The 112,244-nt window shown below is 72.8% G+C and carries 102 protein-coding genes and 2 pseudogenes (2 of these 104 running past the window's edge); 40 read left to right on the top strand and 64 right to left on the bottom strand.

Annotated features, from left to right (window positions below; translation table 11 throughout):
- Nucleotides 1–2,229, bottom strand: partial view of a heavy metal translocating P-type ATPase gene (locus MOV08_RS35925; RefSeq protein WP_420834314.1) — the 5' portion only. 96 nt of this gene lie to the left of the window's left edge; 2,229 of the gene's 2,325 nt are visible here — the first part of the coding sequence; its start codon is at nt 2,227–2,229; its stop codon lies beyond the left edge, outside the window.
- 92 nt (nt 2,230–2,321) lie between these two features.
- A complete protein-coding gene (locus tag MOV08_RS35920) occupies nt 2,322–2,657 on the bottom strand; it encodes a hypothetical protein (RefSeq protein ID WP_275310390.1) in 336 nt (111 codons plus the stop codon).
- A 9-nt stretch (nt 2,658–2,666) separates the two neighbouring features.
- Between MOV08_RS35920 and MOV08_RS35915 the strand changes: the two genes are divergently transcribed.
- A complete protein-coding gene (locus MOV08_RS35915; RefSeq protein WP_338057300.1) occupies nt 2,667–3,152 on the top strand; it encodes an L-tyrosine/L-tryptophan isonitrile synthase family protein in 486 nt (161 codons plus the stop codon).
- Here the strand turns inward: MOV08_RS35915 and MOV08_RS35910 are convergent.
- The 5 genes from MOV08_RS35910 to MOV08_RS35890 all read right to left on the bottom strand — a co-directional run bounded on the left by MOV08_RS35910 (nt 3,119) and on the right by MOV08_RS35890 (nt 10,125).
- The gene (locus MOV08_RS35910) at nt 3,119–3,577 is read right to left on the bottom strand and encodes a cyclic nucleotide-binding domain-containing protein (RefSeq protein ID WP_039638465.1); all 459 of its coding nucleotides are present in this window, start codon (nt 3,575–3,577) and stop codon (nt 3,119–3,121) included. The two genes, MOV08_RS35915 and MOV08_RS35910, sit on opposite strands and share 34 nt — an antisense overlap.
- Before the next feature lie 107 nt (nt 3,578–3,684).
- Nucleotides 3,685–6,594 carry an NHLP bacteriocin export ABC transporter permease/ATPase subunit gene (locus MOV08_RS35905; RefSeq protein ID WP_420834240.1) on the bottom strand — a complete coding sequence of 970 codons (2,910 nt, stop codon included), beginning with the start codon at nt 6,592–6,594 and terminating at the stop codon, nt 3,685–3,687.
- A 1-nt stretch (nt 6,595) separates the two neighbouring features.
- Entirely contained in the window at nt 6,596–8,875 is a 2,280-nt protein-coding gene (locus tag MOV08_RS35900) for an NHLP family bacteriocin export ABC transporter peptidase/permease/ATPase subunit (RefSeq protein ID WP_039638463.1), read from the bottom strand.
- Nucleotides 8,872–9,678 (bottom strand): HlyD family efflux transporter periplasmic adaptor subunit, encoded by an 807-nt coding sequence (locus MOV08_RS35895; protein ID WP_275310388.1) that lies wholly within the window; start codon nt 9,676–9,678, stop codon nt 8,872–8,874. Before MOV08_RS35895 ends, MOV08_RS35900 begins: the two co-directional genes overlap by 4 nt.
- 231 nt (nt 9,679–9,909) lie before the next feature.
- On the bottom strand, nt 9,910–10,125 hold the full coding sequence (locus tag MOV08_RS35890) for a type A2 lanthipeptide (RefSeq protein WP_275310387.1): 216 nt from the start codon (nt 10,123–10,125) through the stop codon (nt 9,910–9,912).
- A 676-nt stretch (nt 10,126–10,801) separates the two neighbouring features.
- On the opposite strand from MOV08_RS35890, the gene MOV08_RS35885 reads away from it, so the two are divergent.
- Entirely contained in the window at nt 10,802–11,842 is a 1,041-nt protein-coding gene (locus tag MOV08_RS35885) for a PHP domain-containing protein (RefSeq protein ID WP_039642297.1), read from the top strand.
- A 42-nt stretch (nt 11,843–11,884) separates the two neighbouring features.
- Here the strand turns inward: MOV08_RS35885 and MOV08_RS35880 are convergent, their stop codons facing one another.
- The 4 genes from MOV08_RS35880 to MOV08_RS35865 all read right to left on the bottom strand — a co-directional run bounded on the left by MOV08_RS35880 (nt 11,885) and on the right by MOV08_RS35865 (nt 15,511).
- Nucleotides 11,885–12,793, bottom strand: coding sequence for a LysR family transcriptional regulator (locus tag MOV08_RS35880; protein ID WP_039638460.1), 909 nt, complete (start codon nt 12,791–12,793; stop codon nt 11,885–11,887).
- Nucleotides 12,794–12,844: 51 nt separating this feature from the next.
- Nucleotides 12,845–14,038 (bottom strand): glycine C-acetyltransferase, encoded by a 1,194-nt coding sequence (locus MOV08_RS35875; RefSeq protein WP_235092654.1) that lies wholly within the window; start codon nt 14,036–14,038, stop codon nt 12,845–12,847.
- A gap of 85 nt (nt 14,039–14,123) precedes the next feature.
- On the bottom strand, nt 14,124–15,152 hold the full coding sequence (gene tdh, locus MOV08_RS35870) for an L-threonine 3-dehydrogenase (protein ID WP_039638458.1): 1,029 nt from the start codon (nt 15,150–15,152) through the stop codon (nt 14,124–14,126).
- 191 nt (nt 15,153–15,343) lie between these two features.
- Nucleotides 15,344–15,511, bottom strand: a complete 168-nt coding sequence (locus MOV08_RS35865; RefSeq protein WP_275310386.1) for a hypothetical protein — start codon at nt 15,509–15,511, stop codon at nt 15,344–15,346.
- 105 nt (nt 15,512–15,616) lie between these two features.
- Between MOV08_RS35865 and MOV08_RS35860 the strand changes: the two genes are divergently transcribed.
- Nucleotides 15,617–18,418: a hypothetical protein gene (locus MOV08_RS35860; RefSeq protein ID WP_275310385.1), complete on the top strand. Its 2,802-nt coding sequence runs from the start codon at nt 15,617–15,619 to the stop codon at nt 18,416–18,418.
- A gap of 18 nt (nt 18,419–18,436) precedes the next feature.
- Here MOV08_RS35860 and MOV08_RS35855 read toward each other — a convergent pair whose 3' ends face one another.
- Nucleotides 18,437–19,171: a VOC family protein gene (locus tag MOV08_RS35855; protein ID WP_239010212.1), complete on the bottom strand. Its 735-nt coding sequence runs from the start codon at nt 19,169–19,171 to the stop codon at nt 18,437–18,439.
- Nucleotides 19,172–19,463: 292 nt separating this feature from the next.
- Between MOV08_RS35855 and MOV08_RS35850 the strand changes: the two genes are divergently transcribed.
- The 4 genes from MOV08_RS35850 to murJ all read left to right on the top strand — a co-directional run bounded on the left by MOV08_RS35850 (nt 19,464) and on the right by murJ (nt 25,093).
- A complete protein-coding gene (locus tag MOV08_RS35850; protein WP_275310384.1) occupies nt 19,464–21,887 on the top strand; it encodes a SpoIIE family protein phosphatase in 2,424 nt (807 codons plus the stop codon).
- A 99-nt stretch (nt 21,888–21,986) separates the two neighbouring features.
- A complete protein-coding gene (locus MOV08_RS35845; protein ID WP_039638455.1) occupies nt 21,987–22,178 on the top strand; it encodes a hypothetical protein in 192 nt (63 codons plus the stop codon).
- 280 nt (nt 22,179–22,458) lie between these two features.
- Entirely contained in the window at nt 22,459–22,965 is a 507-nt protein-coding gene (locus tag MOV08_RS35840; protein ID WP_039638454.1) for a DinB family protein, read from the top strand.
- A 301-nt stretch (nt 22,966–23,266) separates the two neighbouring features.
- A complete protein-coding gene (gene murJ / locus MOV08_RS35835) occupies nt 23,267–25,093 on the top strand; it encodes a murein biosynthesis integral membrane protein MurJ (RefSeq protein WP_275310383.1) in 1,827 nt (608 codons plus the stop codon).
- 137 nt (nt 25,094–25,230) lie between these two features.
- On the opposite strand, the gene MOV08_RS35830 is transcribed toward murJ, so the two are convergent.
- The 5 genes from MOV08_RS35830 to MOV08_RS35810 all read right to left on the bottom strand — a co-directional run bounded on the left by MOV08_RS35830 (nt 25,231) and on the right by MOV08_RS35810 (nt 30,342).
- Entirely contained in the window at nt 25,231–25,464 is a 234-nt protein-coding gene (locus MOV08_RS35830; protein ID WP_203232618.1) for a hypothetical protein, read from the bottom strand.
- Nucleotides 25,465–25,750: 286 nt separating this feature from the next.
- The gene (locus MOV08_RS35825; protein ID WP_275310382.1) at nt 25,751–27,571 is read right to left on the bottom strand and encodes a hypothetical protein; all 1,821 of its coding nucleotides are present in this window, start codon (nt 27,569–27,571) and stop codon (nt 25,751–25,753) included.
- A gap of 36 nt (nt 27,572–27,607) precedes the next feature.
- On the bottom strand, nt 27,608–28,690 hold the full coding sequence (locus tag MOV08_RS35820; RefSeq protein ID WP_275310381.1) for an RICIN domain-containing protein: 1,083 nt from the start codon (nt 28,688–28,690) through the stop codon (nt 27,608–27,610).
- A 507-nt stretch (nt 28,691–29,197) separates the two neighbouring features.
- On the bottom strand, nt 29,198–29,620 hold the full coding sequence (locus tag MOV08_RS35815) for a Rid family hydrolase (RefSeq protein ID WP_275310380.1): 423 nt from the start codon (nt 29,618–29,620) through the stop codon (nt 29,198–29,200).
- A 47-nt stretch (nt 29,621–29,667) separates the two neighbouring features.
- Nucleotides 29,668–30,342, bottom strand: a complete 675-nt coding sequence (locus tag MOV08_RS35810; protein ID WP_275310379.1) for an HD domain-containing protein — start codon at nt 30,340–30,342, stop codon at nt 29,668–29,670.
- 71 nt (nt 30,343–30,413) lie between these two features.
- Here MOV08_RS35810 and MOV08_RS35805 point away from each other — a divergent pair, with 71 nt between their 5' ends.
- Entirely contained in the window at nt 30,414–31,394 is a 981-nt protein-coding gene (locus MOV08_RS35805; RefSeq protein WP_275310378.1) for a GlxA family transcriptional regulator, read from the top strand.
- Between the two features lie 152 nt (nt 31,395–31,546).
- Here the strand turns inward: MOV08_RS35805 and MOV08_RS44235 are convergent.
- Nucleotides 31,547–31,751, bottom strand: a pseudogene (locus tag MOV08_RS44235) (IS630 family transposase); the annotation flags it as partial.
- Nucleotides 31,752–31,840: 89 nt separating this feature from the next.
- Nucleotides 31,841–32,299, bottom strand: coding sequence for an Lrp/AsnC family transcriptional regulator (locus tag MOV08_RS35800; RefSeq protein WP_078876019.1), 459 nt, complete (start codon nt 32,297–32,299; stop codon nt 31,841–31,843).
- Between the two features lie 170 nt (nt 32,300–32,469).
- Here MOV08_RS35800 and MOV08_RS35795 point away from each other — a divergent pair, with 170 nt between their 5' ends.
- Nucleotides 32,470–33,114, top strand: a complete 645-nt coding sequence (locus tag MOV08_RS35795) for an AzlC family ABC transporter permease (RefSeq protein ID WP_107489711.1) — start codon at nt 32,470–32,472, stop codon at nt 33,112–33,114.
- The gene (locus MOV08_RS35790) at nt 33,107–33,436 is read left to right on the top strand and encodes a branched-chain amino acid transporter permease (protein ID WP_275310377.1); all 330 of its coding nucleotides are present in this window, start codon (nt 33,107–33,109) and stop codon (nt 33,434–33,436) included. The genes MOV08_RS35795 and MOV08_RS35790 overlap by 8 nt, the downstream gene beginning before the upstream one ends.
- Before the next feature lie 170 nt (nt 33,437–33,606).
- Here MOV08_RS35790 and MOV08_RS35785 read toward each other — a convergent pair whose 3' ends face one another.
- From MOV08_RS35785 to MOV08_RS35770, 4 genes are all read right to left on the bottom strand, one after another.
- On the bottom strand, nt 33,607–34,485 hold the full coding sequence (locus MOV08_RS35785) for a GNAT family N-acetyltransferase (RefSeq protein WP_275310376.1): 879 nt from the start codon (nt 34,483–34,485) through the stop codon (nt 33,607–33,609).
- 33 nt (nt 34,486–34,518) lie between these two features.
- Nucleotides 34,519–35,970, bottom strand: a complete 1,452-nt coding sequence (locus MOV08_RS35780; RefSeq protein ID WP_275312003.1) for an amino acid permease — start codon at nt 35,968–35,970, stop codon at nt 34,519–34,521.
- A gap of 162 nt (nt 35,971–36,132) precedes the next feature.
- Entirely contained in the window at nt 36,133–37,089 is a 957-nt protein-coding gene (locus MOV08_RS35775; protein WP_275310375.1) for a serine/threonine-protein kinase, read from the bottom strand.
- 219 nt (nt 37,090–37,308) lie between these two features.
- A complete protein-coding gene (locus tag MOV08_RS35770; protein ID WP_275310374.1) occupies nt 37,309–38,739 on the bottom strand; it encodes an MFS transporter in 1,431 nt (476 codons plus the stop codon).
- A gap of 672 nt (nt 38,740–39,411) precedes the next feature.
- Here MOV08_RS35770 and MOV08_RS35765 point away from each other — a divergent pair.
- Nucleotides 39,412–39,807: a winged helix-turn-helix domain-containing protein gene (locus tag MOV08_RS35765; protein WP_235092664.1), complete on the top strand. Its 396-nt coding sequence runs from the start codon at nt 39,412–39,414 to the stop codon at nt 39,805–39,807.
- Between the two features lie 86 nt (nt 39,808–39,893).
- On the opposite strand, the gene MOV08_RS35760 is transcribed toward MOV08_RS35765, so the two are convergent.
- Entirely contained in the window at nt 39,894–41,630 is a 1,737-nt protein-coding gene (locus MOV08_RS35760; RefSeq protein WP_275310373.1) for a hydrogenase maturation protein, read from the bottom strand.
- 382 nt (nt 41,631–42,012) lie between these two features.
- On the opposite strand from MOV08_RS35760, the gene MOV08_RS35755 reads away from it, so the two are divergent.
- From MOV08_RS35755 to MOV08_RS35720, 8 genes are all read left to right on the top strand, one after another.
- Nucleotides 42,013–42,177 (top strand): hypothetical protein, encoded by a 165-nt coding sequence (locus MOV08_RS35755; RefSeq protein WP_203232617.1) that lies wholly within the window; start codon nt 42,013–42,015, stop codon nt 42,175–42,177.
- Nucleotides 42,178–42,298: 121 nt separating this feature from the next.
- A complete protein-coding gene (locus MOV08_RS35750; RefSeq protein ID WP_275310372.1) occupies nt 42,299–43,540 on the top strand; it encodes a phenylacetate--CoA ligase family protein in 1,242 nt (413 codons plus the stop codon).
- Nucleotides 43,537–44,094 carry a glycine-rich domain-containing protein gene (locus MOV08_RS35745; RefSeq protein WP_275310371.1) on the top strand — a complete coding sequence of 186 codons (558 nt, stop codon included), beginning with the start codon at nt 43,537–43,539 and terminating at the stop codon, nt 44,092–44,094. The genes MOV08_RS35750 and MOV08_RS35745 overlap by 4 nt, the downstream gene beginning before the upstream one ends.
- A complete protein-coding gene (locus MOV08_RS35740) occupies nt 44,091–45,323 on the top strand; it encodes an MFS transporter (protein ID WP_275310370.1) in 1,233 nt (410 codons plus the stop codon). Before MOV08_RS35745 ends, MOV08_RS35740 begins: the two co-directional genes overlap by 4 nt.
- A 235-nt stretch (nt 45,324–45,558) precedes the next feature.
- A complete protein-coding gene (locus MOV08_RS35735; protein WP_275310369.1) occupies nt 45,559–45,975 on the top strand; it encodes a hypothetical protein in 417 nt (138 codons plus the stop codon).
- Nucleotides 45,976–46,080: 105 nt separating this feature from the next.
- Nucleotides 46,081–46,683 carry a carbonic anhydrase gene (locus MOV08_RS35730; protein ID WP_039638438.1) on the top strand — a complete coding sequence of 201 codons (603 nt, stop codon included), beginning with the start codon at nt 46,081–46,083 and terminating at the stop codon, nt 46,681–46,683.
- A 16-nt stretch (nt 46,684–46,699) separates the two neighbouring features.
- Nucleotides 46,700–48,154 carry a SulP family inorganic anion transporter gene (locus tag MOV08_RS35725; RefSeq protein WP_275310368.1) on the top strand — a complete coding sequence of 485 codons (1,455 nt, stop codon included), beginning with the start codon at nt 46,700–46,702 and terminating at the stop codon, nt 48,152–48,154.
- A 134-nt stretch (nt 48,155–48,288) separates the two neighbouring features.
- Nucleotides 48,289–48,735, top strand: coding sequence for a nitroreductase family deazaflavin-dependent oxidoreductase (locus MOV08_RS35720; RefSeq protein ID WP_205362549.1), 447 nt, complete (start codon nt 48,289–48,291; stop codon nt 48,733–48,735).
- Nucleotides 48,736–48,771: 36 nt separating this feature from the next.
- Here MOV08_RS35720 and MOV08_RS35715 read toward each other — a convergent pair whose 3' ends face one another.
- The 3 genes from MOV08_RS35715 to MOV08_RS35705 all read right to left on the bottom strand — a co-directional run bounded on the left by MOV08_RS35715 (nt 48,772) and on the right by MOV08_RS35705 (nt 52,268).
- Nucleotides 48,772–50,760, bottom strand: a complete 1,989-nt coding sequence (locus MOV08_RS35715) for an ABC transporter permease (protein WP_275310367.1) — start codon at nt 50,758–50,760, stop codon at nt 48,772–48,774.
- Nucleotides 50,761–50,893: 133 nt separating this feature from the next.
- The gene (gene modA / locus MOV08_RS35710) at nt 50,894–51,688 is read right to left on the bottom strand and encodes a molybdate ABC transporter substrate-binding protein (protein WP_275310366.1); all 795 of its coding nucleotides are present in this window, start codon (nt 51,686–51,688) and stop codon (nt 50,894–50,896) included.
- Between the two features lie 184 nt (nt 51,689–51,872).
- Entirely contained in the window at nt 51,873–52,268 is a 396-nt protein-coding gene (locus MOV08_RS35705) for a TOBE domain-containing protein (protein WP_073448178.1), read from the bottom strand.
- A gap of 253 nt (nt 52,269–52,521) precedes the next feature.
- Between MOV08_RS35705 and MOV08_RS35700 the strand changes: the two genes are divergently transcribed.
- Nucleotides 52,522–52,947: a TOBE domain-containing protein gene (locus tag MOV08_RS35700; RefSeq protein ID WP_039638432.1), complete on the top strand. Its 426-nt coding sequence runs from the start codon at nt 52,522–52,524 to the stop codon at nt 52,945–52,947.
- 11 nt (nt 52,948–52,958) lie between these two features.
- On the opposite strand, the gene MOV08_RS35695 is transcribed toward MOV08_RS35700, so the two are convergent.
- The 3 genes from MOV08_RS35695 to MOV08_RS35685 all read right to left on the bottom strand — a co-directional run bounded on the left by MOV08_RS35695 (nt 52,959) and on the right by MOV08_RS35685 (nt 57,315).
- Nucleotides 52,959–53,474, bottom strand: a complete 516-nt coding sequence (locus MOV08_RS35695) for a molybdopterin-dependent oxidoreductase (RefSeq protein WP_039638431.1) — start codon at nt 53,472–53,474, stop codon at nt 52,959–52,961.
- A 203-nt stretch (nt 53,475–53,677) separates the two neighbouring features.
- A complete protein-coding gene (locus MOV08_RS35690) occupies nt 53,678–56,476 on the bottom strand; it encodes a molybdopterin-dependent oxidoreductase (protein WP_275310365.1) in 2,799 nt (932 codons plus the stop codon).
- On the bottom strand, nt 56,473–57,315 hold the full coding sequence (locus MOV08_RS35685) for an FAD binding domain-containing protein (protein ID WP_039638428.1): 843 nt from the start codon (nt 57,313–57,315) through the stop codon (nt 56,473–56,475). Before MOV08_RS35685 ends, MOV08_RS35690 begins: the two co-directional genes overlap by 4 nt.
- Before the next feature lie 205 nt (nt 57,316–57,520).
- Between MOV08_RS35685 and MOV08_RS35680 the strand changes: the two genes are divergently transcribed.
- Entirely contained in the window at nt 57,521–59,053 is a 1,533-nt protein-coding gene (locus tag MOV08_RS35680; protein ID WP_275310364.1) for a helix-turn-helix domain-containing protein, read from the top strand.
- Nucleotides 59,054–59,075: 22 nt separating this feature from the next.
- Here the strand turns inward: MOV08_RS35680 and MOV08_RS35675 are convergent, their stop codons facing one another.
- From MOV08_RS35675 to MOV08_RS35665, 3 genes are all read right to left on the bottom strand, one after another.
- Nucleotides 59,076–59,483 (bottom strand): TOBE domain-containing protein, encoded by a 408-nt coding sequence (locus MOV08_RS35675; RefSeq protein ID WP_039638426.1) that lies wholly within the window; start codon nt 59,481–59,483, stop codon nt 59,076–59,078.
- Nucleotides 59,484–59,566: 83 nt separating this feature from the next.
- Nucleotides 59,567–60,067 (bottom strand): MarR family winged helix-turn-helix transcriptional regulator, encoded by a 501-nt coding sequence (locus tag MOV08_RS35670; protein ID WP_275310363.1) that lies wholly within the window; start codon nt 60,065–60,067, stop codon nt 59,567–59,569.
- Nucleotides 60,067–61,791, bottom strand: a complete 1,725-nt coding sequence (locus tag MOV08_RS35665) for an MFS transporter (protein ID WP_420834313.1) — start codon at nt 61,789–61,791, stop codon at nt 60,067–60,069. Before MOV08_RS35665 ends, MOV08_RS35670 begins: the two co-directional genes overlap by 1 nt.
- Nucleotides 61,792–62,258: 467 nt before the next feature.
- Between MOV08_RS35665 and MOV08_RS35660 the strand changes: the two genes are divergently transcribed.
- From MOV08_RS35660 to MOV08_RS35640, 5 genes are read left to right on the top strand one after another with little or no spacing between them, the layout of a single operon-like run.
- Nucleotides 62,259–62,444: a hypothetical protein gene (locus MOV08_RS35660; RefSeq protein WP_039638425.1), complete on the top strand. Its 186-nt coding sequence runs from the start codon at nt 62,259–62,261 to the stop codon at nt 62,442–62,444.
- A gap of 11 nt (nt 62,445–62,455) precedes the next feature.
- A complete protein-coding gene (locus MOV08_RS35655; RefSeq protein WP_052287595.1) occupies nt 62,456–63,157 on the top strand; it encodes a hypothetical protein in 702 nt (233 codons plus the stop codon).
- Nucleotides 63,154–64,140 carry a DUF6895 family protein gene (locus MOV08_RS35650; protein ID WP_275310361.1) on the top strand — a complete coding sequence of 329 codons (987 nt, stop codon included), beginning with the start codon at nt 63,154–63,156 and terminating at the stop codon, nt 64,138–64,140. The genes MOV08_RS35655 and MOV08_RS35650 overlap by 4 nt, the downstream gene beginning before the upstream one ends.
- Nucleotides 64,137–65,081 carry a DUF6895 family protein gene (locus tag MOV08_RS35645; RefSeq protein WP_275310360.1) on the top strand — a complete coding sequence of 315 codons (945 nt, stop codon included), beginning with the start codon at nt 64,137–64,139 and terminating at the stop codon, nt 65,079–65,081. Before MOV08_RS35650 ends, MOV08_RS35645 begins: the two co-directional genes overlap by 4 nt.
- Nucleotides 65,081–66,118: a serine hydrolase domain-containing protein gene (locus MOV08_RS35640; protein ID WP_039638422.1), complete on the top strand. Its 1,038-nt coding sequence runs from the start codon at nt 65,081–65,083 to the stop codon at nt 66,116–66,118. Before MOV08_RS35645 ends, MOV08_RS35640 begins: the two co-directional genes overlap by 1 nt.
- 19 nt (nt 66,119–66,137) lie before the next feature.
- Here the strand turns inward: MOV08_RS35640 and MOV08_RS35635 are convergent, their stop codons facing one another.
- The 3 genes from MOV08_RS35635 to MOV08_RS35625 all read right to left on the bottom strand — a co-directional run bounded on the left by MOV08_RS35635 (nt 66,138) and on the right by MOV08_RS35625 (nt 71,269).
- Entirely contained in the window at nt 66,138–68,168 is a 2,031-nt protein-coding gene (locus tag MOV08_RS35635) for an ATP-binding protein (RefSeq protein WP_275310359.1), read from the bottom strand.
- 57 nt (nt 68,169–68,225) lie between these two features.
- On the bottom strand, nt 68,226–70,082 hold the full coding sequence (locus tag MOV08_RS35630) for an alkyl/aryl-sulfatase (RefSeq protein ID WP_275310358.1): 1,857 nt from the start codon (nt 70,080–70,082) through the stop codon (nt 68,226–68,228).
- Nucleotides 70,083–70,189: 107 nt separating this feature from the next.
- Nucleotides 70,190–71,269, bottom strand: a complete 1,080-nt coding sequence (locus MOV08_RS35625) for a methyltransferase (RefSeq protein WP_052287081.1) — start codon at nt 71,267–71,269, stop codon at nt 70,190–70,192.
- A 296-nt stretch (nt 71,270–71,565) separates the two neighbouring features.
- Here MOV08_RS35625 and MOV08_RS35620 point away from each other — a divergent pair, with 296 nt between their 5' ends.
- The gene (locus tag MOV08_RS35620) at nt 71,566–71,757 is read left to right on the top strand and encodes a hypothetical protein (protein WP_275310357.1); all 192 of its coding nucleotides are present in this window, start codon (nt 71,566–71,568) and stop codon (nt 71,755–71,757) included.
- 114 nt (nt 71,758–71,871) lie between these two features.
- Here the strand turns inward: MOV08_RS35620 and MOV08_RS35615 are convergent, their stop codons facing one another.
- The gene (locus MOV08_RS35615) at nt 71,872–72,312 is read right to left on the bottom strand and encodes an SPW repeat protein (protein WP_039638420.1); all 441 of its coding nucleotides are present in this window, start codon (nt 72,310–72,312) and stop codon (nt 71,872–71,874) included.
- Between the two features lie 142 nt (nt 72,313–72,454).
- Entirely contained in the window at nt 72,455–73,108 is a 654-nt protein-coding gene (ribA, locus tag MOV08_RS35610) for a GTP cyclohydrolase II (RefSeq protein WP_039638419.1), read from the bottom strand.
- 111 nt (nt 73,109–73,219) lie between these two features.
- Between ribA and MOV08_RS35605 the strand changes: the two genes are divergently transcribed.
- Entirely contained in the window at nt 73,220–73,972 is a 753-nt protein-coding gene (locus MOV08_RS35605) for a creatininase family protein (RefSeq protein WP_052287080.1), read from the top strand.
- Nucleotides 73,956–74,831 (top strand): RibD family protein, encoded by an 876-nt coding sequence (locus MOV08_RS35600; protein WP_275310356.1) that lies wholly within the window; start codon nt 73,956–73,958, stop codon nt 74,829–74,831. The genes MOV08_RS35605 and MOV08_RS35600 overlap by 17 nt, the downstream gene beginning before the upstream one ends.
- Here the strand turns inward: MOV08_RS35600 and MOV08_RS35595 are convergent.
- From MOV08_RS35595 to MOV08_RS35575, 5 genes are all read right to left on the bottom strand, one after another.
- Nucleotides 74,730–75,776 (bottom strand): lysylphosphatidylglycerol synthase transmembrane domain-containing protein, encoded by a 1,047-nt coding sequence (locus MOV08_RS35595; protein ID WP_039638418.1) that lies wholly within the window; start codon nt 75,774–75,776, stop codon nt 74,730–74,732. The genes MOV08_RS35600 and MOV08_RS35595 overlap by 102 nt on opposite strands.
- Complete coding sequence (locus MOV08_RS35590) at nt 75,776–76,663, bottom strand: class I SAM-dependent methyltransferase (protein WP_275310355.1); 888 nt, start codon at nt 76,661–76,663, stop codon at nt 75,776–75,778. Before MOV08_RS35590 ends, MOV08_RS35595 begins: the two co-directional genes overlap by 1 nt.
- On the bottom strand, nt 76,660–77,535 hold the full coding sequence (locus MOV08_RS35585; protein WP_275310354.1) for a glycosyltransferase family protein: 876 nt from the start codon (nt 77,533–77,535) through the stop codon (nt 76,660–76,662). The genes MOV08_RS35590 and MOV08_RS35585 overlap by 4 nt, the downstream gene beginning before the upstream one ends.
- Before the next feature lie 19 nt (nt 77,536–77,554).
- A complete protein-coding gene (locus MOV08_RS35580) occupies nt 77,555–77,953 on the bottom strand; it encodes a 6-pyruvoyl trahydropterin synthase family protein (RefSeq protein ID WP_039638415.1) in 399 nt (132 codons plus the stop codon).
- A gap of 78 nt (nt 77,954–78,031) precedes the next feature.
- On the bottom strand, nt 78,032–79,036 hold the full coding sequence (locus tag MOV08_RS35575; protein WP_039638414.1) for a zinc-dependent alcohol dehydrogenase: 1,005 nt from the start codon (nt 79,034–79,036) through the stop codon (nt 78,032–78,034).
- Nucleotides 79,037–79,158: 122 nt separating this feature from the next.
- Between MOV08_RS35575 and MOV08_RS35570 the strand changes: the two genes are divergently transcribed.
- Nucleotides 79,159–79,944, top strand: a complete 786-nt coding sequence (locus MOV08_RS35570) for a CDP-alcohol phosphatidyltransferase family protein (RefSeq protein ID WP_275310353.1) — start codon at nt 79,159–79,161, stop codon at nt 79,942–79,944.
- A 12-nt stretch (nt 79,945–79,956) separates the two neighbouring features.
- Here the strand turns inward: MOV08_RS35570 and MOV08_RS35565 are convergent, their stop codons facing one another.
- Nucleotides 79,957–80,358, bottom strand: coding sequence for a DUF6126 family protein (locus tag MOV08_RS35565; protein WP_275310352.1), 402 nt, complete (start codon nt 80,356–80,358; stop codon nt 79,957–79,959).
- A 62-nt stretch (nt 80,359–80,420) separates the two neighbouring features.
- Nucleotides 80,421–80,618, bottom strand: a complete 198-nt coding sequence (locus MOV08_RS35560; protein ID WP_039638411.1) for a hypothetical protein — start codon at nt 80,616–80,618, stop codon at nt 80,421–80,423.
- Nucleotides 80,619–80,870: 252 nt separating this feature from the next.
- Here MOV08_RS35560 and MOV08_RS35555 point away from each other — a divergent pair, with 252 nt between their 5' ends.
- Nucleotides 80,871–81,647: an alpha/beta hydrolase gene (locus tag MOV08_RS35555; protein WP_275310351.1), complete on the top strand. Its 777-nt coding sequence runs from the start codon at nt 80,871–80,873 to the stop codon at nt 81,645–81,647.
- A gap of 6 nt (nt 81,648–81,653) precedes the next feature.
- On the opposite strand, the gene MOV08_RS35550 is transcribed toward MOV08_RS35555, so the two are convergent.
- On the bottom strand, nt 81,654–82,553 hold the full coding sequence (locus MOV08_RS35550) for a siderophore-interacting protein (protein ID WP_275310350.1): 900 nt from the start codon (nt 82,551–82,553) through the stop codon (nt 81,654–81,656).
- A 41-nt stretch (nt 82,554–82,594) separates the two neighbouring features.
- Nucleotides 82,595–82,807: pseudogene (locus MOV08_RS35545) on the bottom strand (hypothetical protein); the annotation flags it as partial.
- 96 nt (nt 82,808–82,903) lie between these two features.
- On the opposite strand from MOV08_RS35545, the gene MOV08_RS35540 reads away from it, so the two are divergent.
- From MOV08_RS35540 to MOV08_RS35530, 3 genes are all read left to right on the top strand, one after another.
- Nucleotides 82,904–83,731: a TetR/AcrR family transcriptional regulator C-terminal domain-containing protein gene (locus MOV08_RS35540; protein ID WP_275310349.1), complete on the top strand. Its 828-nt coding sequence runs from the start codon at nt 82,904–82,906 to the stop codon at nt 83,729–83,731.
- A 357-nt stretch (nt 83,732–84,088) separates the two neighbouring features.
- The gene (locus MOV08_RS35535) at nt 84,089–85,189 is read left to right on the top strand and encodes a right-handed parallel beta-helix repeat-containing protein (protein ID WP_275310348.1); all 1,101 of its coding nucleotides are present in this window, start codon (nt 84,089–84,091) and stop codon (nt 85,187–85,189) included.
- 82 nt (nt 85,190–85,271) lie between these two features.
- A complete protein-coding gene (locus MOV08_RS35530) occupies nt 85,272–86,303 on the top strand; it encodes a methyltransferase (RefSeq protein WP_039638406.1) in 1,032 nt (343 codons plus the stop codon).
- An 87-nt stretch (nt 86,304–86,390) separates the two neighbouring features.
- Here the strand turns inward: MOV08_RS35530 and MOV08_RS35525 are convergent, their stop codons facing one another.
- From MOV08_RS35525 to MOV08_RS35495, 7 genes are all read right to left on the bottom strand, one after another.
- Nucleotides 86,391–86,723: a TcmI family type II polyketide cyclase gene (locus MOV08_RS35525; RefSeq protein ID WP_039638405.1), complete on the bottom strand. Its 333-nt coding sequence runs from the start codon at nt 86,721–86,723 to the stop codon at nt 86,391–86,393.
- A 63-nt stretch (nt 86,724–86,786) separates the two neighbouring features.
- Nucleotides 86,787–87,254: an SRPBCC family protein gene (locus MOV08_RS35520; RefSeq protein WP_039638404.1), complete on the bottom strand. Its 468-nt coding sequence runs from the start codon at nt 87,252–87,254 to the stop codon at nt 86,787–86,789.
- Between the two features lie 2 nt (nt 87,255–87,256).
- Entirely contained in the window at nt 87,257–87,520 is a 264-nt protein-coding gene (locus MOV08_RS35515) for an acyl carrier protein (protein ID WP_039638403.1), read from the bottom strand.
- A gap of 12 nt (nt 87,521–87,532) precedes the next feature.
- Nucleotides 87,533–88,783, bottom strand: coding sequence for a beta-ketoacyl synthase N-terminal-like domain-containing protein (locus tag MOV08_RS35510; RefSeq protein ID WP_039638402.1), 1,251 nt, complete (start codon nt 88,781–88,783; stop codon nt 87,533–87,535).
- The gene (locus MOV08_RS35505; protein WP_039638401.1) at nt 88,780–90,048 is read right to left on the bottom strand and encodes a beta-ketoacyl-[acyl-carrier-protein] synthase family protein; all 1,269 of its coding nucleotides are present in this window, start codon (nt 90,046–90,048) and stop codon (nt 88,780–88,782) included. The genes MOV08_RS35510 and MOV08_RS35505 overlap by 4 nt, the downstream gene beginning before the upstream one ends.
- On the bottom strand, nt 90,045–90,506 hold the full coding sequence (locus tag MOV08_RS35500) for a cupin domain-containing protein (RefSeq protein ID WP_039638400.1): 462 nt from the start codon (nt 90,504–90,506) through the stop codon (nt 90,045–90,047). The genes MOV08_RS35505 and MOV08_RS35500 overlap by 4 nt, the downstream gene beginning before the upstream one ends.
- Before the next feature lie 145 nt (nt 90,507–90,651).
- Nucleotides 90,652–91,773 carry a SchA/CurD-like domain-containing protein gene (locus MOV08_RS35495; protein ID WP_039638399.1) on the bottom strand — a complete coding sequence of 374 codons (1,122 nt, stop codon included), beginning with the start codon at nt 91,771–91,773 and terminating at the stop codon, nt 90,652–90,654.
- Between the two features lie 293 nt (nt 91,774–92,066).
- On the opposite strand from MOV08_RS35495, the gene MOV08_RS35490 reads away from it, so the two are divergent.
- Nucleotides 92,067–93,701, top strand: a complete 1,635-nt coding sequence (locus MOV08_RS35490; protein WP_275310347.1) for an FAD-dependent oxidoreductase — start codon at nt 92,067–92,069, stop codon at nt 93,699–93,701.
- 683 nt (nt 93,702–94,384) lie between these two features.
- On the opposite strand, the gene MOV08_RS35485 is transcribed toward MOV08_RS35490, so the two are convergent.
- The 3 genes from MOV08_RS35485 to MOV08_RS35475 all read right to left on the bottom strand — a co-directional run bounded on the left by MOV08_RS35485 (nt 94,385) and on the right by MOV08_RS35475 (nt 97,396).
- A complete protein-coding gene (locus tag MOV08_RS35485; RefSeq protein ID WP_275310346.1) occupies nt 94,385–94,795 on the bottom strand; it encodes a transposase in 411 nt (136 codons plus the stop codon).
- Nucleotides 94,796–95,091: 296 nt separating this feature from the next.
- On the bottom strand, nt 95,092–95,664 hold the full coding sequence (locus MOV08_RS35480) for an RICIN domain-containing protein (RefSeq protein ID WP_275310345.1): 573 nt from the start codon (nt 95,662–95,664) through the stop codon (nt 95,092–95,094).
- 694 nt (nt 95,665–96,358) lie between these two features.
- On the bottom strand, nt 96,359–97,396 hold the full coding sequence (locus MOV08_RS35475) for a hypothetical protein (RefSeq protein ID WP_275310344.1): 1,038 nt from the start codon (nt 97,394–97,396) through the stop codon (nt 96,359–96,361).
- 102 nt (nt 97,397–97,498) lie between these two features.
- Here MOV08_RS35475 and MOV08_RS35470 point away from each other — a divergent pair, with 102 nt between their 5' ends.
- The 5 genes from MOV08_RS35470 (at nt 97,499) to MOV08_RS35450 (ending at nt 102,101) form a co-directional block, all read left to right on the top strand.
- Nucleotides 97,499–97,684 carry a hypothetical protein gene (locus MOV08_RS35470; RefSeq protein ID WP_275310343.1) on the top strand — a complete coding sequence of 62 codons (186 nt, stop codon included), beginning with the start codon at nt 97,499–97,501 and terminating at the stop codon, nt 97,682–97,684.
- Between the two features lie 301 nt (nt 97,685–97,985).
- On the top strand, nt 97,986–99,014 hold the full coding sequence (locus MOV08_RS35465) for a FecCD family ABC transporter permease (protein WP_275310342.1): 1,029 nt from the start codon (nt 97,986–97,988) through the stop codon (nt 99,012–99,014).
- A complete protein-coding gene (locus MOV08_RS35460) occupies nt 99,011–100,087 on the top strand; it encodes a FecCD family ABC transporter permease (protein WP_275310341.1) in 1,077 nt (358 codons plus the stop codon). Before MOV08_RS35465 ends, MOV08_RS35460 begins: the two co-directional genes overlap by 4 nt.
- Nucleotides 100,084–100,950 carry an ABC transporter ATP-binding protein gene (locus MOV08_RS35455; RefSeq protein WP_275310340.1) on the top strand — a complete coding sequence of 289 codons (867 nt, stop codon included), beginning with the start codon at nt 100,084–100,086 and terminating at the stop codon, nt 100,948–100,950. Before MOV08_RS35460 ends, MOV08_RS35455 begins: the two co-directional genes overlap by 4 nt.
- A gap of 194 nt (nt 100,951–101,144) precedes the next feature.
- Nucleotides 101,145–102,101: an ABC transporter substrate-binding protein gene (locus MOV08_RS35450; protein WP_275310339.1), complete on the top strand. Its 957-nt coding sequence runs from the start codon at nt 101,145–101,147 to the stop codon at nt 102,099–102,101.
- A gap of 115 nt (nt 102,102–102,216) precedes the next feature.
- On the opposite strand, the gene MOV08_RS35445 is transcribed toward MOV08_RS35450, so the two are convergent.
- The 7 genes in view from MOV08_RS35445 to MOV08_RS35415 are tightly spaced (each overlapping or abutting the next) and all read right to left on the bottom strand, a layout consistent with a single transcriptional unit that may run on beyond the window.
- Complete coding sequence (locus tag MOV08_RS35445) at nt 102,217–103,602, bottom strand: glutamine synthetase family protein (protein WP_275310338.1); 1,386 nt, start codon at nt 103,600–103,602, stop codon at nt 102,217–102,219.
- Complete coding sequence (locus MOV08_RS35440) at nt 103,599–105,419, bottom strand: IucA/IucC family protein (protein WP_275310337.1); 1,821 nt, start codon at nt 105,417–105,419, stop codon at nt 103,599–103,601. The genes MOV08_RS35445 and MOV08_RS35440 overlap by 4 nt, the downstream gene beginning before the upstream one ends.
- Nucleotides 105,416–106,801, bottom strand: a complete 1,386-nt coding sequence (locus MOV08_RS35435) for an MFS transporter (protein ID WP_275310336.1) — start codon at nt 106,799–106,801, stop codon at nt 105,416–105,418. Before MOV08_RS35435 ends, MOV08_RS35440 begins: the two co-directional genes overlap by 4 nt.
- Nucleotides 106,798–108,204, bottom strand: a complete 1,407-nt coding sequence (locus MOV08_RS35430; RefSeq protein WP_275310335.1) for a lysine N(6)-hydroxylase/L-ornithine N(5)-oxygenase family protein — start codon at nt 108,202–108,204, stop codon at nt 106,798–106,800. The genes MOV08_RS35435 and MOV08_RS35430 overlap by 4 nt, the downstream gene beginning before the upstream one ends.
- Nucleotides 108,201–110,027, bottom strand: coding sequence for an IucA/IucC family protein (locus tag MOV08_RS35425; protein WP_275310334.1), 1,827 nt, complete (start codon nt 110,025–110,027; stop codon nt 108,201–108,203). Before MOV08_RS35425 ends, MOV08_RS35430 begins: the two co-directional genes overlap by 4 nt.
- Nucleotides 110,024–111,670: a pyridoxal phosphate-dependent decarboxylase family protein gene (locus MOV08_RS35420; RefSeq protein ID WP_338057293.1), complete on the bottom strand. Its 1,647-nt coding sequence runs from the start codon at nt 111,668–111,670 to the stop codon at nt 110,024–110,026. Before MOV08_RS35420 ends, MOV08_RS35425 begins: the two co-directional genes overlap by 4 nt.
- Nucleotides 111,667–112,244: the 3' end of a diaminobutyrate--2-oxoglutarate transaminase gene (locus MOV08_RS35415; protein ID WP_275310333.1), read on the bottom strand. Its footprint extends 820 nt past the window's final position; the window shows 578 of its 1,398 coding nt (coding positions 821–1,398); its start codon lies beyond the right edge, outside the window — the gene reads right to left on this strand; its stop codon occupies nt 111,667–111,669. Before MOV08_RS35415 ends, MOV08_RS35420 begins: the two co-directional genes overlap by 4 nt.

The raw sequence follows: 112,244 nt of genomic DNA, 5'->3' as shown, positions 1-112,244 counted from the left end.
TTGCCAGGCGCGGAGCCGCAGGCTGTTGCCGACGACCAGGAGGGAGCTGGCGGACATGGCCGCCGCGGCCAGCATCGGGTTGAGCAGCCCGACGGCGGCCAGCGGCACGGTGACGAGGTTGTAGCCGAAGGCCCAGAGGAGGTTGCCGCGGATGGTGCCCAGGGTGCGGCGGGCGAGGCGGACGGCGTCGGCGATGGCCTGGAGGTCCTCGCGGACGAGCGTGACGTCGGCGGCGCCGATCGCCGCGTCGGTGCCGCTGCCCATGGCGATGCCGAGGTCGGCGCGGGCCAGGGCCGCCGCGTCGTTGACCCCGTCGCCGACCACCGCGACCCGGCCGCCCTGCTCCCGCAACGTCGCGACCAGCGCGGCCTTGTCCTGCGGGCGGGCCTGGGCGTGCACCTCGGTGATGGCGAGCTGCCGGGCCACCGCTCGGGCGGTGGCCGCGCGGTCCCCGGTGGCCAGCACCGGCCGCAGGCCCAGCCGGCGCAGGTGGTCGACGGCGCGGTAGCCGTCGGGGCGCAGGGTGTCGCCGAGGGCGAGGACCGCCGCCGGGGCGCCGTCGACGGTGACCAGGACCGCGGTGTGGCCGGCGGCCTCGGCGGCGCGGACCGCGTCCGCCAGTGCGGCGGGCAACTCGTCGGGGTCGTCGGGCGGGCGGACCACGGTGACCGTGCGTCCGTCGATCACCCCGCGGACGCCGAGGCCCGGTGTCGCGGTGAAGTCGCCCACCGCGGCGGCCGGTTCGAGCGGCGCGTCGCTCCCGTGCTCGCGGGCGTAGGCGAGGACGGCGCGGGCCACGGGGTGCTCGGAGCCCTGCTCCACGGTGGCGGCGAGCCGCAGCACCTCGTCCGGGTCGGGGCCGTCCGCGCGGGCCGTGAAGGCGGTGACGGCCATCCGGCCGGTGGTGAGGGTGCCGGTCTTGTCGAGGACGACGGTGTCGATGCGGCGCAGGCGTTCCAGTGCCCGCGGGCCGCTGACCAGGATCCCGAGCTGGGCGCCGCGGCCGGTGGCGGCCAGGAGCGCGGTCGGGGTCGCCAGGCCCAGCGCGCACGGGCAGGCGACGACGAGCACGGCGACCGCCGCGGTGACCGCGGCCTGCGGGTCGGCACCGGCGCCGAGCCAGAAGCCCAGGACGGTGACCGCGATGGTCAGGACGGCGGGGACGAAGACCGCCGCCACCGCGTCCGCGAGCCGCTGGGCCCGGGTCTTGCCGGTCTGGGCGTCCTCCACGAGCCGGGTGATCCGGGCGAGTTGGGTGTCACCGCCCACCGCGTCGGCGCGTATCTCCAGCAGCCCACCGGAGTTGACCGCGCCGCCGACCGCCTCGGAGCCCGGCCCGACCTCGACCGGATGGCTCTCGCCGCTGATCAGGGAGAGGTCCAGGGCCGAACTGCCCGAGACGACGGTGCCGTCGGTGGCCACCCGCTCGCCGGGCCGGACCAGGAACCGGTCGCCGACCTGCAACAGGCCGATCGGCAGCCGGCGTTCGGCGCCGTCCGCGCCGCGCACCGACACCTCCTTGGCGGCGAGCTCCGCCAGGGAGCGCAGGGCGGCGCCGGTGCCGCGCCGGGCCCGGGCCTCCATCCGCCGCCCGGCCAGCACGAACAGCGGCACGCCGACGGCGGCTTCCAGGTAGAGGTGGGCGGTGCCGTCACCGGCCGCGGGGAGCAGGCTGAACGGCATCGTCATGCCGGGCGTGCCGGCCCCGCCGAGGAACAGCGCATAGCCGGACCAGCCGAACGACGCGACGACGCCGAGGGACACCAGGGTGTCCATGGTCGCGGCGCCGTGCCGGAGGCCGCGCACCGCACGGACGTGGAAGGGGGCCGCGCCCCACACGGCGACCGGGGCGGCGAGCACGAAGCAGAGCCACTGCCAGTTGCGGAACTGCCAGCCGGGCACCATCGACAGGACCAGTACGGGCAGCGAGAGCAGCGCGGTCAGCAACAGCCGGCGGCGTTCGGCGCGGGCGTCGGCGAGGTCGCCGTCGGAGCCGTCGGCGGGGTCGCCGGCCGGGCCGTTCCCGGTGGAGGGCCGGCCAGGCTCGTCCACGTCCGGTGCGGAGGCGGTGAACCCGGCGGCCTCGACGGTGGCGATCAGGTCGTCGACGGAGAGCGACGCCGGGTGGCTGATCCGGGCCCGCTCGGTGGCGAGGTTGACCGACGCGGTGACGCCGTCCAGCCGGCCGAGCTTGCGTTCCACCCGGCCCACGCACGCGGCACAGCTCATCCCGCCGATGGCGAGCGTGGTGAGCCGGTCGGCGCCCGCCGCCGGGGTCGCGACGGCGTCCGACGCGGCGCGCGCCCCGTGGTCGTGCCCGGTCATCGCCGTGCTCCCCGCGGCGGGAGGGCGGGCGCGGGGTGGGCCGCGGTCGCCGTGCCGGCCCGCGGGGCGCCCAGCGCGGTCATGCCCGCCATGCCGGGCATCCCACCGGAGTCGCCGGCCGGCTCGGTGGTCCCGGGGCGGTCGTCGGGCCGGAGGCCGGGGGCCACCGGCCCGACGGCGCCGCCCACCGCGTGGGCGAGGACGAACAGCAGCGCCAGCAGCGCGAGAAAGCCGAGGACCGAGCGGGCCGGCAGCAGCCGGAACGGGAGGACGGGAACCGGCGGCCTAAGGCGCCGGCCGCGGTCTGGTGCGGAGGTCGCGGGGGTGGTCATCGCGTCATCGTGGCAGGTGGGCGCGGGGGCGAACGGACGATCAGGGGCCGTTCGGCACGTGAGGTTTGTCCCGTCCGCCCGCCGGAACCCGGCGCCCTCGCGGACCGACTAACTGGGTTTGCGCCGCCGCCCACTTCGGCGCACCGTCCCGCGAAGGTGCTGGGCCCCCTCCCGGACGAGGGCGAACGGCCAGCGCTGCGCTTTCCGGACCGGTTGTGCGCCCGCATCGCGGCGGTGTACCCGCCCGGTGCGCGGGTGGCGATCCTCCTCCGCCGGGGCGTCCCCCCTCCCGCCCATCCCGCCCACGGAGGCGAAGCTGTCGATGTAGAGGTCGGCGCCGGAGCCCAGCAGCTTCTCCTTCGGGATGACGGCCGTGGGCCTCCCTCGTGGCCCGGCACGGGTAGTCCAGCGCGCCCCGCCTCCGGTTCCCGGGAACGCACAGGTCGTCCCGCGGGTCGCGGTCACGGCCCGGCGGTGCTGCCCTGGGGGCCGTAGAGGTCCAGGAGGCGGGTGCGGGTGCCGTGGAGGCGTTCGGCGACGGTCTCGGCGACGTAGCGGTAGACGGCGCGGCCCAGGATGGGGTCGTCCTCGCACAGGGCGCGGACGAGGGAGGCGTCGAACTCCAGGGCGTCGACGTGGCCGACGGTCTCCGCGCCGAAGTGCCAGAGGTAGGGCGGGAACAGCCAGGACCAGCCCAGGACCTCGCCCCGGCCGAGGGTCTCGACGACGGCGGCCTGGCGGCCGGGGACCCGCTGGTCGAGCGCGATCTGGCCGGAGCGGATGATCCAGAACCGGTCGGCCCGGCGGCCCTCCTCGAAGAGGCGGGTGGCGCGGGGCAGCGACACCTCGTGGCCGAGCTCGGTCAGCCGACGGCGCCGGTCCGCGGGCATGGCATCGAACAGGTGCTTGACCTGGGGCATCTCGTCCTCCATCCACCACTGTGCAGTGCCTCGCACGATATGTGGCGGATCGCAGGGATTCCGGGAATGGCCGGTCCGGCGGCCGGCGGCCGGCGGCCGGGGCGCGGTCAGGCCATCTGACGGCGTACCAGGTCGTGCAGCCGGCCGCCGGTGTCGGCGAGGAGTGCGGCGGGGGCGCCCTGCTCGACGATCCGGCCGTCGGCCATGACCAGGACCCGGTCGGCGTCGAGCACGGTGGACAGGCGGTGCGCGATGACCACGCGACTGGCGCTGAGCGCGCGGGTGCTGTCGATGACGATCCGCTGGGTCTCGTTGTCCAGGGCGCTGGTGGCCTCGTCGAAGAAGAGGATGCGCGGGCGGCGGACCAGCGCCTGGGCGATCATCAGCCGCTGCCGCTGGCCGCCGGAGATGGCGCCACCGCCGGAGATCATGGTGTGCAGCCCCATCGGCATCCGCTTGACGTCCTCGGCCAACCCGGCCATTTCGGCCGCCGCCCAGACCTCTTCCTGGGTGAACGCCTCGGCGCCGCAGATGCAGTCGAGGATCGAGCCGGTGAGCGGCTGGGCGTTCTGCAGGACCACCCCGCACTGCCGGCGGACGGCCGCCTGGTCGAGCGCGCCGAGGTCCTGGCCGTCGTACAGGACGCTGCCCCCGGACGGCCGGTCGAAGCCGATGAGCAGGCGCAGCAGGGTCGACTTGCCGCAGCCGCTCGGGCCCACGATCGCCACGAACTCGCCGGGCCGCACCTGGAGGGAGACGTCGTCGAGGACGAGCGGACCGTCCTCGCTGTAGCGGAAGGAGAGTTTGCGGGCCTCGATGGCGCCGGAGAGCACACCGGGTTGGGAGCTGCCGCCGCGGACCTCGGGCGCCTCGTCCAGCACCGGCCTGATCTGCTCGAACATCGGCAGCGCCGCGGCGGCCGAGACGAGCGCGCCGGTGATCTGGGTGACCGAGGTGAGCAGCATGGTCACCGAGGTGTTGAAGGTCAGGAAGGCGCCGGCGGACAGGGTGCCGCGGGCCGGGCCGGCCAGCAGCACGAACAGCGCGAGGGAACAGAGCGGGAGGTAGACGGCGTTGAGGACGGTGGTGAGGTTCTTGATCCGGCCGGCCTTCTGCTGGAGCTCCCGGGAGCGGGCGAACTCCCGGGCCCAGGCCGCGTAGGCGAAGGACTCCGCCGCCGCGACCCGCAGTTTGGGCAGCCCTCGCAGGGTCTGGAACGCCCGGTTGTTGAGCTTGTTGCCGAGCGTGATCAGCCGGCGCTGCCAGCGCAGTTCCCACAGGCCCAGGACGAGGAACACCGCGCCGATGACGAACAGCACGGCGAGCGCGGCGAGCGCCAGCGGCACGCTGTAGAGGAGCAGCATCACGAGGTTGACCGCGCCGACCGTGGCGGCCTGCACGGCCACCGGCCCGACACCGGCCAGCACCTGGCGGATGGCGCTGATGCCCATGGCGGCACTGGCCAGTTCACCGGTGGAGCGGCCGGCGAAGAACTTCGTCGGCAGGCGCAGCAGCCGGTCCCAGACGGCCGGCTGGAGGACGCTCTCGATCCGGCCCTCGATGCGCAGCACGGTGAGGTTCTGCAGCAGGGTGAAGGCCGCCGCGACCACGCCGGCGATGATGACGGCGAGCGCGACCTGGACGATCGGGCCGCGGGCGGCGGCCGGTACGTAGACGCCGAGGACCTTGCCGGTGGCGAGCGGGACGAGGGCGCCGAGGGCGACCGTCACCAGTCCGCTCAGGGCGAGGTTGCGCAGGTCGGCGCGGTTCCCACGGAGGCTGAAGCGCATCAGCCGCCACAGCGTGAGCCGGCGTTCGGGCAGCGGCCGGTAGAACATCACCGCGTGCGGCTCGAACTCGTCGGCGGTGTCCTTGCCGATCCGGATCCGCAGCCCGGAGGCGGGGTTGACCGCCTCGTACCGGCCGCGCCGCCACAACAGCGCCACCGGGGCACCGGACTTGGCGCGGTGGCCCACCAGGGGCCCGGCGTCGGTGCGCCACCAGCGGCCGTCGAGGCGGACCGCGCGGGTGCGGATCCGGGAGGCGAGGGCGATCCGTTCGACGGGGCTGATCCGGTCGCCGGCGGCGGCGCCCTTGGGCGGTTCGGTGAGCACGATGCCGGCGGCGCCGGCGACCTTCCGGCAGACCGCGAAGGTCAGGTCGTCGCCGGCCCGGTCGCGGCCCGCGGCGGCGCGTCCGGAGCGGTCCTTGCCGATGGACGCCAGCAGTGCCTGGTCGGCGCGTTCCCGGACGGCCTCGCCGGCTTTGATGCCGGCCGCCGCGCGGTCCTCGTGGGCGCGCTCCAGCTGCTCGATCCAGCGGTCGACGGCGGACAGCAGCCGGTACTGCTGGTTGACCATCCGCTGCCACAGCGCCGCGTCGACGAGCAAGTCGGCGGCGGCCTCGGCGCTGTAGGAGGCGCCGTACTGGACGCTGCCGGACGGCACCGGCATCCACAGGACGTCGTCGTCGGCGACCGCTTCGTCGCTGGGCCGGCCGTCCAACGGCGCTTCGAACAGCACGCCCAGACCGCGCGCGGTGCCGAGCGCGAAGGCGTGCTCCAGGGGGGTGGCCGACTGCCCGCCGTAGGTGTCGTCGGGTCCGAAGGTGCCCTCGTGACCGTACCCGCCCTGGTCGCCGTGGCCGCCGTGGTCGGCGCGGGGCAGTTCGCGCAGGGCGATCCGGCGCAGTCCGCAGTGCTGGGAGGGGCGGCCGACGAGGGTGTGCTGGGGGCCTTGGACGGGACCGAGCAGCAGGGTGCCGGCTTCGAGGCGGCCGAGGAAGTGCCAGTGGCCTTCCTGACCGGCGTCCACCGCGAACAGGTCGAGGGTGCCGCCGGTGACCAGCCACAGCACGTGCGGGCCTTCGAGCGGGACGTCGCGCAGCCCGGCGCAGTCGACGGGGGTGCCGAGGCCGCCCAGGGCGTGCGTGACCGCGTCGACGCCGTGCGGATCCGCGGCCGGTGCGGCCGGCTGCGTGGCGGATCCCGCGTCCGGGGACGGGTGTACGGATGCCACGTCAGTGCTCCTTGACCAGCTCGGCGTAGGCGCCCCCGGCGGCGACCAGCTCCTCGTGCCGGCCGCGTTCGACGACCGTGCCGTGGTCGAGCACCACGATCTCGTCGCTGTCGCGGACGGTGCTCAGCCGGTGGGCGATGATGACGCAGGCGCAGCCGCGGCGCCGCAGGTTGTCCATGATGACCGCCTCGGTCCCGGCGTCCAGCGCGCTGGTGACCTCGTCGAGGACGAGGATGCTGGGGCGCCGGACCAGCGCCCGGGCGATCTCCAGGCGCTGCCGCTGGCCGCCGGAGAAGTTGCGGCCGTCCTGTTCGACGCGGCTGTGGATGCCGTCGGGGCGGCGGGCGATGACGTCGTCGTAGAGGGCGGCGTCCTGGAGGGCGGCGATCACCGCGTCGTCCGGGATGGAGGGGTCCCACAGCGCGACGTTGTCCCGGACGGTGCCCTCGAAGAGGAAGACGTCCTGGTCGACGAAGGAGACCGAGGCGGCCAGCGCGCTGCGCGGGATGTCCGCGAGGCGCTGTCCGTCGATCCGGATCGTGCCCTCCCAGGGGGTGTAGAGGCCGGAGATCAGCCGGGAGACGGTGGACTTGCCGCTGCCCGAGCCGCCGACCAGGGCGACCTGGCGGCCGGGGCCGACGGCCAGGGAGAAGCCGGTCAGCAGCGGGGCGTCGAGCGGGCTGTAGCCGAAGGTGACGCCGTCGAGGGTGATGTGGCCCTTGAGGCGGCGGGTGCCGGCGTCCGCGTCCGGGCGGGAGTAGTGGGCGTCGGCGGGGAAGCTCTCGACGTCCTTGAGGCGGGCCACGTCGGCGGCGAAGTCCTGTATGCGGCCGGCGACGCCGTTGAGCCGGGTGATCGGTGCGGTGAAGCGGGTCACCAGGGCCTGGAAGGCGACCAGCAGACCGATGGAGATGTGGCCCTCGACGGCGCGCAGGCCGCCGATCCACAGGATCAGTGCGCTGTTGAGGGTGGCGAGGGTGGGGGCGACGACCGCCAGCCAGGCACTGGGGACGCCGAGCCGCTGCTGCTCCTCCAGCGTGGTGGCGTGCTGGCCGGCCCAGCGACGGAAGTAGCCGTTCTCGCCGCCGGTGGCCTTCATGGTCTCGATGAGTTGGAGGCCGGTGTAGGAGGTGTTGGTCAGGCGGGCGGTGTCGGCGCGCAGCTTCTGGGTGTGGGTGGCGCGCAGCCGGACCACGATCCGCATGGCGACGACGTTGAGCAGCGCGATCAGCACACCGATGACGGTGAGCTGGGGGTCGTAGGTCCACAGCAGCACCGCGTAGAGGACGACCACCACGCCGTCGACGGCGGCCGCGGCCAGGTCGCGGGCGAGGGTCTCGGCGACCGCGTCGTTGGACTGCAGGCGCTGGACGAGGTCGGCGGGCGAGCGCTGGGAGAAGAAGGTGACCGGCAGCCGCAGCAGATGGCGCAGGAAGCGGGCGCTGCTGAGGGTGGAGGAGATGATCCGGCCGCGGAGCAGGTTGGCCTGCTGGAGGCCGGTCAGGACGGCGGTGAGCACCACCATCGCGCTCATCGCGGCGAACAGCGGCCCCAGCAGCGAGGTCTGGTTGCCGATCAGGAACATGTCGATGTAGGTGCGGCTGAGCGCGGGCAGCGCGGCGCCGACGCCGACCAGCAGCAGGCTGGCGAGCAGCGCCGCCAGCAGGGTGCCGGCGGTGCCGCGCAGCCGGGCCGGCAGGGCGCTCCGCACGCTGGGCCGGCGGCCGCCCTTGCGGAACGCCTCGGTGGGCTCGAAGACCAGGGCGACGCCGGTGAAGCTGGTGTCGAAGTCCTCCGTCGGCACGAAGCGGCGACCCTTGTCGGGGTCGTTGATGTGGACGCCCCGGCGGCCGAGGCGGCGGCCCATGCCGTCGTAGACGACGTAGTGGTTGAACTCCCAGAAGAGGATGGCCGGTGCCTGGACCTCGGCGAGGGCGGCCGGCTCCATCTGCATGCCCTTGGCCGACAGGCCGTAACTGCGGGCGGCCTTGAGGAGGTTGCTGGCCCGGGAGCCGTCGCGGGAGACGCCGCAGGCGATCCGCAGTTCCTCCAGCGGCACGTGGCGTCCGTAGTGGGCGAGCACCATCGCCAGGGAGGCGGCGCCGCACTCCACCGCTTCCATCTGGAGCACGGTGGGGGTGCGCACGGACTTCTTCGCCTTGGGGGCGGCGGCCGGCGGTCTGCGGCGGCGGGTGGGCGGCGCGCCCTCGGGGCGGTGCCGTCCGCGGCCGGCGGGCGGGAGGTGCTGCGGGGGTGCCGCGGCGGCGTCGGGTGCGGTCACGAGAGCAGCCAATCGATCGGGTGCTGCGCGGCCAGGTGGACGGCGGCGGTGGCCTGGGTCATCGAGTCCAGGGCGAACGGCGGGCCGTCGGAGGTGGACCAGGCATAGCCGGTGGCGGTGGACGCGGTGTCGAGCCGGACCAGCACCGCGACCGGCTGGCCGGCGCGGGAGAACTGCTCGCCGAGCTGGCTGCTGCCGAGGAACGCGGAGATCCGCTGGCGGCTCTGGGCGGTGCGGCCGATGGCCGCGACGTGGCCGCGCAGCACGCCGAACCGCTGGGTGGGGGCGGAGGCGACGGTGAGGTCCACGGCGGCGCCGGCGGGGAGGGTGGCGGCGCTCGTGGCCGGGACGTAGAGGGTGGCCGTCAGGGGGTCGTGGGGGCCGTTGGTCCGCTCCACGGCGGCGAGGTCGGCGCCGGTGGTGACGACCGCGCCGATGGTGGCGACCAGGCTGGTCAGCCGGCCGGCGGCGAGCGCGCGGACGACGGTGGTGGTGCCCTGCACGGTCCGTATTCGCGCCAACGGGGCGCCGGCGGCGACCGGTTGGCCCTCCTCGGCGAGGACCGCGGTGACCTGGCCGGCGACCGGGCTCTGCAGGACGTAGCTGCCGCGGCCGTGGGTGAGGATGCCGGGGGCGGTGAGGGTGGCGGAGACGGTGCCGGTGACCGCCCAGACGGTCGCGGCGATCATGACGAGGACGGTGACGGTCAGCACCAGCCAGCCCTGGGGGCGGGCGAAGCGCACCGGCAGGTCGAGCTCCTCGGGCGATTGCAGCTTGGAAAGGGCCTGTTGGCGGAACTGCACGACACTCTTCCCTCAACTGCAGGGGCTGGTACGGGAGTAGCGGGAGTCTACCGCCGCCGGAGATCCGGTGGCGGTTTCCCGGCGGCGAACAGCCGGGTGCCCCGGACAACCCGGCCGGAACCGGGTTGTCCGGGGCACTCGGTACGGCAGATCGGCAGGGAGGGGGCGCCGACCGCCGTCACGACCGTTCGTCGCCGACCGTGCCGCGCGGCGGCACAGGGGCGGCTCGGATCAGAGACCGGCGGTCGCGCCGCCCACGATGCCGTTGGCGTCGAGACCGGTGGTCTGCTGGACCAGGCCGGTGGTGGTGGCGAGGACGCTGCCGACCGGGGCGATCGAGCCGACGGTGGTGGTGACGGTGCTCAGCACGCCGCCGACGAGGCCACCGGACACGTTGTCCAGGTCGGCGTCGGAGATTTCCTGGGTCTGCACCTGGGCGTTGTTCATGATGTTTCCCTTCGGATCAATATCAAGAAAAAACAAGCGAAACGGGCCGTCCGGTGGGTGACCCGTCCGCGGCCACGGCAGTCCGGCCCCCGATATCGGGAAGCCCCGGCGACTTCCGCGGTGCGATGGATCAAAGCATGCGGGCGGGTTTCCCTGCTAATCGGATGAGTGGCGATCCGGACGCGACCGCGCCGCGAAATTACCGGACGTGTACGTGCGTCCATGGCTTGATCGAAGCATCTTCACATCTCCTCCGGTTTCTTTCCCGTCGAAGGGTCGTTGCGACACCCGCGGAATCGGGCATTCCGGAACTAGACCGTCGCCCACCAGGGCAGCCGCGTGACCCGAAACCCGGAAGCGTGTGCCGGCTGCGCATTCGGTGTGCAGATTTCCTGGAGGTCACCGAACTTAACGTCCGGCTGACGCGCCGGCCCGCCGAGAAGTCCGATTCGCGTTTCCGCAGTACGGCCGGGATGTTGCCCAGGTTTTAACCGAACATGATTGCCCTTGACTTCCCGTGCACTAATGACCGGAATCATCACGGCTATTGCCCCGTCATTCCGATGGAAACGGATCGAGCATCCAGAGAACGGACATATTCGCATAACTGCGGTAGGGGGCATTCGCCGGCCCGGCCGCGGTGGCGGCCGCGCCCCGCCCGGTGCACGGTGAGGAGGTGGATCCCGTGGCGGCGCTGGAGCGGATCGCGTTCCTGCTGGAGCGGCAGGGGGCGGTGACGTACCGGGTGCAGGCGTTCCGCACGGCGGCGTCGGTGCTCGACGGACTGGCCGCGGAGGAACTGCGCGAGCGCGCCGGGAACGGGACGCTGGGGCGTCTGAAGGGGCTCGGCCCCAAGACGACCCGGGTCGTCGAGGAGGCACTGGCCGGGCAGCAGCCCGCCTATCTGACGCGGCTGACGGAGGAGGCCGGCGGCCCGCTGGTCGAGGGGGAACGGGGGCTGGCGCTGCGGCGGGCCCTGCGCGGCGACTGCCATCTGCACTCGGACTGGTCGGACGGCGGCAGCCCCGTCGAGGCGATGGCCAGGGCCGCCCGCGACCTCGGCCACGACTGGTGCGCGCTGACCGACCACTCCCCCCGGCTCACCGTCGCCCACGGGCTGACCGCCGAGCGGTTGCGGCGGCAGCTGGACGTGGTCGCCGAGGTCAACGCGCGCCTGGCGCCGTTCCGACTGCTGACCGGCATCGAGTGCGACATCCTCGACGACGGCTCGCTGGACCAGGAACCGGAGCTGCTGGGCCGGCTCGACGTCGTGGTCGCCTCGGTCCACTCCACGCTGCGGATGGACCGGCGGCCGATGACCCGGCGGATGCTGGCCGCGGTCGGCAATCCGCTGGTGGACGTCCTCGGCCACTGCACCGGCCGACAGCTCACCGGCCGGCTCCGCCCGGAATCGGCGTTCGACGCCGCGGAGGTCTTCGCGGCCTGCGCCGAGCACCGCACCGCGGTGGAGATCAACTGCCGCCCGGACCGCTTCGACCCGCCGCGCCGCCTGCTGCGGCAGGCCCTGGACGCCGGCACCCTCTTCGCCGTCGACAGCGACGCGCACGCGCCCGGCCAGCTGGACTGGCAGATCTACGGCTGCGCCCGCGCCGAGGAGTGCGGCGTCCCCGCCGACCGGATCATCACCACCTGGACGGCCCGCCAGCTGACGACCTGGACGCGGACCGGCCGCACCCCGCACGGGGCCGGCGGCTGACCGTCCGGAGCCGGTCCGGGCCCCGGACCGGGACCACTCGCCTCAGCCCTGCGCGGACGCCGCCGTGCGCAGCGCCGCCAACACCGGGCGGAACAGCGGATGGTCCTCCGCGCCGCGGCGGACCGCGGCGAAGACCCGGCGGGTGGGCGGGGCGCCGTCGACCGGTCGCACCACCACACCCCCGAGGTCCATCCCGCGCAGCGCCGAGCGCGGCACCAGGGCCACCCCGACGCCCGCCGAGGCCAGCGCCACCACCGCCCGGAAGTCGTCCGAGGAGTGCGTCAGGCGCGGCCGGAACCCGGCGTACTCGCAGGCCAGCACGACCACGTCATGGCAGGGATTGCCGGAATAGGGCCCGATCCAGGGGTCCTTGGCGAGCCCGGCCAGCGGCACCGCCGCCGCCCCGGCCAGCGGATGCCCGGGCGGCAGCACCGCGTCGAACGGCTCGGCGTAGAGCGGGACCCGGGTCAGCCGGGGGTCGTCCGCGTCCGGCGCGCCCCGGTACTCGACGGCGACCGCCACGTCGACCTGCCGGTCCAGCACCATCAGCAGGCTGGCGTCGCCCTCCGCGTCCTGGACCCGGACCCGGATGCCGGGTGCGGAACCGGCGAGTTCGGCCAGGGCCGGGGCGAGCACCAGCGCGATGCCGGTCGCGAACGCCGCGACGGTCACCGTGCCGGCCTCCCCCTTGTCGTACGCCGCCAGCTCCGCCTCGGCGCGCTCCAGCTGGGCCAGCACGGCGTTGGCGTGACCGAGCAGGATGTCGCCCGCGGCGGTCAGCCGGACGCCGCGGGCGCCGCGCTCGACGAGGCGGTGGCCGGTCTCCTGCTCCAGGGCGGCCAGTTGCTGGGAGACCGCCGAGGGCGTGAGGTAGAGCGCGGCGGCCGCCGCCGTCACCGTGCGATGGTCGGCCAGCGCACGCAGGATGTGCAGCCGACGGGCTTCGATCATGGTTCCAGTTTCGCAGGGTTCGGCGGGGTTCTGTGCCCCGGAACCCCGCGGTCAGCCCGCCAGGGCGGCGCGGGCGGCCACGAAGGCGTCCACCGCGCGGTGCACGTCCTCGGTGGAGTGGGCCGCGGACAGCTGGACGCGGATCCGGGCCTCCCCCTTGGGGACCACCGGGTACGAGAAGCCGATGACGTACACCCCGCGCTCCAGCAGCAGCTCGGCCATCCGAGCCGCCTCGGCCGCGTCGCCGATCATCACCGGCGCGATCGGGTGCTCGCCGGGCAGGATCGCGAAGCCCTCCTCGGTCATCCGGGAGCGGAACAGCGCGGTGTTGGCGTTGAGGCGTTCGCGCAGGTCACCGGCGGACTCCAGGAGATCGAGCACCTTCAGCGAGGCGGCCGCGATCACCGGCGCGAGCGAGTTGGAGAAGAGGTAGGGGCGGGAGCGCTGGCGGAGCAGGGCGACGATCTCGGCGCGCGCCGCGACATAGCCGCCGGAGGCGCCGCCCAGCGCCTTGCCGAGGGTGCCGGTGATGATGTCGACGCGGTCCATCACGCCGCACAGCTCGGGGGTGCCGCGACCGCCGGGGCCGACGAAGCCGACCGCGTGCGAGTCGTCGACCATGACCATCGCGCCGTAGCGGTCGGCCAGGTCGCAGATCTCCCGCAGCGGCGCGAGGTAGCCGTCCATCGAGAACACGCCGTCGGTGACGATGAGGGTGCGCCGGGCGCCCTCGGCGTCCTTCAACTGCCGCTCCAGGTCGTCCATGTCGCGGTTGGCGTAACGGAGCCGGCGGGCCTTGGAGAGCCGGATGCCGTCGATGATGGAGGCGTGGTTGAGGGCGTCGGAGATGACCGCGTCCTCCGGGCCGAGCAGGGTCTCGAAGACACCGCCGTTGGCGTCGAAGCAGGAGGAGTAGAGGATGGTGTCCTCCTGGCCGAGGAAGCCGGAGATCCGCCGCTCCAGCTCCTTGTGCACCTCCTGGGTGCCGCAGATGAAGCGGACCGAGGCCAGGCCGTAGCCCCAGCGGTCCAGGGCCCCGTGGGCGGCAGCGATGACCTCGGGGTGGTCGGCCAGGCCCAGGTAGTTGTTGGCGCAGAAGTTGAGGACCTCGCCGGGACGGCCTCCGGCGGTGACCGCGACGGTGGCGGACTGCGGGGTGCCGATGACCCGCTCGGGCTTGTGCAGTCCGGCGGCGCGGATCTCGTCGAGGGCGGTGCGCAGATCGTCGCGTACGGCGTCGAACATGGGGTGGTGTCTCCTTAGGCGGGGTCGAGGTCGGGCGACGGGAGGGCCGGCCGGCTGGCGGCGCCGTCATCGGGGGTGGCCGGGCTCAGGCGCTCCAGTCGAGGATGACCTTGCCGCTCTGGCCGCTGGCCGCGTCGGCGAAGGCGGTCTCGAACTCCTGGTAGGGGTAGCGGCCGGTGATCACGGGGGCGAGGTCGAGGCCGCCTTCCAGCAGCACCGACATCGCGTACCAGGTCTCGAACATCTCCCGGCCGTAGATGCCCTTGATCGTGATCATGGAGGTGACGATCCGGGACCAGTCGACCGGGAACTCCTCGGCGGCCAGGCCCAGCACGGCGATCCGGCCGCCGTGCGTCATGTTGCCGATCATGTCGCGCATGGCCTCGGGGCGGCCGGACATCTCCAGGCCGACGTCGAAGCCCTCGCGCAGGCCCAGTTCGCGCTGGCCGGCCTCGATCGAGGTGTGAGCGACGTTGAGGGCGAGGCTGACGCCGACCTTGCGGGCCAGTTCCAGGCGCTGCTCGCTGACGTCGGTGATCATCACATGGCGGGCGCCGGCGTGCCGGGCGACCGCCGCCGCCATGATGCCGATCGGTCCGGCGCCGGTGATCAGGACGTCCTCGCCGACCAGCGGGAAGGAGAGCGCGGTGTGCACGGCGTTGCCGAACGGGTCGAAGACCGCGGCGATGTCGAGGTCGACCGGGACCCGGTGCACCCACACGTTGGTGGCGGGCAACGCGACGTACTCGGCGAAGGCGCCGTCCCGACCGACGCCCAGGCCGACGGTGGCGCGGCACAGGTGGCGGCGGCCGGCCTGGCAGTTGCGGCAGCTGCCGCAGACCAGGTGGCCCTCGCCGCTGACCAGGTCGCCGGGCTTGATGTCGGCCACGTCCCGACCGGTCTCGACGACCTCCCCGACGAACTCGTGGCCGACGGTCAGCGGGGTCCGAACGGCCTGCTGCGCCCAGCCGTCCCAAGCCCGGATGTGCAGGTCGGTGCCGCAGATGCCGGTGCGCAGCACCTTGATCAGCACATCGCCGGGGCCGATCGTCGGCTCCGGCACGTCCGTCAGCCAGAGTCCCGGTTCCGCCTTCTGCTTGACCAGTGCCTTCACCGCATCGGCTCCCGTACGTGAATGAGTGCTGTGACATCACGGGGACCCGGTGCGGCCCGCCGATCTCGGCCAGAAATCTTCCGTACGACGGCCTCCGGGTCCATCGAGGTTTTCTTAATCGCGCCCTCAGATCACCTTTACGGCCCATCCGTCACAGGAGTGCGCAGCCTTCACATCACTCGCGTGGCGGCTCACCGGCACGGCCGCGCCACGAGCCTCTCCGGGAAGGTCCCCGCGGTCTCCAGGACCATCCGGGCCTGCGCGTCCGGCCGCCCCGGACAGCGGACGTGCGGTCCCCGGGCGTCGACGGTGCCGGTGCCGGTGCCACAGTCTGTCGGCAGCGGGACGCGCGCGGTCATGGGGGCGCCTCCACCCCGTTCGGACACCGGGGGCAGAACCGTAGCTTCCGGCCGCGCGGCGGTGGCACAATGCCGGCCTTATTCGGAACCAGCCTCAGGGGCACCATGGCGCCGAACGCACCGGATTCCCAGATACCCGTCTTCCACGGAGCCGGCCACCTGCTGCGGCTGATCGCCGACCTCGTCCGTCGGCCGCGCCGCAGGGAGTGTCCGGAACCGGTGCGGCACCGCGGTGTCGCCCAGGGCCGCGAGGGGCTCCCGGTGATCTGCCTGGTCGCCGGCGACGACCACGCCCAACTCGCCCGCGGCATCAGCTACTTCCTCGGTCACGCCGACCCCCGCCGGGTCCCGCACTGCCTGCACGATCTGGGCGCCGAGCCGTCGCCGGCCGACCCCGAGTCGGTGGAGGCGGTGCGCCGCACGCTGGAGCGGCTGGCGCAGGGCTTCGCGCGCAGCGTCAACGGCGCCGACGGCCGGGTCCGCTTCCGACGGTTCGGCCTGGTCAACTGGCTGGTGCAGACCGGCGCAAGCGGCGATCCGGACGGCGCGGGCGATGTCGAGGGCACCGACCACAGCCTCCTCCAGCGGCTGCGGGAGCGGGAGTTCCGGCGCCGCCGGGTGTTCGGCCTGCTGCGGGCGCCGGAGACCGAACTGGCGGTGGACGGCCATGTGCCGTGGTGGGTCTGGCTGTTCGCGCTGCACCTCTTCCCGCTGGCGTGGTTCCGGGTCCGCCGCGGGCTGGGCCGGGAGTACCGCTGGCTGCTCAACCAGCCCTACCTCGCCCCGCGCGACCCGGGCACCTTCCTCGGCTTCGCGGAACGGCTGACCGTGCCGCACAACCAGGTCGAGGACCCCGAGCAGCTGCGCAAGCTGATGGTCAACGCCTTCCTGGAGGACCTGCGGACCGCCTTCCGCCGCCGCCCGTGGCGCCCGCGCTCCTCCCGCCGCACCGCGTACTGCGTCGCCCTGCTGGACGGCGTGGACGCCGACAACTGCGGCCATCCGCTGCTGCGCACCGTCATCGACGTCCGCAACGAGACCGGCGCCTTCGATCCGCTGCTGGTCGTCGCCTGCGGCGCCCGGCCACCCGCCGAGGGCACCGGGACCCGCGCCGACTGGGGCCACAGCTCCCTGTGGGAGCTCTCCGACCGGCTCTACGGCGGCTGGCGGGACACCTTCCTGCACACCGGCCGGGCCCGCAACCGCGCACCCTGGTACCTTCCGGTCACCGTGCCCCCGCTGATGCCGCCCTCCGACGACCCGGTGGCCAAGGCCCGATATGAGCTGACGCGACGTCAAGAAGTGGCTCAGGACGCCAGGTTGCGCCTGCCCGAACCGCCGCTGTGGGCGCGCCGGGCGGTCTCCGTCGCGGCCGTGTGCTGCGTGACCGCGGCGCTGCTGGGGGCCGGCGGGCTGCTCTGGGGCGAAGAGAGCGCCTACCGCCGGGCGCACTGCGGGCTGAGCCGCTTCCAGGACGACGCCGACACCCTGCGCACCGTGGAGACCGGCGAGTGCATCGGGGTCTCCCGGCACGGCTTCACCTTCCACTCCCCCGACGCCGAGCTGAACAAGACCCTGCGCACCATCGCCGACCAGAACGCCCGCGCCGACCAGATCCACCAGGCGTCCCCGGAGCGCCCGTTCGTGACCCTCGTCCACCTCTCCGCGCTGCTCAGCAGCACCGGCAAGTCCACCGCCCAGCTCGCCTACGGCCGGGAGGCGCTCCAGGGGGCGGCCGGCGCCCAGTCCCGGCAGCTGCGCACCACCGGCAGCACCGAGCCGATCCTGCGGATCTTCCCCGCCAACGCCGGGTCCGGTATGCGCTTCGGCACCCAAGTCGTCCAGATCCTGGAGGAGTTGCAGGGCAAGGACCCCTCCATCGTCGGCGTCACCGGCCTCGACCAGAGCCGTGAGGCCACCAACCGGACGATCCGCAAGCTGACCGAGGCGGGGCTGCCGATGGTCGCCACCACCCTCTCCGCGGACTCCCTGGTCCGACAGTCGCCGATGTACTTCCAGGTGTCGCCGCAGAACAGCCGGGAGGCGGAGGTCGCCGCCGCCTACGCCGAACACCTCGTCGGCGCCCGGACCAGGCCCACCCGCCAGGTCCGGGTGATCGCCTCCGCCGACCCCACCGACACCTACAGCACGACCCTCGGCGACGACGTCGCCAAGCAGTTCCGGGCCCGCGGCTTCGCGGTCGAGCGGACCGCCTTCAGCCCCCCGCCGCCCCCGGGCGGCGAGCCGTCCTCGGACGCGCCCGGTGCCGGCTCGGTCGGCCAGCGCAGCTGCTCCTACCCGGGGCTGGTCTTCTACGCCGGCCGCGCCGAGGACTTCGAGACCTTCCTCGGCGGGATCAACGAGTCCTGCAACTCCGCCCCGCCGGCCGTCTTCGGCGGCGACGACGTGGCGCGGCTGGCCGCCGACCCGGTCCGCCGTGCGCAGTACCCCGGAATCCCCTACGACTTCCTGGACTTCACCCTCGGTTCGGCGCGCTGCGACGACGCAAGCGGGCTGTACGCGGAGATGTCCCGGCTCTTCCCCGAGGAGTGCGCCAAGGTCCCCAACTCGTCCCTCGACGGACACGCCGCGCTCGGCTTCGACGCGGTGAAGCTGTACGTCGACGCGGTCAGGCAACTGCGCGAGGACGCCGCGGGGATGCCGCTGACGCCGCCCGCGGTGTGGCACGCGATCAGCGGGGTGCACGGGGACGAGGCGCTCGACGGGGAGAGCGGGATCATCGGCTTCGGCGGCGAGGTGGACCGTCAGGTCCCGCTGGACAAGCTGCTGTCGGTGCAGCACATCGACGGCGTCGGCAAGCCCACCCAAGTCGGCTACTGCGGCCGGCTCGGCGGCCGCACCCAGTCGTCGTGGTGTCCGGCGCTGACGCCGGAAAAGGGTCGATGACCGCTCCCGTGACGGGCGTCAGGGCGGCGACCCCGGCCCCGTCACGGTGAACAACCCGCCGTCGGGGTCGCGCACCATCGCCTGGCTCCCGTTCCCGTCCCACGTCGCGGTCACCGGCGTGATGGTCCCGCCGGCGTCCACCGCGGCCTCGGTCACCGCCGCGACGTCCGGCACCCGGAAGTGCACGTGCCACTGCGGCCGCACCCGCGGGTCCGGGGCCGCCTCCACGGCGCCGCCGCGCAGCGCCGCCACCACGTGCGTCCCGTCGTGCACGATCACCTGGTCGTGCTCGTACGTCACCTGGCAGCCGCCCGGCTTCTCCGACGCCCAGTCGAAGACCTCGGCGTAGAAGATGGCCGCGGCGAACGCGTCCCTGGTCCGCAGCTCCAGCATCGCCGGGGCGTGGCCGGTCCCCACCGACCAGGCCAGCGTCTGCCCCTCCCAGAAGCCGAAGGTGGCGCCGTCCCGGTCCGCGGCGAGGGCGGCCCGCCCCGGGCCGAGCTTGAGCGGCCCGACGGCGACCGTGGCGCCGCGCTCGCGGATCCGGGCCGCGGTGTCGTCGCCGTCGGCCACCGCGAAGTACGCGGTCCAGGCCACCGGCACCTGGAAGCTCGGTGCCAGCGCGCCGATCCCGGCGACCGGCTCCCCGTCGAGCAGGGCGACCGAGAACTCCTCGCCGAGACTGGCCGACCGGAACCGCCAGCCCAGCACGGAACCGTAGAAGCGGTGCGCGGAGGGCAGGTCGCTGGTCATCAGGCTCACCCAGCAGGGCGCGCCGCGTGCCGGAGCGGCCGGACGTGGGGACGGCATGGACATCTGCCTCCTGCATGCTCGGGCCTGTCCGACGGGTGAGCGTGGATCAGCCCGCGCGGGTCGGCATGGGTCGCGGCCGGGCCCTCGGCGCCCCCACCCACTGTGCCAGCGACCGCCCGACCCCGCACCAAGGGACACCGGCGCCGCCGGTCGCCCGCTCGGGGCAGGGCCGGTTGTGCCGGTGGGGGCCGGGCTCGATGCTGGAGGTACTGAACCGGGCTGGGTTGATGCCATGAACGCATGGAACGCGGCGACGAGCGCCGACTTCCGTGGTCCCCTCGACGTCACCAGGGCGGCCACAGCGGTTCTGGACGCCCGGGGGCTGGTGATCGGGTGGAGTGCGGCGGCCCGGAAGCTGTTGGGGTACGCCCCGGAGGAGATCATCGGCCGGCCGATCGGCACGTTCCTGCCGGACGCCGCGGACGCGGCAGCCGCGGCGGGAACCGCGCAGCCGTCGCCCGCGGAGATGGTCAACATCGAGACCCGGACCGCACGGCACGCCGACGGCCACCGTCTGGCGGTGGCGATCACGATGTGTCCGCTGGCCGACACCCTGCCGGCGGCACCCCGGGGACCGGCCCGGGTGATGGTGGCGACCGCACTGGACGACCTGCGGTCCTGGGAGTCGCGCCAGGCGATGCTGCACGGGCTGGCGACGCAGTCACCGGTGGGACTGGCCATCTACGACGAAGCGCTGCGCCTGACGTGGTTCAACAGCTCGTACGGACGGGAGATCGGGCTGCCGCTGCGGCAGTTGATCGGCAAACGGGCCGACGAACTGTATCCGGGCGAGTTCGTCACGGAGGGCTACCCGCGCACCCTGCACACGGTGATGGGCCATGTGCTGGCCACCGGTGAGCCCTTCCTCGACCTGCACTTCGTCGGCGAGCAGCCCACCGACCCGGGCACCAAACACGTCTGGTCCTGCTCCTACTACCGGCTCCAGGACCCGGACGGGCGGGTGCTGGGCGTGTGCGAGGACTCCTTCGACATCACCGACCGCTATCAGGCGCAGCGCCGGCTGAACCTCCTGGTGGAGGCCGGCCGGCGGATCGGCACCACGCTGGACATGGTCGGCACCGCCCGGGAGGTGACGGCGGTCGCGGTACCGGACTTCGCGGCCACGGTCACCGTCGACCTGCTGCGGTCGGTGCTGGAGGGCGGGGACCCGGAACCTGGCGAGGGCGGGATGCCCGAGCTGGTCCGGGTCGCCGCCCGCTCCCGGGACGACCCGCCGGACCGGCCGCCGCTCCCGCCGTACCCGGTCGTCTACCAGCGGGGCACGCTCCCGTACCGGAGCCTGTCGTCGGGCGGTCTGATCCGCACGGAGCGGGCGATCGTGGTGCCGCTGCGGGCCGGCGGCACCCTCATGGGGCTGGTGACCTTCGACCGCGGGGACAGTTCGTCGGTCTTCGACGGCGGCGAGATCGACCTGGCCGACGAGCTGGTCATCCGGGCCGCGGTCTCGATCGACAACGCCCGCCGGTTCGCCCGCGAGCACGCCGCGGCGCTCACCCTCCAGCGCAATCTGCTGCCCCAGCGCCTGCCCCCGCAGTCCGCTGTGGACATGGCCTACCGCTATCTGCCCAGCGACGACCGGGCCGGGGTGGGCGGCGACTGGTTCGACGTGATCGGGCTGTCCGGCACCCGGGTCGGCCTGGTGGTCGGGGACGTGGTCGGGCACGGCCTCCAGGCCGCGGCCACCATGGGCCGGCTGCGGACGACCGTACGGGCGCTGGCCCGGATGGACCTGGCGCCCGACGAACTGCTGAGCCGGCTCGACGACCTGGTGGGGCAGACCCCGGAGGAGCGCGCGGCGGGAGCCGTCGTCGAACCCGCCCCGGACGACGTGGCCACCGGGGTGACCTGCCTGTACGCGGTCTACGACCCGGTGTCACGGCACTGCACGACGGCCCGGGCCGGGCATCCGCCGCCGGTGCTGGTCGCCCCCGGCGGCGAGGTGTCGTTCCCGGACCTGCCGGCCGGTCCCCCGCTGGGGCTGGGCGGCCTGCCGTTCGAGTCGTGGGAGACCGAGCTGCCGGCGGGCAGCCTGCTGGCGCTGTTCACCGACGGGCTGCTGCGCGGTCGGGACCGCGACGTCGACAGCGGCCTGGCGCTCCTCGGCGAGGTGCTGCGGGAGAACCACCGGCCGCTGGAGGAACTGTGCGACCGCGCGGTCGCGCAACTGCTGCCGAGTGGGGCGGCGCCGGACGACGCGGCGCTGCTGCTGGTGCGGACCCGGGAACTGGACGCCCGGCAGGTGGCCGCCTGGGAGCTGCCCGCGGAGCCGGCCGCGGTGAGCACCGCCCGCGAACTGGCCACCCGGCAGCTGGCCGAGTGGGGCCTCGCGGAGCTGTCGTACGCGACCGAGCTGGCGGTCAGCGAGCTGGTCACCAATGCCGTCCGGCACGCCTCGGGACCGGTGCACCTGCGGCTGCTGCGGGATCTGGCGCTGGTGACGGAGGTCTCCGACACCGGCCACACCTCGCCGCACCTGCGGTACGCGGCCAGCGACGACGAGGGCGGCCGGGGGCTGTTCATCGTCGCGCAGCTGGTGCAGCGCTGGGGGACGCGGTACACGCCGTTCGGCAAGACGATCTGGACGGAGCAGGCGTTCCCGCCGCACTACCCCGGGGCCCCGCGGCCGGTGGGCTGAGCGGGCGGCCCGGTGTACGCCGTGCGGGTCGCCGGCGCCCGTCCCATGATGGAACCAGCGAGGTCCCGGCACTCGGCGGGCGCGGACAAAGGAGGACCTGTGACGACCAATGGCAGTAAGACTCCGGCCGAGCGACGGCCGGTGGAGCTGTACACGGGTAGCGAGCGGCCCTTCGACGCGGAGGACCTGGTCAGGGCATCCGGGCGCGAACCCACCCCGCAGAGCCTGGAGTGGGCACAGCGCCTGATCGAGGAGAAGGGCCGAGCCGCCATCGAGCGGTATCTGCCCTAGGGCCTGTCGTCAAACTCCCGTCGTTCGCCCGGAGGGCGGGCCTCGCGGCGTCTGGTGCGTGCGATCTCAAGGCGGAGGGTCGTCCCGGTACCGGGCGTACCGGGATGAGCCCGACAACGCGGAGAGCGTGCGTGCCAGGCGTCGCGAGGCAGGCGGGAGTTTGACGACAGGCCCCAGGGATGGCGGTGCGGCGGTGACGCCGCGCCCCGTCCGTACGGCCCGGAGGCGACGGCCCCCGGGCCGCGGCATGCGGTGCGGCCCGCCGCTACCCTCTCCGTACATGACAATTGAACGGATCGATCCGCCCTCGCAGGCCGGTGAGCGCGAGATGCTCCGCGCCTACCTGGACTTCCACCGGGCCACCCTGGCCATGAAGGTCGAGGGGCTGACCGACGAACAGCTGCGGCGGCGCTCCATGCCGCCGTCGACGCTCTCCCTGCTCGGCCTGGTGCGGCACATGGCCGAGGTGGAGCGCACCTGGTTCCGCCGGGTGGTCAACGGTGAGGACATTCCGCTGGTCTGGTCCGAAGAGGGCGACTACCAGGCCGCGTTCGACGACTCCGGGTCCACCGGCGCGTCGGCCTTCGCCACCTGGCAGACGGAGGTGGCGCACTCCCGGCGCATCGAGGAGGCCGCCGGGTCCCTGGACCTCACCGCCTACCAGCCCCGCTGGGGCGAGCACGTCTCGCTCCGCCTGATCATGCTGCACATGATCCACGAGTACGCCCGGCACAACGGCCATGCCGACTTCCTGCGCGAGGGCGTGGACGGCACCGTCGGTCCCTGATCCCACGGCGCAGACCGCTCACCGACAGCACGCACAAGGTCCCTTCCCCGTACGGGAAAGGGACCTTGTGAGGGTGCGCGGAGCGCCCGGCCGGCCTTGCACCTGCATTTCCCACCGGTTGGTGGGCGTCTTTCCTTGGACCACGGACGCGCGACTCCCGTCCGCAGGACCGGAGTTCGTTCATGATCATACCGAACTTCGGGGGCGCTCCCGACCAGGCAGACTTCCCCCGAACCTGACGCAAAAGTCCCGGCCCGAGGCAACCCGTGAACGGCGGGCCGGCGCGGAATGCGAAGGTGTCATGGCGAACGACGACGGGCCGTGGGGCCCGTCCTGGTGGGGAGGAACGGACATGGCCGCGCCGAGTGAAGAGTCCAACGGGGCGGGAGGGCTGCACAGCCGACTGCCGGACGACACCGTCCCCCTGCGCGTCTCCACCGCGCGGGACCCCGCGCCTGCCGCGACGTCCGAACCCGAACCCGAACCGAAGGGCGGCGGCTCCCGTCTGGCCAAGTCCAGTGCGCTGATGGCCGCGGGCACCATCGTGTCGCGGATCACGGGCTTCCTGCGCACGCTCGTCATGGCGGCCGCGATCGGCGTCGGCACGCTCAACGACTCCTATCAGGTCGCCAACGTCCTGCCCACGATGATCTATGTGCTGGTCGGCGGCGGCGCGCTGAACGCGGTGTTCGTCCCCCAGCTCGTGCGCGCCATGAAGAACGACGAGGACGGCGGCGAGTCGTACGCCAACCGCCTGCTCACCCTCGTCGTCATCGTCCTCGCCGGTGCCACGACGCTCTGCGTCCTGGCCGCGCCGCTGCTGGTCCGCGTGATGTCCCCGGACATCGCCGCCGACCCGCAACGCATGGCCCTGACCGTGGCCTTCGCCCGCTACTGCCTCCCGACCATGTTCTTCATGGGGATCCACGTCATCCTCGGGCAGATCCTCAACGCCCGCGGCCGGTTCGGCGCCATGATGTGGACCCCCGTCCTCAACAACGTCGTCATCATCGCCTCCTTCGCCGCCTTCATCTGGGCCTTCGGCGGCTTCACCGACTCCGGCGTGAGCCCGGCGACCATCACCCCCGAAGGCGTCCGACTGCTGGGCCTGGGCACCCTGCTCGGGCTGGCCGTCCAGGCGTTGGCCATGCTGCCGTATCTGCGCGACGCCGGCGTCCGGCTCCGCCCTCGCTTCGACTTCCGCGGTCACGGTCTGGGCAGGGCCGCCGGCCTGGCCAAGTGGACGCTGCTGTTCGTGCTCGCCAACCAGCTCGGCCTGATCGTCGTCACCGAACTCGCCACCAAGGCCGGCGCCGCCGCCGAACGCGCCGGCCACCCCGGCTCCGGCTTCACCACGTACCAATTCGCCTACCAGATCTGGCAGATGCCGCAGGCCATCATCACCGTTTCGGTCATGACCGCCGTGCTGCCCCGGATCTCCCGCGCCGCCCTGGACGGCGACGCCGCGGCCGTCCGCGACGACATCTCCTACGGCCTGCGCACCTCGGCCGTCGCCGTCGTGCCGTGCGCCTTCGCCTTCCTGGCCCTGGGCATGCCGATGGCCACGCTGCTCTACGCCAGTTCGGGAACCGAGGGCGCACAGGGCATCGGCCGCGCCCTGATGGGCTTCGGCCTGGGCCTCATCCCCTACTCCGCGCAGTACGTCGTGCTGCGCGGCTTCTACGCCTACGAGGACACCCGCACGCCCTTCTACAACACCCTGGTCGTCGCCGCCGTCAACGCCGCCGCGTCCGCGGCGTGCTTCGTCCTCCTCCCCGCGCACTGGGCGGTGGCCGGCATGGCCGCCTCCTACGGGCTGGGCTTCGCCGTCGGCATCGCGGTCGCCTGGCGCCGGCTGCGCAAGCGCCTGGACGGCGACCTCGACGGCCCCCGCGTGCTGCGCACCTATGTGCGCCTGTGCACCGCCGCGGCCCCCGCCGCGCTCGCCGGCGGAGCCGCCTCGACGGCCCTGCTGCACGCCCTGGGCACCGGCGCCCTGGCCTCCCTGGTCGCGCTGCTCGTCGGCGCCGCACTCCTGCTGGGCCTCTTCCTGGCCCTCGCCCGCCTGCTCAAACTCCCGGAGCTCGACGCCCTGTTCGCCATGCTCCGCAGCCGGCTCGGCCGCTGAGCCTCGGCAGTGCCCCCGACGCGCCGTCGCCGTCTGACCGACGGCGCGTCGTCGTACCCGGCCCGCCCGGCCCGCCCGGCCCGCCCGGCCTGCTCCGGGCCGGCGGCGAGCGCTTCCGCGGGCGCCCGTGTGTGGCGTCATGGCCGGCGCCCCTCCCAGGCCATCTCCTTGAGTGCCATCCGGGCGGCCGGGGCGTGGCCGGGGATGTCGGCCCAGTAGGGGTGCGTGGCGATCTCCACGGAGAGCCGCTGGAGTCTGCGGCGCAACACGGTCGTGCGCGCCGGACTCTCCTCGGCGGCGAGCTGTTGATAGGCGGCGTACCAGGCGGACTGGGCCTGGACGAGGTCGGCGGGGAAGACGTAGTCGGTCACAACCAAAATTGCATCACGTGTTCGAATTACGGCGCAGCACTCACACGAGTGAAGATGACCGGCCCGGTGCGACTGAGCGTTGTAGTTGGCGCTGAGCGTTCCACTTGGCCGGTCGAGCGCGAGGATCGCCTGGTAGGCGTGCCTGGTGCCATAGGCGACACCTGAGTGCGGTGGCTGACACTGTGGCTTCGTCTGGGGCCTTGTGGGAGGGCGCCGGGCCCATGTGGGCCCGGCGCCGACTCGGAGTGTCCTTGTGCCGGAATCGGCGTTCCGGACACAGGGTGCTTTAGTGGGCTTTAGCCAGGGCTTTGAAGAAGTTGCCGAAGGTTTCGAGGCTGCGGGTGCCGGCCTTCTTCGTGAAGGCGCCGACAGTGTCCCATTCGCCGATGGTCTGGCCGATGTTGGCGGTCAGTACGGTGCCGGCGGCCGTGTCCTTGGCTACTTGGTCCACGGGGGTGGCCCAGTCGATGGCCGTGGGAACCTGGGTGGTCAGGGCGACCGCCCCCTGCAACACCTTGCCGGGGATCTTGCTCTCGATGACGGTGCCTGTGACCACCTGGGCGCCCTTCTTGCCGAGGTAGTCGAAGACCCGGGCGGCATCGGATGCGCTCTTGCTGGCGATCGCCCCCACGAAGGCCCGCCCGCTGTTGCTGACGATCACGTTGGCGACCTTGTTCAAGCGGGCCGCGGCCCAAGCGCCCTTCGCGCCCTTGGCCACGGCACCGACGACCGGGAGAGCAGCCAGCACATCCGCTGCGAGGGTGACGCCATCGGCGGCGTCCACCTTCCCCTTGAGGGAGATGGCCTTGGCGTGCAGGCCGAGCGACGCGGCAGCGGTGACGGCGGCGATGGGGCCCGCGATCACGGACACCCCCGGGATGAAGGTCAGGACGCCGGCGACGGCACTGACCATCCCCAGGACATCACCCCAGAAGCTCCAGCGGTCGATCTCCTTCTGCTTCGCCTTGGCCAGCTCGGCGGCCCAGTCCGCGGTCTTCTGGTAGAGCCACTGCTCTTCCTTGCCCCGGGTCTCGATGACCTTGGCCAGCTCCCGGTCCACGAAGAAGCACTGCAACTGGTACTCCGCCTGCACGGCCAGGGCAATGTCCACCAGGTCGTACAGCAGCCCGTCGGGGATGCGCTTGGTGGGGTATCCGTGGTCCTTCAACCGCCACAGATCCACGTCGACGCCGGACCCCTTGAAGGACGTGTCCTCGGGCCGCTCGTTCCCCTGCTCGTCCCAGGGGTCGGAGTTGAACGCGTTGCTACGTCGGCCGAGTTCGCGGGCGATCTCCGGATCGTGGAAGTCCACGATGCTGTTCACGGTGTGGATGCGTCGGAAGAGAGGCCGCAGGTACGTGTCTGCAAGGTCGTCGCCTTCCGGGTCGTAGTCGCGGATCTCGTCGGGCTCGCGCCCGGTGTCGCCGCCGTGCCAGATCTTGATGATCGGTTTAACCAACTCCTCGGCCAGTTTCGTAAAAGGCCCGACTTTGAGGTGATCTGCGATCACCTGGGACACGAGCTGTTCGCCCTGTTCGTACGCCTCCCGCTTGCAGAGTCCCTCGGGTTTGAAGGCACCGTTCTCATCCGACTCGTCCAGCTCTTCTGGGGTTCGGGGGAAGTGAGCGTCGGTTTCGGAGGTCTTCTGCTTCCACTTGGCGACCAGGTCTTTGGCTGCCTGGTCGCGCTTGTCCTTCGTGAACCACAGGGCCGCAGCCCCATCCAGGCCACGGGCTACGCCATCGATCGCGCGGTGGGCGGCGGCTTGGTTGAGAGAGTCGACGAACGCCTCGGCCTGCGCACGCGCCTGGGGAGAGGAGGCGATGTAGTAGCGGAATTGCTCGTCCAGCCGCTTCAGGGCGGCAACGATGCGCTGTTCTTGGAAGGTGAAGGAGCGCACGAGCTGGCTGATGCGGTAACGGTCCGCATCGTGCAGGGAGTTCGGGTCCCAGCCCCACATCTGCACCGCTTCGCCCTCGTGCTGGGCGAACCGATTGAGCTCCTTGTGTGCGGCCTGCACGACCAGGTCGTGCACGGAGGCGTTGTAGCCGAGGTTCTTCAGCTGGGTGGCGGCTTCGCTTTCCAGTGTGTACAGCGGCTTGTTCATGACGAGGTCCTTTACGTTCCGTGGCGGCGGGCGGCTTTAGGTGAAGGCGATGGTGTTGCAGACGCCGGCCAGGATCTCGACGTAGTGGTCCCATTCAGCGATGTTCTCGGTGGAGATGGAGAAGTCCGCCATCGCCAACCGGCCCGGGATCGGCACGAAGACGTGCAACTGGCGCACCACGGTGGGTGGGCCGCCGTTGGCCAGGAGGTTGACCGGTTCTTCGACCTTGCTTTCCTGGGTCAGCAGCACCACGCGCCCGGTGGGTATCCGGGAGACACCGACCTCGGCCTCGGGATGGATCGCGCCCAGCGTGCGTGCCAGGCGATCGACCGTTTCCTCGTTGTTCAACTCGCTGGGCCGGGCAACGACCGTCAACATCGCCGAGCTCAGACGCTGCTGCTGCGTCGCCGCCAGCAGGACGCCGGCGTAGACGGCCCCGGCCGCGGTCAGCATCTCGAACATGGTCTGCTGCGCCAGGACGGCGTGGGCGAGTTCCTCCTGCGACGGCGGGGGATCGAGCTGCCCGAGCTGTTCGAGCAGTCGGTCGGTGTTCTCCTCCACGGAGGCCACCAGGTCCAGGGAGCTGAACTCCTGGGGGACGGAGAACGTCAGCGGCAGCTCGACCCCGGATGCCGCCTCAGGAACCCGCTCCATCGTCCACTGCCGATAGGCGTGGGAATCTGACGGGTCGTCGTAGATCTCCACCTGGGCGCCGGCCGCGTCGCTGTGACCCACGATGTTGAGCCAGCGACCGCCGACCACACACTTCAGCGCCCAGACATCACCGTCCGAGGCGGTCTCCTTGACGAGCTCCCACATGTAGCTGTCTTCGTGGTCCTGCTCGTAGATGAACTCTTCCAGCTTGGTACTGGCATCGCCGCTGTGTCCCCAGGGGTGTAGGTACGACTGCCGCCGCTGCATGTTGCGCAGCATGAAGCGCCCCTGGGCGTTGCCCTGTCGCAACTCCCACAGTTGCGACGTGCGTTCCTCCCCCTGCCGCAGCGGCTGCATCTCGACCATGCCGTGCTCCGGGCGGTCCTGACTGGGATTCCCGGTCAGGTACAACCCGGTCTTCTTGCTCTTGATCAGATACTGACTGCCTTCCAGCAGCTCGCTCACGAACCCTCCCCTGTCACTCGTTCGGAGCAGCAACTCCACAGAGCTGCGGGAGGCGTGTAAAGCCCGCCAGTGCACGGCAGGGCAAGATCGGCCAGTACCAACTGGCGTGCGAAACCAGCCCCGGACGCCAGAAGCAACCGGTTCCTCATTTCGGGCGCCCATGTCCATGCGCTGCAACTTGGCCTGGACGGCAGCGGCAGCCACAGGGCCTTCCCGAGTCGGCATCTGAGCTTTCCAAGCCAACTGCCCACGCGGGAGGCAGCTGCGGGCAGCTCTGCGCTGACTCGATCACATTCACCCGATCGAATGATGCTGACGCGACAGGCACCTGCCGGTGTGCCTGCTCCAACCGCCCCGACGCGCAATACCGACTCGGGCGCTTCGAGGTGACGGAGCTGGCAGTACGGTTGAGAATCCGCCCGCTGTGACGGCCGGTTGGTACAGAAGCGAACCTCACGTCCGCCGTGACGAGCCCCTGGGCCGGAGAGCGGGCCCAGGGGCGGCGGTCTACCGGGATGCGTCGGGATACGCGGCGGTCGCGCGGATTTCGATGAGGAGTCCGGGGCTGGCGAGTCCGCTGACCCCGATGATCGTCCAGGTCGGGTAGGGCGCGTTGACGAGGCGCTGTTTGGCATCGATGAAGCCGGGCAGGTGCTGGCGGATGTCGACGTGGTAGCTGGTGACGTCGACGAGGGCGGACGTGTCGAGGTTCTCCAGCCGAAGGATCTCTTCGATCTTCAAGATGGCGATCTCGGTCTGCTCTTCAATGGTGTCCGGGATGGTTCCGTCGGCGCGGCGACCGATCGTTCCGGCGATGAACAGGAGGCCGTGCGCGCGGACCGCGGCGGAATAGCCGAAGCTTGCGAAGGCGCTGATGGTTTGCCCGAAGACGGCGTTGTCCTCGGGGACCTCGACAGTGTGGATGGTCATTGCGGTGCTGCCCTTTCTCTGTTGATGGGGTCGTGGAGTCCGTGGAGTCAGTTGCCCCAGCGGGACGAACGGCAGGCGTGCTCCAGCCGGGTCCGGCCGAAGGTCTCGCGTTCACGGAGGAATTCGCCGGGGATCGTGTACCGGGGTGCGCTCTTCGGGTCTTTCGCGGCTTGCGCGACGATCGCGTCGGTGAGTGAGCGGATCATGTCCAGCCGTGGATAGGCGGCGTGCACGACGTCGGCCTGCTTGTCGGTGACGGCGTCGACGTGTCCGGCGCCCAGTGGGCCGCCGAAGTCGAGGGCGACGCCTTCGCGGACGAGCACGCACAGCGTTCCGCGGCGTTCCGCGATGCCCGGGGAGGTGTGCAGGGCGATGGCCTGCCAGACCTGGTCGGCGTCGGCTGCGGGTACTCCGTGGTCGATCAGGAATGCGGCGGCCCGGTCGGCGCCTTCGACCTCGAACCGCTGGCTGTGCGGGCCGTCCGAGGCCACGCCGAGGTCGTGCATCGCGCACGCGGCGAACAACAGGTCGTCGTGGTAGTCGTGGCCGGCGGTCAGGCCGAGGCGGCCGGCAACCAGCCGGGCGAACAGGTAGCTGCGGATGCTGTGGTTGAAGACGGACGGCGTTTCCACCGGTCGGACGAGGTTCATGACGGCGTCGGCAAGTGGTGTGCCGGGCAGCGTGATCGGGTCGGCGGTCGTCTCGTGCGTAGGTCCGGTCATGTCTTCAGCCTGGCCGCAACCGCCCTGACCTGGTGAGAGGCAAAAATTCCATACTTCGTTAGAATCTTGCCATGGCAGTGCATCGAGTAGCGGTCCTGGCGCTGGACGGGGTCACCCCACTCGACCTGGCGATCCCGACGCAGATCTTCACCACCCGGCCGGAAACCCCCTACGAGATGACCCTGTGCGCGCTGGAGGCGCAGGTGGCGACCACTGCGGGCTTCGCACTGGTCGCCGACGGGGGCCTGGAACAGGTGCGCACCGCCGACACCCTGATCGTGCCGGGATTCGAACCGATCCTCCCGTTGCCGGACGCCGTGCTCGATGCACTGGCCGAAGCCCGCGAACGAGGCAAGCGTGTGGTGTCGATCTGCACGGGCGCCTTCGCGCTGGCCGCGGCAGGCGTACTGGACGGGCTGCACGCCACGACCCACTGGAAGCACATCGACGAGTTCGAGCGGGACTTCCCGGCCGTCGCGGTCGACCGCGACGTGCTCTACGTCGACGAGGGCGACGTGCTCACCTCGGCCGGGGTGTGCTGCGGCATCGACCTGTGCCTGCATATCGTGCGCCGCGACCTGGGAGCGGAGGTGGCCAACCAGATCGCCCGCGGTCTGGTCGCCGCCCCCCACCGAGACGGTGGGCAGGCCCAGTACGTGCCGGCTCCCGTCGCGGTGGCCGGTCAGGAGTCGCTGTCCGGTACCCGTGGATGGGCCCTGGACCGGCTCGGCGAGCCGCTCACGCTGCGCGTGCTTGCCCGACACGCGGGCCTCTCGCAGCGCACCTTCATGCGGCGGTTCGCCGAGGAGACGGGCACGACCCCGTTGCAGTGGCTGCTCAACGCCCGGCTCGGCAGGGCGCGGGAACTGCTGGAAACCACGGACCGCTCGGTGGAACAGGTGGCGCGGGACTGCGGGCTGGGCACGGCAGCCAACCTGCGGCTGCACTTCCGGCGCGCACTGGACACCACCCCCACTTCCTACCGCCGCACCTTCGCACGCTCGACGTCGCGCAGTCCGGCCTGTTCACCAGCAGCCCCGCGCGCGGACTGAGAATGGCCATCACGGCACTGAAAGGCTCCGGAGGGGGTTCGCCGCCGTCCAAGCTGCCGGGCGGCGGTGACGCTGCCCGCGAACTCCGACTCCCGTGCCATCCGCAACTCCCCTGAGCGGTACGACGATGGATTCCTACTGACCTCGGCGCTTCACGGTGACGGTGGTGGGAGGTCGGGGGAGAGCCCGGTCCCGGCGAGGAAGCCGTCGAGGACGTCGGGGCGGTGCTGCGGCCGTTTGAGTCGGTTGCGCACGAGTGTGGCAGGGTGGTCGAGGGCGACGCTGGAGAGGTTCGCGAGGCTGCGTGTGGTGGGCCCACAGATACTCGACCGCGTTCAGCTCGGGTGCGTACGCGGGGGGGGACGACCGGGGCCGACGGCAAACCGGAGTGCGTGACGTACCCCCTGACGGCCGTCCCGTCCGCGCCGCCCGCCCGAACGGGGTGCTCAGAGGTCGGCCTTGATCTTCTTCATCGTCAGATGGGACTCCACCCGCAGCACGCCGCGCAGGCCCGTCAGCTTGCGGGTCAGGAACTCCTCGTAGGCGGCGTGGTCGGCGACCGCGACGCGCAGGAAGTAGTCCGGCCGCCCGAAGAACCGACGGAGCTCGACGACCTCTTCATAGGCCGCCACCGTGTCCTCGAACTCCTCGACGGTCGCGCGGTCGGTGGCGTACACCTCGACGTCCACCAGGACCTCCAGGCCGCGGCCGACCGCCGCGGAATCGATGACGGCCCGGTAGCCGGAGATGACACCGTCCTCCTCCAGGCGCTTGACCCGGCGCAGGCACGGCGGCGGGGTCAGCCCGACGCGCTTGGCGAGCTCGACGTTGGTCAGCCGCCCGTCCCGGCGCAGCTGAAACAAAATTTCCCGATCGATGGCATCCAGCTCGATTTCCTTACTCACACGGCGATCCTAGAGGCATAATCAGCAACCAAATAAGATCCATTTCGTCCTAAAATTGCGACATGGCAATACCTTCGGCCCGTGTCGACGCCCCCGCTCGGCCCGCGCCTCCCGCACCCTCCCCCCGCACACCGCCCCAGGCCCGCGCCGCCTTGAAGGACTCCGCCTCGGTGGGCCTGGGCCTCGTCCCGCTCGGCCTCGCCTTCGGCGTGCTCGTCACCCACTCCGGCCTCGCCTGGTGGTGGGCGACCCTGTTCACCACCCTCATCTACGCCGGGTCCTTCGAGTTCCTGCTGATCGGCCTGGTCACCGCCGTCGCGCCGCTGGCGACGGTCGCGCTGACCGCCTTCCTCGTCAACATCCGGCACGTCTTCTACGCGCTGTCGTTCCCGCTGCACCGCGTCAAGGGCCGCCCCGCCAAGGCGTACAGCACCTTCGCCCTCACCGACGAGGCGTACGCCCTGACCACCGGCGAGCGGGCACGCTCCTGGCCCGGCCGCCGCATCCTGTGGCTGCAGTTGTTCATGCACCTGTACTGGGCCGGCAGCGCCACCGCCGGGGCCCTGCTCGGCTCGCTCATACCCGACAGCGTCACCGGCCTGGACTTCGCGCTGACCGCCCTGTTCACCGTCCTGGCCCTCGACGCCATCCGGGACCGGCGGGGCGACCTGCCCACCCCCGCCCTGGCCCTGCTCAGCGCGCTGGCCGCCCGCCTCGTCTTCCCCGACCAGTTGCTCCCGGCCGCCTTCGCCCTGTTCACCGCCGGGCTGCTGGCCCGCCACTTCGCCACCGGCAGGAGGTCCGCCCGTGCCTGACACCCACTACCTCGTCGCGGCGGTCGCCGTCTCCGCCGCCGTCACCTGGGCCCTGCGCGCCCTTCCCTTCGCCGCGCTCGCCCCGCTGCGCGCCAGCGCGACCGTCCAGTACCTCAGCCGCCGCATGCCCGCCGGCGTCATGGTCATCCTGCTCGTCTACTGCCTGCGCGACCTGCCGGTGACCGAGCCGCGCGCGCTCGCCCCCCTGACGGCCCTGGCCGTCACCATCGGCCTGCACCTGTGGCGCCGCAACGCCCTGCTGAGCATCCTCGGCGGCACCGCCGTCCATGTGGCCCTGGCGAGCACGGTCTTCGCCCACTGACCGGGCGAGCGGGGGCCGGCCGGCGCCGAACGGGACAGGGTCCGCGCAAAGGGCATCGCCGCCATCGACGTGGCCGGCATGCCGACGCGTGAGGACATCGGGGTGCCCCGCACCCCCGTGGTGGGACGTGGGGCGCGGGGCACGCCGGTCGCGTGCCGGGGCGGATTCCGTCAGCCCAGTTCGAGGCTGGTGACGCCGAAGGTGTGGGCGGCGTCCGCGGACGGGACCGGGCCGGTGTACATGCGGACGGTGTGGGAACGGGGGGTCAGGCCGCGGGCGACGGCCAACGTGTGGGCGGGGGTGCGGGGTTCGGGGATGTCGATGCTGACCTCGTCTGCGGGGTCGAGGTGGGCGGTGAGGGCGTCGAAGAGGGCCTCCGCGGTCTCCGGGGTGTCGGCGAAGAGCGGGCCGATGCGGTGGCCGGAGTGGGCCGGGCGGAGCACGCCGTAGCCGGCGACCCGGCCGTCCCTGAGGTGGACCCGGGCGGTGTGGCCGGGGGCGGTCAGCCAGCGGGCGAGGAAGTCGCGCCGGTCCGCGGGGAAACAGCGGCGGTCATAGGCGGCGATCGCGTCGAGGTGGGCGGCGGTGACCGGGTGGGTGTCCGGGGAGGGCCGGGCGCCGGAGGTGGGGCGGCCGGTGTAGCGGAGGGTGTCGTGGGCGGGGGTGAAGCCGGCCCGACGGTAGGTGGCCTGCTGGGCGGGGACCGCGTCCAGGCCGACGGTCCGGGTCCCGGCGTGCGGGAAGGCGGTGCGCCAGGTGGCGAGGCCGAGGCCCTGACCGCGGAGACCGGGGGCGACGAGGTAGAAGCCCAAGAAGGCGTAGTCGTCGGAGTAGTTGACGATCGAGAGGGCCGAGACGGTGCGGTCGCCGAGGCGGCCGAGGAAGAAGCCGTCGGGGTCGGTGGGGTGGAAGTGGCTGATGTCGCCCTCGCCCGGGTTCCAGCCCTCGTCGGCGGTCCAGCCGACGATCTCGTGCCAGAGGTCCAACGGGGCCGCGGTGACGGCGAGTTCACCGTCGTGGGCCGGGGCGGTGCGGGTGGTCGGTCGCATCGGGGGTGCGTCCCTTTCTGAGGGGGGCTTCGGTCAGATCAGGTCCATGGCCGCGACCTCGTCGGGGCTGCCGTAGCTGACCGGCCCCTGGAAGCGGCGGCGGGCGGTGGCGAACCACCAGACCGTGGCGATCACCAGGACCGCCGCCAGTGCGATCGGCGCGTAGTTGAAGGACTCCGGGGTGACCGGGTACTGCTGCGGCAGCATGAAGAGGATGTTGCTGAGGGCGATCCAGATCACGGCGATCGCGGCGACGGGCTTGCCGTAGCGGCCGAGGTTCCACGGTCCGGCCTGGAAGTCGTCGAGCCGCAGGCGGAGGAAGATGGGCACGCCGTAGGAGAGGAAGAGGCCCACCACGTTGACGCTGACGACCGCGGTGAAGGCGGTGTGCGACCACCAGCCGGGGACGACCAGGAGCAGCGAGCAGACGGCGGCGAGCCAGACGGCCTTGACGGGGGTGCGGGTGCGGTCGGAGACCGAGTGCCACCAACGGGAGCCGGGCATCGCGCCGTCGCGGGAGAAGGCGAAGATCTGCCGGGTGTTGCTGGTCATGTTGGCGAGTCCGCAGAAGAGCATGGCGCCGATGACGATCAGCAGCAGGAACTTCGCGGAGTGCACGCCGAGCGCGTCGATGAGAATCCGTACCGGAGGGGCGTCGTCCGCCGCGGCCCGGCCATAGTCGCGGATGGCGTACACCAGAGCGAGCATGAGGACCAGTCCGGTGAGCGCGGAGCAGGTGATCGCCCGCATGATCCCGCGCGGGGCATTGACGGTGGCCTTCACCGTTTCTTCGGACATGTGGAAACTGCCGTCGAAGCCGGTGAACGTCCAGCTGGTGACGAGCAGGCCGAGCATTCCGCCGTAAATGGCGTTGGTGAAGCCGGTGTTGTTGACGAAGTGGGTGGCGAAGGACGGCTCTTGATGGTGTGTCGGAATCAGCGCGAGGGCGGCGACGATGACCACCATGCCGATCAGCAGCCACCACACGGAAATCCGGTTGAGTACGGCGACCAGTCGGACGGTGTAGGTGTTCGCAAGCGCTTGCACCAGCAAAATCACCGCGGTGATGCCGACCGTCTGCGGTGCGGTGGGCTGATAGGACGGCCATTGCATGGCGATGAACGCCTGGATGAAGGTGGCGGCGGCGAAGTTGGTGGCGGCGGTGCCGCCGACCTGGCCGACGAAGTTGAGCCAGCCGGTGTACCAGGACCAGGCGCCCTGGTGGCGCTTGGCGAGCTTGCCCGCGGAGAAGTAGAGCGCGCCGCTGGTCGGGTACGCGGAGGCGATCTCGCCCATGGCGGCTCCGACGAACAGCACCATGACGGAGACGCCGATCCAGCCGAATATCAGGATCCGCGGTCCGCCGGCGTTCAGGCCGAAACCGAAGGAGGAGAAGATGCCGGAAATGATGTTGATGATGGTGAAGGAGATGGCGAAATTGTCAAAGGCGCGGAATCTGCGGGTGAGTTTCCGCGGATAGCCCATGGCGTGCAGGGTCGCGTCGTCGTCGAGGGCGGCGGGGTCCACGCCCTGCGGAGTTTTCGAGCGGGTTTTTACGCGGGTCGGGGAGGACGTACGCTCGGGCACTGCCGGAACCTTTCTGCTGGTGGGGGGTGAGTGATGCGGCGAAGGCATACGGTCGGCACGTCACAGAGCGTGCGGGACGGGAAGTCCGCACGCTCTCCGGGCTTTTGTCAATTGCTCCTCGGGATCACCGAAGGCGCTCCATGGCATTCGGGAGGCATACGGCCCCATCGCCGTGAGGACCTCGCGGGCCTCGAATTCGTGTTTCGCCATGAACAGCGCGTGGGCGAGATACGCCAGATCGACGACCGGGGTGAAGCGATATCCGGCCACGGTGGGGAACCAGTTGCGGTGCACGCCCGTTGCGGCGGTGATCCACTGCGGCTGCTCCCAGGCGTGGTCGGCCAGCGGCGTGTCGGGGTTGTAGTCCTCGACGAGTGCCACCAGGGGCAGCAGCCGGAGCGGCGAGGAGGCCGCGGCGCGCTGGCTGAGGAAGGCGGCGACGTCCCAGCTCGCGCTGGACGAGCCGCCGTACCGGGTGAAGAAGAAGGACAGGAAGCGGTGGTGGGCCTCGCGGTGCCAGGGGTCGAGCCGGAGGACGTGCGCGAAGAGGTACCAGGGGCCGGTGGGCGAGGTCAACAGCCCCTGGGGGGCGGGGTCCTGCGGGCGGTCGAGGCGGGCCAGGGCGAGCCGGGCGACCCAGGGGGTGGGGTCCTCGGGGGCCAGTTTCGCGGCCCGTTCGCAGGCGGTGCGCGCTATCCGCTCCAGGGCGCCGGCCCGGCGGTCGCCGGCGTCGGCCATGCGCAGGGCCCGGAGCATCGCCACCCGCGCCCATAACAGAGCGGCGTCCGGTCCCGGTTCTTCGGCGAGCCAGCGTTCGGCCAGGTCGGTACCGGCCGCCTCGGAGGCCAGCACCAGTGACCGGTGGGCCCGTAGCTCGAAATCCTGCCGGGTGTCCCGCAGTACCTCATGAGCGCTCAAGTAGCGCCCGGCCCGGACATCCATACACGCTCGCGCCAGCGCCCGGTCATCGGCTGCTGGACTCCATACGTACTGCCCCTCGAAAGAGCCGGCCGGCATGTTCCCCTCCCGGTCCACGCGGGTGCCTTGCGGCACCCGCGCATTCCGTCCATGCCGAATTCGGCTGGACCGCCGCCGCTGGTCAGTCGGCAGCGGCCCACACCCTACTCATTTCCTCCTCATTTCGAAAACAGTCGTCTGGAATATCTGGTTCCGCACCTTTTCGCCACAAGGCGTTTGAAAGGGGAACCACCGCGCAGGAGCTTTTGATTGGCATATTCACTCCTTCCCGCAGACCAGCCATGCCACCGCTCCGCCGAGCGCCGCGACCGCACCCGCGACGAGGAACACCGCGCCCAGCCCCTCCGCGTACGCCACCGGTGGGGCGCCGGCCCCGGTCCCCGGTACGGAGCGGTGGAAGACGGTGCCCAACAGGGCGATGCCCAGCGCCAGTCCGAGCTGGCGGGCGCTGTTGGCCGCCGCGCTGGCCACGCCGCTGTGGGCCGGATCCACCGAGCCCATGGCGAGCGCCGGCAGGACCGGCGAGACCAGTCCGGCGCCCACGCCGGTGACGATCAGCCCGGGTATCAACACCGGCCAGTTCGCGCCGGGTTGGGCGACCAGGAGCAGCAGCAGGTCTCCGGCCGCCACCAGGAGGGTTCCCCCGCCGACGCTCCACCGGGCGGGCATCCGGTGCAGCGCGCCGCCGACCAGCGCGGAGGTGGCGAAGAAGGCCACCGGCTGGGCGGTGATGACGAGGGAGGTGGCGAACGCGCCGAGCCCGGCACCGTTCTGGAGCCAGAGCGAGAGCACCGGCAGGAAGGCGAACCCGCCGAGGTAGTAGGCGCCGGAGGCGAGCAGCAGACCGTTGAAGGCAGGCTTGCGGAACAGCCCGAGCGGCACCATGGGGTGGGTCGCCGCACGTTCCACGAGGGCGAAGGCGAGCAGCAGTACCACACCGAGGCCGAAGCCCAGCAGGGTCGAGCCATCGCCCCAACCGGCCTCGCCGCCGCGGACGAAGCCGAAGGTGATGCCGGTCGCGGCGAGGCTGAAGGTGACGATTCCCGGCCAGTCGATCCGGGCCGCGCTGCGGGCGCGGTCGGCGGGCACCTTGGTGGCCAGCCACAGCGCCACGGCGCAGACCGGCAGCGCGCCGTAGAAGATCCATTGCCAGGACAGCAGTTGGGTGAGCGTGCCGCCCGCGACGTTGCCGATACCGGCGGCGGCGCCGGCGACCGCACCCCAGACGGCGAAGGCCCGGGCCCGGTCCCGGCCGGTGTAGGCGAGGCCGATCAGCGGCACGAGGGTGGCGAACATCGCCGCGCCCGCGATGCCCTGCACCGCACGGGCGGCGATGAGGAGAGGGACGTTTCCGGCCAGCGCGCAGGCGAGCGTGGCGGCCGTGAAGAGCGCGAGCCCCAGGAGGTAGAGGCGCTTGCGGCCCAGGGCGTCGCCGAGCGAGCCCATCCCCAGGAGCAGTCCGGCCAGGGCGAGGGTGTAGACGTCGGTGATCCACTGCAGGGCCCCGAAGTCGGCGCCCAGATCGCCGGCCATACGGGGCAGCGCGACCGTCACGATCGTGGCGTAGACCAGCAGCAGGAAGGTGCCCAGGCAGGCCGCCACGAGGGGCAGCCATCTCCCGGGCGGCGGCGGGGTGTTGTCGGGCAGGGCGGAGGTGCGGGGCGGCCGGCCGGCCAGGTGTGCGTCCATGACCCCACCTTGATGTAAGGCCCTTATTCAGCAGAACCCTTACCCTTCTCGACGCGGTACGGCGACACCGCAACCGGCGCCGGAGGCAGAAGGCTTCATAGGGAATGCGTAAGGGAATCGCCGGACAGGGAAACGATTCCCAGGAGGTCGACGACCCGCTCCTGCGGACCGCCGACCGGCCCGAAGGTCGCCAAACACGAAATCGGCTCAAGAGCAACCGTAATTAGCGGAAGCTACTATCCGGAAGCGCGCGATCACATGTAGCGTTCGTTCGGACCGGTGACGTGACGGTTGTTCACGTCATGGCCGAGTACGGGCACGGGCGCGAGCGCTCTCCCCAACAGGGACGGGAGGGTGTTCGGCCCGTTGGGCGCACCCGCATCACGAGTGTCGGTGTACCGGCCCGGCCTCTCACCGGGCTGCACAGCGTTCGCGGCACAGCGGTACCGCAGGCCGCACGCCGAGCACCGCCACGTCTGTCCGAACACGCCTGCTTTGCAAGAGGAATGGGCCCAGATCATGTTTATGAACGCGTCGACGACCCCCCTTGCGTTGCGACCGGATGCCGATTTCGGCCGGCCGGCAAAGGCCGGCCCCGGCGGAGGACCACCCTTGGCGGTCGACCGGCTCCCCGACGGCAAGTGGCAACTCACCTTGCACGATTTGGAACCCGTGTCGGTTCACCGACTGACCTCGGACAAGCTGCACATCATCCTCGCCCCGCCGTGCGCCGGGCCGACCGTGCCCGTCGCCGGTGCGCAGCCGCCGGCCGGCGAGCTCGCGCCCGACCCGGTCCAGATCGACACCGCGGCGCGCACCGTCTCCATCGACGGCCGTCAGATCGACATCCCCCGGCTGGAGTTCGACCTGCTGGCCCACCTGGTGCTGCACCCGCGACGGGCCTTCACCCGGCAGCAGCTGATGGCCGCGGTCTGGCCGGACTGCCGGTCCAGCGACCGCACGGTGGACGTGCACATCGCCCGGCTGCGCCGGCGGCTGGGCCCGGGGCGGCGGAAGCTGATCACCACCGTCTTCGGCATCGGCTACAAGTACCTGCCGACGCCGTGACTCCGTCGGCGTAGCCGGTACGGGTGGACGGGCCGGCGGCCGACGTACGACAACGGCCGCCGGCCCGTTCGGCTGGAGGCGCCCCGTCAGCCGTGGGCTCCCGGCATCGCGCTCGCCCCCGGGGCACCGGCGTTCAGATGTGCCGGGGTGCCGCAGGGGCCTTCCTTGCGGGCGAAGGCGCGGCGCAGGGCGTGATAGGGGGCTTCCGGGTCGAAGAAGGTGCGCCGCATGCGGGCCAGTTCGTCGTCGCGATGGGCGGCGAGCGGGCGCCGCGCCTCGTCGCTCTCCCGGCGGGCCTTCTTGGCGGCGATCCGGGACTGGACACCGGGGGAATCGGCGAGCCGGCGGGCGAGCCGTCCGGTGTGGTCGCCGAATTCCTGTGCGGTGCAGTCGACGATCCGGTCGACCAGGCCGAGCCGCTGGCCGTGCGCCGCGGTGATCGGCAGGGCGCGGGCCATCAGGTGCGCGGCGGTTTCCGGGCCGACCCTGCGCGGCAGGGTGTACGTCCAGTATTCCGAGCCGTGGAGCCCCATCAGCCGGTAGTGGGGATTGAGGACGGCGGCGAAGCGGCACCAGACCTCGTCGGCGGCGAGCGCCAGCATCGCGCCGCCGGCCGCCGCGTTGCCGCCGAGGGCGGCGACCACCAGCCGGTCGGTGGTGGTCAGCACGGCCTGGACGAGGTCGTCGATGGCGTTGATGTTGGCCCAGGATTCCGCGGCGGGATCGGCGGCGGCCTCGATGACGTTGAGGTGGATGCCGTTGGAGAAGAAGTCCCGCTGCCCGCCCAGGACCAGGACGGAGGTGGGCCGGGTGCAGGCGTGGCGGTAGGCGGCCAGCAGTCGCCGGCAGTGGTCGGTGCTCATCGCGCCGCCGGGGAAGGAGAACCGTAGGAATCCGGCCGGTCCGTCCTCGTGGTAGCGGATGTCGCTCCAGGTGCGCGGGGCGCCGTCGGCCGCCTCCAGGGGGGCGGGGATCTCGGGCAGCGGCGGGAGGCGGTCGCCGAGCGCCAGGGTGGCGGGCAGCTTGACCGCAGCGGGCCCGCCCGGGGTGCGGGCCGGGCGGAGTTCGGGGATCCACACCGCGCCGTCGGCGGTGGCCCGGCAGACCGCGCCGTTGCGGGTGGCGAGCAGTGCGCCGGGGCGCCCGGTGAGGGTGTCCTCGGGGTGGCCACCGTGCAGGAACCAGGTCCCGCCGAGGAGTTCGTCCCGGACGCCGGGGCGGGAGTCGGCGGCCCGGAGGGTGCGCAGCACGGTCTCGGTGGGGGCCGTGGCCCAGTCGATGCGGCGGTCCTCCTGGCGGAGTCGCGGCCGGGGGCGGCCGAGGAGCCGGTCGGCGGGGAGGGTGTGCTGCGGTTCCGGGCGGTGGGTGCCGACGGCGAAGCGGGCGACGGCGGTCAGCAGTGCCTCGATCGCCGCGTCGGCGATCTCGTTGCGGTACAGGTCGCTCTTGCCGACCTCCGGGACCGGGCAGTCGGCCGTCGCCCAGATGGCGCCGCCGTCCATCTCGTCGTCGGCCTGGAGGACGGTGACGCCCCATCGCTCCGCGCCCTGTTGGACGGCCCAGTCCACCGAGGACGGGCCGCGGTCGCCGAGCGGACCGGGGTGCACGATCAGGCAGGGCCAGGCGGACCAGACCTCGCGGGGGACGACCGTGGTGAGCATCGGCGCGACGATCAGGTCGGGGGCGTGCCGGGGCACCAGCGCGGCCAGTGGTGTGGCGCGGGTGACCAGTTCGACGCCGAGGTGGTGGCCGCGGTCGGCGAGTTCGGCGTAGGCGCGCTGCGTCAGGCTGTTGAAGGCGTCGGCGAGGAGCAGGATGCGCACAGCGGGCTCCCTGGGGGTGGCTGGACCGGTGGACGGTCGTGATCGTTCCCGCGCGCGACGGGCCGGCGACGGTCCCGCCGAGGAGGTCACCCGAACGCATCCGGCCCCGGGCCCCGTCGCCGCGGTCCCGCCCGCCGGGCGGCCCCTCGCACCGTGCCGTCCCCTCGGCGAGGTGACTGCGCATCAGTTAGTTCCGCCGTCGGCCACCGCGGCGGGATCCCGCCAAAGTTGGCGCGCCGAAATGTCTTCCGGACAGCCCGACATTGCCTTTCATTGACATTCACTTGGCGATCCTTTTACCTTCTCTGGCATCGGCATCGGCGCAGGTCATCACCGCACCGCCAGGTGCCGCACCCCCCTTTCCACACCTTTGGAGGTCCCCATGGAGCAGCTCATCAAGAAGATGGCCCAGGACGACGTCTGGCAGAGCTGGGTGGCCGCCAACTCCGCCGGGTCGGACCCGCGGACGGCGAAGAACGGCTGCATCAGCGCCGCCCCCAAGCCCGGCTGCATCAGCGCCGCGCCCAAGCGCGGCTGTATCTCCTGACGCCGGACCGACCGCCCCGGCGGGCCGGCGGCGGCCACTCCCCCGCCGCCGGCCCGCCGGTGGGCGCACGCACCCCACGCCCCGGGCGGCTCCCCGCCCGCGCACACACCCGAGGGACCCCATGGAAGGTCAGCCGACCGCCGAGGTCATCGAGCAGATCCGCGACATCCCGATCTACCGCGCGTCACTGGCGAAGGGCCACTTCCCGGTGCTCGACAAGCCGGAGATCGCCCGCGGCTTCCCCGACAACTGGATGACTCCCCGGCTGGCCGCCGCGCTGGAGTCCGGCGAGGCCGAGTTCGTGCTCTCCACCGGCACCAACCACGCCCGGATGCAGCTCATCCGGCCCCCGTACTTCCTGCTGCGCTCCTACTACCAACTGTGGAGCGAACACCCCGACCTCGCCGCGACCTGGGAAGCCGGCTGCCGTCGCGTCTCCCTGACCACCGTGCTGGCCACGGAACACGTCGCCCGGGTCAACGCCGCCAAGCGCGGCACCCCGCCCGACCCCGTTCCCGGCCTCGACGACCGCCGGCTCGACGACCGCACGTGCTACGTGAACCTGCGGCTCGACCCGGCGCTGTGGAGCCGTGACGACGTGGTCCGCATGCTCGCCGAGATACGCACCGCCCAAGAGGCGCACCCGGAGGGCTGGTACCACCTCGACTGCTCCGGCTACCACCTGGCCCACCTGGTCCGCAAAGTCGGCGAATGGGGGCTGTGGGACGACTTCCCGCCGCCCGCCAGCATCATCCACGCCTACGAGTACACGCCGGTGAACGTGCGGCGCTTCCTGCACCAGCACTTCGCCTGCCCGATCATCGACCTCTTCGGCAGCACCGAGCTCGGCTACCTCTACTCCAGCGACCGCCGCGGCAACTACCGCCCGCACCTGGACAAGATGAGTGTCGAACTCCACCCGGTCACCCCGGACAGCGCCCTGTACCACCTCATCGTCTCCAGCGTGCGCAACCCCTACATGCCACTGATCCGGTACCGCTCGGGCGACTGCGTACGCACCACCGACGGCACCCCCGACCCGGGGAGGATCGCCCAGTTCTGCGGCCGACAGAAGGAGTTGCTCCGGACCCGCAACGGCCCGGTCGCCCAGGGCGACCTGGACCGCAGCATCGGCGAGGCGACCGCGCAGGTCTTCGTCCACCAACTGCGCCTGGTGGGCACCACCGAGGCCCGGCTGGCGTATACGACCTTCCACGGCGCGCCCCTGGGGCCGGCGGAGACCACCGCGTTGGAGCGGAGCGTCGCCGAACTCACCGGCCGGCACTGCCGGCTCGACCACCGTCCGCACATCCCCATCGGCCGGTCCGGGAAGTACTCCTGGCTGGCGAGAGGAGAAGCATGACCCACCGGACCGCGCCGGCGTCCGCGGCCACCGCACCCGCCACGGCCGCCCCGCACCGGTCGACATCCGAGGAGGACCTGCGGGACCTGCTCGGCGCACCGCTGCACGCCGAAGTCCTCGCGCACTTCGAGGAGAAGACCGGCGCCCCACCGGAGTTCGTGGCGCGCCAGATCACCGAGTGCCTGCGCTACCTCTACCTCGTCTCCCGCCACCGCGACCGGCTCGGCGGGCTGTTCCTGCCCGTCGAGCAGGACATCGACGAGATCTGGCACTACCTCATCCTGCAGACCCGCGAGTACCGCGCCCTGTGCGAGGAACGGCTCCCGGGAGGCTTCTTCATCGAGCACCGCAGCATCGGCTACGAGGCGTACCAGCAGGAGCCGGGGCGGGCGCAGGCGCTCGAAGAGGCGCTGCGCTGGATCCCGTTGTACTGCCGGGAGTTCGGCCCGTTCGACGAGGACGCACTGCCGCACTGGACCATCGTCCGCTTCCTGCACCGGACGATGGGGATGCCCCTGGCGGAGATCGCGGCGCTGGAGCCGCTGGCCGCATGAACGGTGCCGTGCCGCGCCGGCTGCTGGCCGTCCTGGTGTTCTCCCAAGTGCTCAGCGGGGCGGGCCTGGCGGCCGGGATCACGGTCGGTGCACTGCTCGCCGAGGACATGCTCGGCTCGACCGGGCTGGCCGGGGTGCCCAGCGCCCTGTTCACCGCCGGATCGGCGCTGGGTGCCGTGGCCATCGGCCGGCTCTCCCAGCGCTGGGGGCGCCGCCCCGGGCTCGTGCTGGGGTACGGGGCCGGGGTGCTCGGCAGTTTGGGGGTGGTGGCCGCCGCCGCCCTGAACAGCGTCCTGCTGCTCTTCCCGTCCCTGCTGGTGTACGGGGCGGGCACCGCGACCAACCTGATGGCGCGCTACGCGGGAGCCGAACTGGCGCCGCCGGACCGGCGCGGGCGCGCGGTGAGCACGGTGCTGTTCGCCACCACGCTCGGCGCGGTGGCTGGCCCCAACCTGGTGACGGTGACCGGGGATCTGGCGCTGGCCTGGGGCGTGCCCCGGCTCGCCGGGCCGTTCCTGTTGGCCGCCGCCGCGTTCGGGGCCGCGGCGGCCGTCCTGGCCTGCCTGCTGCGGCCCGAACCGCTGCCGTCCGAACGGCGCGCGGACGGCCCGCCGGACGACCGGACGGCCTCCCCCGCGGGCTCCGGCCCGACCGCCGGGCAACGCCGCGGCCTGGCGACCGGCACCGCGGTGATGCTGCTGACCCAGCTGGTGATGATCGCGTTGATGACCATGACCCCGGTGCATCTGCGCGCGCACGGCCACGGCACCGGGACGGCCGGGCTGGTCATCGCGCTGCACGTCGGGGCGATGTTCCTGCCGTCGCCGCTCACCGGGCGATGGGTCGACCGGGCCGGGCCGCACCGGGTCGCCGCGGCGTCCGGGGTGACGCTGCTGGCCGCCGGGCTGCTCGCCGCCCTCGCCCCGCCGCACTCGGTGCCCGGGCTCACCGTGGCGCTGGTACTGCTGGGCGTCGGCTGGAACTTCGGGTTGGTCAGCGGTACCGCGCTGGTCACCGAGGCGCTGCCGCCGGCCCGCCGTGCCGCGTCCCAGGGACTGGTGGACGTCGGGATCGCGCTGGCCGGCGCGACCGGCGGGATGGCCTCCGGACCGCTGCTGGCCACGAGCGGATTCCCGGTGCTGGCGCTGGTCTGCGGGGTGCTCGCGGCGGCCGTGGTACCTGTGGCCGTACTGGCCGCACGGGGAGACGGCGGCACCCGTTGTTCCTGAGAAATCACGCAACATGGCGTCATTTCTCGTTTTCATACTCGAAACCTGGATGCTGAACTATGGGAGCGCGGTTTTGGACACCCGCGGTCGGCGCGAAGCGCACCGTCCGGAACCGCTCCCGGACGACCAGGACCGTGCCCAGCAGCGGCCGGCCGTGCCGAGTGCGCGCGGCCGCCCCACACCTGCCGAACGACCCAACGGCCCCCGACGACACGGGGCGATGCGGAGGACGACGATGCGCAAGGACACCGGCATACCGGGGCGGCGCCCCCGGATACCGGCCCTGTGCCGTCTTCCGCTGACCGCGCTCGCCGTCGTCCTGACCTTCCTGCTCGGCGCGGCGGCACCGGCGTACGCGACCAAGCCCGCGCGCCCGGCCGTCTGCGCGCCCGGCAAACCCGGCGCACCGGCCGCCGCGAGCACCAACTCCGAGGAGGAGAAGCACTCCAAGCGCGAGACCGAGCGCAGCCGCCCGCGGCGGCTGACGCCGGCCGCGGAAGAGAGCGCGCCCACCCGGCGACCGCTGCCGCCACAGCTCACCGGCGCCGCCGGCGAGGACACCGCGACGGGGCACGATCCGGCCACCGACAGCGCGCCGGCCTCGCCCAGACCGACCCGACTCCCCCTTCTCCACTGCGTCTTCCGCTGCTGATCGGCCCCGCGGCGGGCGACGGCCCCGCGCCGTGCCCCGCCGTCCGAGTGCCGCACATCCTCGCCATCCTCACAGTGGCATCACCCTTCAGCAGGAGACCTCCTCGTGGAGACCTTCATTCAGCACGCCCGGGGCCTGACCGCCCGTATAGCCGCGCAGCGCGAAGAACAGGAGTCCTACGGCCGGCTGGCGGCCGGCCAGTCCCCCCTCGCCCTGTTCATCACCTGTTCCGACTCCCGGGTCGTCCCGTCCCTGATCACGGGGGCCCGACCCGGCGAACTCTTCGAACTCCGCACGGCCGGCAACGCCGTGCCCGTCTACCAGGAAGGCATGGCGGCCAGCTCGGAGGCCGCCACCATCGAGTACGCGATGCGGGTCCTGCGCGTCGCCGACGTCATCGTCTGCGGCCACTCGCACTGTGGCGCGGTGGGCGCCCGGGCCCGCGGCGAGGACCTGACCGGCGCGCCGTCGGTCCGCGACTGGCTGACGCTCCAACTCTCCGACGAACTCCCCGGCGACGACGGGCCGGCCGTCACCACGGCCGTGCAGCGCCATGTGTGCCAACAGCTGGTCCGACTGGGCGGCTACCCGTGTGTGCGGGAGCGGCTGGACGCCGGCGAGGTACGGCTGCACGGCTGGTTCTACGAGGTGCACACCGGATCGGTGTCCGTGCACCAGCCGGCCGCCGACGCGTTCCTCCCCCTGTGAAGGCGAGCTGCACGTGATGAAGCGATTCCCTTTCCTCCGGGCGGACTTCACCGCCTCCCTCGTGGTCTTCCTCGTCGCCGTCCCGCTGTGTGTCGGGGTGGCGGTGGCCTGCGGCGTACCGGCCGAACTGGGGCTGGTCACCGGCATCGTCGGCGGGCTGGTCACCGGGCTGCTGCCCGGCAGCAGCCTCCAGGTGAGCGGCCCGGCCGCCGGCCTGACGGTGCTGGTCTTCGAAGCGGTCAAGGAATACGGCCTGGGCGCGCTGGGCGCCCTGGTCCTGGCCGCCGGCATACTCCAACTGGCGATGGGTGCCCTGAAGTTGGGGCGCTGGTTCCGGGCGATTTCGGTCGCCGTGGTGCAGGGCATGCTGGCCGGTATCGGACTGGTCCTGATCGCCGGGCAGCTCTACGCCCTGATGGACGCCAAGGCGCCGGGCAGCGGCCTGGCCAACATCGGGGCGCTGCCGCGGCTGGTGATGGACACCGCGCGGTCCGGCACCGGACTCACGGCGCTCGCCATCGGGGCGGGCACCGTCGCGGTCCTGGTGCTGTGGCCCCGGTGGCGGCGCGGGGCACGGGTGCTGCCGGCCCCGCTGGCGGCGGTCGCGCTGGCCACCACCTCGGTCTGGGTGCTGGACCTGCCGGTCGCCCGGGTCGAGGTGAGCGGGTTGCTGGACGCGATCCAGCCGCCCGGGCTGGCCGACATCGGCCGACTGACCGAACTCGGCGTGCTGGGGACGGTGCTGGCGTTCGCGCTGATCGCGTCCGCGGAGTCGCTGTTCAGCGCGGCGGCGGTGGACCGGCTGCACGACGGCGCACGGACCGACTACGACCGGGAGCTGATGGCCCAGGGCGCCGGCAACACGCTGTGCGGGGTGCTCGGTGCGCTGCCGATGACGGCGGTGATCGTGCGCAGTGCCGCCAACGTCCAGGCCGGGGCCCGGACCAAGGCGTCCCGGGTGCTGCACGGGGTGTGGCTGCTGTTGTTCGCGGCGGCCTTCCCGGCGGCGCTGGGCGTGGTGCCGATCGCCGCGCTGGCCGGTGTGCTGGTGCACGCGGGCTGGAAGCTGATCCCGCTGCGGGAGCTGCGGCCGCTGTGGCGGGCGCACCGCGGCGAGGCGGTGGTGCTGTGCGTCACCGCGCTCGCCATCGTGACGGTGAACATGTTCGAGGGCGTGCTGATCGGTCTGCTGTTGGCGGTGGCCAAGACCGCGTGGGAGACCTCCCAGGCGCATCTGGAGGTCCACATCCCCAGCGTCCCCGGTCCGGTGCAGGTCCGGGCGGTCGGCAACGCCACCTTCCTGCGGCTGCCCAAGCTGCTCGACCAGTTGGAGGCGCTGCCCGCCGACCGGGACGTGGAGCTCGACCTGAGCGGACTGCGCCATGTCGACCACGCCTGCCAGGCGGCCCTGGAGAACTGGGCCGAGCAGCACCGTCGCAGCCGCAGCCGGGCGGTGGAGCTGGTCTCCTGACCTGGTGGGCCGGCGTCGGGCGCCGGGGCTGAGCGGGGAATGCGGCGGAGCCGGAATGATCGGGCCGGCTCCGCCGTTCTCCGAGGACCAGGAGTCTTCCAGGACCAGCAGTCTGCGACGAGAGGACGGACGGCATGCCCTTGCAGGGAGAGTACGAACCGAGCCCGACCCCGTGGGTCCGCGAGCAGGTCGAGTTGTACGAGGGATCCGGCGGCACCCAGGGCACCACGTTGCGCGGCCTGCCGGTGATCGTGCTGACATCGCGCGGCGCCACGTCCGGCAAGCTCCGCAAGAGCCCCCTGATGCGGGTCGAGCACGAGGGGGTGTACGCGGCGGTGGCCTCGTTGGGCGGTGCACCCAGGAATCCCGTCTGGTACCACAACGTGCGCGCCGATCCGCGGGTGGAGCTCCAGGACGGCCCGGTCCGCCGGGACATGACGGCCCGTGAGGTCACCGGCGAGGAGAAGGCGCTGTGGTGGGCGCGGGCGGTCGAGGCGTTCCCCGACTACGCCGACTACCAGCGGAAGACGGACCGCCGGATCCCGGTCTTCGTGCTGGAGCCGGCAGCCGCCCCGCACTGACGAACCGCCCGCGGACACCGCACCTCTGACGCTCCGTCAGAGCTGGATCAGCGTCACCTCGGTGGCCTTGACGCTGGTCCAGACGGCGGCGCCGTCGGCGAGCCCGAGTTCCAGGGCCGCCGCCGGGGTGATCTCGGCGACGAGGTCGGGTGCCTCCGGCGAGGTGACGAGCACCCGCAGCCGGCTGCCCGCGGCGGTGATCTCCCGTACGGTGCCGGGCCAGACGTTGCGCGGACTGCCCGCGGGCTTCTCCAGGTGCACCGCGACCGCCTCGGGGGCGATCACCGCCAGCGCCCGGGTGCCCTCGGGGAGCCGGTCGGCGACGACCAGGCGGCCGCCTCCGACGAGCGCCAGCCCGTCGCCGTCCGCGGTGCCGGGCCAGGCGTTGCGGCCCAGCATCCGGGCCACCCAGGGCGAGCGCGGATGACGGGTGACCTCGGCGGGCGGGGCGTCCTGGAGCGCGCGCCCCCCGTCGAGGACGAGGACGCGGTCGGCCAGCGAGACCGCCTCGACGGGATCGTGGGTGACGATCAGGCAGACCCCGCCGAAGTCGGCGAGATGGCCGCGCAGGGTGTGCCGGACGTGCGCCCGGGTGGTCTGGTCGAGGGCGGCGAGCGGTTCGTCGAGCAGCAGCAGGCGCGGCCGGGCGGCGAGCGCGCGGGCCAGCGCGACGCGTTGGGCCTGACCACCGGAGAGCTGGGCGGGCCTGCGGTGGGCGAGCGCGCCGACGCCGAGCCGGTCGAGCCAGTGCTGTGCGGTGCGCCGGGCCTCGGCCCGCCGGACGCCCTGGGCGCGCAGTCCGTAGGCGGTGTTGGCCAGCGCCGTCAGATGCGGGAAGAGCGCCCCGTCCTGCGGGACCCAGGCGACCCCGCGGCGGTGCGGGGGCAGGGCGGTGGCGTCGCTCTCCCCCAGGTGCAGCACGGCGCGGGCGCGCGGGGTGAGCCCGAGCAGGGCGCGCAACAGGGTGGTCTTGCCGGCTCCGTTGGGGCCGACGACGGCGATGGTGGTGCCCGGGTCGGCCTCCACGGTGAGCTCCGTGAAGCCGGTGACCTCGGCGTGCAGCGGCCAGCGTCCCCCGGGGGACGACTCCGGTGCGGCCGACTCCGGGTGCCTGGTGATCGGCCCGGCCTCGGCGCCGCCGCCCACGGCACCGCCGTCGGCATCGGCCGGTTCACCGGTGGACCGGACCGCGCGGCCGGTGTGGTCCGGGGGCGCGCCCGTCCACCGCCCGCGCAGGCACACCAGGACGGCCATGGCGATGACGAGCAGCAGCAGGGAGACCGAGGTGGCGGCCTCCGGGGAGTCCTGGAGCAGCAGATAGACCTGGAGCGGGAGGGTCTGGGTGGTGCCGGGCAGGTTGCCGGCGAAGGTGATCGTCGCGCCGAATTCGCCGAGCGCCCGGGCCCACGTCAGCGCGGCGCCGGCGGCCAGTCCGGGGGCGACCATGGGCAGGGTGACGGTGCAGAAGACCCGGACCGGCGAGGCGCCGAGGGAGGCCGCGGTCTCCTCGTAGCTGGGGCGGAGTCCGGCGAGGGTGCCCTCCAGACTGATGACCAGGAAGGGCATCGCGACAAAGGTGGCCGCGACCACCGCGCCCGAGGTGTGGAACGGCAGCACGATGCCGAAGGTGTCCTCCAGCCAGGGGCCGAGGAGCCCGCGGCGACCGAAGCCGAGCAGCAGGGCCACACCGCCGACGGTCGGCGGCAGCACCATCGGCAGCAGCACCAGCGAGCGGACCAGCACCTTGCCGGGGAAGTCGACCCGGGCCAGCAGCCAGGCCAGCGGGACGCCCAGCAGCAGCGACAGGCCCAGCGCCCAGCACGACACCAGCAGCGACAGCCGGAGCGCTTCGAGCACCCCCGGGGTGGTCAGATGGGTGCCCAGGTCGCCCCAGCTGGTGCGGCCGAGGATGCCGAGCAGCGGCATCAGCAGGAACGCGACGGCCAGCAGCGCGGGGACGGCCAGGGCGGCGGGGGTGCGGCGCCGGGCGGCCGGCGCCGGGGCGGTGGTGCGGGGGCGGCTCATCGGGAGTCCTGGGATCGGGGCGGGCGGCGGGCCCCGGCCGTCCGGCGGACGGCCGCGGGTACGGCCGGGGCTACGGCGGCGGGGCGGGGGCTGTCCGCTCCCCCGAGCCGGACAGTCCCCACCCCGCACGTGGTCACGGCTTCTGGAAGCCCGCGTCCTGGAGGAGCTTCTGCGCCTCGGGGGTGCTCAGCCACTTCACGAACCCGGCGGCCGCGGCGGCGTGCTGGGAGGACTTCAGCGTCGCCGCCGGGTAGGAGGCCACGGCGTTCTGGGCGTCGGGGATGTCGACGGCGTCGACCTTGGTGGGCGCGGTGGCGGCGTCCGTCTTGTAGACGATGCCGGCGTCCGCCTCGCCGAGTTCCACCTTGCTGAGGACGGCGCGGACGTTGGGTTCCTGCGAGACCGGCTTGACGGTCAGCTTCTGGGCGTCCAGGACCTTCTTGCTGTAGCGGCCGACCGGGACCTCGGGGGCGGCCAGCACCACCTTCAGCTTGCTGTCGGCGAGGTCCTTCAGGGCGCCGACCTTCTTGGGGTTGCCCTTGCCGGTGGCGATGACCAGGCGGTTCTTGGCGATGACGGTGGGGGCGCCGGTGTCCGCCTTGAGCCCGTCCATGGTCTTGGTGTCGGCGGTGACCAGGGCGTCGGCGGGGGCGCCCTGCTTGACCTGGGCGGCGAGCTCCTGGGAGCCGGCGAAGGAGAAGGTGACCTTGGTGCCCGGGTGCTCCTTCTCGTAGACGGCGCTGGCCTTCTGGAGGACGTCGGTGAGCGAGGCGGCGGCGAGCACGGTGAGCTTGGTGGTGCTGCCGGATCCGCCGCCGTTGTCCTTGGCGGTGTCGCCTCCACCGCCGGAGCAGGCGGCGAGCGGGACGAGGAGGGCGGCGGTGACGATCGCGGCGGCGGCGCGGCGCCCGGTGTGGAACGGGGACATGGTGCGGAACTCCTTGGTACGCGGGGCGACGCGGTCGCCCGAGCGGATGGGGACAAAGCCGCGCCGAGTGGGGTCTCCCCTGCTCCAGGACGTTCGAGAGCGTGGGAAAGGGCGACGCCGCTGGGTGGGGGGGCCGGTCCGCAGGGGGACGTGGGGGCGGACCGCCGGGTGCGGGTGCGGGGGCTCAGGTCCGGTCGATGTGCACGCTGGTGGATTTCACCCGTGCGACGGCCTGCATGCCGACTTCCAGCCCGAGTTCCTCCACCGCTTCGCGGGTGAGCAGGGAGACCAGACGGTGCGGGCCGGCCTGGATCTCGACCTGGGCGGCGACATCGCCGAGTTTGACGGCGGTGACGATGCCCGGGAAGGCGTTGCGGACGGAGGTGTAGGTGTCGTCCTCCTCGCCGCCGGGAGACTGGCCCACCTCGATGGAGAAGGCGGCCAGGTCCCGGCCGTCGATGAGGCGACGGCCGCTGTCGTCGCGGTGGGTCGCGACCCGTCCGGCGTCCGCCCACCGGCGGGCGGTGTCCGGGCTGACGCCCAGCAGACGCGCCGCCTGGCCGATTGTGTAGGACTGCATGTGCGACAACATATGAGGTGCTACCTCGCATTTACAATCCTTTTGGCTCTTCCCTCTAGCAGATGCAAGGCGCATTGGAGGAAGGGACAAGCGCGTATTCCGGCCACCGGAAGTCGGCCGCCCCGGGCCGGCGGTGCCCCTGGCGGGCCGCATCCCACGAGGAATCCCCGGGCGAACGCGATTACAGTGCGAGGAGTCGAGGGAGAACGTCCCGAAATTCGCCTCCACACGCCGATTTACGACGGGATCGCCCATGAGCCTGAGCATCCGCAACCAGCTCCCCGGCACGGTTCTCGCCCTCACGGCCGGGGAGGTGATGTCGACCGTCACGGTGCGGCTGTCCGGCGGGCAGACGCTCACCGCCGCGATCACCGTGGAAGCCGTCGACGACCTCGGGATCACGGTCGGTTCGGCGGTGCGTGCACTGGTGAAGTCCACCGAGGTGGCCCTGGCCACCGGCGCGGTCGACGGGCTGAGCATCCGCAACCGGCTCCCGGGCACCGTCGTCGACGTGGCGACGGGCGGGGCGATGGCCGGGGTCAAGGTGGCCGTGGCGGGCGGGGAGCTGACCGCCGCGATCACCAAGGACGCGGCGGCGGACCTGGGGCTGGCCGCCGGCTCCGAGGTGACCGCGCTGATCAAGTCCACCGAGGTCGCGCTGGCCGTCGCCGACCGCTGACCGGACAGGCCCTAGGGTCCGTCCGGTGCCGGGCAGGTGCCCACCCAGATGCCGGTGATGGCGCTGATGTAGCGCGCGCCGCAGCGGTCGGAGGGCACCACCAGCTGGCAGCCCGCGGCGTCCAGCGGCTGCCCGTCCATGGCCGTGGCCAGCAGGATCGGGGCGTCGCCGAAGTCGGCGTCGATCTCCGCCCAGGACAGCACGGTGTGATGGCCGTCCCCGCCGGTGACGGTCAGCAGGAAGCGGGAGCGGTCCTTGCGCCGCCGGGCGTCGAAGGCGGGGCCCGCCGCGTCCAGGACGTCCCGCAGCAGCGGCCCGTCGAAGGTGTGGTGCTGCGGCCCGTTGGTGGCGCAGTCGAAGACCACCGGGGCGTGCCGCTGGGGCCAGCGCGTGCGGAGGTCGGCGACGGTCAGCGCGAGCGGATGGTGCAGCTGCCCGCTGATCAGGAAGCGCCGGGCGGCGGGCGGGCCGTCGGTGGGCGCGCCGCGGACGGCGGTGGGGCCGGGCGGCGGGCTGAGTCGGCTCATGGGTGTCCCCCTGGAGAGGATGCGCGCGGCGGCTGCCTCCCAGTGATGCCCCGGCGGCTCCTGACTCAACCACATATGCCACCCGGCTACGGATGTTTCCCTTGCGTAAGTGAGGCGAACGGGGGCAAGAGGGCCGCAGGTCCGGGTCGGCCCCCTGTTCCGCCCGGACCCGCCGCATCGCCGCACCGGCGGCCGGGTCGCCGTCAGACCGAGCCCTCCCGCCCGGGGTGCGCCCGGGCCGACCAGCCCTCCTCCTCGTTCGCCGTGCGGTGTTCCGCCAGGGCCAGCCAGACCTTGTCCCGGAGGAACGGCACTTCGGTGAAGCGGACCCCGGTGGCGTCGCGCAGCGCGTTGCCGAAGGCGGGTGCCACCGGGTTGAACGGGCTCTCGCTCATCGACTTCGCGCCCAGCGGCCCGATGGCGTCCGACGTCTCCATGAAGTGCACCTCGGTGCGCGGGACGTCGGCGTAGGCGGGGAGCCGGTAGCGGCGGAACGCGGGGGTGAGGACCTTGCCGGCGGCGTCGACCAGGACCTGTTCGAAGAGGGTGGCGCCGAGCGCCTGGGCGACCCCGCCCTCGACCTGGCCGCGGCACTGCATCGGGTTCATCACCTTGCCGGCGTCGGCCGCGTGGACGCTGCGCAGGATCTTGATCTCGCCGGTGTCGGGATCGACGGCGACCCGGAACCACTGGGCGTTGAAGGCCACCGAGCGCGGGGAGCCGCCCCAGTGCCCGGCCGCCGTCAGCGCCACGTCCCGCTCGCGCGCGGCCTGGTGCAGTTCCTTGAGCGAGACCGTCCGCCCGGCGCACTCCACGGCGTCGGTCAGCAACCGGCACTGGCTGCGCGGGGTGCGGGCGTATTCGGCGGCGAACGTGAGGAGCTTCTCGGCCAGGCCGTTGGCCGCGCGCATCACGGCCTTGCCGGCCACGACGGTGCCGGCCGAGCCGAACGCGCCGGTGTCGTGCCGGACGACGTCGGTGTCGGACTGGCGGATGACGATCCGGTCGACGGTCGTGCCGAGCGCGCCGGCGGTGATCTGCTTGTGGACGGTGGTGGTGCCGTTGCCGAACTCGGCGGTGCCGACGGCGATGTCGTAGGTGCCGTCCTCCAGCAGGGTCACGGTGGCGTCGGCGTAGTGCCCGCCGGGCGGGCCGGTGGCGATCATCGACATCGCGGTGCCCTGGCCGACCAGCCAGCCCTCTGGGGCGTCGGCGGCGCTGCGGTCCCCGGCTATCGCGTCGCGGACGACCTTCAGGCACTGGTCCAGGCCGTAGCTGGCGATCTGGAGGTCCTCCTCCTCGCCGCCGGGGCTGATCATGTGCTCCCCGGGGCCGATGATGTTGCGTTCCCGGAAGACCAGCGGATCGATGCCGAGGCGGCGGGCCAGTTCGTCCATGGTCGATTCCACGGCGAAGGTGACCTGGCCCAGTCCGTAGCCGCGGAAGGCGCCGGCCGGGACGCAGTGGGTGTAGACGGAGTAGGCGTCGACCTGCTTGTGCGGGGCGCGGTAGACGGCCATCGACTCGCCGACGCTGTGGAACATCACCGCCGGGCCATGGTTGCCGTACGCGCCGGTGTTGGAGACCACCCGCAGTTGGAGGGCCGTCAGGGTGCCGTCCCGCCTGGCACCGGCCTTGATGCCGATGGTGAAGGGGTGCCGGGTGGTGGCGCCGAAAAACTGCTCGGCGCGGGTGAACTCCAGCTTCACCGGCCGGTGCAGCCGCCGCGCGGCGAGCACCACGATGTCCTCGGTGAGCATCTCCTGCTTGCCGCCGAAGCCGCCGCCGACCCGGCCCGCGACCACCCGGACCGCGTCCTGCGGCAGGTCGTAGAGGGCGCACAGGGCGCGCCGGGTCAGGAACGGGACCTGGGTGCTGGAGCGGACCACGATCCGTTCGCCGGTGCCGTCCTCCTTCTCCTCGAAGTAGGCGAGGGCACCGTGGGTCTCCAGGCTGGCGTGCTGCACCCGCTGGGTGCGGAAGGTCTCCTCGTAGACCAGATCGGCCTCGGCGAAGCCCTGTTGGACGCTGCCGATCTCGCCGTGCACCTCGCCGACGACGTTGCTCTCCGGGCGGGAGATCCGGCAGTCCGCGGCGTCCTTGGCGTGGACCACCGGCGCGCCGGGCCGCATCGCCTCCTCCGGGTCCAGGACGTGCGGCAGCACCTCGTACTCCACCGCGATCCGACGGCAGCCCTCCTCGGCGGCGCCCTCGGTGTCGGCGACCACGGCGGCCACCCGCTGGCCGACGAAGCGGACCGTGTCGTCCAGTACCCGGGTGTCGTCGGGGTCCTCGGTGGGGTGCTCGTGGCGGGCGGAGGAGAACAGCCGCTCGGGGGCGTCGTGGTGGGTGAGGACGAGGCGGACGCCGGGGACGCGCAGCGCGTCGCCGGTGTCGATGGAGACGATCCGGGCGTGCGGGTGCGGGGAGCGCAGCAGCTTCATGTGCAGCAGCCCCTCGACCTCGATGTCGAAGGTGTAGCGGGCGGTGCCGGTGACCACCTGCGGGCCGGCGGGGGCGCCGAGGTTGCGGCCGACCGACTCCCCGGGGCAGGGCTCCTCGACGTGGGTGACGCCGCGGATCGCGTCCTCGATGGCCCGGTAGCCGGTGCAGCGGCAGAGGTTTCCCTTCAACGCCCGTGGGAGGTCGGCGAGTTGGTCGTCCTTCAGTGTGGCGGTGGTCATCAGGAAGCCGGCGGTGCAGAAGCCGCACTGGAAGCCCTGGGCGGCGAGGAACTGCCGTTGGACGGGGTGGAGTTCACCGTCCGGCTCGGCCAGGCCCTCGACGGTGGTGACCCGGCGACCGGCGGCGCGGACGGCCGGGTAGAGGCAGCTGTGCACCGGTTCCCCGTCGACGTGGACGGTGCAGGCCCCGCAGTCCCCCGCGTCGCAGCCCTTCTTCACCCCGAACCAGCCGCGGTCCCGCAGGTAGGTGCGCAGGCACTGGCCGGGACGCGGTTCGGCGTCGAAGGGCTGGCCGTTGACGTGGACGGCGTAACTCATCGGGCGGCCTCCTCGGGGGACGACGGGTGGGGGGCGAGTTCGGCGCGGACCTCTTCCGCCAGGCGCAGCGCCATGTGCCGCCGCCAGGCGGGCAGCCCGTGGATGTCGTCGAACCACTCGGGTCCGGCGACGGCGGCGTCGAGGGTGCCGCGCAGCACGGCGGCGCCGGGCGGGGTGGGGAACCACAGGCGGATCGGGCGGACGGTGGCGGCGGTGACGGTGATCGCCAGCGAGCCGTCCAGCGGGTCGAGGGCGCCGATGACCAGGGCGCCGGAGCGGCCGAGCCCGTAGAGGGAGACCTGACGGAACGCGGTCCGGCAGGTCAGCGCGCGGGCGGGCAGGGTGACCGAGCGCAGGAGTTCGCCCTCTCCGAGGTCCTTGCGGCCGGCGCCGGTGATGAAGTCGGCGACCTTGGTGCGGCGCCGCGAGCCGTCCTGGGCCTGGAGCAGAGCGCTGCCGTCGAGGGCGGCGGTCAGCGAGATCATCGGTCCGGCGGGCAGGCCGTTGCAGAGGTTGCCGCCCACCGTCGCCATGTTCCAGATCTTGAACGACGCCAGGAAGGCGCGGCAGCACTGCTCGAAGAGGGGCGCGGCCGGCGCCGGGAAGCGGGCGGCGAAGCGGGAGAGCTGGGCGATGGTGCAGGTGGCGGCGATCTCCAGGGAGCCGTCCGGGAGTTGGGCGACCGGCTCCCAGCCCATCCGGCTCAGGTCCACCAGGCGGCGGAGGTGCGGCTGGGGTTCGGAGAAGAGGTAGGTGCCGCCGCCCAGCCAGGCGTCGCCGGTGCGCCAGGAAGCGAGTTGCCGGGCGTCGCGCACCTCCAGCACGGTGTTCAGGTCCATGCCGCCGAGTGAAGCAACGCGGCGGCCCCGTGCACGACTGGTCCGCAGCACGGAAAACACACCAACGCCCACACCCGGAACTGGATGATCAACCAAGAGGGATTTCGGCGAGAACGCCTTGCATTTACGATGCCAGAACCCACATTCGCCTCGTGAATGTGAGATGCCGGGGTGCCTGCTCGGCAGCCGTCCAAGGAGCCACCACATGCACGTCCACGATCTTCTCCAGCTCGATGCGCTCGACCTGACCCTCCTGTGGGGCGAGGACCCGCTGCTCGCCCAGGAGGTCAGCGGGGTGACCGCCACCGACCTGGAGGACCCCGCGCGGTTCCTGCAATCAGGAGAGCTGGTGCTGAGCGGGCTGGTGTGGTGGGCGCCCGGGGACGACCGGGAGAAGGTGGACCGCTTCGTGGCGGCGCTGGCGGACGCCGGGGCCGCGGCGCTGCTGGCCGGGGAGGAGACCCACGGGACGGTCCCCGACGTCCTGGTCGAGTCCTGTCGCGCGCACCGCGTCGCCCTGCTCGCGGTGCCCGCGCACACCACGTTCCGGGCCATCACCGAGGCGGTGTACCTGCGCCGGTGGGGAGACCTCAGCCGCCGCCCGGCCGGCCACTACGCGCTGCCGGAGAACGTGCGCACCGAACTCGCCGGGATGCTCGCCGGGGACGCGGCGCCGGACGCGCTGCTGGACCGGGCGTTCGCGCACCTGGGCGGCCCGGCCTGCGCCCTGCTGTCCGCCACCGGCCGGGTGATCGCCCGCACCCCGGCCGCCACCGGGCTGACGGCTCGGCAGGCGCGGCGGCGGCTGGCCTCCGGCACCGGCACCACCCTGCGGATCGAGGGCGACCCGGTTCCGTACGACGCCTGGTTCCTGCATCTGCACGACGCGGACGACGCACCGCCGCGCCTGCTGCACGAGATCGCCGAGGTCGTCGCCCAGTACCGGCACCACGAGGCGGCCCGGGAGACGGGCGCGCGGCGGGCGGCGGACGCGCTGTTGACGCTGACCGCCACGGTCACCGCCGAGCGGGCGGCGCTCGACGCGGCGTTGCACGCCTGCGGATTGCCCGCCCACGGCCCGTTCCGGGTGGTGCTGGCCACGCTGGACGACACCGAACCCGAGCAGGCGGTGCGGGCCCTGGCCGAGGCGCTGCGGCACGCGCCCGGGGCACGGTTCGCGGCCGGACTGCTGCCGGACGGCACGGCGGCCGCGGTGGTCGCCGTCGACACCGGCGCCGAGGCCGACGGCGAGGGGGTGCCGTCGCTCGGCGAGATATGGCCGGCGCTGCACGACTGCCGCCCGCAGGCGCCACTGCACGCCGGGATGAGCGGCCCGGCGGCCACCGGCGGAGACCTCAACTCGGCTCTGGACCAGGCCCGTTACGCACTGTCCGCGGCCCGGTCGGCGGCCCCGGAGGGCGCCGGGGTGACCTCCGTCGACGACCTGACGACGCTCGGCGCGCTGCTCTCGGGGGTGCCGGCCGAGGTCCGCGCGGCGTTCAGCAGCCGGGTGCTCGGACCGCTGGCCCGCGGCGGCAGCGCCTCGCACCGGATGCTGCTGGAGACGCTGGAGGTGTTCCTCGCCCAGCACGGGTCCTGGGCGCGCACCGCGGAGATCCTGCACCTGCACGTCAACACCGTGCACTACCGCATCCAGCGGATCGAGACCCTCACCGGCCGCGACCTGTCCCGGCTCGACCACAAACTGGACCTGCACGCGGCGCTGTTGTGCCGCTGACCGCCGTGGCGCGCGGGCGGGTTCAGCCGCGCTCCTCCGGCCGGTCCACATGCACATGGGTGGACTTGACCCGGGCGGTGGCCTCCACGCCGACCTCGATGCCCAACTCCTCGACGGCCTCGCGGCTGACCACCGACACCACCCGGTGCGGCCCCGACTGGATCTCCACCTGGGCGATCACGTCGTCGAGGGTGACCGCCGTGACGATCCCGGCGAACGCGTTCCGGACCGAGGTGCGGACCTCGCCGGGCACCGGGTGCTGCCCCGCGGCCCGCTCCTTGGCGAACGCGGCCAGGCTCACCCCGTCGATCGCGCGGTTGCCCGCGCCGTCCCGGTCCATCCGCAACTGCCCGCCGTCGGCCCAGCGACGGACGGTCTCCGAACTCACACCCAGCAGCCGCGCTGCCTGGCCAATGCTGTACGAGGGCACGTCGGCACTCTAGGGCCTGTCCGGTGCATCAGGGGCTGTCGGCACCCTCCTGCCATCCGCCCGGAGGGCCGGCACCGCCGACGTCACGGCCGGCCGTTGCCGGGCCGCCGCGGGGCGGGCCGGCGGCGCAGCGCCTCGGTCAGTTCCTCCAGGGCCGGCAGGGCGTCGTGCAGCTGACGCCGTCGGCCGGGGGCGAGGCGCCCGAGTTCCTCGGCCAGCACGCCGGCGGTCTCCCGCCGTACGGCGTCCAGCAGCGCCCGCCCGGCGGCGTTCGGGCTGATCAGGCTGGCGCGCTGGTCGGCGGGGTCGGGGCGGCGGGTGATCCAGCCGCTGCCGTCGAGCAGGTCGACCATGCGGGAGGTGGTGGAGAGGGTGATGTTCATCCGGGCGGCGAGTTCGCCGATCCGCAGCGGGCCGTGGGCGGCGAGCTCGGCCAGCGCGGCCAGCCGGCTCGGGGTGAGGTCCGGGTGCGGGCTCTGGCCGCGCAGCAGCGGCACCAGTTGCTGGAGCACCTGGCGCAGTCGGCCGGCCAGTTCCGCGGGGTCCTCCGGCTGGTCGGGGGCGGGCGGGGGTCGGGTGACCATCAGGGACTCCCGGTGTCGGGCGGGCTCGGTGGCAGAGTGGCGGGCGGCCGGTCGGTGGCGGCCGGCGGCGCGGCGGTCCACTCCGCCACCACGGCGGGGGCCGGCTCCGGGCGTCGGGCGCGGGCCGGTGGCCGGCCGCGCTCGTCGTGCACATACCGGCCGCCGCGCAGCAGGGAGGCGACGGCGGCGATCAGACAGGCGGCGATGGCGAAGTCGAAGGCGACGGCCAGTCCGTCGGCGAACGGCGCGGAGATCAGCTGCGGGAAGAACTCCCGGCCGGTGAGGTAGGCGGCGTGCCCGGCCGGGAGCTGGCCGAGGACGTGCGGGCCGAGCAGGGTCCGGACCGGGTTGTAGCCGAGGAGGGAGGCGAAGAGCACGCCCACCGGCGGGAGGGCGGCGATCCGGGCGGCGTCCGCGGCCGGGACGCCCTGGGCGGTGAGGCCGCTGGTGAGGGTGGTGGGCAGGGATCCGGCCAGCCCGGTGATCATCAGCGAGAAGAAGATGCCGATGGACAGCACCATGGCGGAGTTCTGGAAGGTGGTGCTGATGCCCGCGCCGACCCCGCGTTGGTCGGGCGGCAGGCTGTTCATCACCGCGGCCCGGTTGGGTGCCGCGAACAGCCCCATGCCGATGCCGTTCAGCAGCAGGATCACCGCGAACGCCGGATAGCCGAAGTCGACCGGCAGGGCCTGGAGGGCGGCGAAGGTGCCAGCCGCCAGGACCATCCCGCCGGTGGCGAAGGCCCGCGCCCCGAAGCGGTCCGAGGCCCAGCCGGAGACCGGCCCGGCCACCAGGAACCCCAGGGTCAGCGGCAGCATGTAGATGCCGGCCCACAGCGGGGTCTCGGCGAAGCCGTAGCCGTGCCGGGGCAGCCAGATGCCCTGGAGCCAGATGATCAGGATGAACATCAGGCCGCCGCGGCCCAGCGAGGCGAGCAGGCTGGCGAGGTTCCCGGCGGTGAAGGCGCGGATCCGGAACAGCCCGAGCCGGAACATCGGCTCGGCGACCCGGGTCTCGACGAAGCAGAAGAGGACCAGCAGCGCCACCCCGCCGCCCAGCGCGGCGAGCACGGCGGGGTTGGTCCAGCCCATGGTGTGCCCGGCGTACGGCTGGATGCCGTAGGTGATCCCGGTGAGCACGGCGATGAGCCCGGCGGCGAAGGTGAGGTTGCCCCACCAGTCGGGCCGGGCCGGGGTGCGGATGCCGGTGTCCCGCAGTTTCAGGTACGCCCAGACCGTGCCGAACAGCCCGAACGGCACCGACACCAGGAAGACCAGCCGCCAGTTCACCGGTCCGAGCAGCCCGCCCAGCACCAGTCCCGCGAACGAGCCGGCGATCCCGGCCACCTGGTTCAGCCCGAGGGCCAGCCCGCGCTGGGACGCCGGGAAGGCGTCGGTGAGGATCGCGCTGGAGTTGGCCATCAACATCGCGCCGCCCACGCCCTGGCAGAGCCGCATGGCGATCAGCCAGAGGGCGCCCGCGGTGCCGTGCTGCCAGGTGGCCGACAGCAGCAGGGAGAAGAAGGTGAAGACCGCGAAGCCCAGGTTGTACATCCGGGTGCGGCCGTACATGTCGCCGAGCCGGCCGAAGCTGACCACCAGGACGGCGGTGACCACGAGGTAGCTCATGATCAGCCAGAGCAGCAGACCGGTGTTGCCGGGGTCGAGGGGGTCCACGCCGATGCCGCGGAAGATGTCCGGCAGCGCGATCAGCATGATCGACATGTTGATCGACGCGATCAGCACGCCGAGGGTGGTGTTGGACAGGGCGACCCATTTGTTTCCCACGGGACCTCACTCCCACCGGGAGGTGTTTGGTTGTCCACAACCAAGTGTTTCCCCACCCAATCTATGCCCGTCCGGGGATCCCGACCAGGCTCCCGGAACGCCCGGTCCCCGGCGGGTAGGTCGGTGTGACCGCCCACCCGCTCAGACCAGTCCGGCCCATGCGTGAACGGGCGCCCGCGCGGGGTGCACGGCCGGCCCGGAGGCGCCCGGAACCGCGCGCCCGATGCCATCAAATCCACTGTTCTGAAAGGGAGTTGGCACCCCACCCTGCCCCTCCAGCGAGCGGCCGGCACACCGGAACGGCATCGGGACCGGGATTGCAGTAACACACAGTCATCGTCCGGATTGCGACGGTATATAGCGAATGTCAGCCTGGTGTCCCGCTCATCGAAGGAGTTGATCGCATGGTCAGGGATCGCACGGCGCCAGTCGAAACGGCTGGCCTGGCTTCCGAAGTCGAGGGGCTGCTCAGCCCCGCCGAGCCGGACGGCGTCTACCGCGACAGCCGTGAGTGCGGCGGCGCGGTGCTGCTGCTCGGCGCACTGCTGCTGTCGCCCCCCACCCCTCGCCCGAAGTCCGGCGACCGCTGAGGGGAATTGTGTTGGCTGAACAGACGCAGGGAGCCGTCCCGCTAAGCGCTGTAATTGCCGATGCCGCAACCGGTGTCGCCCTCGCCCTTCAGGGCGGGGGCGACCCCTATGCGCTCTCCCGGATCCTGCGCCAGGGCGATCCGCTCGCCCCGGCCGCGGTTCGGGTCCTGGGCGCCGACGCGCTCGCGCCGTACGCCCTGGAGCACCGCGTGGTGCCCGTCGGCGCGGACGACGAGGCGGTGGTGCGGCAGACGTTGGCGAGCTACCCGCCGGGCGCGGACGCCTCCGAGGTTTCGGCTTGGAGCTATCGCGGCCTGGTCGAGGCCACCCATGCCCATCTTCCTTCCGGCGCCCGGCCCTGGCCACGGCCCCCCGAGGTCGGTACGGAGTGGCTCGACACCGACCCCTGGCCGCGGCTCGCGCACCGGATCTCCCAGCTCGCGGCGTTGGCCCTGCCCGGCCTGGCCACCGACCTGGAGGAGCAACTGGCCGGGCGGACCGACGATTTGGCCCGCGGTTTCGTCCGGGCGGTGCGCCGCCGGGACTGGCTGCAGGCCGCCGGAGTGGGCCGCTGGCTGGCCCGGCTCCCCGACGTGCCGCCCACCCTGGGGCTGGACTCCGGGCTGGCGTTCGTACGGCAGATGGGCGGCGGCGACCCGCGGGTGTCCCTGCAAGTGGTGGCTGCCCAGCGGTTCTTCGGGCGGGGCCGGTGACTGCCGACCGGGGCGACCCGGAGCTGCTGGACCGGGTGGCCGGCAGCAGCCTGGGCTGGCTGACGGAGCAGCGGGAGTTCTTCCGTCTGCCGCCGGACGCCACCACTGACGCCGATCCCAACCTCACTCTCAAACCCCTGGGCGAACTGGCCGAGTTGACCTGGATGATCGCTACCACGCACCCGTGCGCCGAGCTGCGGGCCGCGGCAGCGGAGCTGTTCGCCTTCGCCTGGCAGGAGGCCCGCGAGGGCGAACTCTTCGCCGAGTTGATCCGCGGCGAGCCGTACGCCACATACCCGGTGGAGATCTACGGGGCCTTCGCCCAGGCCGGGTTGCGGCACCCGGCCGTCGAGGAGCTGGTGCTGACCACGACCAGGCTGCGCGGCTGGCGGGTGGCCCGCGAGGACCACACCCGCACCCTGGCGGTGCTCAACGCCGAACGACGCATCGGACTGGTCCAACACGGCGACTTCGACGAGAAGTTCGCACAGACATGGCTGGGGATGCTGCCGGAACCCTGGGCACTGGACTGCAGGGCGGCGTACGGCGTGACGCACGACGTCCTCCACCTCACCGACTGGGGCCGCGACCGCCGGCGGCTGGCCCCCGAGACCGCCGCATACCTGCGGCTCTGGCTCCCCTCCTGGTTGGAGACCTGGCTGGACGAGCAACTGTGGGACCTGGTCGGCGAGTTGCTCGCCATCACGGCCATCCTCCCCACGGCTCCCTACCACGCGGCGGCCTGGCGACGGCTGGCCGACGCGCAGGACCACGACGGCGGCCTGCCCGAGACCGGTACCGCGCCCCGGCCCACCGACCCCACCGAGGACTTCCGGGCCTGCTATCACTCCACCCTGGTGTCCGCGTTCGCCGCGACCCTCGCCCGTATCGCCTCGGACGAGGCCGAGGCCGGCCCGGTGGTGGTCGGGGGCGCGGTGGCGGTGGCCGGCCCGGCACCCTTCGAAAGCGAGGCTGCGCTGTGACTGTGACGGCTGCGTCCCTGGCCTCCCCGGCCTCCCCGGCACTGCTGCACCGGGTCGGCGACCGGGCCCTGAGCTGGCTCGACGCGCACCGCGACCGCTTCCGGCTGACCCCGGAGGACCGCACCTCCGGCCGCGCGACGGTCGAACGGCTCAAGCCCGTCGGCGAGTTGGCGATCAACATGCATGTGCTGTTCCGGGAGGGTGTGGCCGGCTCCCGGCAGCGCACCCGGGCCCGTGCGCTGCTGGACTTCACCTGGCGGGAACTGCTCGACGGCGGCAACGTCCTGGCCGCGCTCCAGCACGACGAACCGCACTCCCCGGTGCCCATGGAGCTCTACGCGCCGTTCCACGAACTGGGCCACCGCCACCCCGGCCTGGAAGCGGCCCTGGACGTCGCGCGGCGCACCACCAGCTGGACGGCCCTGGAGATGATGCCCAATCGGCGACTGGGCCTGCTCAACACCGAGCGCAGGCTCGGGCTGCCGCCCACCGCCGACTTCGACCAGGCCGTGGCGCGCACCTGGCTGGGGCAGCTCCCCGAGCCCTGGACGGTGCAGTTGCACATCGCCTACGACATCACCCACACCGTCTTCCACCTCACCAACTGGGGCGCGGCACCGGACCGGATCCCACCGGACATCGCCGACTACCTCACCCGGTATCTGCCGGCCTGGCTGGACGACTGGGCCGACCTCGGGCACTGGGACCTGCTCGGCGAACTCCTGGTCGTGGACGCCTGTCTGCCGCGCCCGACCCTGGACGCGCGGCTGTGGGAGCGGTACGCCGCCGCCCAGGACGCGTCCGGCGCGATGCCCATCCAGCGCGCCATGCCCGAGGGCGACCCGGAGGTGGTCTTCGACCTGCTCCACCACCCCACCCTGGTCGCCGCGTTCGCCTCGGCGATGGCCACCTCCCGCGCGCTCTCCGCCGACGCCGGCTGATGCGGAACGCACCGGGCGGGCCGGCGCTCGCGGACCGGCTGGCGGAGGCGTTGACCCGGATCGACGCCCCGGACGTCGTGCTGGCCGTCACCCGGCAGGGCCACCGCACGGTGGTCAGCGGCGGCACCGCGCTGGCGCCGCCCACCCCGCGCCCCGCCCTGCGCTACGAACTCGGCTCGCTGTCCAAGACCTTCACCGTGCTGCTGCTCGCGGACCTCGCGGTGAACGGGGCGCTGTCCCTGGACGATCCGCTCACCGCCCGGCTGCCGCGACTGCCGCTGAGCCACCCGCGGTCCGGCCGGATCACCCTGCGGCACCTGGCCACCCACACCTCCGGACTGCCGCGGATCCCCACCGACCTGCTGCGCGGCGCACTCATCCGCCCGTACGAGAACGGCTACGCCGGCTACGACACCGAGCGGCTGCTGCACACCTTCGCGCGGACCCGGCCGCGCCACCGGCCCGGTACCCGCTGGCACTACTCCAACTTCGGAGTGGCGCTGCTCGCCCCGGCGATGGGCCACACGACCGGGATCGACTACCCCGACCTGCTCACCGCCCGGGTGCTGAAGCCGCTCGGGCTCACCGACACCACCCTGGCACCCGGCACGACCGGCACCGAGGCCATCGGCCACCGGACCAACGGCACCACGCCGGTCCGCAGCACCGACATGGGCGCCTTCGCCGCCGCCGGGGCGGTCCGGTCCACCCCCGACGACATCCTCACCTACCTGGAGGCGCACCTCTTCCCGGACGGCAGTCCGCTGGCCCGGGCGCTGCGCGAGGTGCGGATCCCGCTGCTGCGGCGCGGCTGGCGGCGCCGCAACACCCACACCCTGACGTGGTACCAGCACCCGGCGCCGCGCGGGCCGCTGCTGTTCCACGTCGGGGCGACCTTCGGCCAGCAGGCGTTCATCGGCTACCACCCGGCGTCCGGGACCGGAGTGGTCGGGCTGGCCACCCGCCGCGGCCGGACCTGCCACGTGGTGCCCACCGCCTACGCGCTGCTGTACGGGCTGGCCGGCGACGACGGCTGAGGCCGCGTCGGGCCGGCGGTCACAGTTCCCCGGCGAGGATCCGGGCGAGCAGCGTCTCCGGGTTCTGTTCGGCGGCCCGGTCGAAGATCGCGGCGTACGCCTCGTCGCCGATCGCGGCGCGGGCCCGCTGTTCGCACTGCTCGCGCATCGCGCGGAGTTCGGGAGTGCCGCGCTGCGGGTGGCCGACCGTGCGCCAGACAGCCTGGCCACCGCCGTAGACCTCGGCCGCGACCAGGCCCTTGCCCTGGGCGGCGACCGCGGCGGCCAGCAGGTCCAGGCCGAGCGCGATCCCGAAGTTGTCGCCGAGCAGCCGCTTGGCGTCGAGCATGGCGCGGGCGTGGTCCGCGGACTCCTCAGGCTGGCCCTGGAAGAGGGAGATCAGGCCGAGCTGGAAGTCGATGTAGGACCGGGACCAGTATTCGCCGCGCTGGACGCAGCCCTGCCGCAGCACGGTGGCCGTGTGCCGGGCCTCGTCGAGCCGGCCCAGGGCGGTGAGCGCGAAGAGCCGTACGAGGTGGCAGCGGAGCCGGGCGGCGGAGCCGAAGGGGTCGTGCGGGGGCGGGCCGAGCACCTGGTCGGCGACGGTGTGGGCGGTCAGCGGGCGGCCTGCCATCAGGTGGGTGAGGCCGATGAGGTAGCCAGCGGCGAGCATCGCGTCCCGGTCGCCGGCCTCCCGGGCGGCACGGGCGCACTGCCGGCCCAGGCTCTCGGCGGTGTGCAGCTCGCCCTGGAGGAGGACCGCGACGCCGAGCGCCCACAGGGCCCGGGTGTGGGCCGGGCCGGGGGCGTCCTCGACGGCGAGGGCGCGCTCCAGGTAGTCGCGGGCCTCGTGCAGATGGCCGCAGCAGGTCCAGAAGAAGCCGATGGCCGCGCAGAGTTCCTGGGCGCGGCCCGGGGCGCTGTCCAGCAGGTGGTCCAGTGCGGTGCACAGATCGACGTACGCCTCGGCGATCCGTCCGTACCAGGTGACCTGGTCGGGGCCGAGCCAGCCGTCCTCGGCGCTGCGGCCGAGGCCGACGAAGTGCTCGGCGTGCCGGTCGGCGACGGCGGTCGTCTCGTCCAGCTCGGCCAGCCACATCCGGCCGTACTCGCGGAGGGTGTCGAGCATCCGGAAGCGGTTGCCCTGGCGGCTGAGCACGGATTTGGCGGTCAGGCCGGCCAGCGCGGTGCGCACCGCGTCGGCGGTGAGCGGGCCGCCGGCGCAGACCGCGGCGGCGGAGTCGGCGTCGAAGGTGCCGCGGAAGACCGAGAGCCGGGCCCACAGCAGCCGCTCCAGCGGTGCGCACAGCTCGTGGCTCCAGCCGATGGCGGTGCGCAGGGTGCGGTGGCGCGGGGTCCAGGACAGGCCGCTGCCGTCCAGGGCGTCGAGGCGGGAGCCGAGCCGCTCGGCGACCTGGGCGAGCGGGCGGTGCGCCAGCTGGGCGCCGGCCAGCTCCAGGGCCAGCGGGATGCCCTCCAGGCGCCGGCAGATGAGGTCCGCGGCGCGGGCGTTGGTCGGGTCGGTGAGCGGGAGGTGGGGGGCCGCGGCGCCGGCCCGCTCGGTGAACAGCGCCAGCGCGTCGTTCTCGCCGGTGCAGGGCAGCGGGCCGACCTCGGTGGTCCACTCCGCGGGGACGCCCAGCGGCTCGCGGCTGGTGACCAGGACGGTCACGCCGGGGGCGGCCGTCAGCAGGTCGCCCACCAGGTCCCGGCAGGCCGCGACGAGGTGCTCGCAGGAGTCCAGTACCAGCAGCAGGTCCTTGTCGGCGAGCCATTCGCAGAGCGCGGCCACCGGCGTCCGTGCCGAGTGGTCGGCGAGCCCGACGGCGTCGCAGACGGTGGCGACCAGCAGCTGGTCGCCGTCTAAAGGCCAGAGGGGAGCCCAGTGGACGCCGTCGGGGAACCGCGCGGCGGCGGCTCTCGCCGCCCGCATCGCGATCCGGGTCTTGCCCACCCCGCCGGTGCCGGTCAAGGTGATCAGCCGGTGCCGCGTCAACTCACCGCCCAGTCGCCTCAGTTCGGTGCGTCGGCCGACGAAGCTCGTCGACTCCTCGGGAATGTTGCTCGCCACCGGCCCAGTTTGCCCCACTCCGCGGACTGCCCGCGTCCCGTCGTGGAACGGGCCGGTTCAGGGAGTGACGATGGGGAAGTTGGGGTCCGGGGCGCTGAGCAGGTCGAGCAGTTCATGGAGGGCCGCACCGGGCTCACCCTCGTGAGTGACGGCGGTCGGGACCCGGCCGCCCAGCAGCTCGCGGAGCTGGGGTTTGGTGAGGGTGAGGGTCAGGTCCGGCCGGCCGTCGGCGGTGGGGGTGCCGGGGGTGCTGAGGTGGGTGAGCGCGCCGTTGGAGAGGTTCAGGTGCCAGGTGCGGTCCTCGTCGGCGAGGTAGAGGTCGAGGGTGAGGTGCTTGTGCCAGGCGCGGGGGCCGTCGACGCGGATGGCGAGCGAGTCCAGGAGCTGGTCGACGCTGCGGGCGCGGACGAGGTCGGGGGCGGGGGCGTCCGGTCCGGTGGTGTCGGGGCGGGCGGCGGCCCGGGTGCCACGCAGCTCCATGGCGCCGGTGAGGTAGTAGTTGCGCCAGGTGCCGTTCTCGCAGCCGTGGCCCAGCCGTTCGTAGACAGTGGCGAGTTCGCGGCGGGCGCGCAGGTCGTCCGGGGCGGCGAAGACGGCGTGGTTGAGCAGGGTGGCGGCGAACCGCAGGTCGCCGTCGGCGGCGTAGCGCTTGCCGGCGTCCACGGTGGCCGCCACGCCGCCCAGGGTCTCCACGTAGCGCCGGGCCTGCTCGGTCGGCGGGTGCTCCCACAGGTGGGCCGGGTTGCCGTCGAACCAGCCGAGGTAGCGCTGGTAGATCGCCTTGACGTTGTGGCTGAGCGAGCCGTAGTAGCCGTGGTGCGCCCAGAGGCGGGCCAGGCCCGGGGGCAGCCGCAGCTCCTCGGCGATCTCCGGGCCGGTGCGGCCCTCGTTGAGCAGCCGCAGGGTCTGGTCGTGGAGGTAGGCGTAGAGGTCGCGCTGGCCCGCGAGCAGGCGGCGGATGCGGGCGTTGCCCCAGGTGGGCCAGTGGTGGGAGGCGAAGGCGACCTCGGTGTCGGCGCCGAAGAGGGCCAGCGCCTCGTTGAGGTAGTGGGCCCAGCGCCGGGTGTCGCGGACCACGGCGCCGCGCAGGGTGAGGACGCTGTGCATGGTGTGGACGGCGTTCTCGGCGGTGCACAGCGCCTGGTGGGTCGGGGCGGCGAAGTTCATCGCGGCGGGGGCGTCGGCGCCCGGGGTGAGCTGGAAGACCAGGCGGACGCCGTCGACGATCTCCTCCTGGCCGGTGCGGGTGATGTCCACGGTCGGCGGGACGAAGCTGCGGGTGCCGGCGGAGGGGAGGGTGCCCAGGCCGCAGCCGATCTGGCCGTCCGGCCCTGCGGGGAGCTGCGTGCCGTACATGTAGACCGCGCGGCGGGCCATCGCCGGGCCGGTGTAGAGCTGCTCGCCGACCGCGCTGTCCCGGAATCCGGCGGGTGCCAGGACCGGCACGGGAGGGTGTCCGGACGGCAGCACCCCGCGGGCGCCGCCGAAGTGGTCGGCGTGCGCGTGGGTGTAGATCAGGCCGGTGACGGGCCGGTCGCCGCGGTGTTTGCGGTAGAGCTCCAGCGCCGCGGCGGCGGTCTCGGTGGAGAGCAGCGGGTCGACGACGAGGACGCCGTGGTCGCCCTCGATGAGCGTCATGTTGGACAGGTCCAGCCCGCGGGCCTGGTAGATGCCGTCGATCACCTCGTACAGGCCCTGCCGGCTGACCAACCGGCCCTGGCGCCACAGGCCCTCGTCGGCGGTGTCGGGGCAGTTCCCGGCCAGGAAGGCGTGGCGGTCGGCGTCCCAGACGAGCCGGCCGTCCGCCGCGGTGATCCGGGGTGGGTCGAGCGAGGCGATGAAGCCGCGGTCGGCGTCGGCGAAGTCCTCGTGGTCGTCGACGGGCCCGGCGTCATCCACCGGCACAGTGGTCACGGCGCGCCACCTCTCCGGGACGGCGGGCCATCACGGCGCATGGCCCACACGTTTGATTTAACCGAAGATGCCCGGTTGCCGCACGTGTGGGCCGCGCGCCGACCGGCTCACACCGGCTCGGCCTCGATGACCGAGAAGCGGTTGGGGCGCGGGAGGGCGGTGACGGAGCGGACGGCGAAGCCCGCGGCGCCGCACAGCCGCTCGAAGTCCTCCCGGGTGCGCTCCCTGCCACCCACGTTGACCAGCATGTTCAGGTCGCTGAGGTAGCTGATCACGTCGGCCGAGGGACCGGCGACGTCCGGCAGGACCGGTTCGACGATCAACAGCCGGCCGTGGTCGGGGACGACCCGGCGGACGTGGCCGAGGATCTGCCCGCACTGCTCGTCGTTCCAGTCGTGGATCACGCTCTTGAGCAGGTAGAGGTCGGCGCCCTCGGGGGCGGTGGCGAAGAAGTCGCCGGTCACCAGGGAGCAGCGGTCGGTCAGCCCCTCGGCGGCGAGCCGGGGGCCGGCCTGGGCGAGGCCCTCGGCGCGGTCGAAGACGATGCCGCGCAGCGCTGGGTGGGCCCGCAGCACACCGGCGAGCAGGGTGCCGTCGCCGCCGCCGAGGTCGGCCACGGTGCCGAAGCGCTCGAAGGGGAAGGCCGTCGGCAGCAGCTCGGCGGTGTGCCGGGTGGCCTGGCTCATCGCGGCGTTGAACTCGGCCGAGAGGTCGGGGTGTTCGGCCAGGTAGCCGAAGAAGTCCGTGCCGTGGACGGCGTCGAAGGCGGGCGTGCCGGTGCGGACGCTGTCGTCCAGGCACTCCCAGGCGCGGAGCATGGTCGGGTCGGTGAACATCCGGGCGACGGACCGCAGCGAGCCGGGCATGTCGCCGCGCAGCTGTGCGCCGACCGCGGTGACGGCGAAGTGGCCCGGGGTGGGTTCGGTGAGCAGCCCCAGTCCGGTCAGCGCCCTCAGTAACCGTGTGAAGCTGCGGGGTTGGGCCGCGCACTCCGCGGCCAGGTCGTCGGCGGCGCGCGCCCCGTCGCCGATCCGGTCCACCACGCCGAGGCGGACGGCGGCGCCCACCGTGTGGCTCGCCATGGCGCCGTAGGCGAGCGTGACGAGGGCGTTGCGGGCCTGGTCGGCGGGCAGGTGCTGCTGGGGCTCCGGGTGCGCGAGGTTCTTCTGCGGCTGGGTGTCCGGCATGTGCGTTCCCTCTCCGGTGATGTCCGGTCAACGGCGTTACGCACGGCGCCCGGCAGGGCACAACAACGCCTGTGTGCCGTTGTGCACCACACCACGGGCCGCCGCACTTAGGTAACCCTAAGTCGACCCGATCTTCGAGGCAACGCTCATCCGCCACCCTGCCCGTTCGGCGCGACCGGCAGCACCACCCGGGAGAGGAGGGACGCTCCCTGTCCCCCGACGACGACACCCAACTCCGCGACCTCGCGGAACAGTTCCCGCCCGACACCGCCCCCTGCCCGCCCGTCGGCATACCGGTGGTCCCCGCGGCACCGTTCCGGCGCTGGGCGGTTTGGCTGATACTGGCCACCGCCATCGCGGTCCTGGTCACCGGGGTGGCTCTGGCGCACGGGCTGGTCCTGGCCGGCGGGCTGGTGCTCGCCGGGGTGGCGGGACAGCTCTGCACGCCGAGCCGTTCCGCGCCCCCGGGCCACGACCACCGCCGGTAGCCGCTCCGGAACCGCCGGTACGCCGCCGGACGTGCCCGGCCCGCTTGCCGTCGCTGTGGGACTCCGAAGGGCAAGCGGGTCGGTGGTTTTCACACGCCCCCGTGGGAGCGCGCCTCATGTGGCGCGGCGACTCCTCGATGCCACGGCGACACACAGTGCGCCCAGCACCAACGTCAGGGCGCCGATGACGATGTTGTTCCAGATGACCCCCGCATCGGGACCGCGGCCGACGATCCAGGGCGCCACGATCAGCCAGGCGCCGATCGTGCACATCGCGCCGCTCAGGCCGTACATCCGTTCCGGAGTGACGGTGAACCCGACTGCCAGCAGGGCGATCGCAATGCCGACGATGAGGTTGTGGGTCATCAGCGCCGGCTGGGAGGCCGTGTAGTGCACGATCCACGGGGATACCGCGCAGTACAGGCCGACCAGGAAGACCGGCCCGTCGACGAGCACCACATCACGCCCGCCGATCGTCCGCTCGAACCGCTCCCTCATCTCGGAAACGTCGGGGTGACCAGCGAGATCTCCTCTGGGGTGTGAGACGTCGGCCATACGACTCGCCTCCTTCGCTCCAAGTCGGGGCCGCATCGCGTGGCATCAGCCGCGCACCTTTATTTTGCTCTTATGTCGCCTTTATGTGTAGATGCCGGACCATGAGAATTTGGCGAGATCCGGACAATCGGGGCTCGACCGCTCAGGACGGGCCGGGGACCCCGTCCAGATGCGGGAGATCGTGGTCCAGCCGCTCCCGTTTGGCGCGGAGGTACCGGAGGTTCTCCGCGCCGGGCGGCACCAGCAGCGGGACCCGTTCGGCGACCGGCACGCCGTACCGCTCCAGCGCCTCGCCCTTGCGCGGATTGTTCGACAGCAGTCGCACCGAGCGGACGCCGAGGTCCTGGAGCATCCCCGCCGCCGAGCGGTAGTCGCGGGCGTCGACCGGCAGCCCCAGCGCGACGTTCGCGTCCACGGTGTCCAGTCCGTCGTCCTGCTGGAGTTTCATCGCCCGCAGCTTCGCCAGCAGCCCGATGCCGCGCCCCTCGTGGCCCTGGAGGTAGACCAGGACGCCCCGCCCCTCCTCGGCTATCGCCCGTAACGACGCGGCCAGTTGCTCACCGCACTCGCAGTGCGTGGATCCGAAGGCATCGCCGGTCAGACACTCCGAGTGCAGCCGGGTGAGCACCCGCTCCCCCGCCGCCTCCCCCCGGACCAGGGCCACCTGCTCGATCCCGGTGCGACGGTCGAGAAAGCCGACGGCCCGGAACTCTCCGTACCTGGTGGGGAGTCGGACCTCCACCACCCGTCGCACGCCCGGGTCGCCGACGTCGAAAGCGCCCTCGGAGTCCGTCATGGCATGATCGTACCCGCGTTCGGACCTCCGCGGCGGGCGTCGTCACGGCCGACCGCGGATCCGCCAACCGGGTCCATCCCACGCCGGATTGCCGCCGATCGGAGCCTGCCGATGCCCACGACCGCGCCGGACCACCGGAGTTCGCCCGCCGACCTGCCGTCCCACACCACCGAGGACGTCCGCGCCGGACGCCCCCGGCTGGCCCTGCTGCCCATCGGCAGCTTCGAACAGCACGGCGCCCACCTGCCGTTGACCACCGACACCCTGATCGCCTGCGCCGTCGCCGCGGAGATCGCCGCCCGCCACGAGGTGCTGCTGCTGCCGCCGCTGACCGTCTCCTGCTCCCACGAACACGCCGACTGGCCGGGCACCGTCAGCATCTCCGCACGCACCCTGCACGCGGTGGTCACCGACATCGCCGCTTCCCTGCACCGCTCCGGCGTCCGCGCCCTGGTGCTGGTCAACGGCCACGGCGGAAACTACGTGCTGCGCAACGTCGTCCAGGAGTCCGCGGCGGGCGACGGGATCCGGATGGCGCTCTTCCCCGGCCCGGCGGACTGGGCCGCGGCGCGCGAGCGGGCCGGCCTGGAGACCTCCGCCCACGACGACATGCACGCCGGCGAGACCGAGACCTCGATCCTGCTGCACACCCGCCCCGAAGTGGTCCGGGACGGCTACGCCAGCGCCGACCACCGCGCCGACGACCGACCGCATCTGCTCACCCTCGGCATGGCCGCCTACACCGCCTCCGGGGTGATCGGGCGGCCGTCCCTGGCCTCCGCCGAGAAGGGCCGGGAACTGCTGGCCGGGCTGGCCGAGGCGTTCGACGCGTACCCGGAGGTGTGCGGTGTCCGCGGCGGCTGACCCGCTCGGCGCGGCGGCGACCTGGGAGTTGCTGCTCGGGATCCGCGGCGCGGCGCAGGCGGCGGCCGCCGGGCTGCGACCGGACGGCGACGCCGGCGGCCGGGACGGCCCGGGCCCGGCCGGGCACCCGCAGCGGGCCCTCTCCCCCGCCGCGGCGGAGCTGGCCGAACGGTACCTGCCGCTGTGCCTGGCCGGCCCCCGGGTGGTGTTCGCGCAGCTCGGGCAGAGCCTGGACGGCTTCATCGCGACCCGTACCGGCGACGCCGACTACGTCACCTGGGAGGAGGACCGCCGGCATCTGCACCGGCTGCGGGCCCTGGCCGACGCGGTGCTGGTCGGCGCCGGGACCGCGGTGGCCGACGACCCCCGGCTGACCGTCCGCGCCTGCGCCGGGCCCGACCCGGTGCGGGTGGTGCTCGACCCGCAGGGCCGGGTGCCACGGACCCGGCGGGTGTTCACCGACGGTGCGGCGCCGACGCTGTGGGTGGTCGGCCCTGGAGTGGTCCCGGAACGCGTCGGGGACGGCGTCGAGGTGCTGGCGCTGCCGGACCGGGACGCGTTCGCGCCGGGGCGGCTGCGGACCGCGCTGGCCGCCCGCGGCCTGGGCCGGGTGCTGGTCGAGGGCGGCGGGGTCACCGTCTCGCGGTTCCTGCGGGCGGGGGCGCTGGACCGGCTGTACCTCACCGTCGCCCCGGTCCTGCTCGGCGACGGCGTCCCCGGGCTGCGCTTCCCCGGTACACCGGTGATGCGCCGGGCGCTACGGCCGCCGGTGCGCCGGTCCGTGCTGGGCGAGGACACGCTCTTCGAGCTGGAGCTGCGGGCTCCGGGCGGCGGCCCGGACGTGGCGGACGCGGTCTAGGGTCTGTCCGACCCTGACCCATCGGACAGTCCCCAGCAGCACCCCGGCGCCGGGCAGGCTCGCGGCCAGGACGAGGGCCCCGTAGACGACGGCGGTGGCCAGGCCCTGCCCGGCCCCCAGCCCGGCGACTCCGAAGGCCCAGGCCGCGACGCCCTCGCGGGGCCCCCAACCGCCGACGTTCAGCGGCAGCGCCATGGCCAGCAGCGCCAACAGCACCAGCGGCACCAGGTCGGCGACCGGCGCCCGCACCCCGGCGACCCGCGCGGCCAGCAGGAACGTCGCCACATAGCCGGCGAGGACCACCAGCGACAGCGCGACGACGCCCGACCACAGCGCGGCGGCCCGCCGGACCTCGGCCAGCGCGGCCCGCAGCCGGCCACCGGGCCACCCGCCCGCACCCGTCCGGCGACCGCGCGCCCGGCCCAGCAGCACGGCCGCGAGGACTGCCGCCGCGACCGCCGCGCCCACCGCTCCGGCCGCGGGCGTGCCGAGCGCCCGACCGAGCGCGGTGCGCACCGGCGAGGGCCGGGCGGCCAGCGCCACCGTCCCGACCGCGAGCAGGACCAGCTGCCCCGCGACCCGCTCCAGGACCACGGCGCGCACGCCCCGGCCCACGTCCCCGGTGGCACGGCCGTGCCGCACCGCCCGGTTGACGTCGCCCAGCACCCCGCCGGGCAGCGCCGCGTTGAGGAACAGCGCACGGTAGTAGTCCGCCACCGCCCGCCCCAGCGGGAGCCGCAGGCCCAGGCCGCGGGCCACCAGGCACCACCGCCAGGCGCTGCACACGGTCGTCAGCACCCCGATGCCCAGGCCGGCGAGGAGCGTGCCGGCGTCGATCCGGCGCAGGCCGTCCAGGAAGGCACCGGAGCCCAGGTGCCACAGCAGCACCAGCAGGATGCCCAGCCCGCCGAGCATCCGCAGCCACGACCAGAGTTGACGCTTCATCAGGCGGATCCGGTGTCCCGGCCGCGGGCCGGGTCCGGCAGCGCCAGCAGGTCGGCGTGGTGCACCGTGACGGCCAACTCCCCTGCCGCGCACGCCTCCAGCCGCCGTCCGAGGTAGCCGTCGGCCTTGGTGGCCAGCTCCGGTCGCTGCTCCCGGGCCGCGGCCACCCAGCCCCGCAGCCACTGCTCGGTCAGCACGCGCTCGGGCCCGCCCAGCCGCCAGGGGCTGGGGCGGGTCACCACCCGCGCCCCGCGCCGGGTGAACGCCTCGGTGGCCGCGACGACCGCTTCCGGCCCCAGCAGCCGGCGTCCGCCCGCGGTCCGCCGCTGGTGCGCGTTGAACCCGGCGGAGAGCTCCGCGTCGAGCGGGTCGGCCGGGGACAGTTCGACCCGGCCGGTGACGGAGAGCGCCAGCAGCGCCGGGCAGCCGGCACCGGTGCAGGCCGCGACGAGGGTCTCCAGCTCGTCACGGGTGAGCACGTCGAGCAGCGCGGAGGCGGTCACCAGCGACGTACCGGCGAGGGCGGCCGCGGTCAGCCCGGCCAGCCCGCCGCAGTCCGCGTCGGCCGTAACGGGCCGTCCATCGGCGGCGGTTGACGGCATCCGGCTCCCGGCCCGGGCGAGCAGCGCCGGGTCGTGGTCCTGGAGGACCCAGTGCTGGGGGCCGGGCAGCCGGACCGCGAGCCAGCGGCCCATCGAGCCCGTACCGCAGCCCAGGTCGCGGATCGCCAGGCCGCCGGTGCCGCCGAAGCGCTCCGGGGCGGGGGCCGCGGCGAGCCGCTCCCGCAACGGGTGCAGCAGCGCAGGCGATCGGGCCGCGGCGTCCGCCGGCTCCCGCAGCTCCAGCCACTGGGGAGAGAACCGCGGCCGGCCGACCGCGTCGTTCATGGGCTCAACGGCCCGCTCCGCAGCCGTTCCAGCGCTCCGGCCAGACTGTGCGACGTCGTCTCCCACCCCTCCAGGATGGCACGGCGGGCGCGCGCCGCGACCGCCAGTCGCCGCCGCAGGTCCGGTGTGCCGAACCAGGCCCGCAGCGCCCCCGCGAGCGCGGCCGGTTCGTCGGACGGGACGAGCAGTCCGGGAACGCTGCCGTCCGGGTCGTGCCCGGTGCCGCCGACGAAGGTGCAGGTCCAGGGGGCGTCGGCGACGGTCGCCAGGGCGTCCACCAGGCGGCGGTGGCCCTTGCGCGGGGTCACCGACGCCACGCACAACAGCCCGCCGGCGCCGTCCGTCCCGGGGGCGAGCGGCGCCGGATCGGTGCCCGGCCGGGCGACCGTCACCGGCGGCAGCCCCGGCCCGTGGTGGGCGCGGATCCGGCGGGCGGCCCAGCCGCTGGTGGCGATCACCGCGGCGACGGTGTGCAGGGCGCGCCGTTCGGCCGCGTCCAACTCCGCCGCGGCCTGCGGGGCGAGGCCGGTCTCGTCGGCGAGCGGCAGGTGGAGCAGGACGGCCAGCCGCAGCCGGGCGGCCTCGGGGCGCAGCACGTCGGGCACCCCGCATGCCACCAGGCCGTCCAGCAGCACCACCGAGCCGTCCGGCAACCCGGCCAGCAGGCGGGCCAGTCCGGCCGTGGCGGCGGCGTCCGGGCGCGGCCAGCCGCCGGGCACCGGATGGCGGTGGACCTGCCAGCCCAGGGCCGGCAGGTCGCGGCAGACCCGCAGGTCGTAGACGTTGCCGCCGCTGGGCGCGGTGGGGTCGGCGACGCCGCCGGGCAGCACCGCGTGCACCACGCGTCCGCCCGCCGGAGCGGGATCGGTCACCGGGTGCGCCCGCCTCGGGTCACAGCGCGCGCTCGTAACTGGCCCAGGCGATATGGGACTCGTGCAGGGTGACGGTGATCCCGGCCAGCTCGCGGGCGCCCGCGCCGAGGTTGCCAGCGTGCACCCGGTCGACGAGCCGGTCGGCGATGACCTTGGCCAGCGCCTCGGTGGAGGTGTTGGTGCCGGCGAAGGCCGGTTCGTCGTCGAGGTTGCGGTAGTTGAGCTCGGCGACCACCGCGCCGAGCTCCTGGGTGGCCAGGCCGATGTCGACCACGATGTTGTCGTCGTCCAGTTCGGGGCGGCGGAAGGTGGCGTCCACGATGAAGGTCGCGCCGTGCAGCCGCTGCGCGGGCCCGAAGACCGCGCCGCGGAAGCTGTGCGCGACCATCAGGTGGTCGCGGACGGTGATGCTGAACACGGGTGTTCCTCCAGGGTGTCGATACCGGGGCGTCGGTACCGGGGCGTCGGTACCGGGTCGGGGCGTCGCGGGTGGGCGTCACGCCGCGCCGGGCGCGCGGGCGCCGGCCGCCGGATAGCGGATGCGGTGGCAGAGCGCCGGCAGCGCTCCGGAGGCCAGCCGGGGCAGCACCGACGGCAGTTCCGCGAAGCGGGACTCCCCGGTGACCAACGCGTCGAAGGCGGGGTCGGCGAGGAGGTCCAGCGCGAGCCGGAGCCGGTCGGCGAAGCCGTGCCGGCCGCGGCGGGCCGGGGCAACCGCACCCACCTGACTGCTGCGCAGGGTCAACCGGCGGGAGTGGAAGGACTCCCCCAGCGGCAGGCCGACCCGGCGGTCGCCGTACCAGCTCAGCTCGATCACGGTGCCTTCCGGCGCGAGGAGTTCGAGGGCCCGGGCCAGGCCCTCCTCGGTGGCGCTGGCGTGGACGACGAGGTCGCAGTCGCCGCGGGCGTCGGCGGGCAGCGCGAACGGGACGCCCAGCGCCTCGGCGGTGGCGGCGCGCGCCGGATCGGCGTCGACCAACTGCACCCGGGCGGCCGGGTAGCGGACCAGCAGGGCGGCGACCGCGGACCCGACCATGCCGCCGCCGACCACCGCGATCTTGTCGCCGAGCAGCGGCGCGGCGTCCCACACGGCGTTCACCGCGGTCTCGACGGTGCCGGCGAGCACGGCGCGCGCCGCGGGGACGTCGTCCGGGACGGGGGTCACCGCGTCCGCCGGGACGACGTAGTGGGTCTGGTGCGGGTAGAGGCAGAAGACCGTGCGCCCGCGGAGCGGGGCCGGCCCCTCCTCGACCACGCCCACGTTCAGATAGCCGTACTTGACCGGGGCCGGGAACGCGCCGTCCTGGAACGGGGCGCGCATCGCCGCGTACTGGCTCGGCGGGACGCCGCCGCGGAAGACCAGGCTCTCGGTGCCCCGGCTCACCCCGGAGTAGAGCGTGCGCACCAGGACGTCGTCGGCACCGGGCCGCGGCAGCTCGACCGCCCGGATCTCGCCGCGGCCTGGAGCGCTGAGCCAGAAGCCCTGGGCGACGCGCGGCAACGAATCCTCCTGGACGGTGCGGCGATGCGTCGTGGATGCTGGGCGACGCACACCGGGGATCATGGCGACGGCGTCACCCTACGCGGCGTCCCCCGGCTCCGCCACAGGGTCTGGGAGGCGCGATGGCCGGACAAGCGCGGTTCGGGACAAGGCCGTTCGACCCGGCGCCGGCGGCCTGGACGGTCGCGCAACTGGTCCTGCTGGAGGTGCTGTGCCGGGCGGTGGGGCTGGGCCCGGCGGGGTGGCTGACGGGCTGCGTCTTCGCGGCGGCCACCTGGGCCGTGCTCGCCCGGGCGCTCCGCGGGTCCTGTCCGCGCTCCTTCGGGCCGGCCAACCGCGTCACGCTGGCCCGGGCCACGCTCGTCGGCGGGGTGACGGCGCTGGTCGTCGACTCCTTCGACCGGCCGGTGCCGGTGGCGGTGCTGGTCGGGCTGGCCGCGGTGGCGCTGGTCCTGGACGCGGTGGACGGCCGGGTGGCGCGGCGCACCGGGACGGTGACGGCGCTCGGGGCGCGGTTCGACATGGAGGTCGACGCGTTCTTGATCCTGGTGCTGTCCGTCCACGTGGTCGTGCCGCTGGGGCCGTGGGTGCTGGCCATCGGCGCGCTGCGCTATCTGTTCGTCGCGGCGTCCTGGGTGCTGCCGTGGCTGCGCGCGCCGCTGCCGCACAGCATGGCGCGCAAGACGGTGGCCGCGCTCCAGGGCATCGTGCTCGTGGTGGCGGCCGCCGGGATCGTGCCGCGGGCGGTCGAACGGGGCGCGGTGGCGGGGGCGCTGGCGCTGCTGGTGTGGTCCTTCGGGCGGGACGTGGGGTGGCTGTGGCGCGTACGGCGGGGGGCGGTCGGCGGGGGTGCCGGGGAGCCCGTGGCACGGGCGGCCGGCGGGGAGTCGGTGTCGCGGGCGGGGTGAGGCCGGGGTGCGTCAAGTCCCCGCGTGGCGCCCCAGGTAGACGACCAGCGCCAGGAACACCAGCACCACCTGGGTCACGGCGATGTAGAGGAGCACGCGTATCCACAGGCTGCGCCGGGCCGCCTCGGCGGCCGCGGCGCGCTGGGTCACCAGGACGGCGGCGGGCAGCCGCGCCAGTCGGGTGCCGGGGCGGACCGCGGTGGCCCGGGCCCGGCGGACGCCGCAGCGGGGCGACGTCAGATGCCGGGCGGCGATCTTCGGGCAGGCACGCCCGTGGCCGCCGCCGGGGCGCAGCGGGCCCCGCCCGAAGGAGCGGCGGCCACGGCAGGCCCGGGCGGCGGCGGTGGGTATGCAGGTGCGGGAGCGGACCGCCCGCCACGGCGGCGGCCCCTTGCGTCGCGGTGCGCCGGGCATCGGCCGTCACCCGGCTCCGGTGGCGCCGGACGCCGCGGATCGCCGGCGCGGCGGCGCGCCGCTCACTCCGACGCCTCCTGGGAGGCATCGCCCGCGCCGCGGTCCGGGTCGATCCCGATGCCGTGCGCGATCCGCAGCGCGTCGTCCAGTTCGTCCTCCGCGACGGCCAGCGCATAGGCGTCATCGGCGGCCCGCGCCGCCTCGACGGCGGCCCGTGCCGCGCGCACCCGTTCCCGTACCGATTCGGCGAAACCGCCCACGCATGCCCTCCGCGTTCAGGCCGACCGGCCATCGCGTTGTTCGTTGAACAGGGGAATTCCTCAACTGTAGACGACGGGCCCGCCGGGTTGAACGGGCGGGGCGCGCCGGGCGGGTCCGCGGCCGGTGCCGAATGGACGGCCCGGGCCCGGCACTTGCCGCCCTTGAACCTCCCGCTGCGGGAGCTTCTACGTTCGCCCCGCGGCCGCCGCTCGGGGGCCGCGCACCGTGGACGAGGACGAGGAGTACCCGAGATGACCGCATTCGTGCTGGTGTCGGGCGGCTACACCGGCGGCTGGATCTGGCGGGAGGTGGCCGCGCTGCTCCGGCAGCGGGGCCACACCCCGCTCCCGGTGACGCTGACGGGGATGGGCGACCGGCGCCATCTGGCCGGACCCGACACGGACCTGGAGACGCACATCGAGGACATCGTGCAGGTGCTGGAGCACGAGGACGTCCGGGACGCGGTGCTGGTGGGCCACTGCTACGGCCTGCTCCCGGTGCTGGGCGCCGCCGACCGCCGTGCGGACCGGGTGGGTTCGCTGGTCTATCTGGACACCGGGATGCCCCAGGACGGCGACGCGGGGGTCGATGTGATGCCCGATCCGGCCGTGCGGGACCGGCTGCTGGGGCGGGCGACGGAGTGCGGCGGGGGACGGTTCCTGCCGCCCCCGTCGCTGGAGGACGAGGAGGTGTGGGGCGATCTCACCGGGGTGGCACCGGCCGACCGGGCCCGGATGGAGCGACTGGCGGCGCCGCAGCCGCTGGGCACCCTGACCCGGCCGCTCCGGCTCACCGGCGCCGCCGCCGCGCTGCCGAGCACCGGCGTCTTCTGCACCGCCAACGGGCCCGGCATCGCGGTCCTGGAGGCCCTGTTGGCGACCGGGGACCCGCGCTACGCGGTGCTCGCCGAGCCCCGGGTGGGCTACTTCGACCTGGAGACCGGGCACTATCCGATGCTCTCGCGGCCCGGTGAGCTGACCGACGTGCTGATCCGGGCGGCGGCCGGCGAGGGCCGCCGCCTCGGGTAGCGCGGGTCAGCCGGCCTGTTCCGACCCCGTCCGACCGGCCTCCGCCTGGGCCGCCGCGATCCGCTCCCGGGCCTCGACGAGGTCCTCCTCGGTCGGCGCGTCGTCCTGGGTGAGGTTCCGGCGCCAGTAGCCGACGAACTCGATCCGGCGCTTGTCGAGGCCGCGGTCGGCGATCAGATGGCGCCGCAGGGAGCGGACCGCGCCGGCCTCGCCGGCCAGCCAGGCCAGGGCCGGGTCCGCCGGGAGGCGGGCCGCACGGACGGCGGCGAGCAGGGCGCCGTCGGGACCGGCCGCGGCGCGGTCCCGGTGCACCCAGTGGACGGTGAGGTCGGCGCGGGTCGGCAGGGGCTGCTCCTCGGCCCCGTCCGCGATCTCGATCCAGGCCGTCGCGCGGGCGGTGGCGGGCAGGGCCTCGGCGAGCGAGCCGATCGCGGGCAGCGCGGTCTCGTCGCCGGCCAGCAGGATCGGGCCGGGGGCGTCCAGGGGCAGCGGCCGGGCGTAGACCGCCGACGGCCCGTACCGGGCGAGGGTGTCGCCGACGGACGCGGTGGCCGCCCAGCGGGTCGCGGGGCCGGCCGACTCGTGCGCGCCGTGCAGGACGAAGTCGACGGTGAGCCACTGCCGCTCGGGGTCGTAGGCGCGCACGGTGTAGCTGCGCATCCAGGGGCGTTCGTCCTCGGGGAGCGCGAGGAACGCCTGGTACCAGCGCATCCCGTCGTCGCCGGCGGGGGCCTCGGGCAGTCGCGGGGCGCTCTGGCCCGGCCGGGGGAAGAGGAGTTTGAGCTGCTGGTCGGGCCAGGTGGGGAAGGTGTCGAGGCCGTCCCCGGCGAAGGTGCAGCGGACCATGCGCGGGGTGAGCCGCCGGACGCCGGTGACGTGGATGAGCGCGACGGGCAGGACCGTCATGGGAACTCCTTGCGGTGTGGTGCGGACGGTGGGTCGGCGGGTCAGTGGCCCGGGGTGGCGCCGAGGTACTCGCGGAGGTGTCGGGCGGTCGGCGACGTGCCGTTCTCGACGAGGCCGCGCGGGGTGCCGGTGAAGACGACCCGGCCGCCGGCGTCGCCCGCGCCCGGGCCCAGGTCGGTGATCCGGTCGGCGTGGGCCATCACCGCCTGGTGGTGCTCGACGACGATGACGGTGTTGCCGTCGTCCACCAGCCGGCCACGCCCCCACTCGGATCCCATGCCCCCCTGATATCCTTACGTCATAAAGAGTTTGTTCGGGGACAATATCTTTACACCCTAAGGAGTAGCAAGTTGACGGTATTCGCGGGCCAGGGCGACGCCCGCCGTTCCCTGTCCCTGCTGTGGCGGGCGGAGGAATCCGACGCCGCGGACCGCCCCCGCCCGACCCGCGGCCCCAAACCGGCGCTGAGCGTGGACGCGATCGTGGCCGCGGGCATCGCGGTGGCCGACGCGGAGGGCATGGCGGCACTGTCGATGCGCAGCGTCGGCGAGCGACTGGGCCGCACGGCGATGGCGCTGTACACCTACGTCCCCGGCAAGACCGAGCTGGTGGACCTGATGTACGACCAGGCGCTGGCCGAGCTCCCCACCGACTACGACCTGTCCGCCGGCTGGCAGTCCGCGGTGACGTCCTGGGCCACCGACACCTGGGAGTTCTCCCTGCGCCACCCCTGGGTGCTCCAGGTCTCGCAGGCGCGCCCGGTGCTGGGCCCGCACGAGTACACCGCCATGGAGACCCTGCTGCGGGTGCTCTACACCACCGGGCTGGACTCCGCCGCGCTGCGCCGGATCGTCGGCGTGCTGTTCCACTTCGTCCGCGGCGCCGCGCGGACCGTCGCCGAGTCCCGGGAGGCGGCCACCGCCACCGGCGTCACCGACGAGGACTGGTGGCGCTCCCGCGCCGGCACCCTGACCGAGGTGGTCCCGGACTTCGCGGAGCGCTTCCCGCTGCTGGTCCGCCTGGAGACCGAGGGCGCCTCGCCGCCGCCGGAGGAGGAGGGCGCGCAGGGCTCCTACCTCGAACGCGAGGCACGGGCCACCTTCGACGCCGGGCTCACGGTGATCCTGGACGGCATCGAGGCGGCCGTCGCACGGCAGGCCGCGCGGCCACCCCGGTAGCCGCCGTTGGAGTGATGAAGCCGCCGGGCGTGCCGCGGGCGGGTGTCGTCTGGACGTGTGACGGCGTTGAGCATCCGTGACCGCCCCCCGCCTCCGTCCGTGGTTCCTGCCCGCCAGCCTCGCGGCCCTGCTGACGCAGACCCCGCCGGACGGCCCGGCTGACGCTCCGTCCGATCCCGGACCGGGCCCGACGGCTGATCCGGGGTCGGGCCGCGGGCACGCCGGCCGGGCCACCGCGCCCCGCTCCGCCGGCCCCCGCCCGGGCGCCCCCGGACCGGAAAACTGACGCCCGCACGCACCGTGTCCGTCGGGCTACCACATGTGGCGAGCGCGGATGATCGCCCATAGCTTCGCCTCATGGCTCTACGACACATGCCCCGCGGGGCACGGCGGATGACCCACCTGGGCTGCGCGGCGGCGGTCCTGGCCGGCGCGCTCGGCATCGCCCCGCCGTCCCAGGCCACGCCGGACCGCGACGACCGGGTGCTCGTCGTCCACCCCGGGGAATCGATCCAGCGGGCGGTGGACGCGGCCCACCCGGGCGACACCGTGGCCGTGCTGCCCGGCGTGTACCGCGAGAGCGTGCTGATCAACAAGTCGCACCTGGTGCTCCGCGGCACCGGCGGCGGCACGGTGATCGCCCCGCCCGCCACCCGGGCGGCGAACGCCTGCGGGCAGAACGGCGACGGCATCTGCGTCCTCGCCGGCCGCGGCGACCCGCTCACCGACGTCCATCTGCGGCGGCTGACCGTCGAGGGCTTCCGCCGGAACGGCGTCTGGGCCTCCGGCACCGAGGGGTTGACGGTGCGCGGCGTCACCGCGCGGCACAACGGCCAGTGGGGCATCGCGCTGGAGAAGTCGGTGCGCAGCCTGCTGCGCGACGACACCGCGTCGGAGAACGGCGACGCGGGGATCTTCCTGGCCAACGTCGTCACGGAGGAGGGCGGGGCGATCGACACCCGGCGCACCCGGATCGTCGAGAACCGGCTCGCCGGCAACCGCATCGGCATCACGGCCCGGCGGCTCCGGAACCTGCTGATCGCCCACAACACCGTGGCCGGGAACTGCGCCGGGGTGTTCGTGGTCGGCGACGAGAACCACCCCAAGGCCGGCGCCCTGACGGTACGGGACAACGAGGTCTCGCGGAACAACAAGCACTGCCCGGCGACCAAGCGGCTGTCGTTCCTCCAGGGCTCCGGCATCGTCCTGACCGGCGCCGAGGACACCCTCGTCCGGCACAACCTCGTCCGCGACAACGCCGGCGCCTCGCCGCTGTCGGGCGGCGTGGTGCTCTTCCCCAGCTTCGTCAAGGCTTCCAGCGACCACAACGTGATCAGCGACAACGTCGTCCTGCGGAACTCCCCGGCGGACTTGATCAACGCGGACAAGGCCGGCCGCAAGAACGTCTTCACCCGCAACACCTGCCGGACCTCCAGGCCGGCCGGGCTGTGTCGATAGCGGTACCAGCCGTGGCCGACCGCCGCGACCGCCGCGCAGCGGCCCGCTCAACGCGAACGTCCAACGGGAGAATTGAGGCGGAATGACCACCGTGAGCTCCACCCCCCAACCCACCATGCGGCTGCGGGAACTCATCTTCGGCGCCGCGTGCGCGGCGGCCGTCCGGGCGGCCGCCCGGCTCGGCGTGGCCGATGCGCTGGGCGAGCGGCCCACGCCCGTGGAGGAGCTGGCCGCGACGGTGGGCACCGAACCAGGTCCGCTGGAACGGCTGTTGCGGGCGCTGGCCTGCTACGGGATCTTCGAGGAGACCGAGGGCGGGAAGTTCGTCCACACCGAGATGTCGCGGCTGCTGCGCGAGGACACCCCGAACAGCCTGCGCTACATCTCCCTGTGGTGCACCGAGCCGTGGACGTGGGAGGCGTGGCCGCGACTGGACGACGCGGTGCGCTCCGGCCGGAACGTCTTCGACGACCTCTACGGCAAGGGCTTCTTCGAGTACCTGCACGAGGACGCCCGCGACTCCGCGCAGGTCTTCGACCGCGCGATGACCACCTCCAGCCGGCAGTCGGCCCGCGACATCGTCGAACTCCTCGACCTCACCGGGGTGTCGTCGGTTGCGGACGTCGGCGGCGGCCAGGGCCACGTCCTGGCCGGCCTGTTGGAGAAATACCCCTCGCTGCGCGGCGCCCTGCTGGACCTGCCGTCGGTGGTGGACACCGCCGACCCCCGGCTGCGGGACGGCGGTCCGCTGGCCGAGCGGGCGCGGATCGTGCCCGGCGACTGCCGCGAGGAGATCCCCGTCGAGGCCGACCTCTACATCATCAAGAACATCCTGGAGTGGGACGACGACAGCACCCGCAGAACGCTGGGGAACGTCGTCGAGGTGGCCCGGCCCGGCGCCCGGGTCGTGGTCATCGAGAACCTCGTGGACGACAGCCCGTCGATGAAGTTCACCACCGCCATGGACCTGCTGCTCCTGCTGAACGTGGGCGGCGCCAAGCACTCCAAGGAGAGCCTGGTCCGGCACATGGCCGAGGCCGGGCTGCTGGTCCACGACATCCTGGTGGTCAACCCGTATCTGCACGCCTTCGAGTGCACCGTGCCCGCGAAGTGAGCCGACGTGGACGGGCCGACGACGAAGACCGGGGCGACCTCCCCGCAGGACACGACGGGGAGGCCGGTCACCGTGCGCCGGTCCGGATCAGCCGGCGCGGTCCCGTTCCCAGCGGTAGAACTCCCGGGCCATGGCGTCCTTGGGACTGCGCCAGGTCTCCGGGTCGTACGCGCTGACGTACGCGGACAGTCGCTTGCTGATGGCCTGGAACTCCGGGTGCTGGTGCGCCTTGGCGATCTCCGGGCCGGGCGGGACGTCGGACTCGATGAGGTGCAGGTACACCTCACCGAACTGGAACAGCGTCCGCCGGTTGACGCCCACCAAGTGGGGCAGCTCCGTGCGGTCCGAGGACGCGAAGACCTCGGCGATGTCGGGAGCCGAGCCGGGCTTCATCCGGGCGACGATCAGAGCGTGGTGCATCGGGGAGATTCCCTTCCTTGCCGCCGGGCGGCGGTCCGGGGTCGGACTGACGGGCGGTCGGTGTCAGGCGTTCGCGCGCAGCTCGCGGTCGCGCTGCTCGATCCGGTCCCGGATGAGCTCCATCTGGATCCGGGAGTTGCGGTTGATGTGCTCGGTCATGCCCTTGTCGTCGACCGGCGCCTCGGGCTTCATCGCGAAGTCCTGGGTCCAGTGCATCGAGGTGCCGCCGGGGATCTCCTTGTACTTCCAGAAGATGTCCATGAACTTGAACGGGCCGGTCTCCACGCGGCGGGCGCGGACGGTCAGCGCCCCGCGGTCCGGGGTTCGCTCCGAGACCCAGCTCCAGACCTGGCCGTTCTCGTCGGGGTGCATGGTCAGCCGGAAGGTGGTGGTGTCGCCCTCCTGGGAGAGCACCTCCACGGAGGCGTACTCGCTGAAGAGCCGGGGCCAGTTCTCCAGGTCGTTGGTCATGTCCCAGACGAGGCTGAGCGGGGCGGCGATGGTGATCTCGTTCTCGGTGTGGCCGGGCATGGTCAGGCTCCTGTCGTAGTGACGGTGTCGGTGTTGACGAGGTCGAGGAAGTCGCGCGGCGTCTTGGCGCGCTCGGCGTCGGGCGGCAGCGAGCAGTCGTACCGGTTCTCCAGCTCACCCACGATGCCGAGCAGGCCCAGCGAGTCCAGCCCGTATTCGGCGAAGGTCGCCTCGGGCCGGTTCGCCATGTCCTCCGGGTCGACGGTCAGGCCGGCGGCCGACTTCATCAGCGCGGCCAGCTCGTCGAGGTTCAGTCGAGCGGTCATGGGAATCTCCTCTCAGGAGGGGGACTTTTCGCACCGCCGCAACACCAGCGCCGAGTTGGAGCCCATCAGGCCCCGGCTCAGCACCAGCGCCGTCTGCAGATCGGCGGAACGGGACTTCCCGGTCACCACGTCGAGGTCGACGTTGACGTCGACGACGTTGGGGGTCGGCGGCACGACGGAGCCCTCCATCGAGAGCACCGCCGCCGCGATGTCCAGGACCGGGGCGCCGCAGTACGCCCGGCCGATCCCGGTCTTGGGCGCGGTCACCGGGACCCGGGTGGCGTGCGGGCCCAGGGCGTCGGCGAGCGCCAACGCCTCGGCGCGGTCCGCCGCGAGCACCCCGAGGGCGTCCGCGAACACCACGTCGACCTCCTCGGGGGCGCACCCGGCGTCCGCCAGCGCGCTGCCGATCGCCCGGGCCAGGCCCTCCCGGGACGCTTCCCACAGGGCCGCCCCGGTGAAGGTGGCGGCATGACCGGCGACCACGGCCCGGGGCCGGGAGCCCCGGTCCACCGCCGCGTCACGCTCCTCGACGACCAGCATCGCGCCGCCCTCGGCGGGCACGAACCCGCAGGCGGCGTCGGTGAACGGCCGGTAGGCGCGGTCCGGTTCCTCGCACCGGCTGAGGTCCTCGTAGCCGAGCTGGCAGACCACCGAGTACGGGGCGAGCGGGGCCTCGGCGGCGCCCACCACCACGGCGTCGGTGCCGCGCTTGATGGTGCGGCCGGCGTGCGCCAGCGCGTCCAGCCCGCCGGCCTCGTCACTGGCCACCACACCGCACGGCCCCTTGAAGCCGCCGCGGATGGAGATCTGGCCGGTGCTGGCCGCGTAGAACCAGGCGATGGACTGGTAGGGGCCGACGTGGCGCGAGCCCTGGCCCCACAGGTGCTGCAGCTCCCGCTGGCCGAACTCGCCGCCGCCGGAGCCGGCCGCGGTCACCACCCCCACCGCGAACGGCGAGCGGTTGTAGTCGGCCCGGCCCAACAGGGCGTCTTCCAGCGCCAGGTTGGCCGCGGCCATCGCGAAGTGCGTGAACCGGTCGGTCTGGACGAGGAAGCGCTCCTCGATCAGCTCGGTCGGATCGAAGTCGCGGACCTCGCCGGCGACCTTGAGGGGCAGATGCTCGCACCCCTCGCGGGTCACCATGTCGACGACGCTGATGCCCTCCTTGGTGGCCTTCCAGAAGGCTTCGGTGTTGGGCCCGTTGGGGGCGATCACACCGATGCCGGTGACGACGGGACAGCGTGTGTACGGGGAGTTCATCTCGTCCTCCCACCCGGGCGGGTCAGGACCACGGCCGACTGGAATCCGCCGAATCCGCTGCCCACGGACAGCACCGACCGCAGCGGTACTTCCCGTGCGGTCTTCGGCACGTAGTCGAGGTCGCACTCCGGATCCGGGTTCTCGTAGTTGGCGGTCGGCGGGACCACCTGATGGGTCAGGGCCAGGACGCAGGCCACGATCTCGATCGCGCCGATCGCACCCAGCGAGTGGCCCACCATCGACTTGATCGAGCTCATCGGCACCTTGTAGGCGTGGTCGCCCAGCGACTTCTTGACCGCCGCGGTCTCGTGACGGTCGTTCTGCTGGGTGCCCGAGCCGTGTGCGTTGACGTAGTCGACCTGGGTGGGGTCGAGCTGCGCGTGGGCCAGCGAGCGGTTGATCGCCTCGGCCATCTCCAGACCTTCCTGGGTCAGGCCGGTCATGTGGTAGGCGTTGCCGAAGGTGGCGTAGCCGCGGATCTCGCAGTGGATGGTGGCACCGCGGGACCGGGCGTGCTCCAACTCCTCCAGGACCAGGACGGCGCCGCCCTCGCCCATGACGAACCCGTCGCGCTGGGCGTCGAAGGGCCGGGAGGCGTGGGCGGGGTCGTCGTTGTTGGCGGAGGTTGCCTTGATGGCGTCGAAGCAGGCCACCGTGATCGGGGAGATCGGCGAGTCCGAGGCTCCCGCGACGTAGACGTCGGCCCGGCCCTCCTCGATGGCCTGGAAGGCGTAACCGATGGCGTCGAGGCCGGAGGTGCACCCCGTCGAGACGGTCTGCACCGGGCCGTGCGCGCCGCTCTGCTCCGCCACCGCGGACGCCAGCGAACTGGGCGAGAACGCCCGGTGCAGATGCGGCCCGGCGGGTCGGTGGTCCACGTCCCAGCGGCGGCCGGACTCGCTGACCGCCACGTAGTCGTGCTCCAGGCGCGTGGTGCCGCCGACCGCGGTGCCCAGGGACACCCCGACCCGCCACGGGTCCTCCCGTGCCAGGTCCACACCGGCCTCCCGCAGCGCCTCGGCGGCGGCGACCAGCGCGAACTGGATGTACCGGTCCGACCTCGCCACCTGCTCCTCGTCCAGGCCGTGCGCGGCCGGATCGAAGTCGCACTCGGCGGCGATCCGGGACCGGAAACCGGTCGGGTCGAAGAGGGTGATGCCACGAGTGGCCGTCCGACCGGCGGACAGCAGGTCCCAGAAGGCCGGGATCCCCACGCCGCCGGGGGCGACGATGCCGACGCCGGTGACCGCCACGCGGCGGGTCATGACACCGGCTCCGTGCGTTCGGGTGGGGCGGCCGAGGTGCGCTCCCCGGTGGCGGCCGCGCCCGCACCGGTCTCGGTGCCCTCGGTGTCGACGTGGCCCAGTTCCGGGCGCGGGGCGAGCGGGCCGAGGTGGAAGACCATCCGGGCCTGGGTGTTCCCGACGTTGCGGAAGCGGTGCCGCATGTACGGCGGGATCATCAGCCCCTGGTCCGGGCGCAGCGAGTAGGTCTCCCCATCGAGGTCGACTTCCAGGGCGCCCTCGACGACGTACACGAACTCCTCGGAGTACGGGTGGTAGTGCTCTCCGATGCGCTCGCCCGGCCGGACGAGGGCCATGCCCATGAAGCCGCTCGTGGCGCCCACCGCGCTGGGTGTCAGCATGGCGCGCAGATCACCTCCGCGCCGGCGGTTGGGCTGGGTCTCGCTGAGGTCGACGATGCGTGGGCGGTACGTGGTCATGGCTGATTCCTCCAGGGGCGTGATGCCGGTACATGGGCAGGGGGTGGCGCGGCCGGTGGGGCCCGGTACGGCCTGCGGGGCGGCGGACAGCACGGCGTCGACCGATCGGGGGCCGGTGCTGGCACCGGGGGGACGGTCGGCGCGGTCAGGCGTCCGGCGCCCGACGGTCGGTGATGAGGTCCATGTCGGCGCGGGCCAGGAAGTGCGCGAGCTCGCGTTCGGTGGTCAGACCGCCGGCCACGTCTCCGTCGAGCAGCCGCCGCAGCACGGCGAGCTTGCGGTCGCCCCGGACGCCGAGGGACACCAGCGGGTCACGGTCGAGGGGGGCCCGCAGGTCGATGAGGCGGACGACGATGTCGTCGCGCTGGAAGATCGTGCTGCTGTGGACGGGGCACGCCGGGTCGTCGGCGGCCTCCTCGTCCTGGTGCGCCAGCATCTTGGCCAGCATCAGGCCGCAGCCGGGCTTGGCCGGGTAGTACAGCGCGTGCCGGGCGATCTCGGCGCTCCCGGGGTCCTGACCGGCCGCCACGTGGTGCACCGCGGGCAGCGCGGCGCGGGTGAAGAACACCCGGGCGGAGTTGGGGTCGTTGAGGTCCCGGTCCTGCTCCAGATAGGGGTTGATGGCCTCCTCGACGGCCCGGACCTCGGGCTGCTGGGAGACGTGGCGCAGCGCGGCGACCAGGTCGCCCTGCACCTCGATGGCGCGTACGACGCGGTTGCCGTACATGAACAGGGAGGTGCGGCGCAGCCGGGTGGTGGCATCGACCCGGGCGGCCGGGGAGGTGTAGCCGGAGAGGATGTCGGCCACCATGGGCTCGCTGCCCGGCTTCACGGTGAACGTGAGGGCGTGCCGGACCACGCCGTCCCCGACGCGGGGGTTGGCCTGGAACCGACCCTTGAGGGGCTCGGGGGTGCGGGCGGCGACGTTGGAGGTCTCGCGCAGGACGCTGAAGCGGAGGGAGCGGGTGTTGCGCACGCAGCTGTGCAGCGGCTGCACCATCTTGACGTGCTCCTCGCTGTTGACCCAGGCGAGGAACGGCGGGGCACTCTCCCATTCGCTGGTGATCAGCCACTGGGAAGGGTTCTCGATGGACTGGCACAGCTGGTCGGTGATGTGTCCGGGAACGGAGGCCACCTGGTTCCGCAGCTGCTCGTAGGCTTCCAGGAACTGCTGCTGGGCGCCGTCCTGCAGATCCAGCAGCAGTACGACCCGGAGTCTGGAGCCGTCGAAGGCGGACTGCGATATTCGTTCCGACAGCGTTGTCATCTTCTACGCATCTCCTCCGGGGCGTCTGGCCCCTGTGGTGCGTCGTCGGTTCCGGCACGGTCCGGGATTCGGATGCCTCCCGGACCCCCGGTGCGACCCGGGCGACTGAGCCGGATGGGCGGACCTCCGGCCCCCGGCGTTTCGCGGGTGGCGGTCCGGATTCGATCGTGGCCAAGACCCACGGTCGGCGCGAGATCTGTGAGCCATGCAGGTGAACCGTGATGGAAGGGACCACCGGCCGGGCATGCGTTGCTCCATCTCCCGTACGCGCCGCTGGAGCTGGAGCCACGTACATGAACCCAAGGGTCGAGGGCCGGGTGCCGGTACTCATCGTGGGCGGGTCCCTGGTGGGCCTGTCCGCCTCGCTCTTCCTGGGACGTCTGGGCGTCCCCCACGTCCTGGTCGAGAAGCACGCGGACACCTCACGGCACCCCCGCGGACGGGGGAACAACGTCCGCACGATGGAGCTGTACCGGGTCGCCGGCGCCGAGGACCCGATCCGCGAGGCCGCCTCGGTCCTCGCCGACAACCACGGGATCCTGCAAGCCCGTTCGCTGACGGGGGACGACCAGGAGTGGCTGTTCCGGGAGATCGACCCGGGCGGCGGCCTGGCCAGGTTCAGCCCGGCCGCGTGGTGCCTGTGCAGCCAGAACGACCTGGAGCCGGTGCTGCTGCGGTGCGCCCGCGAACTCGGTGGCGACCTGCGGTTCAACACCGAGCTGATGACGTCCGAGCAGGACGCCGACGGGGTGACCGCGGTCGTCGAGGACCGGAACACCGGCGAGCGCACCACCCTGCGCGCCGACTACCTCATCGCCGCGGACGGCCCGCGCAGCCCGGTACGGGAGCGGCTGGGCATCGGCCAGAAGGGCCCCGGCGACCTCTTCCACAACGTCAGCATCACCTTCCGGGCCCGGGAGCTGGCGGACGCGGTCGGCGACCGCCGCTTCATCGCCTGCTACCTGACCGACCCCGAGGCCGACGGGGCCCTGCTGCCGGTCGACAACCGCGAGGAGTGGGTCTTCCACGCGCCCTGGCACCCCGAGCGCGGCGAGACGCTGGAGGACTTCACCGACGAGCGGTGCGTCGCGCACATCCGCCGGGCGACCGGCGTGCCCGACATGGCGGTCGAGATCACCGGCAAGGCGCCCTGGCACGCCGCGGAGCGGGTCGCCGAGCGGTACTCCGCCGGCCGGATCTTCCTCGCCGGCGACGCCGCCCACGAGATGTCCCCCACGGGGGCGTTCGGCTCCAACACCGGCATCCAGGACGCGCACAACCTCGCCTGGAAGCTGGCCGCGGTGCTCGACGGCGCCGCGGCCCCCGCGCTGCTGGACACCTACGAGGAGGAGCGCCGGCCGGTGGCCGAGGTGACCAGCGCCCGCGCCTCGGCCCGGTCCGCCGAGCACAGCCACCCCGGCTACGACCCCGGGCCCGGTGGCGGCGGCCGGCAGCGCGGGGTGCTGACCGTCGCCCTCGGCTACTGCTACCCGTGCGGCGCGGTCATCGGCGCCGACCCCGAACTGCCGGTCGTCCCGGAGCAGCTGCGGCTCACCGGCGAACCGGGCACCCGGGCCCCGCACCTGTGGCTGCACGGGGACGGCGTGCGACGCTCCACGCTGGACCTCTACGAGCGGTCGTTCGTCCTGCTGACCGGCACCGAGGACGGCAAGATCTGGCGCGCCGCGGCGGAGGCCGCCGCGGCACACTGGTCGGCCTGCCTGGACCACTACCGCATCGGCACCGACGCCGACGCCGACCTGGTCCCGGAGGAGGGCGTCGACTGGGCCGAGGCGCACGGGACGGCGCCGGAGGGCGCGGTGCTGGTGCGGCCGGACGGCTTCGTGGCGTGGCGCGCGGACGGGCGGGTGGCCGACCCGGAGGGGGCCCTGCGGGAGGTGCTGGGCGGGCTGCTCCGCCGCGCCTGAGTCCGCCGGTGCCGACGGATCCGTCGGACGGCACACCAGGGGCCGACGGGGCGGGCAGCCGCTCCGCCGGCCCCCTGGAACGTAGTCTTCTGACCATTCCTGTAGACCGCTCGCGCAAACCTCCCTGTACGCCCCTTACGTGCTGCGGAGCAGGCTATGACCCACCGACTACGACCCGATCCACGCGACGTCGGTCCGCTCCTGGTCCGTGGGCTCAAAAACCCGGTCCGCAGCGAGGCGCTGCCGCCCCTGAGTGCCCAGGGCGTGGACGGACCTGCGGAAGCGGTTCGGGCGAGTGACGGTCACTCGACGCCCTTGGAGAGTGGGGCGCTGTGCCGGCCGGTGGCCCAATGGGCCGAGGGGCGATTTCCTGAGGGCTTCACGGGCGGTCTCATCGTGGCATTCATGTCGATACCGAAGAGCGGACCGAGGATCGGACGTCGTTGAGGACACGATGACCCGTTGGTGCAAGCCGGGGCCTACGGTGACGCCCCATCCCGATGTCGACGCCTCTTCCTGTCCGATGCGGAGGGCCCTGTGGCGCGGCATAGGTGGCGAGCTTCTCAGCGGCAGAGCGCGGCTCGCCGCTCAGGACAGCGAATGGCCCCCCGAAGCTACGGCGAATTGACATTTGACGAACGCCGCCCCCATTGCTGAGCTGGCCATTTGTGAGGATGGCAGTGTCATTGACGTGGGGTTGGGATGCCTCGGCGAAGGTCGCGAAGCTGTCCGAGGGCCATCGCGAGTCCGTTGTGGAGCCGTTCGATTTCCTCGTGCGGTTTCCGGTTGACGTCTTGCAGCGCTCGCACCACCGTCTCGTGTGACTTGGTGGTGATCCGCTGGTGGTCGGGCAGAGCCGGTCGCCCGGTGGCGGGCTGTTTGTTCGCGAGATCTCGCAGCCTGGTCAACAGCGGGGCTTGGGCGTTGTCGTGGAGGAAGGTCCGGGAGACACCGGCCCGAGCGGCAACGCCGGCGACGGTCACGGCTCCGCCGTCGTGCCCCAGGGACTCCAGCACGGCCTGGACGCGCTCGATGCAGTCCAGGCGCCATTGTTGTGCGGCCTCGGCCAGGTGCGAAGAGTTGTCAGCCCGCATCGGCGGCCCTCTCAGTCTCGCTTCGGCTGCGTGAGATGTGCCGTCCACACCAACCACCGGCGACCGCGTGGAGGCGGCGGCCGATCTTCTCGGCGAGCCACTCGACGCCGGACAGGTCGCTGTCGCGGAAGCTGTGTGCGGTGGAGTTCGTGTCGTGATTGAGCTGGTCTGATGCGGGGGCGAGTGCGAGAGCGATGGAACGGTCAGGCGCTGTGGTCTGTGTTGCCTCCGTGCCGTAAGTCCGGCACGCCGATCACGCCGCCGCGCGACGCCTTGTAGAAGGCCCCCGACCTGCTTCAGTCGATTGTCCCGCCGACCCGCCGCAGGACCCAGCGGCGCGAGAGGTCCGTGTCGCAGGTGAACTGGACAAGCGGGTGGTTGTTGTCGGTCGAGACGCCTCCGGCGACGGTCATGCACTTGCCCGTCTGCATGTTGACGATCTGGAACACGCTGCCGTTGACGTTGATGAGTCTCCAGCGGCGCGAGGGGTCCGTGTCGCAGTTGAACTGGACAAGCGGGTGGTTGTTGTCGGTCGAGACGCCGCCCGCCACGGTCAAGCACTTGCGGGTCTGCTCGTTGACGAGCTGATTGGAGATGCCGTTCCCGTTGGTGACAATCCAGCGGCGCGAGGGGTCCGTGTCGCAGTTGAACTGGACGAGCGGGTGGTTGTTGTCGGTCGAGACGCCGCCCGCCACGGTCGCGCACTTGCCGGTCTGCAAGTTGACGAGCTGGAAGTGTCCCGATATCTGTGCCGGGGTACCGAGCATGGCCGGCTGCGCGACAGCAGCATCGGGCAAGAGCATGACGCCCCCGGCCACAAGAACTGTCGATGCCGTCCAGAGACGGTTCCTCCGGTTGTTCTTGCGCATAGGGGCGCTCCTCTCGTGATTCTGTGAGGGAGGGGAGAGATGTCGGCCCGCCCGCCGGCCCCGCTCCAGGGCTTCCGCGAGGGCGGCCGACGGACTCCGGTGGGAGACTCCGGCACCGCGTCGACGGCCTGACAGTGGCCACCGATGAAGCTGTGGCAGTTTCTCCCCCATCGAACCACGACTCGCACGGATCGGCAGCAGGTACGGGAGGGAGCCCGGGCCGAGGCGCTGGGCATTCCCGGCCCTTCCCTCCCCCACAGGAATCAGCGGCGGACGGGGCAGGGCAGGTGGCGCGCTCGCGTTGATCATCTCCGTATGGGCGAGATGGGCCCTGGCGGTGTACTTGATCGGTTTCCTGGAGGGAGCCGGTGCCCACTGCCTGGATCTGACCCGAGGCGGAATCCATGCCTATGCGTCCTTCGCTCCGGTCCCGTTGCAAGTGTTCTTCGTCAGCTTGGTGGTTCTCGATCCGCTGGTCGTCGTCCTCGTGGGACTTGTGCGCCCGGAGGGTGTTCGGTTGGCGAGCGGTGTGATGGTGCTGGGCGTCATAGCGAACTGGATCGTCACTGGCCGCAGCTGCAGGAGGATCCGGAGTAGCTGCTGCGGCCGGTCGGGCTGTTGCCGATCACGCTCTTCGACCTGTTCGTCCTCGCGTCCTCGACTCCCTTGCTTCGGGCCATGGCGCGGCCGCATCTCAGCTGCACGACCCGATGACTGTTGTTGACGATCGGGCAGCGGGAAGCCGCACGACACGGCTCGCGGCGGCCGCGGTCTGACGCAGGTGGACGATCTCCTCGTGCTGTGCGGCGAGCCGGGCCAGGGCCTGGGTGCGGAAGTCCGTGAGCTCGCCGATCGCCTGTTCCGATGTGGCCAGTCGTTCCTTGAGCTTGGCGTTCTCCGCCTTGAGGCGGGTGATCCGGGCTTGGCGGGGGTCGGGAATGTCGCCGGCCTGCTGTAGGGCCTGAAGGCGTCGCTCGAACTCTTCGCGGAGGTGTGCGTAGGGGCGGGTGCCGTCGTGAAGCCCGGCCAGTGCCTCGTAAGAGGTCCACGTGGTGCGGAACTTCTTGCCCTTGGTGATCCCGGCCGGCATCGGGAAGGGGATGGGAACCTCGGTCGGCTCCGGCGGCAGGGCGGGAATCTCCCAGGGCAGCAGGTAGGTGAACTCCTGCAGCCGCATTCCGGTGGCCAGCGCGTGATCCCCGACCGCCGCGTTGCGGGTCAACTCCCGGCCGTGGAAACCGGTGTCCTGCGAGCCGTCCGGGGCGAGGCCGCGCAGCCCCTTGCGGAACAGTTCGGTGAAGTCCGGCTCCAGGTACTTGATCGTCACGTGCGGCTTGGGGGTGCGGCGGACCGCCAGGTTCACCTTCATCTCCCGCCCGGTCCCGGCGAACAGGGCCCGCGCGGCGCGGTAGGTGAACGGCTCGGCGTACCGGCTCAACGCGGCCTTCAGCCGTACCCGCGAGTCGAACTGACCCACCCCGTGCTCGGCCAGGAACTCCATCCACTCCTTGACCACCCGCGCGTAGTTCTCCCAGGAGCTCGGAGCCGGCGCCCCACTTGCCGGGAGCTCGCACAGCCACCGGTTCACCACCGCCGTCGGACGCGGCGCTGCCGGACCGTCCTCGAAGCACAGGTCGTCGTCGACGAGCACGGGCATCCCCTCGGGGATCAACGGCCGATGCCCGACGTCCCAGGACTCCCAGCCCCGGGACGAGAAGAAACTCAAGATCATGGGCGCCGACAGCAACACCACACGGCTCAGCGCAAAGCCCAAACACCCAGGCCACCAGCCCAGTTGGAGCCAATCGCCACACGAAAACCAAGCGGAGACAATGTGCCGGAACTGATGCCGGTTGACGACAGCGGGGTCGCCGTTGGAGTCGATGAGGCGAATCCGTTCCAGCCAGGCGTCGAATTCGCTGTCATGATCCCCGACGAGCATCTCACCGCCGCGACGTTCGCCACGCCCGCCACCCTGTGGGCGACGCTGAGTGCGCTGGTGCAGGCGGCGTCCAGCTGACGGGCCCATCTCGGCTGTCACCTCCCGTTGCTACGCAGCCAACGGCGATCTGACAACCGGCTCGAATGGCTCCTGCGATCGCGACCCGGCCGGCGTCACACCAGCCTTGCGCGTGGCGTGCTCCGCCCGATGCCTCCGCCCCGATGTCCGCTCTGGCCACAGCGGGCACATGTGCAGGTGGCTGCACTCATCCTGTCCGCCAGTCGGTTATGCACCCAGAAGGCGCCCCCATACACTTAGGGTCGCCTAACTTCGTGAGTACCGAGATTCAGTCCGTCTTCATCATGTCGAAATGGATGCGATGTCAGCTGCCACAATCAGCACCCCACGAGGCGCTCTGGCCAGCCGCCGCATCGGCTGGACGGCCGCGGCCGTCATAGCACTGCTGCTTGCGGTGCTGCTCAGCCTTGCGGTCGGCGCCCGCCAGATTGCCCCGGGTGAAGTCTTCGACGCCCTTTTGCACGGTGGCACGAGTGACGCCGCCGAGGTCGTACGGTCCATGCGGGTGCCCAGGACCCTCGTCGGCCTGATGGTCGGCGCGGCGCTCGCCATCGCGGGCACCGTGATGCAGGGCATCACCCGCAACCCCATCGCCGATCCCGGCGTCCTGGGGATCAGCCAGGGCGCAGCCGCGGGCGTGGTGCTGGCCATCGCGATCGCCGGGGTGCACACCCTCACCGGCTATGTGTGGTTCGCCTTCGCCGGAGCCGGTGTCGCGTCGGTGGCGGTGTACGCCGTCGCCGCGAGCGGGCGCGGCGGCGCGAGTCCGGTGAAGCTGGCGCTGGCCGGCGCCGCCGTCAACGCGCTGCTGATCGCCGTGATCCAGGGGATGTTGACGACGGACGCGGCCACCCTGGACGAGTTCCGTTTCTGGCAGGTCGGGTCGATCGCCGGGCGGGATACCGACATAGCGGGCCAGATCTGGCCGTTCCTCGTCGTCGGCGCGGTGCTTGCGCTGTCGGTGGCGCGGGGGCTGGACGCCCTGGCACTGGGGGAGGACGTCGCCAAGGGGCTCGGACACAAGGTGGGGACCGTACGGATCGTGGGCGGCATCGGAGCGACGGTGCTCACCGGTGTCGGGGTTTCGGCCGCCGGTCCGATCGCCTTCGTGGGACTCGCGGTGCCCCATATCGCACGCGCCCTGGTGGGCAGCAACCACCGCTGGGTGCTGCCCATGGCGGCGCTGCTCGGGCCAGTCATGCTGCTGGTGTCGGATGCGATCGGACGGGTCGCCTTCCCGCCGAGCGAAGTGCCCGCCGGGGTGATGACGGCGCTGATCGGTGTGCCGTTCCTGATCGTCCTGGTCCGCCGCAGGGCGGTGAGCGCATGACGGCCTCCGCCACGGAGCGCCCCGCGGCCGTGCGCATCCGCCCCGCCGGCTACGCGCTCGCACGCAAGGGGCGCGGCTCCTTTCTCGTCCACCGGCGTGCGGCGGTAGTCGCGGTCGCGCTGGCACTGCTGACGGCGGCCGCGTGCGTCGCCTACCTCTGCCTCGGCGAGACCAACGTCGCGCCGGGCGAGGTCCTGAACATTCTGGCGGGGCAGCCGTCCTGGGCCGAACTCGTGGTGAGTGACCTGCGGCTGCCGCGGATGGTGCTGGGGTTGCTGGTCGGGATGGCCTTCGGGGTGGGCGGTGCGCTGATCCAGACCGTGGCCCGCAATCCGCTCGCCAGCCCCGACATCATCGGGGTGTCCCAGGGCGCGAGTGCCCTGACCATCGGCGCGCTCACGTTCGGCGTCTCGTCGTTCGGCGTCCTGCCGTATGTGTCCGTCGCGGGCGGTGTGCTCGCCTCCGCGCTCGTCTACCTCTTCGCCTGGCGCGGCGGGCTGCACGCCGGGCGGTTCGTCCTCATCGGCATCGGCATCGCCATCGCGCTGCGGTCGATCGTCCACCTGTTCATCACCAAGGGCGACTACCTGCTGGCCCAGCAGGCACAGGTATGGCTGACCGGTTCGCTCAACGGGCGGGGCTGGGACGAAGCCGCCCCGCTCGGCTGGACCCTGCTCGCCATGCTGCCCTGTGTGGTCTGGGCAGCACGCGCACAGCGCAATGTGGCGCTCGACGACGACACCGCCACTGCGCTGGGCGTACCGCTCCAGCGGACCCGGTTCGGGCTGGCGCTGTTGGGCGTGTTCCTCGCGTCGATCGCGACCGGCGCGGCCGGACCCGTGGACTTCGTGGCGCTGCTCGCCCCGCAGATCGCCCGCCGCCTGACGCGCACGGCGCAGATCCCCCTGCTGTGCTCGGCCCTGCTCGGTGCGTTCATCGTGGTGGCCGCCGACCTGCCGGCGCGTCTGCTGTTCGCGCCGGTGGAACTGCCCGTGGGCGTACTGACCGCGGCCATCGGCGCCCCGTATCTGATCTGGCTGATCATCCGCAGCCGAACTGGAGGAAGAGCGTGACCGAAAGCAGGCTCACAGCCCGCGGCCTGACCCTGGCCTACGAGGAGCGCACGGTCGTCGAGGACCTCGATCTGGATGTCCCGCACGGTCAGGTCACCGTCATCGTCGGCCCCAACGCCTGCGGCAAGTCCACACTCCTGCGCGCGCTCGGACGGCTGCTCAAGCCCAAGTACGGGTCGGTGCTGCTGGACGGCAAAGACTTGGACCGCATACCCACCCGTACGATCGCGCAGTCCATCGGACTGCTGCCGCAGACGCCGGTGGCGCCGGAGGCGATCACGGTCGCCGATCTGGTCTCCCGCGGGCGCCAGCCGCATCAGCGATGGTGGCAGCAGTGGTCGGAGGAGGACGAGCGCGCGGTCACCGGTGCCATGGAGCGTACGGACGTGACGCAGCTCGCCGAGCGGGCGGTGGACGAGTTGTCGGGCGGTCAGCGACAGCGGGCATGGATCGCGATGGCGCTTGCCCAGGAGACGGACCTGCTGCTGCTCGACGAGCCGACGACGTATCTGGACATCTCGCACCAAGTCGAGGTGTTGGACCTGGTACGACAGCTCAACCACGAGCGCGGCCGGACAGTCGTCGCGGTACTGCACGACCTCAACCAGGCGGCGCGGTACGCGGATCATCTGGTGGCGATGAAGGCGGGGCGCATCGTCGCACAAGGCCGTCCCTCTCAGGTCGTCACCGCGGACCTGGTGCGGGACGTCTTCGGCCTCGACGCGGTCGTTGTGCCCGACCCGGTGACCGGCAGCCCACTGATCGTTCCCGCCAGGCCCTGGCAGGCGGAAGGCGGCGACGCGGATCCCGCAACGGCGGACACTCCGGTCGCGGTAGGTGCGTCCGCAGCGGATTCAGGCTGACTCCGACCCTCGGCGGAGTCAGCCTGAATCCGTATCCATGAACTCCGCGTCTGGCCGGGCCTATTGGCGTTCCCTGCCGGACGCGGAGACCAACTCGCGATCCGGGATGAACTTGCCCACCACCCCACGTAAGGTTAGCTTTACCTAAGTTTACGCCCGCTTCGCTCTCATCCTCGTACCGGAAAGGCCCCCAAATGTCCCGCTCCTTCACTCGCCGCGCCGCAGCCGTCGCTGCCGTCGCCGCGCTCGCCGTCACTGCCACCGCCTGCGGGGGTGGCAAGGACGACGCCAGGACGGAGCCCAAGGGGGGCAAGCACACCGTCAAGACGGCCATGGGCGACGTCGAGGTGTACAACCACCCCAAGCGCGTGGTGGTCCTGGACACCGACGCCCTCGACTCGGCCATCACCCTCGGCGTCAAGCCGGTCGGAGCGGTCCAGGCGGAGGCCGGTGCGCCGCTGTCCACGTACCTGCCCAAGGACAAGCTGGCGGGCATCAAGAAGGTCGGTCTCATCGCCGAGCCCAACCTCGAGGCGATCTACGGGCTGAAGCCGGACCTGATCCTGAGCAGCAAGGCGCGCGACGAGAAGAGCTACCAGGAGCTCTCGAAGATCGCCCCGACCGTCTTCACCAAGACCACCGGACCCGCCTGGCGCGAGAACTTCGAGCTGCACGCCGACGCGTTGGGCAAGAAGGACCAGGTCAAGAACATCGTCGCGGACTACGAGAAGCATGTCGCGAAGGTGACCGAGGCGCTCGGAGGCCCCGAGAAGGCCAAGAGCACCAAGGTCGGCTTCGTCCGGTTCGTAGAGGGTGCGGACACCCGCCTCTACAAGAACGACACGTTCGTCGGCAGCATCTTCAAGGATCTGAAGGTCGGCCGCCCGGCCAACGTGGACGGCAACGGCTTCTCCCTGGACATCAGCCCGGAGAAGACCGACGAGGCCAATGCCGATGTCATCTTCTACTCCACCTACGGCGACCCGGAGAAGGCCAAGGAGACCGCCACCACCGGCGGGAGCATGTGGAAGAAGCTGGACGCGGTGAAGAACAAGAAGGTCTACGCGGTCAACGACAGCCTGTGGATGCTCGGCATCGGCTACACCGGCGCAAACAAGGTCCTCGACGAGATGGAGCAGAAGCTCCGCTGACGGCCCGGCGACCGGCCATCGGCCAACGCGGCCACACCACCGCACCACAACGCCGGCGGTCCGACACGCACTTCGTGTCGGGCCGCCGGCGTCTGTGCACGGTCCGGTGCGGCGCCTACAGCCGCTCGAAACCGCGGACCCGTTCCCAGTCGGTCACCGCCGACTCGAAGGCGGCCAGCTCCGTGCGGGCGGCCTGGGCGTAGTGGGCGACCACCGATACGCCGAAGACCTTGGCGGCGATCTCGCTGTTCTCCCAGCGGTGCAGTGCCTCGGTGAGAGTGCTGGGCAGCCGCGGCACCGACGGGTCGTCCAGGGCGTTGGCGGCGTGCGGTTCCGGCAGCGGGAGACGGTTCTCGATGCCGTACAGACCGGCGGCCACCGCGGCGGCGGTGGCGAGATACGGGTTGGCGTCGCCGCCGGGCACCCGGTGCTCGATGCGCATCGAGTGTCCCGAGCCGACGACGCGAACCGGGCAGGTGCGGTTGTCCCGGCCCCAGGTGATGCCGGTCGGCGCGAAGCCGCCGGGCTGAAGGCGCTTGTAGGAGTTGATGTTCGGCGCCATCAGCAGCGCGAAGTCGGCCAGGCATGCCAGCTGCCCCGCCACGAAGTGGCGCATCAGCTCGGACATGCCGTCGCCGGCTGCCGGATCGGCCAGTACGGCCGATCCGTCGGTGCCGCGCAGCGACAGGTGGATGTGGCAGGAATTGCCCTCGCCCTCGTCGAACTTGGGCATGAAGGTGAGCGCGACTCCTTCCTGGGCGGCGATCTGCTTGGCGCCGTTCTTGAAGAAGACGTGGTTGTCGCAGGTGGCCATCGCCTCGTCGTAACGGAAGACGATCTCGTACTGGCCGGCGTGGCACTCAGCGCGCGCGGTCTCCATGGTGAGCCCGGCCCGCACCATCTCCCGGCGAATCCGGCGCACCACCGGCTCGATCTCGGCGAGGCCCTGGAGGGAGTAGTCAACGTTGTAGGCGGTGGCCGTCTCCAGACCGTGGTAGCGCCGGTCCCACGCCTGGCGGTATGTCTCGCGGAAGACCAGGAACTCCAGCTCGGTGCCCGCGAACGCGGCCAGTCCGCACTCGGCCAGCCGGTCCAGCTGCGTGCGCAGCACCTGGCGCGGGGCCACCTCGACCGCCCGGCCGTCCGGCCAGACGGCGTCGGCGAGTACGAGGGCACTGCCCTCGTCCCACGGCAGGGTGCGCAGGGTCGCCGGGTCGGGGCGCAGCACGAAGTCGCCGAAGCCGCTCTGCCAGGCGTCGATGGCATAGCCGGGGCCGGTGTTCATCTCGACGTCGGAGGCGAGGAGGTAGAGGCAGGCGCCGAAGCCTCCCCCTGACTTCGTCGGGGGGACCCCCAGCCCCACCACCTCGTCGAGGAAGTACGGCACGGACAGCCGGCTTCCCTGGAGCCGCCCCTGGAGGTCCGGGACGCTGACGATCACGTCCTCAAGTCTTCCTGCGTCGGCCTCGGCGCGCAGTCGTGCGTAAGGCGAGGTGGTCATATCTGCTCCTGGGGGTCCTGCGCGGGGGCGGTTGCGGTGGCGAGGGGGTTGGTGAGGGCGCCGTGGACGACGTCGAAGCCCTCGTCCTTCTCGGCGCGGTCGTGGAAGCCGCCGCCGAGCAGCTGCTCCCGGTTGAGCGCCACCCGGTCGAACTCGGGGGCGAGCAGCCCGAACTCCCCGAAGCGGTCGGCCAGTTCGGGGAAGCGGGCGTGATAGCGCTCGATCTCGGCGCGGATCAGGCCCCAGAACTCGTCCTCCGGTACGCCGAGGTGCTCGGCGACCAGCGGGGCGAAGAACCGGAAGTGCCCGGCGAAGACGGCGCTGAGGAGGGAGTGCGCCAGCTCGCCGGCGGGCCAGCGCAGCAGCAGCGCGTCGGCCCGCTCGGACAGTCCGGCGTACTCGGGGTGCTCGCCGGGCAGCAGGTTGACGTCCTCGGCGAAGTCCTTCACGGCGATACCGATCGGGGTGTCGGCAGCGTCGTAGAGCACGACGGTGTTCTCACCGTGCGGGCAGTACGCCGTGCCGTACCGGTAGAGGTAGTGCAGCAGACCGGGCAGCAGGGCCGAGAAGAAGCGCTCCAGCCAGGCCCGCGGGGCGAGCCCGGATCGCTCGACCAGTTCGGCGGCCAGCGCCCGGCCGTCCGAGCCGACCTTGAGCAGCGCGGCCATGGTGCGGGCCTGCTCGCCCTCGCCCAGCAGCGCCGCGACCGGCTCGCGCCAGACGGCACCGAGGAGTTCGTGGTAGCGGTACGGGGCGTCCTTGACGGACTCGTACAGCGGGTGGCGCACGGCCACGCCCGCGACCTCACCCAGCGGGTGGAAGCGCAGCTCGTCACGCAGGTACGGGTCCGTGTCACGGACGGCGTGCAGCCAGGCGCTGACGTCCGGCGCGGCCTCGGTCGGCTTCGTGGACAGACCGCGCCAGACGAGGGTGTTGCGGATGTACAGCGGCACCTTCACATTGCGGCGGTGCGGATGGTCGAGGTTGGCCAGCGTACGGATGGACTGCAGCGGCCGGTAGCGGTCGGGGCCCTCGCCGAGCAGCACGATTCGGCCGTCGGCGAGGTAGGGGGCGAAGAGGGGGGCGACGGCCTCGTCCCAGTGGAAGGGGTGCACCGGCAGCCAGTGGAAGTCGACGGTGTGATAGCCGGTTTCGGCGCAGGTCTCCTGGAGGACGGCACCGAATTTCTTCCGTGTGTCCTCGTCCAGTTCCTCGGCCAACAGGGTGCCTTCGTCCAGGCCGGCCACGCCGGAGTATGAGGCGAGGCTGCCGTGGACAGCGGCCCACAGCAGGTGCACCGTCCCAGCTGCCTCGGGGGCGTAGGCGGCGGCGTCGGAGGCGGAGAAGCCCAGCCGCCCCTTGTTGAGGAGCATGCAGGGGTGGCCGTCCTGGTGGCCTTCGAGGTCGAGGTGGTCCAGGTCGGCGAGGGCGGCGGCGGGCAGGGCGCGGGCGATGACCTCGGCCTCGGCCCGCCGGGTGGCGGTCAGTTCGCGCAGGACCTCGGCCGTGGTGGGGCCGTCCCAGCCCAGGACTGGGCGGGCGTCGAGCAGCAGCCGCTCGGGACCGCTCTCGCCCTCCCCGGGCGCGGGGTGCCGCCGCAGGGTGCCGGGCACCAGCCGCCAGGTGCCGAAGGTGCCGCGGCTCGCCCGGAACGTCCAGTGGACGCCGTCGGTGAAGTCCAGCCGGTAGGCGTCGGGCGCATCGGCTGAGGGGTCGGGCTCGGGGACGAGCAGCTCCTCGTAGGCGAATTCCTCCACGGCCTTGGCGAGCAGCCGTCGGCCCGCATGCGCCCAGGCGTCTCGTGTGGTGCGGTTCATCGGTGGTTCTCCTCGGAGTGCGCGGGGGAGGCGGTGGCGGTGGTCAGGGGGCGGTCGTCGGCCTGCGCGGGCTCGTACGTCCCGCGCTGGATCTGCAAGGGCACAGCGGGCAGGCCCGCGGACTCCGGTGTGCCCGCAACCGTCGTGAGCGGTGCCCTGACGCCGCTCCGTGGGCAGCGCAGGGACACCACGGCGGCAAGGGCCTGAACGGCCGCGGCGACGGCCAGCGGGAGGGCGAGGTCGTACGAGACGGCCGCCGTGGCGGCGATCGGTGCGGCCAGCAGACCGGCGGACCGGGCCGTCTCCACTGCAGTGAACGCCGGGCCCTGCGTTCCGGTCGCGCGGAACATGCGCAGTTCGACGGCGACCTGCCCCAGACCCAAGCCGACGCCGAAGAGCAGCCGCCCGCCGACCAGTCCGGGCAGCGAGCCGGCCAGCCAGCTCCAGGCCAGCCCTGTCGCGCCCACCGCCAGGGACAGCGGCAGCAGCCGCTCGCCGAGCAGGTCGTGGCAACGGCGTACGGCGGGCAGGACGGCCAGCGCGGACAGGCTCGGCAGGAAGAACAGCACCGCGCCGCCGACCGCGCCGCTGCCTAGGCCCTCTGCGAACTCGGTGAAGAAGGGACGCGCCACGTTGACCGAGAAGTCGAACGCGACGCCGATGAGCGCGACGTAGGCCAGCACCATGAGCCAAGAGAGGCGGCGCGTACCAGGTGCGTCTGCGCCGTCCCTCCGAGTGGCGTCGGACTTGTCGTCGCGGGTGTCCGGCCGCTTGCCCAGGATGCGGTAGGTGAGCCAGGCCAGCAGGGTGTCCAGCACCGCGAACGCCGAGATGCCGATGCGAGGTTCCGGCAGGGCGAGGACACCGGCGCCCACCATCGTGGAGACGACCACCGACAGATGGAAGACGATCACGAGCGAGCAGATGCCGGTGAGCCGCGCCCGGGTGCCGTCCTCGGACGACTCGTCGCCGTGCTCGGCGATGAACGCCGGATAGGCCAGCAGGAGGGCGCTGTTGGTCGTGACGATCAAGGTGGACAGGGCCAGGTACGCCGTATAACTGGGGGCCATGCCCAGGAGCAGGTCGAGGACGGCGGAGCCGCACAGCCCGGCCAGCACGAGTCGGTGCAGGGACCAGCGCCGGGCCGCCAGTCCCCACAGCGGGAGGGCGAGGAGGCCGGCGATCCGGCAGATCCAGAGGTACAGCCCGGTCGCCTCGGGGTCCTCGATCCCGTACAGCCGCTCGAAGAGCTGCGGCAGGAACGGCGTGAGCGCGGTCTCGGCGACCAGGTGGAGGCCGATGACCGAGAGGAGCACGGACTTGGCGCGGCGCGCCGACCCGTCACGGGCCAGCGCGCCGTTCTCCGTCTCCGCAGCCGTCATCGCGGTATCTCCGCCGGTGCAGGGACGGCGTCGGGTGCCTGGGCCGGGACGGGTGCCGGCTCCTGCGGTGCGCCGAAGGTGGTGTACGCCTGCCGCGGGGCGCTGGGCAGGAGCGTGCGTCCGGCCGCGGCGTTGAGGATGGTGGCTGCGCGCCAGGCCCCCAGGGTGAGGTCGGGGGCGCCCACACCGTGCGTGTGCATCTCGGCGTTCTGGACGTAAAGGGTGCCCGAGACCCGGGAGTCGAGCGCGACCCGGTAGTCGCCGTCGACCTGGTAGCGGCCCTTGTCGTCCCAGTCGACCAGGTCGGCCATCGTCTCCAGGAAGGCGGGGCGGGAGGCGGCGTAGCCGGTGGCGGATACCACGGCCGAGGTGTGGATCTCGAAGAGCTCGTCCTGCTGGCGGCTGCGGCAGGTGAGCCGGTACCCGTCACCGTCGGTCTCGGCCGCGACGACCTCCACGGCCGGGTGCAGTGCGGCGCGCGGCTCGCCGCCGCCGATGGTGCGCTCGTACATCTCGTCGTAGATCTCGCCCAGCGTTTCTTCGCTGACCCCCTTATAGAGCTGCCACTGTTCGGCCGTCAGCCGCTCACGCGTGGCCTCGGGCAGGCCGCGGAAGTAGCGGATGTAGTCCGGGGTGAAGTGCTCCAGGCCGATCTTGGAGTACTCCATGGGCGCGAATGCGGTGGTCCGGGCGAGCCAGCGCACGTACGGGCCGCCGTTGCCCTCGCCGTCCTGGTTGCGCAGCAGGTCGAGCGCGACTTCGGCGCCGGACTGGCCCGCGCCGATGACGGTGACATCGTCGGCTACAGCGAGGCGGGCGCGGTGGGTGCGGTAGTCGGCACTGTGCAGGACGCGGCCGGCGTGGGCGTCGGTCAGCAGCGGGCGCAGCGGCTCCGGCACGACGGGGTTGGTCCCTACGCCCAGGACGACCTGGCGCGCCAGGACGCGGGTCTGCGCACCGGCCGCGGAACGGTAGGTGACGGCGAAGGCGTCCTCCGACTCGTCCCACTCCAGCGCCGTGACGGCTGCGTCGAAGCGGCAGGAGGGCAGCCGCTCGGCGACCCAGCGGCAGTAGTGGTCGTACTCGCGGCGCGGGATGTGGAAGCGCTCGGAGAAGAAGAACTTGAACATCCGGTCGTGGGCCCGGAGGTAGTTCAGGTACGACCAGGGGCTGGTCGGGTCAGCCATGGTGACCAGGTCGGCGAGGAACGGCACCTGGAGGGTGGTGCCCTCCATCAGCAGGCCGGGGTGCCAGGAGAATGCCGGCTTGGCGTCCAGGAACAGTGAACGGAAGCCGGGCGCGCCGTCGGCCAGCGCGGCAAGCGACAGGTTGAACGGGCCTATGCCGACACCGACCAGGTCGTAGGGGGTGTTCCGGTCGGGGGAAGTCGAGGGCGCGGTCACCGCTGTGCCTCCGTAAGGGGGTTGGGGAGATCGATGTAGACGGACTGGGTGTGAACGTCGCCGACCAGTTCGTCGAGTCCGTCCACGCAGGTGAGGTAGTTGCCCTTGCAGCGCAGTACGGGCGCGTCGAGCAGCAGGTCGAGCAGGCCCTTGGCGGCGGGCTCGGCCGTGCGCAGCCGCTCCAAGGCCCCGCGCAGGACGCGCAGTTGGTCGCCCTCGTCGGCCAGGCCGAGGGCGCCGAACGCGCCGATGAGCCCCAGCAGGTTGTTGATGCCCAGGTAGTAGGCGACGCGTTCGTCGACGAATGCGTCCTCGAAGACCAGGTCGACGCCGTCGGTCGCACCGGGCAGCAGCCGTTCGATGTCGGCGGTGCGGGACTCGGCCAGGTAGTAGCCCTGGCTGTCGCGGTACCAGCCCGCGCAGGGCAGGCCGGTGGCGTCGAGGGCGACGAGGGTGTTCTGGTGGTGCGGCTCCAGGGCGATGCCGTACCGGGCCTGGAGGCGGAGCAGGGGTACGGCGAGGACGTCCAGATAGCGCTCCAGCCAGCGCGCCGACGCCTCGGCGGTGGAGACGCCGAGTGCACCCGCGGCGCGCTCGACCGCCGCGCACAGCAGGGCTCGGTGGCGGGGCGGTGTGCCGTCGCCGGGACCGGTCCGCTCGGCCAGCAGTCCGGCCACGCACAGTCCCTCGGGCCGGCCGTATCCACCACCCCGGAAGGGGTTGTCGCGGATCGCGGTCTCCAGACCGGTCTCCGGGCCGTCCGTACCGGCCGAAATCCAGGCGAAGTCGCGCAGGATGCCGAACTCGGGGTGCTCGGCGCGCAGCCAGTCGGCGGGGCCGGCAGCCAGGAGCTGGGCGGCGCGGACGCCGAGCCGCATCTCGCTGCGCAGGTTGTTGCGGCGGGAGTTGGTGATCCGCATGCCCAGGGACAGCTTCAGCATCACGTCGGCGTCCGGCCGCTGGACGGTCCGTACAGAGGACGTGGGGTACCAGTCGGGCCCGGCCGCGCCAAGCGGGCGCAGCAGCCCGGCATCGACGAGGGCGGCGACCTCCGGGCGGCCCAGCACCTCGCGGGCCTGCCAGGGGTGCGCGGGCACCGGCACCATGCCCTCGGGCAGGCCGAGCCCGGCGGCGAGCGGGCGCAGCAGTTCGGCGACCGGCCGGCCGTCCGCGCTCTGGCCGACCACGATCTCGGGGTGGGCGGCGAACCAGTGCAGTGGGAAGGAGCCCCGCAACTCGGGCGAGTACGCCGCCAGTTCCGCGTCCGACGCCTCTTCGCGACTCTTGGGCGCCGGGTGGAACGGGTGTCCCAGCAGCAGGGCCTGCTCGCTGTCGAGGAACGGCGTCGGGCCTTCGTCGTCCGGGGACTCGGCGCGTCGCCGCTCGATGTGGGTGGCGGTGCGCCGCGCGGAGTTGAGCACCCGCGCGGCCGCGTCCGCGCCGTGGTGCGCCGGTGCGCCGCGGCCCAGGGTGGTCTCGCGGATCAGCGCCGCCGCCACCAGCGAGGCGTCGGCGGGCAGGCTGCTGCCGTCGCCGGCGGCGGCCAGGCGGGGCGCTCCGAAGCGGTGCCAGCCGGTGGCCGACCGGTACCGGACGGGCACCGACAGGGTCAGTTGACTGGCCGGCAGGTCCAGCAGCAGCGCCTGGCCGGCGGCGGGCACGTCGATGCCGGTCTCGCGGACGTAGGCACGCAGCAGCGTCTCCATCGCCGCCGCGTCGCCCACGCGCAGGGCGTCGGCGTCGTCGAGCGGGTCGGGGCCGACGGCGGGCTCGGCCCCGGCCGGGGCCGTGTCCGTGGGGCGGGCTTCCACGGGGTGGTTCACAGCTCCTCCTCGGCCCGGCCCGCCGCCACGACCGCGTCCAGCAGCCGCTGGACCTCATCGGTGGTGGTGTGCGGGTTGAGCAGGGTGAGCTTGAGACGTACCCGGCCCGGTCCCTCGCCCGGCAGCTCGGTGCGGCCGACGACCGCCCGCCCCTCGCGCAGCAGCCTGCGCCGCAGTCCCGCGTTGATCCGGTCGATGTGCTCCGGATCGGTGTTCTCGGGCAGGTAGCGGAACAGGAACGCCGTCAGGACGGGGTCGGCGTGCAGTTCCAGCCGCGGATGGGCACGGACCGCCGCCGCTCCGGAGTGCGCCAGCTCGTGGCAGGCGTCCACCAGCCGGCCCAGGCCCTCTCGGCCCAGCGTCCGCAGCGTGACGGCTATCTTGAAGGCGTCGGCACGGCGGGTGGTGCGCAGCGAGAGACCGAGCAGGCTCGGGTAGCCAGCCTCCTCGTCGTCCTGCGGGTTGAGGTAGACCGCCCGCCGAGCCAGCGACGCGTAGGTCTCCGCCCGCTTGACGAGGAAGATGCCCGCCGCGACCGGCTGCCAGCCCAGCTTGTGCCAGTCCAGCGACACCGAGTCGGCCAGCGCGATCCCGCCCACCAGCGGGGCGAGCCGGTCGGACAGCAGCGCGCCGCCACCGTACGCGGCGTCCACGTGGAGCCAGGCACCGTACTGGGCGGCCAGCGACGCACAAGTGCGCAAGGGGTCGACGGCCCCGGTGTCGGTGGTGCCGGCGGTGGCCACGATCGCCACCGGCAGGTCGCCCTCCGCTACGCAGGCGCTCAGGGCCGCGGCGAGCGCCTTGGGCTTCATGCGCAGTTGGTCGTCCACGGGGACGGGGACGACCGCGTCCTCACCGAGGCCCAGCAGGGCCGCCGACCGCTGCACCGAGAAGTGCGCGGCGGCGGAGGTGAAGATCCGCGGCCGGGGGCCACTGCCCGGTACACCGCTCAGCTCGATCTGGCGCCCGGTCTCCCGGCCGAGCACGCGGTCGCGGGCAAGCATCAAGCCCATGAGGTTGGACTCGGTGCCGCCTGAGGTGAGGACACCGGCCGCCTCGGCCGGGTCGTAGCCGACGAGCTGCGCCAACTCCCCCAGCAGCAGCGTCTCCATGGCGGTGGCGGCGGGTGCCTGGTCCCAGGAGTCCTGGGAGGGGTTGAGCGCGGAGACCGCGAGGTCGGCGGCGACGGCGACGGCCAGCGGCGGGCAGTGCAGATGCGCAGCGCAAGCCGGGTCGGCCGGGTCGGCGCTGCCGTGCGCGAGAACGTCGGTGAGCCTGCGCAGGGCATCATCGCCGTCCGCCTCGGCGAACACCCGGGCGACGTCGGCGGCCAGTTCCGCGGGCGTCCCGGCGGCCAGCGGTCCGCCGCGCCGTCCGGCCCCTTCGGCGAGGGCGGCAAGGACGGTGCGCAGCAGCGGAGTGAGCGCACCGGGGCCACCCGTGCCGCCGGACAGCGCGGTGTGCGGGGCGCCGGACGATGCCGGAGCGGCCTCGCGCAGCAGTCCGGCCATCTCCTCTTCCAGCGCATCCGCCGGCGGGGCGGCCGGTTCGGCGACGAGCCGCAGACCGTGCCGGTCCTCCGCGCCGCCGACGACCGCGGATTCCCCGCCGGCCGAAGGCAGTTCATGCACCTTGCCGGTCATGCTCCCGCTCCCGCGTTCTGAGTGGCCGTCACCGCGGCGATGGCGTCGGTCAGCCGGTCCAGTACGGCCTCGACCTGCTCGTCGGTGATGATCAGCGGCGGCAGCAGCCGCACCGTGGAGTCGAAGCGGCCGCCGAGTTCGACGATCAGGCCGCGCTCCAGGCACGCGTCACGGACCTGCGCGGCCAGCTGCGGGGCGAAGGGCCGGGCGCCGCACGCGTCCGGCTCGGCCTCGGCGTCGACCAGCTCGACGCCGATCATCAGGCCACGGCCGCGGACGTCGCCGATCACCGGCAGCTCGGAGCGCAGCGCGGTCAGCCGCTCGGTCATCCGGGCACCGACGGCCGCGGCCCGCTCGACCAGGCCCTCGCGGGAGACGTACCGCAGCGTGGCGGTACCGGTCGCCATGGCCAGGGTGTTGCCACGGAAGGTGCCGGTGTGCGCGCCGGGCAGCCAACCGTTGTAGTCCTCGTGGTAGACGATGACCGCCAGCGGCAGGCTGCCGCCGATCGCCTTGGACATCACCATGGCGTCCGGCACGATCCCGCTGTGCTCCACGGCCCAGAAGGCGCCGG

The organism is Streptomyces yunnanensis, assembly GCF_029011865.1.
In the GTDB taxonomy this organism is placed as follows: domain Bacteria; phylum Actinomycetota; class Actinomycetes; order Streptomycetales; family Streptomycetaceae; genus Streptomyces; species Streptomyces yunnanensis.
The sequence above is the reverse complement of the archived record's forward strand: the minus strand, read 5'-3'. Positions and strand labels throughout refer to the sequence as shown.

Bases quoted from the DNA above. Each gene is read 5' to 3' on its own strand.
- MOV08_RS35920 (WP_275310390.1), bottom strand. From the start codon at position 2,657: ATGACCACCCCCGCGACCTCCGCACCAGACCGCGGCCGGCGCCTTAGG.
- MOV08_RS35910 (WP_039638465.1), bottom strand. From the start codon at position 3,577: ATGCCCCAGGTCAAGCACCTGTTCGATGCCATGCCCGCGGACCGGCGC.
- MOV08_RS35890 (WP_275310387.1), bottom strand. From the start codon at position 10,125: ATGAACAACGCCCAGGTGCAGACCCAGGAAATCTCCGACGCCGACCTG.
- MOV08_RS35880 (WP_039638460.1), bottom strand. From the start codon at position 12,793: ATGATCGAAGCCCGTCGGCTGCACATCCTGCGTGCGCTGGCCGACCAT.
- MOV08_RS35875 (WP_235092654.1), bottom strand. From the start codon at position 14,038: ATGTTCGACGCCGTACGCGACGATCTGCGCACCGCCCTCGACGAGATC.
- MOV08_RS35865 (WP_275310386.1), bottom strand. From the start codon at position 15,511: ATGACCGCGCGCGTCCCGCTGCCGACAGACTGTGGCACCGGCACCGGC.
- MOV08_RS35860 (WP_275310385.1), top strand. From the start codon at position 15,617: ATGGCGCCGAACGCACCGGATTCCCAGATACCCGTCTTCCACGGAGCC.
- MOV08_RS35855 (WP_239010212.1), bottom strand. From the start codon at position 19,171: ATGACCAGCGACCTGCCCTCCGCGCACCGCTTCTACGGTTCCGTGCTG.
- MOV08_RS35850 (WP_275310384.1), top strand. From the start codon at position 19,464: ATGAACGCATGGAACGCGGCGACGAGCGCCGACTTCCGTGGTCCCCTC.
- MOV08_RS35840 (WP_039638454.1), top strand. From the start codon at position 22,459: ATGACAATTGAACGGATCGATCCGCCCTCGCAGGCCGGTGAGCGCGAG.
- murJ (WP_275310383.1), top strand. From the start codon at position 23,267: ATGGCGAACGACGACGGGCCGTGGGGCCCGTCCTGGTGGGGAGGAACG.
- MOV08_RS35825 (WP_275310382.1), bottom strand. From the start codon at position 27,571: ATGAACAAGCCGCTGTACACACTGGAAAGCGAAGCCGCCACCCAGCTG.
- MOV08_RS35815 (WP_275310380.1), bottom strand. From the start codon at position 29,620: ATGACCATCCACACTGTCGAGGTCCCCGAGGACAACGCCGTCTTCGGG.
- MOV08_RS35810 (WP_275310379.1), bottom strand. From the start codon at position 30,342: ATGACCGGACCTACGCACGAGACGACCGCCGACCCGATCACGCTGCCC.
- MOV08_RS35805 (WP_275310378.1), top strand. From the start codon at position 30,414: ATGGCAGTGCATCGAGTAGCGGTCCTGGCGCTGGACGGGGTCACCCCA.
- MOV08_RS35785 (WP_275310376.1), bottom strand. From the start codon at position 34,485: ATGCGACCGACCACCCGCACCGCCCCGGCCCACGACGGTGAACTCGCC.
- MOV08_RS35780 (WP_275312003.1), bottom strand. From the start codon at position 35,970: ATGGGCTATCCGCGGAAACTCACCCGCAGATTCCGCGCCTTTGACAAT.
- MOV08_RS35775 (WP_275310375.1), bottom strand. From the start codon at position 37,089: ATGCCGGCCGGCTCTTTCGAGGGGCAGTACGTATGGAGTCCAGCAGCC.
- MOV08_RS35770 (WP_275310374.1), bottom strand. From the start codon at position 38,739: ATGGACGCACACCTGGCCGGCCGGCCGCCCCGCACCTCCGCCCTGCCC.
- MOV08_RS35755 (WP_203232617.1), top strand. From the start codon at position 42,013: ATGGAGCAGCTCATCAAGAAGATGGCCCAGGACGACGTCTGGCAGAGC.
- MOV08_RS35750 (WP_275310372.1), top strand. From the start codon at position 42,299: ATGGAAGGTCAGCCGACCGCCGAGGTCATCGAGCAGATCCGCGACATC.
- MOV08_RS35745 (WP_275310371.1), top strand. From the start codon at position 43,537: ATGACCCACCGGACCGCGCCGGCGTCCGCGGCCACCGCACCCGCCACG.
- MOV08_RS35740 (WP_275310370.1), top strand. From the start codon at position 44,091: ATGAACGGTGCCGTGCCGCGCCGGCTGCTGGCCGTCCTGGTGTTCTCC.
- MOV08_RS35735 (WP_275310369.1), top strand. From the start codon at position 45,559: ATGCGCAAGGACACCGGCATACCGGGGCGGCGCCCCCGGATACCGGCC.
- MOV08_RS35725 (WP_275310368.1), top strand. From the start codon at position 46,700: ATGAAGCGATTCCCTTTCCTCCGGGCGGACTTCACCGCCTCCCTCGTG.
- MOV08_RS35720 (WP_205362549.1), top strand. From the start codon at position 48,289: ATGCCCTTGCAGGGAGAGTACGAACCGAGCCCGACCCCGTGGGTCCGC.
- MOV08_RS35715 (WP_275310367.1), bottom strand. From the start codon at position 50,760: ATGAGCCGCCCCCGCACCACCGCCCCGGCGCCGGCCGCCCGGCGCCGC.
- modA (WP_275310366.1), bottom strand. From the start codon at position 51,688: ATGTCCCCGTTCCACACCGGGCGCCGCGCCGCCGCCGCGATCGTCACC.
- MOV08_RS35705 (WP_073448178.1), bottom strand. From the start codon at position 52,268: ATGCAGTCCTACACAATCGGCCAGGCGGCGCGTCTGCTGGGCGTCAGC.
- MOV08_RS35700 (WP_039638432.1), top strand. From the start codon at position 52,522: ATGAGCCTGAGCATCCGCAACCAGCTCCCCGGCACGGTTCTCGCCCTC.
- MOV08_RS35695 (WP_039638431.1), bottom strand. From the start codon at position 53,474: ATGAGCCGACTCAGCCCGCCGCCCGGCCCCACCGCCGTCCGCGGCGCG.
- MOV08_RS35690 (WP_275310365.1), bottom strand. From the start codon at position 56,476: ATGAGTTACGCCGTCCACGTCAACGGCCAGCCCTTCGACGCCGAACCG.
- MOV08_RS35685 (WP_039638428.1), bottom strand. From the start codon at position 57,315: ATGGACCTGAACACCGTGCTGGAGGTGCGCGACGCCCGGCAACTCGCT.
- MOV08_RS35680 (WP_275310364.1), top strand. From the start codon at position 57,521: ATGCACGTCCACGATCTTCTCCAGCTCGATGCGCTCGACCTGACCCTC.
- MOV08_RS35670 (WP_275310363.1), bottom strand. From the start codon at position 60,067: ATGGTCACCCGACCCCCGCCCGCCCCCGACCAGCCGGAGGACCCCGCG.
- MOV08_RS35665 (WP_420834313.1), bottom strand. From the start codon at position 61,791: ATGTCGATCATGCTGATCGCGCTGCCGGACATCTTCCGCGGCATCGGC.
- MOV08_RS35660 (WP_039638425.1), top strand. From the start codon at position 62,259: ATGGTCAGGGATCGCACGGCGCCAGTCGAAACGGCTGGCCTGGCTTCC.
- MOV08_RS35640 (WP_039638422.1), top strand. From the start codon at position 65,081: ATGCGGAACGCACCGGGCGGGCCGGCGCTCGCGGACCGGCTGGCGGAG.
- MOV08_RS35625 (WP_052287081.1), bottom strand. From the start codon at position 71,269: ATGCCGGACACCCAGCCGCAGAAGAACCTCGCGCACCCGGAGCCCCAG.
- MOV08_RS35615 (WP_039638420.1), bottom strand. From the start codon at position 72,312: ATGGCCGACGTCTCACACCCCAGAGGAGATCTCGCTGGTCACCCCGAC.
- ribA (WP_039638419.1), bottom strand. From the start codon at position 73,108: ATGACGGACTCCGAGGGCGCTTTCGACGTCGGCGACCCGGGCGTGCGA.
- MOV08_RS35605 (WP_052287080.1), top strand. From the start codon at position 73,220: ATGCCCACGACCGCGCCGGACCACCGGAGTTCGCCCGCCGACCTGCCG.
- MOV08_RS35595 (WP_039638418.1), bottom strand. From the start codon at position 75,776: ATGAAGCGTCAACTCTGGTCGTGGCTGCGGATGCTCGGCGGGCTGGGC.
- MOV08_RS35590 (WP_275310355.1), bottom strand. From the start codon at position 76,663: ATGAACGACGCGGTCGGCCGGCCGCGGTTCTCTCCCCAGTGGCTGGAG.
- MOV08_RS35570 (WP_275310353.1), top strand. From the start codon at position 79,159: ATGGCCGGACAAGCGCGGTTCGGGACAAGGCCGTTCGACCCGGCGCCG.
- MOV08_RS35565 (WP_275310352.1), bottom strand. From the start codon at position 80,358: ATGCCCGGCGCACCGCGACGCAAGGGGCCGCCGCCGTGGCGGGCGGTC.
- MOV08_RS35555 (WP_275310351.1), top strand. From the start codon at position 80,871: ATGACCGCATTCGTGCTGGTGTCGGGCGGCTACACCGGCGGCTGGATC.
- MOV08_RS35550 (WP_275310350.1), bottom strand. From the start codon at position 82,553: ATGACGGTCCTGCCCGTCGCGCTCATCCACGTCACCGGCGTCCGGCGG.
- MOV08_RS35535 (WP_275310348.1), top strand. From the start codon at position 84,089: ATGGCTCTACGACACATGCCCCGCGGGGCACGGCGGATGACCCACCTG.
- MOV08_RS35530 (WP_039638406.1), top strand. From the start codon at position 85,272: ATGACCACCGTGAGCTCCACCCCCCAACCCACCATGCGGCTGCGGGAA.
- MOV08_RS35525 (WP_039638405.1), bottom strand. From the start codon at position 86,723: ATGCACCACGCTCTGATCGTCGCCCGGATGAAGCCCGGCTCGGCTCCC.
- MOV08_RS35520 (WP_039638404.1), bottom strand. From the start codon at position 87,254: ATGCCCGGCCACACCGAGAACGAGATCACCATCGCCGCCCCGCTCAGC.
- MOV08_RS35515 (WP_039638403.1), bottom strand. From the start codon at position 87,520: ATGACCGCTCGACTGAACCTCGACGAGCTGGCCGCGCTGATGAAGTCG.
- MOV08_RS35510 (WP_039638402.1), bottom strand. From the start codon at position 88,783: ATGAACTCCCCGTACACACGCTGTCCCGTCGTCACCGGCATCGGTGTG.
- MOV08_RS35505 (WP_039638401.1), bottom strand. From the start codon at position 90,048: ATGACCCGCCGCGTGGCGGTCACCGGCGTCGGCATCGTCGCCCCCGGC.
- MOV08_RS35500 (WP_039638400.1), bottom strand. From the start codon at position 90,506: ATGACCACGTACCGCCCACGCATCGTCGACCTCAGCGAGACCCAGCCC.
- MOV08_RS35495 (WP_039638399.1), bottom strand. From the start codon at position 91,773: ATGACAACGCTGTCGGAACGAATATCGCAGTCCGCCTTCGACGGCTCC.
- MOV08_RS35490 (WP_275310347.1), top strand. From the start codon at position 92,067: ATGAACCCAAGGGTCGAGGGCCGGGTGCCGGTACTCATCGTGGGCGGG.
- MOV08_RS35485 (WP_275310346.1), bottom strand. From the start codon at position 94,795: ATGCGGGCTGACAACTCTTCGCACCTGGCCGAGGCCGCACAACAATGG.
- MOV08_RS35480 (WP_275310345.1), bottom strand. From the start codon at position 95,664: ATGCGCAAGAACAACCGGAGGAACCGTCTCTGGACGGCATCGACAGTT.
- MOV08_RS35475 (WP_275310344.1), bottom strand. From the start codon at position 97,396: ATGATCTTGAGTTTCTTCTCGTCCCGGGGCTGGGAGTCCTGGGACGTC.
- MOV08_RS35465 (WP_275310342.1), top strand. From the start codon at position 97,986: ATGTCAGCTGCCACAATCAGCACCCCACGAGGCGCTCTGGCCAGCCGC.
- MOV08_RS35460 (WP_275310341.1), top strand. From the start codon at position 99,011: ATGACGGCCTCCGCCACGGAGCGCCCCGCGGCCGTGCGCATCCGCCCC.
- MOV08_RS35450 (WP_275310339.1), top strand. From the start codon at position 101,145: ATGTCCCGCTCCTTCACTCGCCGCGCCGCAGCCGTCGCTGCCGTCGCC.
- MOV08_RS35445 (WP_275310338.1), bottom strand. From the start codon at position 103,602: ATGACCACCTCGCCTTACGCACGACTGCGCGCCGAGGCCGACGCAGGA.
- MOV08_RS35440 (WP_275310337.1), bottom strand. From the start codon at position 105,419: ATGAACCGCACCACACGAGACGCCTGGGCGCATGCGGGCCGACGGCTG.
- MOV08_RS35435 (WP_275310336.1), bottom strand. From the start codon at position 106,801: ATGACGGCTGCGGAGACGGAGAACGGCGCGCTGGCCCGTGACGGGTCG.
- MOV08_RS35420 (WP_338057293.1), bottom strand. From the start codon at position 111,670: ATGACCGGCAAGGTGCATGAACTGCCTTCGGCCGGCGGGGAATCCGCG.